The following is an 81,826-nucleotide window of genomic DNA, read 5'->3' on the forward strand; positions in this document are numbered from 1 at the left end:
AGCGCGGAGTGCGCGGCGGCCAGCGCCGGGTCCGCGGGAGGCTCGGGGGCCGCCTGCGGCGCCTCCTGCTCGGCACCGGGCGCCACGGGGGCGCCCTCGATGCCGAACTGCTGCCGGGCGGCCTCGACGAGCTGGTCCAGCACCTGGCGGATCTGCTGCTCGGGCGCCGCACCCTGGAAGAGGGGCAGCGCCTGGCCGGCGATCACGGCGAAGACGGCGGGGATGCCCTGCACCCCGAACTGCTGGAAGAGGGCCTGGTTCTGGTCGACGTCGACCTTGGCGAGGACGAACCGGCCCGCGTACTCGTGGGCGAGCTTCTCCAGGACGGGGCCGAGCTGCTTGCACGGCTCGCACCATTCCGCCCAGAAGTCGATGACGACCGGGACCTCGGCGGAGCGCTGGAGGATCTCGCTCTCGAAGCCCGCCTCGTCGACGTCGATGACCAGGCGGTCCGCGCCGCCCGGCGCCTCGTCGCCCTGGTCGGCGGAGGCGGCGCGCTGGGCGCGGGCCTCCTCCGCCTTCTGCCTGGCCTCACCGGCCGCCTTCACCGCGGCGAGGTCGACCACACCGCTCATGGACATGTTGCGTGGCTGCATGAGACCAGTCTCCCCCCTTCGCGCGGTGTTGTGTGCCGGGTCCCCACCCGGCGCGTGGTTGTCGCGTCGTGGTCGCGGAACGCCATTACGCTACGACGAGTAGCGTAATACATGGCGGGGATAGGGTCACCCCCATGGCGCGACCCCGCAGCACCCAGGCCGACCAGGCGATCCTGGACGCCACCCGCGCCGTCCTGGTGGAAAGCGGCTGGTCGCGGCTGACGATGGCGGCCGTCGCCGCCCGTGCGGGTGTGGCGAAGACCACGCTGTACCGGCGCTGGCCCGGCAAGAGCGAGCTGGTCGTGGACGCCGTCGCCGTCCTGTTCGACGAGCTCGAACTCCCCGACCGGGGCAGCCTCGCCGCCGACATCGAGGGCGTCGTCCTCTCCTTCGCGCACCTGCTGGGCCACCCCGAGACGAAGACGTCCCTGATGGCCGTGGTCGCCGAGTCGACGACCGACGCGGCACTGCGCGGACGGATCAAGGCCGCCGTCGTGGACCGCCAGAAGCGCCTCGTGGTCGAGGGCCGCGTGCGCGCCCAGGCCCGGGGCGAGCTGCCACCGGACGCCGACCCCGTCCGCACCGCGCGGTCCGTGGACCTGATCTTCGACGTCATCGCGGGCGCGGTCGTGCACCGCAGCCTGGTGAGCGCCGAGTCGGTCGACGCCGCCTGGGCCCGGCGCTTCACCGCCCTGCTCCTCGGCGGCCTCGCCGCCCTGGAGGCGTAGCGACCCCGGACGACGGGTCGCGCCGCGCCCCGCACGCACGACGGGCCGCCACCCCGCGCCTCGGCGGTGGTGACGGCCCGTCGGTGCCGCCCGGGGGTGCCCCCGCACCGGTCGTTCAGAAGCCGGCCGGCTCGGTGTAGACGCCCCACTCCTCGCGCAGGACACCGCAGATCTCGCCCAGCGTGGCCTCGGCCCGCACCGCGTCGAGCATGGGCTCGATCATGTTGGAGCCGTCCCGGGCCGCCCCCAGCATGGCGTCCAGCGCCGCGCGCACGGCCGCGTCGTCCCGGTGCCCCTTACGCTCGGCCAGCACGCGCACCTGCTCGCGCTCCACCTCGTGGCTGACACGGAGGATCTCCAGGTCCCCCGTCACCGAGCCGGTGTGGCAGTTGACGCCGACGACCCGCTTGTCGTCCTTCTCCAGCGCCTGCTGGTACTGGAAGGCGGCCTCGGCGATCTCCCCCGTGAACCAGCCGTCCTCGATGCCGCGCAGGATGCCGGAGGTGATCGGTCCGATCGGGTGCCGCCCGTCCGGGTGGGCGCGCAGCCCGCGCTCCTTGATCTGGTCGAAGATCTTCTCCGCGTCGGCCTCGATGCGGTCGGTGAGCTGCTCGACGTACCAGGAGCCGCCCAGCGGGTCGGCGACGTTGGTGACGCCGGTCTCCTCCATGATCACCTGCTGGGTGCGCAGGGCGATCTCGGCGGCCTGCTCCGAGGGCAGTGCCAGCGTCTCGTCCAGCGCGTTGGTGTGCAGGGAGTTGGTGCCGCCGAGCACGGCGGAGAGGGCTTCGAGCGCCGTGCGCACGACGTTGTTGTAGGGCTGCTGCGCGGTCAGCGAGACACCGGCCGTCTGGGTGTGGAACCGCAGCCACTGCGCCTTCTCGCTGCTCGCCCCGTAGACGTCCCGCATCCAGCGCGCCCAGATGCGGCGCGCCGCGCGGAACTTGGCGATCTCCTCGAAGAAGTCGAGGTGGGCGTCGAAGAAGAACGACAGGCCCGGTGCGAACCGGTTGACGTCCAGCCCCCGGCTGAGCCCGAGCTCGACGTACCCGAAGCCGTCGGCCAGGGTGTAGGCCAGCTCCTGCGCGGCCGTGGAACCGGCCTCGCGGATGTGGTAGCCGGAGACCGAGAGCGGCTTGTAGGCGGGGATGTCGCGCGCGCAGTGCTCCATCAGGTCACCGATGAGGCGCAGGTGCGGCTCGGGCTGGAAGAGCCACTCCTTCTGGGCGATGTACTCCTTGAAGATGTCGGTCTGGAGCGTGCCGTTCAGGACGCCCGGGTCCACGCCCTGGCGCTCGGCGGCCACCAGGTACATGCAGAACACCGGGACGGCCGGGCCGCTGATCGTCATGGAGGTGGTGACGTCGCCGAGGGGGATGTCCTTGAACAGGACCTCCATGTCGGCGGCGGAGTCGATCGCCACGCCGCAGTGCCCGACCTCGCCGAGCGAGCGCGGGTCGTCGGAGTCGCGGCCCATCAGCGTCGGCATGTCGAAGGCGACGGACAGGCCGCCGCCGCCCGCCTCCAGGATCATCTTGTAGCGCTCGTTGGTCTGCTCGGCGTTGCCGAAGCCGGCGAACTGGCGGATCGTCCAGGTGCGGCCCCGGTAGCCGGTCGGGTGCAGGCCGCGGGTGAACGGGTACTCCCCCGGCCAGCCGATGCGCTCGAACCCCTCGTAGGTATCGCCCGGGCGGGGGCCGTAGACCGGCTCGACCTCGTCACCGCTGAGGGTGGTGAAGTCGGCGTCCCGCTTGCGTGCGGCGTCGAACCGGGCCTGCCACCGAAGGCGGCCCTCTGCGATGGCGTCAGCGTCCATGGACACAAATTTACTAGGACGTCCAAGTATTTGGCCAGCGCCGCTGGTGGACGGCCCGTCGAGGACCGCTCGACGGGCTCGCGCGCAGGGGGGTCAGGCGCCCACGGGGGTGTCGGCGTCCCGCGCCTCGTCGGCGTCCTCGGCCTCGATCAGCGGCGCGACCTCCCGCGAGACCTGCTTCTCGACGAAGAACGCGACGAACGGGATGCACCCGGCCACCAGCACCCACAGCAGCTTGCCGAACGGCCACCGCGCCTTCGAGCCCAGGTCGAACGCGAAGACCACGTAGACGATGAAGAGCACTCCGTGGATCTGGGAGACGAGCATGGTGTCACCGGTGTCGAAGCCGTACTTCGCCACGATGAAACCCGTGAACACGAGCAGCCAGACGGCGGTGACGTAGGCCATCACCCGGTAGCGGGTCAGCACCTTCTGCTTCACAGAGCCATTCCTCGCATCAGGCAGCCCGCACGGCCGGGGTGCGGGGGCGGCCCCGGGCAGACTGCGGCGTCCCGTCGAGCGTAACCGGGTGCTCGGCGCGATCTTCGGGCGCCCCGGCGGGCGTCGTCCGGCGGTGGCCGCGCGGGCCCCGTCGCGGGCCCGCGACGGGCTACGCCTCGTCGAAGTCCCGGGCCGCTATGCGCAGCGGGCGCAGGAGCGCGAAGATCTCGGAGCACTCCTCGTCGTCGTAGGCGGCGAGCCCGAAGTCCATCGCCATGAGGTCGCGGGTGGCGGCGTCGCACACCTCGCGCCCCCGGTCGGTGATCGACGCCAGCGTGCCCCGGCCGTCGTGCGGGTTGGGCCGCTTGGCGACGAGACCGGCCCGCTGGAGGCGGTCGACCGTGTTCGTCACGGAGGTGGGGTGGACCATGAGCCGCTCGCCGATCTTCGACATCGGCAGCTCGCCGCGCCGCGAGAACGTGAGCAGCACCAGCGCCTCGTAGCGGGCGAAGGTCAGGCCGTAGGGCTTGACGACCGCGTCCACCTCGGCGAGGAGGATCTGGTGCGCGCGCATGATCGAGGTGATCGCCGCCATGGCCGGGACGGAGCCCCAGCGCTGCTTCCACAGTTCGTCGGCGCGGGCGATCGGGTCGAAGGAGAGACTGAGCGGCTTCGGCACGCCTACGACCCTACCCGGCGGTCATATGGTGGTCGTCCCGGTCTCAGCCCGTGGTCCCCGCGGGCCCGCCCGCCGCTGACCGCTCCGTGTCCCGGCCCGTCATTCACCGACCGGTATGCCAGGGTTGTCGGCGTTGCCCCCATAAGTCCCCTCGGTCCTTCCGGAGGAGAGTGGATGTCCGGCCGTCGAATCCGCGCGCTCACCGCGCTCGCCGCACTCCCGGTGCTCGCCGCCGCGCTGAGCTGCTCGGCCGGCTCGGGGGCCGACGCGCCGAGCGCCCGCGCCGGTTCGGACGGCGCGGGAGCCGGCCCCGGAGCCTCGCCCTTCTGGGTCGATCCCGCCAGCCCGGCCGCCCGCCAGGTCCAGACGTGGGAGGCGGCGGGCCGGGAGGAGGACGCCGACCTGCTGCGGCTCATCTCCGAGCGGCCGACGGCCGTGTGGCCGACCGCCGACGCCCCGGCCGACGACGTGCGCCGCGCGGTCGAAGGCGCCGAGGCGACGGACACCACCGCGGTCCTCGTCGCGTACAACATCCCGCACCGCGACTGCGGACAGTACTCGCGGGGCGGTGCGGCCGACGCCGGCGCCTACCGCGCCTACCTGGCGGAGTTCGCCCGGGCCGTGGGGGACCACGAGGCCGTCGTCGTCCTGGAGCCCGACGCCGTGCCGCACCTGGTGGACGGGTGCACGCCCGCCGTCCACCACGACGAGCGCTACACGCTCCTGGCCGAGGCCGTCGAACGCTTCGCCGCACTGCCCCGGACCACGGTCTACCTCGACGCGGGCAACCCCAGCTGGATCACCGACCCCCGTCGGCTGGTCCGACCGCTGGAGCGGTCGGGCATCGCGGCGGCGGACGGCTTCGCCCTCAACGTCTCGAACTTCCAGACCGACGCGGACGTGACGGCCTACGGGCGCCGGTTGTCCGCCGCGCTCGGCGGCAAGCACTTCGTGATCGACTCCAGCCGCAACGGGAACGGGCCGCTGGACGGGCGGGCCGACGTCTGGTGCAACCCGCCGGGACGGGCCCTCGGCACCCCGCCGACGACGGAGACCGGCGAACCGCTGCTCGACGCCTACCTGTGGATCAAGCGGCCCGGCGAGTCCGACGGGGAGTGCCGGGGCGGGCCGCCCGCCGGTCGCTGGTGGGCCGAGTACGCGCTCGGCCTGGCCCGGGGCGCCGCCCGCTGACGCCGACTCACGGCAGGTGCACCCACTTCGCGACGGACGGGGTGCCCGCGTCGTCGGTGAGGACGAGCATGTACCAGCCGGGCGGCAGGAGCGAGCGGTCGTCCGGGACGGAGAGCGTCACCTCGCCGGAGCCGCGTTCCATCCCGAGGGCGACGGAGCGCTGCTCGACGTCGGTGACGTGGGTGACGGCGCTGGGCCGCAGCAGGCGGGCCTTGGCGATCCGCGCGGCGTCCTTCGTCGCGAACGTCGCCTCGCCGCCGGGCGCGAGCCGCACCGGGCCGTCGCCGATGACGGGGCGGTTCTCCCCGCGCTCCCCGTGCAGGTAGGGCGGTGTGTAGACCTCGATCCGCTTCTCGAACGTGCCGAGCCGGGTGTTGTCCTTGTCGGCGTAGAGCGGGTCGGAGCCGAACGTCGCCACCCGGCCGTCGGGCAGCAGCAGCGCCTCCGCGTGGTAGTTCCGGCCGACCTCGGGGGCGGCGGCCTCGGTGAACTCCTCCGTCTCCGGGTCGTAGATCTGGGCGGCGAGGATGTCGCTGTCGCCGCGCCCCCGGTAGTCGCGGGAGCCACCGGTGGTGAAGACGGTGTCGTCGGGGAGGATGACGCTGTTGAGGTACCGGGTGGGCTCCGGCAGCCGCGGCCCGTCGCGGTAGGCGGGGTCCTTCCGGGTGAGGTCGACGATCGCGGTGCGGGCGGTGGACTTCTCCGACTCCCCCACGCCTCCGCCGCCGAGCACCATGACCTGCTGGTCCTGGGCCGGGGGCAGCAGCAGCGAGCTGGCGGTCTCCAGCTGGTCGGGGTCCTTGATGCCGCCGACCTCGTCGAAGGTGTTGGCCCCCAGGTCCCAGATCCCGGGCACCCGGCCCTTGTCGGCGGGCCCGTAGCCGGCGTTGGCGCCGGAGTAGAAGAGCTTGCCGTCGTCGACGAGGAAGAGCGCCGGGTACGTGGGGAAGTAGCGCTTGGGCCCGGTGGACCAGGACCGCGTCTTCGGGTCGTAGATCTCGTTGTCGCCCTGGAGGATCTCGCCGACCTCGTCCAGCCCGGAGACGGAGAGCACCGTGCCGTCCGGGAGGGTGACGAGCGTGGGGTACCAGCGGGCCTCGGCCATGGGGTCGACGCGGACGTACTTCTCGGCGACGGGGTCGAACTCGAAGGAGTCCCGGAGCCCCTGGAAGTCCTGCTTGCCCAGGTCGATCTTCTCCGCGAGGCCGTACAGGTTGTCGGCGGCCCTGCCCTTCAGCCCGACGATCTCGTACTGGGCGGCCTCGTCGGTGACGTACTCCTCGCCCTCCTCGGCGGCCTCCACGAACACGGTGGCCTCGCTGGCGGTGACGGTCACCTCGCCCGCGTCGTCCGTCGTCTTCTGCGCGCGCGGCACGAGGACGGGGGCGGTGCTCACGTACTCCTTGCCCTCCGGTGAGCGGAAGCGGGTGCCCTCGGGGAAGGTGCGGGGCTCGTCCGGGTTCTCGTTCTTGACGCGCATGGCCCCGCCGGCGCGCTTCACGTCCCCGTCGAGGACCTCGTAGCGGGCGGTGCCGCCCGCCACCAGCATCCGCCCGTCGGCCAACTGGGCGTGTCCGGCGCAGAACAGGTCCTCGGGGGTGGGTATGCGCTCGAAGGTGTCGTCCGCCGGGTCCCACAGAATGGTCGCGAAGGTGCCCGCGTCGAACTCCTCCTGGTTGTTGCCCGAGCCGGCGATCAGCAGCACCTTGCCGGTGCGCAGCAGCGCCGCGTGGATGGCGTTGGTCTGGTACTGGGAGGGGACGTCCATGACCTCCCAGGAACCGTACCGGGCCATGTACTCGGGCCGGGATATGCGGTACTCGTGCAGGCGTTCCTGGGCGAACCCGAGGGTGGCCGGGGCGTTGAGCGCCGCGAGGACCACCGTGATCCCGGTGCCTATGAGGGTCTTCTTGAACTGCTTGCTCGGGCGGTAGGGCATGGATCAGCTCCCGCTGGACGTGGCGACGAGGGCGGGTTCCCGCTCGTCGCGCGGTTCTCGGCGCACGCGGTGCGTGCGGTATTCGGTCAGGCTCCACAGGGCCACCGGGGCGAGCGCCACGACGAGGGCCAGCACCGTCCAGGTGCGCATGGCGGCGTGGGTGTGGCCGAGGACGAAGGACGCGGCGAGCCCGGTGCCCAGCACGACGATCCACAGCGTGTGCACGCGGAAGGTGCTGAGCCGGTCGGGGCTCGCGGTGTCGCCCTTCGGCGTCACGACGAACCGGCACGGCCGCCGCAGGACGGCGGCCACGGCGGAGCGGGCGTAGATCGGGGCGCAGATCGCGGACATGGCCATACCGGCCAGCCCGCCGGACCCCTCGGGCTCGTGCGGCGAGACGTTGTGCCGCCGGTTCCAGACGTACAGCCCGATCTGGAGGGCGGCCACGTCGCTGTACAGCATCATCCACACGGCGGCGCTCACCTGGGTGCCGGAGGCGCCGAGCCACAGGAAGAGGGTGCAGCTCAGCGCGCCGAGCAGCCAGGTCACCGCGCTCATCGGGTAGTAGGCCAGCATGAGCGAGTAGTTGAGGAGCTTCCCGGGCGGGAAGCGGTACGGGCGGCGCCAGAACTGCCGCAGGATCGTCTCGTACGTGCCGCGCGACCAGCGCGTCTGCTGGGTGAAGAAGTCCGTCCAGCACTCCGGTCCCTCGCCCACGGCCAGCACGTCCGGGGTGTAGACGGACCGCCAGGTGCGGCCGGTGGCGGGGTTGCGGGTGCGGTGCAGCTCGAACCCGGTCGCCATGTCCTCGGTGATGGAGTCCCGCAGCCCCCCGATCTGGAGGACGGCGGAGGTGCGCACCGCGTTGTTCGTGCCGACGAACATGGGCCCGCCGTAGCGGTTCCCGGCGCGCTGGATGAGCGCGTGGAAGAGGAACTGCTGGCTCTCGGCGGCCTTGGTGACCGCCGCGCGGTAGTTCCCGTACACCTGCGGGCCGACGACGAAGGCGACGTCCGGGTCGCGGAAGTAGCCGAGCATCCGCTCCAGGTAGTTCGGCAGCGGCACGTGGTCGGTGTCGACGGAGGCGAAGACGTCGTAGTCGGCGCCGTGCATGGCGAGCCAGGCGTTGTAGTTGCCGTGCTTGGTGCGGGCGCGGTGCACGCCGTCCGCCCGGTTCCACTCCTCGACGCCCTTGCGGGTGAAGTGGTGGACGCCCAGTTCGGCGCAGAGCGCGCGGGCCACCGCGTCGTCGCCCTCGTCCAGGAGCCAGACGTCCAGGGTGCCGTCGTGGCGCAGGGCGACCGCGCCCTCCAGCGTGGCGCGGACCATCTCGACGGGTTCCTTGCCCGGCACGTACGTCGTCAGGAAGGCGACCCTCAGGCCGGGTTCGGGCCGCACGGGGACGGGATCGCGGGCGACCATCGTCGCGTGGGCGATCGAGAGCACGTTCACGCAGCGGAACAGCTCGATCAGGCCGATGCAGCCGAGCATCACCCAGTCCGCCGCGATGAGCCAGCCGGGGGCTCCGGCGCGGTCGGTCCAGTGGCTCGGCCACACCAGCCACAGCAGCAGCACGGCCGACAGGGCCGGAGCCGCCGTCATCAGCAGGACGGCGCGCAGCCGGTGCGGCTCCCGGGAGAGCAGGCTGCGGTAGCGGACCCGGTACGGCGACTGCCCGGGTTCGGTGAGCGGTCCCGCGAGACGGCTGTACGTCTCGTAGTCGTAGCTCTCCGACCGCACGGTCCCTCCACACCTCGTTCGAACGAAGCCGACAGGTCCCAGCAGAAGGGACACGACGTGGTGTGTCGAACGGAGTGCGGAGGGTGTGCGGCCGGGGCGGGCCGGTTCGGGAGGCGCCCGGACGGCCGGTGCCCTGCGGAATCGCGGGGGCGGTCAGCGCAGGTGGCGCTCGACCGTTTCCACCTTGCGGGCTAGTCCATCCGTGACGCCCGGCCGGATGTCGGCCTTGAGGACGAGGGAGACGCGCGGCGCCCGTGCCTCGACGGCGGCCACCGCCCGGCGGACGACGTCCATGCACTCCTCCCACTCGCCCTCGACGGAGGTGAACATCGCGTCCGTGCGGTGCGGCAGGCCGGACGCGCGGACGACGCGGACGGCGTCGGCGACGTACTCCCCCACGTCCTCGCCGACCCCGAGCGGCGTGACGGAGAAGGCGACGATCATCCGGTCACCACGTCGTCGCGGTCCGCGCGGTCCTCGCGCCGTGCCCGGGCCGCGATGACGACGTCCTCGCTCTCCCGGCGGAGCATCCTGTCGGCGTAGAAGCCGCCGAAGGGCACCACGGAGAGGGCGGCGTACAGGGCGGCTCGGCCGAGCGGCCACTTCGCGCGGTTCCACGCGTCGGCCCAGAAGAGGACGTAGAGCACGAAGAGGAGGCCGTGCACCGCCCCCATGACCGGCACGGCGTTGAAGTCGGTGGTCCGCTTGAGCACCGAGCAGACGAGCAGCACCAGGAACGACACGGCCTCGGGCGCGGAGATCAGGCGGAGGCGACGGAGGGCGGAGGCGGTCTTCATGTCCACGGCGTTTCTCCGGGAGGGGGGATCGGGAGGCGGGTGGGGGGGAAAGAGCTTGTGAAGAGATGCACAAGCCTCCGCCATTGTGGCACCCTCCCCGGCCGTCACCCCAAGGGGGTAGGTTCGGCCGGGTGGCTCAGTTCCGACTCCAGGACGGCAAGGTGCTCGCCGTCGACCTCACGGGCGACGCCGTGCGCGCCAAGAACGGCTCGATGATCGCCTACGAGGGCGACATGACCTTCAAGAAGCTCACCGGCGGCGGTGACGGCCTGCGCGGCATGGTCACCCGCAGGCTCACCGGCGAGCAGTTGGAGGTCATGGAGGTGAAGGGGCACGGCACCTGCTACTTCGCCGACGCGGCGGGCGACGTCTCGCTGGTCACGCTCCAGCAGGACACCCTGCACGTCGAGGCCTCCAACCTGCTGTGCACGGCCGGCGGCCTGCGCACCGGGACGACATTCACCGGGCTGCGCGGCGCCTCCCAGGGCAACGGCCTGTTCACGACGACCGTCGAGGGCACCGGGCAGGCCGCGCTGACGTCCCAGGGCCCGGCGATCGTGCTGCGCGTCACACCGCAGACGCCGCTGCGGGTCGACCCCGGCGCCTACCTCGCGCACTCCGGCCGGCTGCGCCAGGAGTTCCAGAGCGGTGTCACGTTCCGCACCCTCCTCGGTGACGGCTCCGGCGAGGCGTTCCAGATCCGCTTCGAGGGCGAGGGCCTCGTCTACGTCCAGCCCAGCGAGCGGGAGACCTTGGGAGGACAGGTCTGATGGGCTTCACCCGGATCAGCGGGAAGATGATCGAGGCGCAGGTGGTCCCCGGGCAGCCGCTGTACAGCCAGCGCGGCGCGATGCTCGCCTACCGGGGCGAGGTCTCCTTCACGCCGAACCTGACGGGCGGCCAGGGCGGCGTGATGTCCGCCCTGGGCCGGCGGGCGCGGGGCGAGGCGGCGCCGCTCATGACCGTCGAGGGTCGAGGAAGCGTCTACTTCGGCCACGGCGGCCACCACGTGCACGTCGTCGACCTGGCCGGGTCGCTGCTGCACGTCGAGGCGGACCGGCTGCTGGCCTTCGAGGGCTCCCTGCGGCAGGGCACCGTCTTCCTCGGCAGCCAGGGCGGCGTGATGGGCATGGTGCGCGGCCAGGCCACCGGGCAGGGGCTGTTCACCACCACGCTGGAGGGCCACGGCTCGGTGGCCGTCCTCGCCCACGGCGGGGTGCTGGAGCTGCCCGTGACGCCGCGGCGTGCCGTGCACGTCGACCCCCAGGCGTACGTCGCGCACCGGGGCGACCTGCGCAACCGGCTCTCGACCGCGCTCGGCTGGCGGGACATGGTGGGACGCGGCTCGGGCGAGGCGTTCCAGCTGGAGCTCTCCGGCCAGGGAACCGTGTACGTCCAGGCCAGTGAGGAGAAGCTTTGAACGGTCCGGTCGTCTTCGACGCGCACACCCTGCCCGCGAACGACAACGTCCACGCGTACGCCTTCAGCGTCGACCTGGACGGGCAGTGGTTCCTCCAGAAGGGCAAGATGATCGCCTACTTCGGCGACATCCGCTTCGACGGCATCGGCCACGGCCCGCTGGACCACCTCGTGGCGCGCAGCTTCCACTCCCCCCTGCACGCGGCCGACTGGGTCGTGGCCCAGGGACGCGGCAAGCTGCTCCTGGCCGACCGCGCCTTCGACGTCAACTCCTTCGACCTCGACCAGGGCAACCTCACGATCCGCTCCGGCAACCTGCTGGCCTTCGAGGAGAGCCTCTCGCTCAAGCAGTCCATCATCCCCGGCTTCGTGACGCTCATCGGCACGGGGAAGTTCGTGGCCGCCTCCAACGGCGAGGTGCACTTCGTCGAGCCGCCGATCCGGGTGGACCCGCAGGCCCTCGTCGGCTGGGCCGACTGCCCCTCGCCGTGCCACCACTACGACCACGGGTACCTGCGCGGGTTCCTCGGCGGGCTGCGCGCGATGACGGGCGTCGGCGGCGCGTCCGGCGAGGAGCACCAGTTCGAGTTCACGGGTGCGGGCACGGTGCTGCTCCAGTCCTCCGAGACGGTCATGCCCGAGCAGCCCGTCGGCGGGACCCCGGCCGGGGGCGGGACGCCCGGCGGCGGCCCCGGCGCGAGCGGCGGCCTCGGCGGTCTCGGTGGTCTTGCCAGGTGGGCCGAGCGCTCTGGGTAGAGTCACGGCATGGACACCGACAACGGTGCGCGATGGCTCAGCGACGACGAGCAGCGGGCCTGGCGCACTCATCTCGACGTCAGCCGGCTGCTGATGTACCAGCTCGAACGTGATCTCCAGCCGCAGGGCCTCACCATGCACGACTACGAGATCCTGGTGAACCTCTCGGAGTCCGGTGACCGCAGGATGCGCATGAGCGACCTGGCCCAGGCCACGCTGCAGTCCAAGAGCCGCCTCTCGCACCAGATCACCCGCATGGAGAACGCCGGGCTGGTGCGGCGCGAGCACTGCGACACCGACAAGCGGGGGCTGTTCGCCTGCCTCACCGAGCACGGCTGGCAGACGATGCGGGACGTGGCCCCGCTGCACGTCGAATCGGTGCGCCGCCACTTCATCGACCTGCTCGGGCCCGGCCACCTGGAGACGCTCCTGGAGGCCCTCACCCCGGTGGCCGAGCACCTGCGCGGACACCGGGGCCGCGGCTGACGCGCCCGTGCGGTGCCGGGACGTGCGGCGCCGGGACGTCAGCTGAGCGGTAGCCGCAGGGCGAAGAGCGCGCCGCCCTCGGGGGCCGAGGACACCGTGAGGGAGCCGCCGTGCCGGACCGCGACCTCACGGGCGATCGCGAGCCCGAGGCCCGCCCCGCCCTCGTCACGGCTGCGGGCGTCGTCCAGCCGGACGAACCGTTCGAAGATCCGCTCCCGCTGCCCGTCCGGCACCCCGTCCCCGTCGTCCGCGACCTCCAGCACCACGTGGCCCGGCTCCTCGGCACCGGGCGGTCCGGTCCGCACCGAGACCCGGACCGACGCCGACGCGTGCCGCTGCGCGTTGTCCAGGAGGTTGCCCAGCACCCGTGCCAGCTGCCCGCGCGAACCGGTCACCTCGGCGTCCTCCAACGGCCCGGCCACCACCCGCACCCGGTCGCACCGGCGGCGGGCCAGCTCCTCGCGCACCACGTCCGCCGGCGCGACCCGCCCGCCGGCCGGGTGCTCCCCCGCGTCGAGCCGGGCGAGCAGCAGCAGGTCGGCGGCGAGGTCCTGGAGCCGCACGGTGTCCTGCACGGCCCCGGAGACGTCCAGCAGCTCCGGGTGGGCCGCACCGACCTCCAGCTGCGTGCGCAGCGACGCGATGGGGCTGCGCAGCTCGTGTGAGGCGTCGGCGACGAACCGGCGCTGCCGCTCGACGGACGCCTCCAGGGCCGCCAGCGTCTCGTTCGTGGTGCGGGCCAGCCGCCCGATCTCGTCCCGCACACCGGGCTCCGGGACGCGGCGGCCGAGGTCCGTGGAACGGGTGATCTCCGCCATGCCGCGCCGGATGCCCTCAACCGGGCGCAGCGCCCGCCCCACGACCCCGGAGGTCGTCGCCGCGACGACCACCAGCATGAGCGGGATGCCGACGAGCAGCGCGGTGCGGATCGTCTCCAGGGCGGCCTGCTCCACGGCCAGCGGGGCCCCGGCGTGGACGGTCAGGGCCTCCCCGCGCGGCGTCACGACCTCCGCGACGGCGAACCGGTAGTCGGCCCGGCCCGCGTCCTCCACGGTGGCGGTGCCGTCGACGAAGTCCACGTCGCCGTCCACCTGGCCGGGGCCGAGGCCGCCGTCGGTGGCGTTGTCGCTGTCGTCGTCGCCCCGCTCATCGGCGTCATCGTCGGCGTCGTCGTCATCGTCGGCGTCATCGTCGGCGTCACCGTCGTCGTCATCGGCGTCACCGTCGGCGTCGTCGTCACCGTCGGCCGTGCCGTCCGCCGGGCCGGGGGTGGGCGTGGGCGAGGGCGAGGGGACGGCGACGGGGTCCACGCTGCCGTTCGGGGTGCCGCTCAGCGCCACGAGCCCCTCGCTGACCGCCCGCACCCGCCCGGCGTCGTCCAGGACCTGGACCGGGTCGTCCGAGGTGTCGACCTCGCCCAGGGCCGTTCCGGTGGCCAACTGCCCGGCGATGTCGCGGGCCCGCACCTCGGCGCGCAGCTCCACCTCGCGCAGCAGGTTGTCCTCCAGCAGCCACAGCACGGCCGCCCCGGCGGCGGCGAGCGCCAGCGCCACCACGGCGGTCGCGCCCAGCGTCGCCCGGGCGCGCACCGAGGCGAACAGCCGGCGCGGACCGCTACCCGGCACGGTCCACCAGCCGGTATCCGGCGCCGCGCACGGTCGTGATGAGCCCGGCACCGAGCTTGCGGCGCAGCACGCTGACGTAGACCTCGACGATGTTCGGGTCGCCGTCGTAGGCGAAGTCCCACACGTGCTCCAGGACGTCGGCCTTGGAGACCACCTCGCCCGCCCGTCCGGCCAGATGCTCCAGCACGGCGAACTCCTTCGCCGTCAGGGCCACCTCCTCCCCCGCCCGCTCGACACGGCGGGCGGACCGGTCCAGGGTGAGGTCGCCCAGGCGCAGCACGGGTGCCGCGCCGCCGCCGCGCCGCCGCAGCAGCGCCCGGATGCGGGCGAGCAGCACGACGTAGGAGAACGGCTTGGTCAGGTAGTCGTCCGCACCGGTGTCCAGGCCCTCCGCCTCGTCGTACTCCCCGTCCTTCGCCGTGAGCATGAGGATCGGCGTCTCGTCCCCGGCCGCGCGGAGGGCCGCGCAGATCCGGTAGCCGTTCATGCCGGGCAGCATGATGTCGAGCACCAGGAGGTCGTAGTCGCGTTCGGTCGCCAGGAACAGGCCCTCACGGCCGTCGTGGACGACGTCGACGGCGAACCCCTCGGCACCCAGCCCCTGGGCCAGCGAACGGGCCAGCCGCCGTTCGTCCTCCACGATCAGCACACGCATGGGGCCAGCCTGGCAGACGCCACCTGAAGGCTTCTTCAGGTGGATTCAGCGGGGCTTCAGCATCCGCCCTGCACGGTGGTGAACAGCTCGGCCGGAGCAACGGACCGGCCGACGACGACCAGGGGAGGACACCCATGAAGCGCAACCAGATCATCGCCGTGCTCGCGGCCGCCGGCATCATCGCCGGTGGTGCGGTGACGGGCACCGCGCTGGCCAGTGACGACGGCGCCGACAGCGGCTCGCGTCAGCTGCGGAGCGCCGGCGCCGCCGACGCGGAGCCCGGTGCGCGGTCGGCCGCCGACCAGGGCCCCGCAGGCCCCCGGGAGGCCGTCGAGCGCGCCCTCGCGGAGGTGCCGGGCCTCGCGGCCGGCCTGGAGCTGGAGGAGGACGACAACCTCTGGGAGGTGCTGGTCCTGCGGGAGGACGGCACCTACCGCGAGGTCGAGGTCGACCGCGAGAACGGCCGCGTGCTGGGACAGGACCGCTCGGACGACGACAGCGACGACGACGCCGACGACGGGGACGGGCCCGCGTCCGTGCGCGCGGCGCTCGCGGGGGCGAAGGTGAGCCTGGCCGACGCCGCCCGCATCGCCGCCGGGCAGGACCGGGGGACGGTCGAGGAGATCGAGCTGGAGGACGGCTCCTGGGCGGTGGAGTACACCGACGAGGGCTCGTCCGACGACGCCGACGACGGTGTCCGGATCGACCTCACCTCGGGCGCGGTCTCCCCCGACACCGACGACGACCACGACGACCGGGACGACCGGGACGACAAGGACGACCGGGACGACGAGCGGGACGACAAGGACGACCGCGACGACGTCTGACGACCGGTCCGCGCCCGGCGCTAGCCGGACGTGACGCCCGCGACGAGCTCGTCGGCCGCCGCGTAGGGGTCCAGGGTGCCGTGCACGATGCGCTCGGCCAGTGCCCCGAGGCGGCGGTCGCCGTGCAGGTCGGCGATGCGCTCCCGCAGGGCGGTCACGGCGATGGTCTCGACCTCCCGGGCCGCCCTGCGCGTACGCCGTTCGGCCAGGACGCCGCGCTCGTCCATCCAGGCCCGGTGCTTCTCCAGGGCCTCGACGACCTCGTCGACGCCCTCGCCGCGTGCGGCGACGGTCTTGACGATGGGCGGGCGCCAGTCGCCCGGGCCCCGGGACTCCCCGAGACCGAGCATGTGGTTGAGCTCCCGCGCGGTGGCGTCCGCGCCGTCGCGGTCGGCCTTGTTGACGACGTACACGTCGCCGATCTCCAGGATGCCCGCCTTGGCGGCCTGGATGCCGTCGCCCATACCGGGGGCCAGCAGCACGACGGAGGTGTCGGCCTGCCCGGCGATGTCGACCTCGGACTGGCCCACACCGACCGTCTCCACCAGCACGACGTCGCACCCGGCGGCGTCCAGGACGCGGATGGCCTGGGGCGCCGCCCAGGCCAGCCCGCCGAGGTGGCCGCGGGTGGCCATGGAGCGGATGTAGACGCCGGGGTCGGAGGCGTGGTCCGACATCCGGACCCGGTCGCCCAGCAGCGCCCCGCCGGAGAACGGCGAGGACGGGTCGACGGCGAGGACGCCGACCCGCTTCCCGACCTTCCGGTAGGCGCTGACCAGCGCCGACGTCGAGGTCGACTTGCCGACACCGGGCGAACCGGTCAGCCCGACGACGTAGGCGTTCCCCGTCAGGGGGGCCAGGGCCGCCATCACCTCCCGCAGATGCGGGGAGGCCCCCTCCACCAGTGAGATCAGCCGGGCCACCGCCCGTGGCCTGCCCGCACGGGCCTGCTCCACCAGCTGGGGGACGTCCACCGCCATGCGTGCTGCGCTCCTCGCTGCGTCGTCGGCGCCATCGCCGTCGTCGCTGTTGTCGCCGGGCTGCCGTTGTCGCCGGGCCGCCGGTGCTTGCGGGTCCTACTTGCCGGGGACCTTGACGATCAGGGCGTCGCCCTGGCCGCCGCCGCCGCACAGGGCCGCCGCGCCGGTGCCGCCGCCGCGCCGCTTGAGCTCCAGCGCGAGGTGCAGGACGATGCGGGCGCCCGACATCCCGATGGGGTGGCCGAGGGCGATGGCGCCACCGTTGACGTTGACCTTCTCCGCGCCCACCCCGAGGTCCTTCATGGACTGGTGCGAGACGGCGGCGAAGGCTTCGTTGATCTCGATGAGGTCGAGGTCGGAGACGTCCAGGCCGTCCTTGCCGAGCGCGTGCTTGATCGCGTTGGCGGGCTGCGACTGGAGGGAGTTGTCCGGGCCCGCGACGTTGCCGTGGGCGCCGATCTCGGCGATCCACTCCAGGCCCAGCTCCTCGGCCTTCGCCTTGCTCATGACGACGACGGCGGCGGCGCCGTCGGAGATCTGCGAGGCGGAGCCGGCGGTGATCGTGCCGTCCTTGGCGAACGCCGGGCGCAGCTTGCCCAGCGACTCGGCGGTGGTCTCCCCGCGAATGCCCTCGTCCTTGCTGAAGACGACGGGCTCGCCCTTGCGCTGGGGGATCTCCACCGGGGTGATCTCGGCCTCGAAGAGGCCGTTCTTCTGGGCGGCGGCGGCCCGCTGGTGGGAGGCGGCGGCGATCTCGTCCTGCACGCCGCGCTCGATGCCCAGGCGCGTGTTGTGCTTCTCGGTGGACTCGCCCATGGCGACGTTCTCGAAGGCGTCGGTCAGGCCGTCGTGCGCCATGGCGTCGAGCATCTGGACGGCGCCGTACTTGTAGCCCTCGCGGGACTTGGGCAGCAGGTGCGGGGCGTTGGTCATCGACTCCTGGCCGCCGGCCACGACGACGTCGAACTCACCCGCACGGATGAGCTGGTCGGCGAGGGCGATCGCGTCGAGCCCGGAGAGGCAGACCTTGTTGATCGTGAGCGCGGGGACGTTCATGGGGATGCCCGCCTTGACGGCGGCCTGCCGCGCCGGAATCTGTCCGGCACCGGCCTGGAGCACCTGCCCCATGATCACGTACTGGACCTGGTCGCCGCCGATGCCCGCACGGTCGAGGGCGGCCTTGATGGCGAAGCCGCCCAGGTCGGCCCCGGAGAAGGACTTCAGCGAGCCGAGGAGCCGTCCCATGGGCGTACGGGCGCCCGCGACGATCACTGAGGTGGTGCCGGTCGTGCCAGTCATGCTGCGGCCCCTTCGGAGAAGGAAGTGAACGAGGGTTAATCGCCAATGTACTGAGCGGTACCTGGCCAGGTCACCGGTCGGAAGGTGTGACCGTGCGCACGTTGCGTAACCACCTCCGAAGCGTTGTCCTTGTTCCATGTTGACGCGTATCGACCACATCGGGATCGCCTGCTTCGACCTGGACAGGACGGTGGAGTTCTACCGGGCCACGTACGGCTTCGAGGTGTTCCACTCCGAGGTCAACGAGGAGCAGGGCGTCCGCGAGGCCATGCTGAGGATCAACGGGACGGACGACGGGGGTGCCTCGTACCTCCAGCTCCTGGAGCCCACCCGGGAGGACTCGGCCGTCGGCAAGTGGCTGGCCAAGAACGGCGAGGGCGTCCACCACATCGCCTTCGGCACGGCCGACGTGGACGGCGACGCCGCCGCGATCCGCGACCAGGGCGTACGGGTGCTCTACGACGAGCCGCGCACCGGTTCGATGGGCTCGCGCATCACCTTCCTGCACCCCAAGGACTGCCACGGCGTCCTCACGGAGCTCGTGACGTCCGCGCCGCCCACCGCGTCGCACGGCGACTGATCCCCGGTCCGCCCGCCCCGCCCGCCGTCCGGGCGCGCCGCGAACGCGGAACTCGGTAGAGTACGCGCACGGCTAACCGCCGTGGGCCCGTTCCGCGTGCCGCCGATGATCTGACACCATTTCCTCGGAGGCTCTACGGACGGCGCTCCGTGGAGCGATCCCGGACGCCACCGGAACAGCCTGCTCACCTTACCGACCAGGGGACGGATGGGACCGCGCAGTGCGGGGCTACGACCGCTACGAGGCTGACGACCACCTGTCGCGTTTCGAAGCCGAGATGGAACGGCTGAAGAAGGAACGGGACAAGGCGGTCGACCACGCCGACGACCTCGGCTACCAGGTCGAGGTGCTGCGCGCCAAGCTCCACGAGGCGCGCCGGAGCCTCGCCGCGCGCCCGGCCGGGTACGACAACCTGGCCGGACAGGCCGAACAGCTCCTGCGCAACGCCCAGATGCAGGCCGAGCAGCTGCGGGCCGACGCGGACCGCGAGCTGCGCACGGCGCGGGCGCAGGCCCAGCGCGTGCACCAGGAGCAGGCCGAGGCGCAGGCCCGCATGGAGTCCGAGCTGCACACCGAGGCGGTGCGCCGACGACAGCAGCTCGACCAGGAGCTGGCCGAGCGCCGCGCGACCGTCGAGTCGCACGTCAACGAGAACGTGGCCTGGGCGGAGCAGGTGCGGGCCCGCAGCGAGTCGCAGGCCCGGCGGCTGACGGAGGAGGCGCGGGCCGAGGCGGAGCAGACGCTGAACGCCGCCCGCGCGGAGGCCCAGCGGCTCGCGGAGCAGTCCCGGCACCGGCTGACCGAGGAGGCTCAGGGCGCCCGCGCGGAGGCCGAGGCGCTGCTGCGCCGGGCGCGGGCCGAGGCGGAGCGGCTGATGGCGACCGCCTCCGCGCAGGCCCAGGAGGCCACGGAGCACGCGGACCGGCTGCGGTCGGCCTCGGCGGCCGACGCCGACGCCGCGCGCCGGGAGGCCGCCGAGGCCGCGCGGCGCGCCGAGGAGCGGATGCGGGAGGCCGACGAGGCGCTGCGCGGCGCGCGCGCCGAGGCCGACAAGCTCCTGGAGGGCGCCCGCGAGCAGGCCGAGAAGCGGCTGGCGGACGCGGAGGCGCAGAACGAGCAGCGCACCCGGACGGCGAAGGCCCAGATCGCCCGGCTCGTGAGCGAGGCAACCGGCGAGACGGAGGCGGCCAAGGCGGAGGCCGAGCAGCTGCGGGCCGACGCGAGGGCGGAGGCCGAACGGCTGCGGGCCGAGGCCAAGGACCACGCGAAGGCGTCGGCGGCGGAGGAGACGGCGGCCCAGCTCTCCGAGGCGGCCCGCAGCGCCGAGGAGATCGTCGGCAAGGCGTCGCAGGAGGCGCGGGCCACGAAGAAGGCCGCGGCCGAGGAGGCCGAGCGGCTGCGTCGGCAGGCCGAGGAGGAGGCCGACCGGCTGCGCTCCGAAGCCCACGACATCGCGGAGGAGTTGAAGGGGTCGGCGCAGGCCGACACCAAGGAGTACCGGGCGAAGACCGTCGAACTCCAGGAGGAGGCGCGGCGGTTGCGCGGCGAGGCCGAGCAGCTGCGGGCCGACGCCGTCGAGGAGGGCGAACGCCTGCGCGCGGAGGCCCGCAAGGACGCCGTCCAGCAGATCGAGCAGGCGGCCTCCAAGGTCGAGGAGCTGCTGAGCCAGGCCAAGGAGGACGCCGAGCAGACGCGCGACGCCGCCACGACGGAGGGCGAACGCGTCCGCACGGAGGCCATCGAGCGGGCGACGACGCTGCGCCGGCAGGCGGAGGAGCTCGTCGAGCGGGCCCGCGCCGAGGCGGAGGAGCTGCGGCGGGACGCCGAGGAGCAGGCGGAGCGGGCCCGCGCGGACGCCGAGGAGGCCGGGCGCCGGCTGCGCGAGGAGGCGGACGAGCAGGCGGCGCAGACGCTCGCCGAGGCCGAGGCGGAGGCCGACCGGCGGCGCGGCGAGGCGGACGGGAAGCTGACCGCCGCCGAGGAGGAGCTGACCGGGGCCCGCGCGGAGGCGGAGCGGCTGCGCGAGGAGGCCCGCAGCGAGACCGAGCGGCTGCGCACCGAGGCGGCCGAGCGGCTGCGCACGTTGCGGCAGCAGGCCGAGGAGGAGGCCGAGCGGCTGCGCACGGAGGCCACCTCGGACGCGGCGCAAGCGCGCGTCGAGGGCGAGGCGGTCGCCGTCCGGCTGCGCACCGAGGCGGCCACAGAGGCGGAGCGGCTGCGCACGGACGCGCAGGAGACGGCCGACCGGGTGCGGGCGGAGGCGGACACGGCGGCCGAGCGGCTGGGCGCGGAGGCCGCCGAGGCGCTGTCGGCGGCACAGGAGGAGGCGTCGCGGCGGCGTCGGGAGGCCGAGGAGCTGCTGGCGGACGCCCGGGACGAGGCGCACCGCGAGCGCACCCAGGCGCGGGAGCAGAGCGAGGAGCTGCTGGCCTCGGCACGGCGCCGGGTGGAGGAGGCCCAGGGCGAGGCGGCCCGGCTGGTCGGCGAGGCCGAGGAGCGGGCGGCCGGGCTCGTCGCGGCGGCCGAGGAGCACGCGCAGCAGGTGCGGGACGCGGTCTCGGGGCTGCGCGCGGAGGCCGAGGAGGAGATCGCCGGGCTGCGTTCGGCGGCCGAGCACGCCGCGGCGACGCTGCGCCGGGAGGCGGCCGAGGAGACGGACGCCGCGAAGGCCCTGGCCGAGCGGACCGTCACGGACGCCCTGGAGGAGACCGAGCGGCTGCGCACGAGTGCGCAGCGGGAGGCCGACCAGGCGCGGGCGGACGCCGACCGGGTGCGGGACGACGCGCGAGAGGAGGCCGCGTGGAAGCTGGCGGAGGCCGCCGAGCAGGCCGACGAGGTCCGGGCGGACGCCGAGCGGGTGCGCGACGAGGCGCGGGCGGACGCGTCCCGCAGGCTCACCGAAGCCGCCGAGCAGGCCGACGAGTTGGTGGCGGAGGCCCGGCAGGAGGCGCTGCGCACCGCGACGGCCGCCGAGGAGCAGGCCGACACGATGATCGGCGTGGCCCGCACCGAGGCCGAGCGGCTCGTCGGTGAGGCCCGCGCGGACAGCCACGCCATGGTCGAGCGGGCGCGCGGCGACTCCAACACGATGCTGGAGGAGGCGCGCAGGGACGCCGGCGCGATCCGCGAACGCAGCGAGGAGCTGCGCGCCCGGGTGGAGTCGGAGGTCGAGGAGCTGCACGACCGGGCCCGCCGCGAGGCGGCCGAGGCGATGAAGTCCGCCGGGGAGCGGACGGACAAGCTGGTGAAGGCGGCCGAGGAGCAGTTGGCGGAGGCGCGGGAGAAGGCCGAGTCGCTGGTGTCGGAGGCGAAGTCCGAGGCGAGCAGCGTGCGCATCTCGGCGGTGAAGAAGGCCGAGTCGCTGCTGAAGGAGGCGGAGCAGAAGAAGGCCGCCGTCCTGAAGGAGGCCGAGCGGACGCGCGAGGAGGCCCGTGAGGAGGCCCGGCGGATCGTCGCCGAGGGCCGCGCGGAGCTGGACACGCTGGTGCGGCGTCAGGAGGACATCAACGCCGAGATCTCACGGGTGCAGGACGTGCTGGAGGCACTGGAGTCGTTCGAGGTGCCGGGCGCGGGCGGCCGGAGCGGGAAGGACGCCGGGCGCGAGGGGGGCTCCGACGGCAAGGCCGACAAGGCCGACCGGGGAAGCAGGGGCGGCAAGGCGGGCAGGGGCGAGAAGGACGACGGGGTCAAGGCCGGGGCGGGTGCGGGCGGTCCACGATCGGGTGGCAAGCCGTCCTGAGGTCACGGCCGGGCGGTACCCGGGCGCGCACGCCGGAAAGCCACCCGAAAGAGCGCACATTGTCCCCAGCAAACCCCACTCAATCGGCCATCCGCTCGATGACACGCCGCTTCGGCCCCTAGGATTCCGTCTAACACCTCACCGGTCTCTTTCGACAGGAACCCCATGAGCGACACTTCCTCCCCCTTCGGCTTCGAGCTCGTGCGGCGTGGTTACGACCGCGGCCAGGTGGACGACCGCATCACGAAGCTCGTCGCCGACCGTGACAGCGCTCTCTCGCGCATCACCTCGCTGGAAAAGCGCATCGAGGAACTGCATCTCGAGACGCAGAACGCCCAGGCCCAGGTCAACGACTCCGAGCCCTCGTACGCCGGACTGGGCGCGCGGGTCGAGAAGATCCTCAGGCTCGCCGAGGAAGAGGCCAAGGACCTGCGGGAAGAGGCCCGCCGGGCGGCCGAGCAGCACCGGGAGCTGGCGGAGAGCGCCGCGCAGCAGGTCCGCGACGACGCGGAGGCGTTCGCCGCCGACCGCAAGACGAAGGCCGAGGAGGACGGCGTCCGCATCGTCGACGCGGCCAAGGGCGAGGCGTCCCAGCTGCGTTCGGACGCCGAGCGGGACGCGCAGTCCAAGCGCGAGGAGGCCGACGCGCTCTTCGAGGACACGCGCGCCAAGGCCGCCCAGGCCGCCGCCGACTTCGAGACGAACCTCGCCAAGCGCCGCGAGCAGTCCGAGCGCGACCTCGCGTCCCGCCAGGCGAAGGCCGAGAAGCGGCTGGCGGAGATCGAGCACCGTGCCGAGCAGCTGCGCCTGGAGGCCGAGAAGCTGCGCACCGACGCCGAGCGCCGGGCCCGCCAGACGGTGGAAACGGCCCAGCGCCAGGCCGAGGACATCGTGGCCGACGCGAACGCCAAGGCCGACCGCGTCCGCAGCGAGTCGGAGCGCGAGCTGGCCGCCCTCACCAACCGCCGCGACAGCATCAACGCCCAGCTGACCAATGTGCGCGAGATGCTCGCGACGCTCACCGGTGCCGCCGTGGCGGCCTCCGGCGCCCCGATGGACGACGAGGAGGGCGCGGCGAAGAACGTGCCGGCCCAGCAGAGCCGCTGAGCGTCGCCACCGAGGTGACGTCCCGGTTCGTCCCGGGGCGGTTCGTCCCGGGACGAACCGGTCCAAGTGCCGCGCGCGAGTTGGCGCGGGGTGCTTGGACCGTCTAGCGTCGAGCCATGATCGAGCTTGACAGGCTCACGAAGCGCTACGGCACCACGGTGGCGGTGGACCAGCTCACCTGCACGGTCCAGCCCGGTGTGGTCACGGGCTTCCTGGGTCCCAACGGGGCAGGCAAGTCGACCACGATGCGAATGATGCTCGGTCTCGACCGGCCGACGGCGGGTGACGTCCGCATCGACGGCGAGCACTACGACCGGCTGCGCGACCCGCTCAACCACATCGGCGCGCTGCTGGAGGCCAAGGCCGTCCACCCGGGGCGGACGGCGTACAACCACCTGACGGTCCTCGCGCAGTCCAACGGCATCCCGCAGAAGCGGGTGCCCGAGGTGCTGGACCTGGTCGGGCTGGGCTCGGTGGCCAAGAAGCGGCCGAAGGGCTTCTCCCTGGGCATGGGCCAGCGGCTCGGGATCGCCTCCGCCCTGCTGGGCGACCCGAAGATCCTGATGTTCGACGAGCCGGTCAACGGGCTGGACCCGGAGGGCATCCACTGGATCCGCAACCTGATGAAGTACCTCGCCTCGGAGGGCAAGACGGTCTTCGTCTCCAGCCACCTGATGAGCGAGATGGCGCTCACGGCGGAACACCTCATCGTCATCGGCAGGGGCCGGCTGCTGGCCGACACCTCCATGCGGGAGTTCATCAAGGAGAACTCCCGCTCCTACGTCCGGCTGCGCACCCCCGAGCCCGAGCGGATGCGGGACGTGCTGGCGACGGCCGGTCTCACCCCCGTGGCCACCGAGGACGGCGCGCTGGAGGTGGACTCCGTGGAGTCCGACCGGCTCGGTGAGCTGGCAGCCGAACACGGTCTCGTCCTGCACGAGCTGAGCCCGCAGCAGGCCTCGCTGGAAGAGGCGTTCATGCAGCTGACGGCCGAGGCGGTCCAGTACCACGCCCACGGCACGGGGAAGGGAGCCTGACCATGGCGCACACGACTCAGGTCATCCGCTCCGAGTGGACCAAGGCCACCACCGTGCGGGCCACGCTCTGGACGCTGGCCATCGCGTTCCTGGTCACGGTCGTCTTCGGCGTCCTGATCAGCCTGCTGCTGAACAACACCTTCGAGGACCTGCCGGAGCGCGAACGGCTGACCTTCGACCCGGTCCTCACGAGCTTCGCCGGGATGTCGCTCGGTCAGCTGGCGATGATCGCGTTCGGCATCCTGCTCGTGGCCAGCGAGTACAGCACCGGCATGATCCGGGCGTCGCTGGCGGCGGTGCCGCAGCGCGGCCTCTTCATGACGGCCAAGCTCCTCGTGGGCACGCTGCTGGTCCTCGTCGTCGGCATGGTCACCAGCTTCGTCACCTTCTTCCTGGGCCAGGCCGTCCTCGGCGACCTGTCGGTCTCCATCGGCGAGACGAACGTCCTGCGCGCCGTCATCGGCGGCGGGCTGTACATGACGCTGATCGCGGTCTTCGCGATGGGCATCACGTGGGTCCTGCGCAGCGCGCTGCTGGCCTTCTCGATCCTGGTGCCGCTCTTCTTCCTCGTGACGCCGATCCTGGCGAGCATCGAGGCCACGCGCGACGTCGGCTACTGGTTCCCCGACCAGGCGGGCACGGCGATCATGAGCGTGGTCGACACCGGCGAACGCCCGTACGGACCGTGGGGCGGCCTCCTCATCATGGTGCTCTGGACGGTGGCGGCCCTCGTCGCCGGCTACGTCACGCTCAAGAAGCGCGACGCCTAGGCACGCCCGCGCCGCCGCGCGCGGAAGACCGGCGACGGGCCGCCGGGGGTCTCCCCCGGCGGCCCGTCGCCGTTTTCCGCTGTCTGACGGGAACCGTTCAAGGCGGCGGGCGCGTCCTCGTCGTCGGGGGCAGCAACCCATGCCCCGACGCACGTACGGCCAGGGGCGAAGAGCATGATCGAGGCTTTCGGGCTGTCGAAGCACTACGGTGCCAAGACGGCCGTCTACAACCTGTCCTTCCAGGTGCGTCCAGGCATCGTGACCGGCTTCCTCGGGCCCAACGGCTCCGGGAAGTCGACGACGATGCGGATGATCCTGGGACTGGACGAACCGAGCAGCGGCACGGTGACCATCGGCGGGACGTCCTTCCGCCGGCACCCCAACGCCGCCCGGCAGGTCGGCGCCCTGCTGGACGCCAAGGCGCTGCACGGGGGCCGCAGCGCCCGCAACCACCTGCTGTGCCTGGCCCAGCTGTCGGGCATCCCGAAGCGGCGCGTCGACGAGGTGCTGGACATCGTCGGGCTGCGCTCCGTGGCCGGGAAGCGCTCCAAGGGGTTCTCCCTCGGCATGGGCCAGCGGCTGGGCATCGCGGCGGCGCTGCTGGGCGACCCCCGGGTGCTGCTCTTCGACGAGCCGGTCAACGGGCTCGATCCGGAGGGCATCCGCTGGGTGCGGCAGCTGATGAAGCGGCTGGCGGCCGAGGGGCGGACCGTCTTCGTCTCCAGCCACCTCATGAGCGAGATGGCCCTGACGGCCGAGCACCTCATCGTCATCGGGCGCGGGCAACTGCTCGCCGACCAGTCCGTCAAGGAGTTCATCGCCGCCAACTCCGCGGACTTCGCGCGCGTCCGGACGCCGGACACCGAGCCGCAGCTGCGGGAGAAGCTGACGGCCGCGCTCGCCGAGGCGGGTGGCCGGGTGGACCCGGAGGCCGACGGTGCGCTGCGGATCAGCGGGCTGCCGCTGCCCCGGATCAGCGACGTCGCGCACGCGGCGGACATCCGGCTGTGGGAGCTCTCGCCGCACCAGGCCTCGCTGGAGGAGGCGTACATGCGGATGACGCAGGGCGCCGTCGACTACGCCTCCACGGCCGTCCCGGGCGGGCAGCCCGCGGGGCCGGGGCAGCCGCCGCACGGGACGCCCCCGCACGGGATGCCGCCGCACGGCACGGCGCCGTACGCGATGCCGCAGGGCGCGCCGTTCGGCGCCCCGGCGGCACCGGGCGGCGGGTTCGTCCCGCAGCCGCCGCAGCCGCCGCAGACCGGGTTCGGTCCGCCCCCGCAGGGCCCGCCCGCCGCCGCGCCCGCACCCGTCCAGCAGCCCACGTCCGACCCCGAGGACGCCCGATGAGCACGCCCTACGCCGCCCCGCAGGCGGCCCCCGCAGCGCCCGGCCCGCACGGGGGCGTCGACCACCGGCCGGCCCGGCCGGTCGAGCAGAGCACCCATCTGGGCCACGCCATCGCCTCGGAGTGGACGAAGATTCGCTCGGTGCGCTCCACCATCTGGACGCTGGCGGTGATGTTCGCGCTGGTCGTGGGCATCGGCCTGCTCACGGCCCTCGCGCTGGAGTCCGGCCCGTACGCCGAACTGCCGGTGCTGGGCGGCGGGCTGTTCGGCATGATGCTCGGCCAGCTCGCGATCATCACCCTCGGCGTGCTGACGGTGACCTCCGAGTACAGCACCGGCATGATCCGCACCACGATGACGGTGTGCCCGAAGCGGACCCGCGTCCTGACGGCCAAGGCCATCGTCTTCTTCGCGCTGACGTTCGTGATGACGCTGGCCGCGACCAGCCTGACGGCGCTGATCCACTCCGCGATGCTGGAGGGGAAGCCGCTCTCGCCGTATCACGACCTGAACGTCGGCGCGGACCCCTCCCAGGCCGTGGAGACCGCGACGGCGACCTCCCAGCAGTGGCTCCAGGCCACCGTCGGCGTCTCGCTGTTCGTCGCGCTCCTCGGCCTGCTCTCGCTGGCCGTCGGCACGCTGCTGCGCAGCACGCCCGGCGGGGTGACGACGATGCTGGGGCTGGTGCTGCTGCCCTTCCTGATCTCGCTGTTCCTGATGACCGAGAGCACCCGGGAGCTGGGCGACGCGCTGCGCGAGTACTCCATGCTCAACGGGCTCTCGACGCTCTACCACATGCCCTTCGAGTTCACCGAGGACGCGTCGCAGGTCAACGGCTGGCCCCTGCTGGGGCTGCTCGCCGCCGTCACGGCGGCCGCCCTGATCGCCGCCTACGCGCGCATCAGCACGCGCGACGTGTGAGGCCGGGCCCCGGTGCCGGGCGGCGCTGCGCTTCCGCGCCGCCGCTCAGTACCGGGGCGCGTTCCGGGAGCGCCGCACCCGGGCCGCCCTGCGGTCCCGGGCCGACCAGCACGGGCCGTGCCAGTGCCGCCGGTCGTCGACGTCCCCGTCCCGCTGCCAGGCGACGACGTGCGGCGTCCCGGGCGGAAGCAGCTGGTCGCAGCCGGGGCAGCGGTAGGGCTTCCCGGCCGCGCCCCCGCTGACGCGGCGCACCACCCACTCCTCGCCCCGCCAGCTCTCGGTGCTCTCCAGCCCGATGCTCCGCCGTCCTTCCGCCGCGGGACCCTTGCCGTTGCTGACACCGCCGCGTGGGCGGTTGCGACGCGGAGACACGAGACACCTCACGGTTGACGGGACCGGCTGCCGGTCCCGGGGACGCGGACGGTTCCCCAGGGTAGCGGTCCGGCGGCGGTGGACGGCCGATCTCCCGGCGTGCCGGGGGCGCGGCGCACGGCGCGCGCACCTTTGCGCACGCCCGCCGCTCACGCCCGCGCGGACGACCCGGAGGCAAGGTGCGTCACGCGGTCGCACCAGCGGTCGAGGAGGACGCGGTCGTGGCCCACGGCCAGCAGCGCGGCCCCGGTGGCGGCCCGGTAGTCCTCCACCACCCCGACGAGCGCCGCCGTCGTGGACGCGTCGAGCATCGCCGTCATCTCGTCGCAGATCAGCAGCCGGGGCCGCAGGACGAGGGCCCGGGCGACGCAGGCCCGCTGCAGCTGGCCGTCGCTGACCTCGTGCGGGCCCCGGGTCAGCAGGTCCCCGCCGAGCCCGACGGTGGGCGCCAGCTCCGCCAGGCGGTCGGCCACCTCGGCGGCCCGACCGGTGGCCCGCAGCGGCTCGGCGATCAGGTCGCGCAGCGTCAGCCGGGGGTCGGCGGCCTGCCGGGGCTGCTGGAAGACGACGCCGACCGTCGTGCGCAACGCCCTCGGGGCCCGGTGCCGGAACCCGGGGACGGGCGTCCCCGCCAGCCGCACCTCCCCCGCGTCCGGGCGGTGCAGCAGGGCGGCGACGCGGGCGAGGGTGGACTTGCCGCAGCCGCTCGGCCCCAGCAGGCCCACCGCCTCCCCGTCGGCCACGGTGAGGTCGACGTCCCGCAGCACCGGGGTGCGGCGGTCGTATCCGGCGGTGACGGCGCGCAGTTCAAGCATGGGCGGGGTCCAGGGCGTGGTGGCAGGCGAGGCCGTCGGTCAGCTCCGGCCGCCGCGCGCAGGCCGCGGAGGCCCGCCCGCAGCGGGGGGCGAACGCGCAGCCCTCCGGGAGGGCGTCCAGCTCGGGCGGCATGCCGGGGATCGGCGTGAACTCCCGTTCCGGGAGGGCCGCGAGGAGTCCGGCGGCGTAGGGGTGGCGGGGGCCGGGAGAGCCGAAGAAGCCCTTGGCGTCGGCGAGTTCGACCACGCGTCCGGCGTACATCACGGCCACCCGGTCGGCGATGCGGGCGGCGGCGGACAGGTCGTGGGTGATCACCAGCAGGCCCCGCCCGTCGTCGGCGTGGCGGCGCAGCTCGTCCACCGTGCGGTCGACCAGCTCCCGGTCGAGTCCGGTCGTGGGCTCGTCGGCGATGAGCAGCGGCGCGTCCCCGACGAGGGCGAGGGCGGTCGCGGCGCGCTGGGCCAGGCCGCCGGAGAGCTCGTGCGGGTAGCGGTCGAGGTGGTCGCTGGGGAAGGCGGCGCGTGCGGCGGCCGCCGCCACGGCGTCCGGCAGCCCGCTCCCCCGGACGCCGGTCAGTTCGCGGACGGTCTCGGCGAGCTGGGACCGCACCGTGCGGACGGGAGTGAGGTGCCCGGCGGGGCTCTGCGGGATGAGCCCGATGCGGCGACCGCGCACCTCACGGGCGAGGACGTCCTCGTCGGCCGCCAGCAGTTCGCGGCCGTCGGTGTGCACGGCACCCCGCACCTGGGCGTTGCCGGGGAGCAGGCCGAGCAGGGCGGAGGCCAGCACGGACTTGCCGCAGCCGCTCTCCCCCACCAGCGCCAGGCACTGTCCGGCGGCGAGGGTGAAGGAGACGTCACGGACGGCGGCGACGGTCCGGCCGCCGCTCATGCGGAAGCGGACGGAGAGGTCCGCCACCGTCAGCAGGGGCGCGCTCACAGCATCAGCTCCGATCGGCGGCGGGGGTTGATCCGCTCGCGCCAGGCGCCGGCCAGCCCGGCGATGACGAGGGTGGGCACGATGATGAACAGTCCAGGGAACAGCGTGGGCCACCAGTCCCCGGCGAGCAGCGACCCGCGCGCGGCCTCCGTCATCGTGCCCAGGCTGGCCTGGTGCGGGGGGATGCCGAGGCCGAGGAACGACAGCGCCGACTCGTGCCAGATGGCGTGCGGCACCATCAGCACCGCCGCGAGCGCGGCCTGCGGCCAGACGCCGGGCACGAGGTGGCGGACCGTGACGCGCCACCGGGAGGCGCCGCCGGAGACGGCCGCGTCGATGTAGGGCCGCGAGCGCAGGGAGTGGATCTCGGCGCGCACGATGCGGGCCGTGGAGACCCAGTGCGTCAGTCCGACGGAGAGGATGACGGGCCAGACGCCGGGGCGGAACATCGCCACGATGAACACCCCGAGCAGGAGGTGCGGCACCGAGGAGATGCCGTCGACCACGCGCATCACCAGACGGTCCACGGAGCCCCCGAGCGAGGCCGCGAGCGCACCGACGCACACCCCGAGCACGGAGGCGGCCAGGGCCGCCACCAGGCCGACGAGCAGCGAGACGCGCAGCCCGTACACGCAGCGCAGCAGCACGTCGCGCCCGACGTCGTCGGTGCCGAAGGGGTGCTCCCAGGACGGCGGCCGGAGCTTGTTCGCCAGGTCGACGGCCTGCTGGTCCAGCGGGACGAGCAGGGGGACGAGGAGGACGGCGAGCGCGAGCGCCACTCCGAGGACGACGGAGGTGCGCACCCGCAGCGTGCGGTGGTCGCGGCGGCCCCGGCGGGCGGAGGCGGCAGCGCTCCACGGGCCGCCGGAGGCCGGGGTGGGCGGGCCGCCGGGACCCTCGGCGGCGGACGGGTCGGCGGCGGGGGCGGTCACATCTCCTCCAGCGCGACGCGGGGGTCGGCCAACCCGTACAGCAGGTCGGCCATGAGGTTGCCGAGCAGCACCGCCAGGGTGGCGAGCACGGTGAGGGCGGCGAGCAGCGGGAAGTCGCTGGCCGTGGCCGCGCGGACGGTGGCCGAGGCGATGCCGGGCCAGGAGAACACCGTCTCCACGAGCAGGGCTCCGGTGATGAGTTCGGGCACCCGGGAGCCGATGAGGGTCAGGACGGGCAGCAGTCCGGAGCGCAGGGCGTGCCCGTACAGCACCGTGTGCTCCTTCAGGCCCCGCGCCCGCGCTCCGCGCACGGGGTCCTCCCCCAGGGCGTCCAGCACGCCCTGCCGCACGTACAGCACGAACCACGGGGTCTGCGAGAGCGCCAGGACGGCGGCGGGCAGCGCCAGGTGCCGCAGCAGCGACCCCGCCGTGACGGTGTCGCTGTCGGTGTCGGTGAGTCCGCCGGCGGGCAGGACGCCCAGCTGGAGCGCGAAGAGCCACACGGCCAGCAGCCCGAGCCAGAACGGCGGGGCGGCCTGGAGCACGTAGGCGGTGGCGGTGACGCACCGGTCGAGCAGGCCGCCCCGGCGGCGGGCGGCGGCCACCCCGAGGAGGGCGCCGATCACGACGGCCAGGACGAAGGCGACCGCGCACAGCAGCACCGACCAGCCGATGCGTTCGGTGACGACCTGCGCGACGGGCTGGCGCAGGGTGCTGGAGTCCCCGAGGTCGCCGCCGAGCGCGGAGGTGAGCCAGCGCCACCACTGCTCGGTGAAGTGGACGTCCACGCCGAGGTTCTCGCGGAGCTGGGCGAGCGTCGCGGCGTCGGCCCGCAGGGCGGCGTCCCCGGCGTACTGCTTGACGGGGTCGAAGGGTGAGGCGGCGGCGAGGGCGAACAGGCCGAGGGTGACGGCCGCGAGGACGGGCACGGCGGCCAGCAGCCGCCGTCCGGCCAGGCCCGCCATCGGTCGCCACGGCAGGGCGGCGCGCGGGGCGCGGGCGGCGCCGCCCGGCTGCGGACCGTCCCCGGTCGGGGCCGTCGCGCCGTCCGGTGCGGCCTTGGTGAGGGGGACGCCGGGGGTCGGCGCGGTCACTTCCCGCGCCGCCAGTCCTCGATGTTCCACCAGGGGCCGGCACCGAGGCCGTGGTCGTGCGGCTCGACCTGGGTGGTGACGTTCTCCCAGTCGCCGCTCACGACGTACACGTGGTCGATGTGGGTGAGGAAGATGTGGCCGGGGTCGTCGCGCAGCTCGCGCTGCACGGCGTCGTAGGCGGCCTTCCGCACCTCGCGGTCGGCGGAGCGGCGGCCCTCCTCCAGCTTCTCGTCCACGGCGGGATTGGCGTAGCGGGCCATGTTGTGGAAGCCGTCGCCCGCGAGGTCGGAGTGGAAGAGGGTGTAGAGGTCGAAATCCGGGTCGGTGGGGTTGCCGCCCCCGGCGAGCACCGCGTCCTCCTTCATCGCGGGCTCGATGACCTCCCAGGTGCCCGACTCGACGGTGATGTCGACGCCGATCTTCTTGGCGTCCCCGGCGAAGGCGAGCGCGTGCTCCTGACGGACCTGGTCCCCGGCCGGGTACCAGAGCGTGAAGGCGGCCCGGCGGCCGTCCTTGACCCGGACGCCGTCCTCGCCGGGCTCCCAGCCCGCCTGCTCAAGGATCTCCTCCGCCTCGGCGGGGTCGTGCGGACGCTCGGTGCCCTCCGCGAACCACGGGCTGACGGTGGGCACCGCGCCGTGCGCGACCCGGCCCGCGCCGTCGAGGATGTTGTCCACCATCGCGGTGCGGTCGGTGGCGATGTCGAGCGCGCGGCGCACCGCTCGGTCCCCGGTGACCTCGTTCTCCGTGGGCATGGTGACGCCCCGGAAGTCGGCGGAGGTGGCCTCGACGATCTTCCTGCCGTCGCTGTCGGCGAAGGTCCGCGCGAGGTCGGGCGGCAGCACGGCGGCGTCGAGGTCGCCCGAGCGCAGCCGGGTGGCGCGGATGTCGTCGTCGTCGATGACGGCCATGGTGAGCTTCTCGACCTCCGGCTCGCCGCCCCAGTAGTCGGCGTTGGCGCGGAAGCTCAGCTTCTCGCCCCGGCTCCAGGAGGTGAGGACGTAGGGGCCGGTGCCGACGGGCTCGGTGTTGTACGCACCGGTGTTGACGTCCTGCTTCCCGGCCACGGCCTCGGAGGCGATCGGCAGCACGGTGCGCTCGGGGAAGGCGGCGTAGGGGTACTTCAGGCGGAAGACGACGCGGTGGTCGCCTTCGGCGGTGACGCTCTCGATCGCGTCGAGCTCCCCGCGTGCGGGGTTGTTGGTGTCCTCGTCGAGGATCGTCTCGTAGGTGAAGACGACGTCGGCGGCGGTGAAGGGCGTGCCGTCGGAGAAGGCGACGTCCTCGCGCAGGGTGTAGGTGTAGGTGAGGCCGTCCTCGCTCGCCTCCGGCAGCTCGGCGGCGAGCGCGGGCGTGAGCGTGAGGTCGGCGTCGCGGCTCAGCAGGCCGTCGAAGATCTTGGAGTTGCCGTCCTTGCCGTAGCCGAGCAACGGACTCAGGGTCTCCGGTTCGGTGGCGATGCCGACGACGTAGGAGGTGTCGGCCGAGCCCCCGCCGCCCTCGGAGGGCGAGGAACAGCCGGCGGCCCCCAGGAGTACCGCCGCCACCGCGGCGGCCGTCGTGCGTATCCGTCGGCCGGTCATGATCCACACCCTTGCTGAGACGGTGGCGTTATTGCGAACGGTGTGCAATTAAACAGCAGGGAACCGCACGGCGGGAGAGGGGGTGCGGCCCCTTTGTCCCGCTTGCCCGGCGCCGCTGTCACTCGTTCTGCTGATGATCGGACCAACTCGCTGGCGCGAGCGTGCCTTTGGCACGTGTCATGCGTTAGTGCGTTGGGGTGATCGTCGGGTGATCCCCGGTCGGTGCGAGGAGGCGATGACGATGCGGGTGGGTACGTTCGTACTGGCCGCGCAGTTCCCCGGGCAGGGCCAGGGGGAGGCGTTGCACCGGGCGGTGCGGACCGCCACGGCCACCGAGGAGGCCGGGCTGGACGCCGTCTGGCTCGCCGAGCACCACTTCGTCCCCTACGGGACCTGCCCCTCGGCGGCGACGTTCGCGGCCTTCCTGCTCGGCCGCACCCGGCGCATCGGCGTCGGCACCGCCGTCAGCGTCCTCCCCACCGCCCACCCCGTCGCCCTCGGCGAGCAGGCCGCGCTGCTGCACCACACCAGCGGCGGCCGGTTCACCCTCGGCGTCGGGCGCGGCGGGCCGTGGGTCGACCTGGAGGTCTTCGGCGGCGGGCTGGAGGCGTACGAGGAGGGCTACACCGAGGCCCTCGACCTGCTGCTGCGCTGGCTTCGGGAGAGCCGCGTCGACGCGGACGGCCCCCGCTACCGGTTCCGCGAGGTGCCCGTCGTGCCGTGCGCCGCGGAGGCGCTCACCGGGCCGCCCTCGGGCCCGCCCCTCGTCGTCGCCTGCGTCTCCGACGCCTCGGTGCGGTCCGCCGCCCGGCGGGGGCTGCCGATGCTGCTCGGCATGCACTGCGGCGACGAGGAGAAGGCCCGCATGACCGCGCTGTGGCGGCACGAGGCGCTCGCCTCCGGGCGCCCGCCGACGGACGTCGACGCCCTGGCGGCCGAGCACGTCTCGGCCGGTGTCGCGCAGGTGGCCGACAGCCGGGCCGAGGCCGTCGAGACCCTGCTCAAGGCGATGCCGGGCTGGCTGCGGCAGGGGCTCGCGGCCCATGTCACCGTGGACGGCCGCACGCGCGCCATGCGAGATCCGGTCGCCTACACGGAGCTGCTGTGCGACCTCCATCCCGTCGGCCCGCCCGACCTGTGCGCGGAGCGGCTGGCGCGGACGGCCGAGCGCACGGGTATCCGCCGCTTCGCCCTGCTCGCCGAAGGGTCCGGCGACCTCACGACCACCGAGGCGAACGTCCACCGCCTCGGCGCCGACGTGCTGCCGCTCCTCGGCTCCGAGGAGCGGCGGCAGCCGGTGGGAGCCGTCAGCAGTCCCGGAGGACCGGGGACTGGTTGAGCAACTGCCCCCGCACGGAGGTGAAGCGCTCCAGGCGCTCGTCCGCGGAGGCGTCGAGCGGGAACACCGCCACCCGGTGGCAGTTCTGGAAGGCGAGCCGCACCCCGAAGTGCCGCTCCAGCGCCCCCCGTATCGCGTCACTGGCCAGCGCCCGCAGGAGCTGACCGCGCGCCTGCTCGTCCGGCGGCGGGGTCTGGTTGTCGGCGAAGTCCCCGCCGTCGACCTGGAGTCGGGCGACGAGGGAGCTGACCATCTCCCATGCGTAGGGAAGGGAGTTCTTGACGCAGTCGACGAAGGCGGCTTCGTCGACCTCGCCTCGCTCGGCCTGTGCCAGGAGGGCCGGTGAGACGTCGAGCGACATGGGGTTCTCCTCTCGCGGCCCCGGACGGACCCAGGGCCGTACGGACGGAACAAGGGACCCCGCCCGTCCTGCGTATGTCGTTCGGCGACGCCCCCATCACCTACCGTAAGGCCGCGAGGGGCGCCCGACCATAGGGTTGCGCACACAACAGGCCACGCATGAACGGGGAGAAGCAGGGGCGAATCGCTCCGGCGTGCGGGGGTCGAGTAGCGTGCGCCCATGCGTCTCGTCATCGCCCGCTGCTCGGTGGACTACGCCGGCCGGCTCACGGCCCACCTCCCCCCGGCACCCCGGCTGATTCTGGTCAAAGCCGACGGCTCGGTATCCGTCCACGCCGACGACCGGGCCTACAAACCCCTCAACTGGATGTCTCCCCCGTGCACGCTCAAGGAGGCCGAGGACGGGGTGTGGACCGTGGTGAACAAGGCGGGCGAAAAACTGATCATCACGATGTCGGAAATCCTCCACGACTCGAGTCACGAGCTGGGGACGGACCCGGGACTCATCAAGGACGGCGTCGAGGCGCACCTCCAGGAACTGCTCGCCGACCGCATGGAGACCCTCGGCACGGGCTGGTCCCTGATCCGCCGTGAGTACCCGACGGCCATCGGCCCCGTCGACATCCTGGGCCGGGACGGGGACGGGGCGACCGTCGCCATCGAGATCAAGCGCCGGGGCGAGATCGACGGCGTCGAACAGCTGACGCGGTATCTGGAACTCCTCAACCGCGACCCCCGTCTGGCGCCCGTGAAGGGCGTGTTCGCGGCCCAGGAGATCAAGCCGCAGGCGCGCGTCCTCGCGGGCGACCGGGGCATCGACTGCGTGACCCTCGACTACGACGCCCTGCGCGGGATCGACGACGAGAAGCTGCGGCTGTTCTGACGGCGGCCGGGCCGCCGGCCGGGGCGGGCGGCACCGGGTCAGACGATCCGGCCCTCGGCGTCCTGCGTGGTGGACACGTCGCCGCCGCTCGTCGTCGGCTCCGGCTCCGGCCCGGCGGCCGACGTGCCGGAGGTGGTGTCGCCGGTGCCGCCGCCGTCCGCCGTGCCCCCGCCGTCCGCGCCACCCGTCTCGCCCGAAGGCTCGTCCGTGGGTTCCTCGGTCGGGCTCTCCTCCTCGGTCGGCTCCGGCGAGGTCGGCTCCTCCGAGGGCTCCTCGCTCGGCTCCTCCGTGGTCGGGTCGTCGGTCGGCTCGCCGCCGCCGGTGCCGCCGGACCCGCCGCCGGAGTCGCCGGGGGTGTCGGGGGACGCGTCGTCCTCGGACGGGGACGAGCCGCTCTCCGCGGGGGTCTCCTCGGACGCGGCCTCCGTGGGTGACCCCGAGGGTCCGCCGTCGTCCGTCGGCCCACCGCCGGGCGAGGAGGGGCCCGTCGAGGAGTCCTCGGCGTCGGTGGGCGAGGGGCTGTCGACGGCCGGGTCCCGGCCGTCGTCGATGTCGTACGTGCTGGAACGATCCGGCTGCACACGGTCACCGGGGCCGCCGGAATCGTCGGAAAGGTTGCTGAGCGTCACCACCGTGCCCAGCACGATCGCGAGAACCGCACCGGCGGCGGCCGCGACGACGTTGCGCCGGGTGCCGGTCAGCATGAGCGTGCGGGCCGCCCGGGTGTCGCCGTCGGGCGCCCCGGCCCCGCCCACGGTCGGCAGGGTGCTGGTCCCGAAGTCCCGCGCGCCCGACGCCGGGGGGCCCGACAGCGGGGCGACGGAGGGGACGACGGCGGTGTCGGCCTCGGCCCCGGCGGGCGGTGGGGCGGCGGCCCCGAGGGCCAGCGGCGTGCCGAGGGCGTCGGCGACGAGGGCCAGCGCGCGACGGCTGGCGAAGGAGCCGTCGCGGTCGGCGAGGCGGCCCCGCAGCTCCGTCGCCGTCTCCAGCTCGGTGCGGGCGCGGTGCGGGTCGCCGACACACAGGGCGTGGACGCCCAGCTCGTGGTGGAAGTAGGTCTCCTCGGCCAGCTCGCCGGCCTGGACGGCGGCCTCGACACCCGCCGTGAGGACGCGCTGCCACGCCGACCAGCGCCCGGCCGCCGCGAAGACGGGGGCGGCCGTGTGGGCCAGGAGGACGGCCGTGCTGTCGTGTCCGGCGGCGCGGGCACCGGCGACGGCGGCGAGGAGGGTGTCCGCCTCGGTGGCCACCCGCTCCGGGGTGACGGACGGGTGGCCGGCCCACCAGGCGTAGTGCTGGGCTGCGGTGCGGGCCCGCACGCCCGCGTCCTCGTCGTACCCGGCGGCGGCGAGCTGTTCGGTGACGCCCGCCGTGAGGCGGTAGTGCGCGCCGGCGGCGGTGGCGAGGCCCGTGGACGTCAGCTCGGCGAGCGCCGCGTCGGCGTGCTGGTCGTCGAGGAGGGCCGGGAGGTGGGCCGCCTGGGGGACGGCACCGCCGAGCGCCACGGCGAAGCGCAGCACCTCGCGGCCCTGGTCGCTCAGGGTTCCGGCCAGCTCCGCGGCGGTCACCGAGGCGACGGAGAGCGACGCCCCGTCGTCCTCCGCCGCCGGGTCGAGGGTGACGGCCTTGTCGAGGGAGACGGCCGCGTCGTCCTCCTCCGCGTCCGGGGCCCCGCGCCGCCGCAGCAGGGCGGCCGCCTGGACGAAGCGCAGCGGCAGGCCCTCGGACTCGAACCACAGGTCGCCCGCCCAGTCGGCCTCCTGCTCCCGCAGCGGACGGCCGGCGGCCGTCTCCAGCAGCTCGACACAGGCGGTGCGGCTGATGCCGCGCAGGAAGACCTCTTCGAGGTCCGAGCCGGGGGCGGGGGCGGCGACGTCGGGGGTGGCGGAGAGCAGGAAGGCGCACTCGGGGGTGGCGTCGAGCAGCTCCTCCAGCGCCTCCCCGCCGAACTGGAGGTCGTCCAGGACGACGACGGCCCCGACGTCCGCGAGGAGGTCGAGGAGCCGGTCGTCCTGCGGCCGGTGCCGGGAGGTCTTGTAGACGGTGGCGTACAGCTCGTACAGCAGGTCGCCGACGCCGCGCCCGTGGCCGCTCAGCCGAACGACGCCGTCCGGGGCCAGGTCGGCGCAGTCGGCCGCGACGGCGTCGAGCAGGGCGGTGCGGCCGGCGCCGGAGGGCCCGCTCAGCCGGACGGACCGGCCACGGGCGAGGAGCCGGACGAGACGCGCACGCTCCTCGTCCCGCTCCAGCAGGGGCAGCTCCAGCGCGGCCTCGCCGACGGGGGCGGGCGGCGTCGCGGTGCGCCGGCGCTCGGCGCGCTGCTCGGGCGTGCGGCGGCGCGGCGCGGTGGGCCCGCGGTCCGGCGGACATGGCTCGATCTCGCTGCCGTCGACGGGGTTGACGGTCAGCAGGTAGTCACCGGCGACCAGTTGGACCGTCCGGGCCAGAGCTCCGCTGTCGTGGCTCTCGCGGCCGTCCGTGTCCTCAGGTCCACCGTGGGGCGGGTGCATGGTGAAAGTCCCCCAGATGCGGTGTGCGGTACTCCCTGGGCCCTTCCCGGCAGTGAAGCGAACCCTAGACGCCGGTGGGGCCCCGATACAGCCCGACCCCCGCGCGTGGGCGGAATCGTCATGGCTTTGTGAGCGTTTCGCCCTCGATCGCGAGGATGCGGTGCAGCCGGGTCGCCACCAGGAGGCGCTGCATCTGCGGCGGGACGTCCCGCAGCACCAGGCGCCGGCCGCAGCGCCCGGCGCGGCGGTGGGCGCCCATGATGACGCCCAGGCCGGTGGCGTCCCACGAGTCGAGCCGGGCGAGGCTGAGGACGAGGTCCCCGTTGCCGCCGTCGAGCGCGGTGTGCAGGGCGGATCGGGCGTCCGCTGCGCTGCGCACGTCGAGGCGTCCCCCGACGTACAGCTCGGCGTGGTCGCCCTTGATCTGCATAACCCGCTCCCGGTGCCCGTGGCTCTTACGCTGCGTGAACCTTCATATCCGAATGTCTCACCACACCTGACCGTGGGTCCGGTGGTGAAGTTGCTGTCCGTGGGTGAATCGATACGGAATTCACCCCGTCGGGTGACGGGTCCCGCCGTCCGGCGGCGTGGGCCGCTCAGTAGCGGTAGTAGCCCTCGCCGCTCTTGCGGCCCAGGTCGCCCGCGTCGACCATGCGGCGCATCTGCTCGGGCGCCGCGAACTTCTCGTCCTGCGACTCGGTGTAGATGTTGTTCGCCGCGTTGAGCAGGATGTCGATGCCCGTGAGGTCGGCGGTGGCCAGCGGGCCCATCGCGTGCCCGAAGCCCAGCTTGCAGGCGATGTCGATGTCCTCGGCGCTGGCGACACCCGACTCGCGCAGTGTGGCCGCCTCGACCACCAGGGCGGTGATGAGCCGGGTGGTGACGAACCCGGCGACGTCCCGGTTGACCACGATGCAGGTCTTCCCCACGCCCTCGGCGAAGTCGCGGGCGGCGGCCAGGGTCGCGTCGCTGGTCTTGAGACCGCGCACCAGCTCGCACAGCTGCATCATCGGCACCGGCGAGAAGAAGTGGGTGCCGACGACCCGCTCGGGGCGGCGGGTGGCGGCGGCGATCTTGGTGATCGGGATGGCGGAGGTGTTGGACGCCAGGACGGCCTCGTCCTTCACCAGGCCGTCGAGCGTGCGGAAGATCTCCTGCTTGACCTCCAGCTTCTCGAAGACGGCCTCCACGACGACGTCGGCGTCGGCGGCGGCGTCGAGCTCCGTCGTGGTGGTGATCCGGGCGAGCGCGGCCTCGGCGTCCTCGGCGGTCAGCTTCCCCTTGGCGACGAACTTCGCGTAGGAGGCCTCGATGCCGCCCCGGCCCCGGGCCAGCGCCTCGTCGGTGACGTCACGCAGGACGACGTTCCAGCCCGCCTGGGCGGAGACCTGCGCGATGCCGGAACCCATGAGTCCGGCTCCGATGACGGCGAGCTTCCTGGCTACCAACGTCGTGTCCCCTCATAAAACAGTCACCTGTGCGTGCTCTCAGGCGGACCATAGCGTCCGTGAGCGGGGCGTGGGTGGCGAAGAGATGCGTGTCACGTCTCACCAGACGGACATCACATCGGATCGTTATCGCCCGTGCGCTCCCGGCCAGTTGACGGCCCGGACCGGTCCCCCGATCCGTCGGCCGGGCCACGGCCGGGCGGACGCGGAGCCCGCCGGAACGCGGGCGTCCGCGCGCGGCACGGCGGGTCGGGGCGGGCGGCCGGCCCGCCACGGCCCGCTCCCGACCGGACGCCCGGCCGGGCTAACCTCGGCCCCATGGTCAACCTGACGCGCATCTACACCCGCACCGGCGACGACGGCACGACGGCGCTGGGCGACATGAGCCGCACGCCGAAGACGGACACCCGCATCTCGGCGTACGCCGACGCGAACGAGGCAAACGCGGCGATCGGCGTGGCCATCGCCCTCGGCGACCTGGCGGAGGACCTCGTCACGGTCCTCACCCGGGTGCAGAACGACCTCTTCGACGTCGGCGCCGACCTCTGCACGCCCGTCGTGGAGGACCCGAAGTACCCGCCGCTGCGAGTCGAGCAGACGTACGTGGACCGGCTGGAAACCGACTGCGACACCTTCCTCGCGGAGGTGGAGAAGCTGCGCAGCTTCATCCTGCCGGGCGGGACGCCCGGAGCCGCCCTGCTGCACCAGGCGTGCACGGTCGTCCGCCGCGCCGAACGCTCCACCTGGGCGGCGCTGGCCGAGCACGGCGAGACGATGAACCCCCTCACGGCGACCTACCTCAACCGGCTCTCGGACCTGCTCTTCATCCTGGCCCGGACGGCGAACAAGGCCCGGGGCGACGTCCTGTGGGTGCCCGGCGAGAACCGCTGAGCCGACGCCGACCCACCGCCCGGCGGGGCGTCTCCCCCGCCGGGCCCGGTACGCGCGCTCAGTGCGCGATGCCGTCGATCAGTTCGCGGGCGCCCTGCCGCAGGAGCGCGACGGCGACGGACGTGCCGAGGGTCGCCGGGTCGAGTCGGCCCGCCCATTCGTGGGCGTTGAGCACGGTCTTGCCGTCGGGCGTGAAGACGCAGGCACGCAGCGACAGATCGTCCCGCCCGGCCCGCGCGTACCCGGCGATCGGGCTGTTGCAGTGCCCCTGGAGCACGTGCAGGAACATCCGCTCGGCGGTGGCCTCGCGGTGCGTCGCCGGATCGCCGAGGCCGCTGACGGCGTCGACGAGTTCGGCGTCGTCCTCCCGGCACTGGAGGGCGAGGATGCCCGCGCCGATCGGCGGGCACATCGTCTCCACCGACAGGACGTCCGTGGCGACGTCCATCCGCCCGATGCGCTCCAGCCCCGAGACGGCCAGCAGCAGCGCGTCGGCGTCCCCGGCCGCCAGCTTCTCCATCCGGCGCCCGGCGTTGCCGCGCATGGGCACGCACTCCAGATGCGGGTGCGAGGCGGCGAGCTGCGCCCTGCGGCGCACCGACGACGTCCCGACGCGGGTCCCGGCCGGCAGCTCGTCGAGGGTGAGGCCGCCGGGGTGGATCAGGGCGTCGCGCACGTCGTCGCGCTGGAGGAAGGCGGCGAACGTCGTACCGGCGGGGAGCGGGCGGTCGGCCGGAATGTCCTTGACGCAGTGCACCGCGAGGTCGGCCGCACCGGCCAGCAGCGCGGCGTCGACCTCCTTGGTGAACGCGCCCTTCCCGCCGAGCCGCGCCAGGTCGCCCATCCACCGGTCGCCCGCCGTGGTGACGGGGACGACCTCCGTGCGCACGCCCGGGTGCAGTACGGCCAGTTCGGCGCGCACCCGCTCGACCTGGGCCAGGGCCATCGGGGAGGAACGCGACACGATACGGATCAACTCAGGCACGGCCATGGACACACGATAGTCCGTCAGATCACCGTCGCCCGACGCCCGTCCGGCATCCTTCGGCCCCTTCGCGGCCCCCGGTCGCCCGACCGGGCACGATGACGCCGGGCACCCCTGCGGAACCGACCCGACCGGCGCCGCTCGGACCCGACCGTCCTACCCGCTGGTAACGATCGGGCCCGGAGGCTAGGCGGAGGGCCGTGCCCTGGTCTGTAATGGCCCCGTCCCGCACGTGGTGGCGCCGCTCCGGGCAGCGCCGACCGGCTCGTACCGGAGGTAGGCCCCTTGAACACCAGCGCCCCCGCCACCCCCTCAGGCCGCGGGGTCGGTGCCCTCGGCCTCGTCCTCGGCGGGCTGGCCGTGGGGGTCGTCACGGCCGGGGTGGTCCTCCTCGCCGGTGACCACGACGGCGTCCCCGACGACGGGCCGCACCGGCTGCTGCCACCGGAGGCGGCCGGTACCTCCTACCGCACCGGAGACGCCGTCCTGCCCGAGGGCGCCGAGCGGACCGTCGCGGCCTTCGGCGTCGAGAACGCGACGACCGTCAACGCCAACTACGCGGACGGCGAGGAGCAGTTCGCCATCTTCGCCGGAGCCTGGGGCCGCGTCGACGACCCGGCACACGCCGTGGACGCCGCCTTCGCGCAGCTCGACGCCGCCGTGGCGCAGGACCCCGACGCGACGACGGAGCTTCGCGGCGAGCCCGGGCGCGTCACCCCGGAGGGTGCCGAGGACGCCGTCGTGACGTGCCGGCTGGCGGTGGGCACCGGCCTGCGGTCCGAGGAGCCGCAGGAGACGCAGTTCTGCATGTGGGCGGACCACAGCACCGCGGGCATGGTCGTCGTCTCGCGGGCGAGCGGGCGGATCAGCCGGGAGGAGGCCGCGCGCTTCACCGCCGACCTGCGCCACTCCGCCCGGCTGCCCGCGTCGTAGGGTGAGGCCCCGCCCGATCCGAGAGGACCGCCCCGTGCCGGACGACGCCGCACCCGCTCCGCGACGACCCGACGCCCCCGACGCCGTCGGCTTCCCCGCCACCGGCCGACGGGTGCTGGTGACGGGCGCGGCGCGCGGTCTCGGCCGGGCCGTGGCGCGGGCGTTCGCCGCCGCCGGGGACCGGGTGGCCGTCCACTACGGCACCCGGCGGGCCGAGGCGGAAGCCACGGCGGCGGGCCTGGAGGGCACCGGACACGTGGTGCTCGGGGCGGACCTGGCGGCGCCCGGGCGGGCGGCGGAGCTGGTGGACGCGGCCGCCGCCGCACTGGGCGGCGTCGACGTGCTGGTCAACAACGCCGCCGTGAACACGCCGCATCCGCCGGTCGGGACGGGGGCGGCGGAGTGGGCCGACGCCTGGGAACGCCACGTCGCCGTCAACCTGCTGGCGCCCGCGCACGCCTCCCACGCCGCCGCGCGGCACATGATCGCCCAAGGGGCGGGCGGCCGGATCGTCAACGTCGGTTCCCGCGGGGCGTTCCGCGGTGAGCCCGACCATCCGGCCTACGGCGCGACGAAGGCCGGGCTGCACGCGCTGGGCCAGTCGCTGGCGGTGGCGCTCGCCCCGCACGGGATCGCCGTCGCCTCGGTGGCGCCCGGCTTCATCGACACCGACCGCGTCGCCCACCGCCTCCGTGGCGCGGAGGGCGAGCGCATCCGGGCGCAGAGCCCCTTCGGCCGGGTCGCCACCCCGGAGGAGGTCGCGGCCGCCGTGCTGTGGCTGGCCTCGCCGCAGGCGCAGTGGAGCTCCGGTACCGTCCTGGACCTCAACGGCGCCTCCCACCTGCGCACCTGACGCCCCGACCGCCCCTGCGGCGGCCTCGGGGGCGGCGGTCACACCCCCCGCGAAAGGGACTGCTCGCCGGTGGCCCACGCGGGTAGCCTGCCGGACATGTCTGCATCGGGGCCGTCGTTCACCGGGGTGCACGAGCTGCTGTCCATGATCAGGAGCCTCATCGCGCGACGGCGGTTCCTGTCCGGCACGCCGGACACGGAGGTGCGGGGCGACCATCCGTTACCCCTGGTGTGCCTGCTCCGCGAGGAGGGCGCGAACGACTTCCTCCCGGCTCTGCACCGGGCGCTCGGCGGCCACGACGCGCCGCAGGTCCCGCACGCCTATCTCGACGCGGCCGCGGTGGACGACCACGTCCTGGACCGCTGGGCGAACACGGACCGGCAGACGCCTCCCCTCCTCCCGCTGCTGGACGAGCTCAGCGCCGCGCTCGGTGCCGACCGGTTCGGCGGGCGTCCGCTGAGGTTCGGGCTCTACGGACTCGCGGACTGGTTGACGGCCCAGCGGCTGTCCCCGGAACAGGGGGGCCACGAACAGGAGATCGCCGACCTCCTTCGACGCCGGAGCGGTCGGGTGCGGGAGTCCGACGCGGCGGCGCTCACCGGCGCGTTCGCCGCCGCACCGACCTCCGTCGGGACGGTGGGCTCGATGCTGTACCTGCTGGTGGCGGCCGGTCGACGGCTGGGGCTGCGGCGGATCGGACGCCGCGTGCCCGGGCTGGGCCGCGAGGCGCGTTGGTTCATGCGCCGCCAGCCGTACATGGTCCCCCGGCACTCCACGAGCTTCGCCGGGTTCGCCGAGCGGCTCACCGAGGGCCGGCGCGCCTCGGAGAATCCGGAGCAGGTCAGGAAGCTGCTGGTGCACGCCTTCCTGGAGGACCTGCGCCGGGTCTACCGTCGGCGGCACCGCCACCTCCTGCCCAAACGCTCCGGATGGCGGCGGACCGCCTACACCACGGTGCTCCTGGACAACGTGACCGAGGAGAACGGCGGCTGGGAGCTGCTGCGGCTCATCAACGAGGTCCGCAACGAGACCGGCGAGCTCGATCCGCTGCTGGTCGTGGCGGCGGCCCCGCGGCGGCCGAGCTCCCCCGAGGCGGAGGAGTCGGCCGAGCCCCACCCGCCCCGGGAGGCGCACCGGGCGCTGGAGCACTGGCTGAACACCCTGCCCGGCAGACGGCAGCGGCTGGTGGAGAACGCCAGGTACCTGTGGATCGGCCTGCCCCCGCAGAGCGGTCAGGGCGATGAGGACCCCGGTGCGGGCGACGCGTGGCGGACCGTCGCGTCCTTCCGGCCCCGCGCCGCTCCCCTGCCGGCCTGCCGGGGCGTCGCCGAGCTGCTGCTGTCCGCCGCGCTGGTGCTGACGCTGCTTCCGGTCACCGCGAACGTGGTGAGGTCCTGGAGCGCCGACTGCGCCTACGTCCGGCCCGGTTTCGTCGACGGTGTCTCCGTGCGGGTCGCCGAGTTGGGCCGGAAGGACCGCCAGTGCATCGGCTACAGCGACAACGCGGTGCAGGTCTTCGGCACCAATCCCCGGCTCCGCGCCGCGCAGGCCGCCATCTTCGAGCAGAACGAGGTGGCCGCCCGGCTGCACGACCAGCAGCCCGGCCGTCCCTACCTGGGCATCGTCCACTTCGTCGGTCTCACCCATCGGGCGGCCTCGCCCGACACCGACCACGCGGCCGCCGAGGAGCTGGAGGGGCTGCTGCTGCGGCAGCGGGCGCAGAACGTGAAGTCGGAGACGCAGCCGCTGCTGCGGATCATCGTCGCCAACGGCGGGGACGGGATGCGCAAGGCACCGGAGGTGGTGCGGGACATGCTCCATCCGCTGTTCGACGCCGACCCCTCGGTGCTGGGCGTGGTGGGGCTCGACCGGACCGTCGAGGAGACCGAGCGGGCGATCACGGAGCTCGGGCTGGCCGGGATCCCGGCCGTCGGCACCACCCTCACCGGCTCCGGGCTGGCCGACCTCTCGCCCCTGTACTTCCAGATGGTGCCCGACAACACGCGGCAGGCCCGGCTGATCGCCCGGTACGCGACGCACCTGGGGGCGGGGAAGGTCACGCTCCACCACCCGGAGGACGGGGACAGCTACGTGGACAGCCTCCTGACCGCCACGCGTGCCGAGTTGGGGGCGGCGGGTCTGGCCACGGAGTCGCGGGGCTGGCGGTCCGTCGGGCAGGTGGCGTCGCTGTGTGCCGACGACACCGACCGTGGGGACGAGATCGTCTACTACATAGGGCGGGAGAACACCTTCTTCGACTTCATCAGGTCCGTGACCAAAGGCTGCACCAGCCGACGCGGGCTGCCGCGCGTCATCGCCGCCGACGCCGTGTCGCGGTTCGTCGCCCAGAAGGAGAACCGCCGACACAGCTCCCTGGCGGGCCAGCCGATGGCCTACGTGGGCATGGGGGCCCTGGTCACCCTGGCCGGGTCCTCCTGCGTCGAAGAGGGGCGGCCCGCGTCCCTCCTGGGTCCGGGCACCCCACTGGACGCGTTCTGCGCCGGCTACGCGAACCTGCACCGCGAGCTGGCGCGCACGCTCCCGGAGGACGAGACGCCGCAGATGCCGTGGCCCGCCGAGCGCACCGGTACCACCTACGACGTGGCCGGGCTCTTCGTGGACGCGACGGCCGCCCTCCACGAGCGCCTCGGCCCGTCCGGACCCGGCGCCGCCCCGCACCGCGCCGCCGTGGCCCAACAGCTCCGCGACAGCACGTTCCAGGGGGCGACGGGCGAGGTCGACTTCCGGGAGGACCGAGTGGGGAACACCCGCAACCTGGCGGTGCTGGAGGTGACCGACATCTACGACCTGGCGTCGGCACCCGGCTGCGTCTTCATGCTCGGTGACCTCTTCCACCCCGGCCAGCCGAGGGACACCGCCACGGGGTGTCCGCGCTGAGCCGCTCGGCGTGGGAGCGTGGAGGCGTGCGGAGAGCGGAGCGGGGGCGACGGCGGTGACGGGCAGGAGCAGGCCGGTGTTCGCGCGGCTGTACGCCCGGCTGGCGGGGCCCGCGCTGGAGCGGGCCGGGGTGGACGCGTACCGGCGGAGCCTGCTCGCCGGGCTCGACGGCGAGGTGGTGGAGATCGGTGCGGGCAACGGGCTGAACTTCCCGCACTACCCGGCGTCGGTGCGTCGGGTGGTGGCCGTGGAGCCGGAGCGGCACCTGCGCGCGATGGCCGGGCGGGCGGCCCGGACGGCGCCGGTGCCGGTCGACGTCGTGGACGGCGCGGCCGAGGGGCTGCCGTTCCCGGACGGTGCGTTCGACGCGGCGGTGGCCTGCCTGGTGCTGTGCTCGGTGGCCGACCAGGAGCGGGCGCTCAGAGAGGTGCGGCGGGTGCTGCGGCCGGGCGGGGAGCTGCGGTTCTTCGAGCACGTCCGCTCGGAGAGCCCGGGCATGCGCCGGGTGCAGGGCGTGCTGGACGCCACGCTGTGGCCCCGTCTGATGGGCGGCTGCCACACCGGGCGCGACACCGGCGCCGCGATCGCGGCGGCCGGTTTCGAGGTGACCGGCCTGCGCCGCCTGCGTTTCCCCGCCACCGCACGCGCGACCCCGTCGAGCGGCCACATCCTCGGCACGGCCGTCCGCCCGTGACGCGCGGCCGCTCCCGGCGTGCGGGCGCCCCCGCGCCACGACCTCGCGCGGGGGCGTCCCCGGCCCGTGCACCGCTTCAGGACTGCGGGGGGCGGTCCTCGCCACGTCCGCGCGGCTGCTCGTCGCCGAACCGCTCGTTGAGCTTCTCCTGCGCGGTGTCGACGTGCTTGCTGTGCTTGCCCCCGGTGCGCTCGTCGACGGCGTCGCCCGCCTTCTCCACGCCCTGGCGGGTCTGTTCCGGGTGGCCCTTCAGCATTCCCTTGAGCTTATCCATCATGGACATGGCTGTTCCTTCCGCCGTTTGCGGTGTCCTCGTCCAGCATCACCACACCTGCCGCACATCCGCATCCGCAGGGCTGTGAGCAGCGACGGGTGCGGTCAGGCCCGCGCTCCGGAGGCGGTGCCGGCGATGAGGTCGGCGGCCCGCTCGGCCACGAGGAGGACGGTCACCATCGGGTTGATCGTCGGCATGGTGGGGAAGACGGAGGCGTCGACGACGCGGACCCCGTCCACGCCGCGCAGCCGCAGGTTCGGGTCCAGGACGGCCAGGGGGTCGTCGGACGCGCCCATGCGGCAGGTGCCGGCCGGGTGGTAGACGGTGTGCGCCGCGCGGCGCCCGTACGCGGACAGTTCCGCGTCGGACTCCACGTGCGGTCCGGGGGCGACCTCCCGCAGCAGCCAGGACTTCAGCGGCTCCTCCCGGGCGACCCGTCGGGCGAGCTTCAGGCCGTCGACGATCGTCTTCTCGTCGTAGCCCTCGGGGTCGGTGAAGTAGCGGAAGTCCAGGGCCGGTTTCTCCGTAGGGTCGGCGCTGCGCAGCCACATCCGCCCGATCGAGCGGGCGCGGGGCACGTTGGGCGTCATGCAGACGCCGTACTCCGGTTCGGGGTAGCCGAGGCGGGCCGTGTTGACGGTGAAGGGCACCTGGTAGAAGTGGAACATCAGGTCCGGCCGGGGCCGGCCCCGGTCGCGCCGCACGAAGAGTCCGGCGTCGGAGTCCATCGCCGAGTTCGGCGGCAGCGGGCCGCGCGTCTCCCAGAGGATGACGGACTCGGGGTGGTCCAGCAGGTTCTCCCCCACCCCCGGCAGGTCGGCGACGATGTCGATGCCGTGGCGGCGCAGCTCCTGGGCGGGGCCGATGCCGGAGAGCATGAGCAGCCGCGGGGTGTCGATGGCGCCCGCGCAGAGCAGGATCTCCCGCTCGGCGCGGACGACGGTGGTCGAGCCGTCGGCGCGGCGGACGCGGACCCGGGTGTGGCGGCCGTCCTCGTCGGGCAGCAGCCGGTACGCCCAGGTCTCCAGCAGCAGGGTGAGGTTCGGCCGGTCCATGACGGGGTGGAGGTAGGCCACCGAGGCGGAGGAGCGGTAGCCGGTGTCGGGCTCGTAGGCGAGGGAGAAGAAGCCCGTGCCGTCGGGGAAGGGCTCGGCGTTGAAGTCGTCGATGACGGGGACGTCGAGCGCGGCGGCAGCCGCGGCGACGAAGTCGACGGCGATCGGGTTCCGGTCGGCCTCGGCGACGGGGACGATGTTGGTCTGGAGCCGGTCGCGGTAGGGCAGGATCGTCTGCGGGTCCCAGCCCGCGCAGCCGCGTTCGGTCCACTCCGTGAGGTCCTCCGGCAGGGGGAGGAAGCTGATGAGGGTGTTGTGGGAGGAGCAGCCGCCGAGGACGCGGGCGCGCGAGTGCAGGATGTGGGAGTTGCCGCGCGGCTGGTCGACGGTGGTGTAGCGGTAGTCGAAGTCCGAGTCGAGCAGGTTGATCCAGTTGCGCAGCTTCAGGATGCGTTCGTCGCCGACGTCGCTGGGGCCGCCCTCGATGACGGCGACGCGGTGGTCGGGGTTCTCCGAGAGGCGGGCGGCGAGCACCGAGCCCGCCGTACCCCCGCCGATGATCACGTAGTCGTACGCCGTCTCGCCGGCTGCCGTCGTCGCCATGGGTGCGGCCCCCTCAGCCCTTGAACCAGCCGGACGGTGCCGGCGCGAGGTTCTGGTAGATGTGCTTGCTCTCCTGGTACTCGTGCAGCCCCGAGGGGCCCAGCTCGCGCCCGATGCCGGAGCGGCCGAAACCGCCCCACTCGGCCTGTGGCACGTAGGGGTGGAAGTCGTTGATCCACACCGTGCCGTGCCGCAGCCGGTTCGCCACCCGCTGCGCGCGGCTCGCCTCGCTCGTCCACAGCCCGCCGGCCAGGCCGTACCGCGTGTCGTTGGCCAGTGCCACGGCCTCGTCCTCGGTGTGGAAGCGCTCCACGGTGACGACGGGGCCGAAGATCTCCTCCCGGACGACGCGCATCGAGCGGTCGCAGTCGGCGAAGACGGTGGGCAGGAGGAAGAACCCGCGCTGGAGCTCCGGGTCGTCGGGCCGCCGTCCGCCGCAGGCCACGCGGGCGCCCTCGGCCCGGCCGATCTCCAGGTACTCCTCCACCTTGGCCCGGTGCTCGGCCGAGCTGAGCGGTCCGGACTCCGTGCCCTCGGCCAGGCCGTCGCCCAGCCGGATGCGGGAGGCCCGGTCGGCGAGCGCCGCCACGAAGCGGTCGTGGACGGCGTCCTCGACCAAGAGCCGCGAGCCGGCCGAGCAGACCTGACCCGAGTGCAGGAACGCCGCGTCGAGCGCGTAGTCGAGCGCGGCGTCGAAGTCCGCGTCCGCGAAGACGATGTTCGGGTTCTTCCCGCCCAGTTCGAGGGCGATCGTCTTGACGCCGTCGGCCGCCGCCGCCATGATCCGCCGCCCGGTGTCCAGCCCGCCGGTGAAGGAGACGAGGTCGACCTCGGGGTGGGACGTCATCGCGGCGCCGACCGTGGCGCCCGGACCGAGGACGAGGTTGGCCACCCCGGGCGGCGCGCCCGCCTCGGCGATCAGCCGGATCATGTGCAGGGTGGTGAGCGGCGTCGTCTCGCTCGGTTTGAGGACGAAGGTGTTCCCGGCCGCGAGCGCCGGTGCGACCTTCCAGGACGCCTGGAGCAGCGGGTAGTTCCACGGGGCGATGAGCGCGCACACGCCGACCGGGTGGTGCACGACGCGGCTGAGGACGTCGGGGCCGATGTCCAGCACCCGGCCGCCGTCCTTGTCGGCGATCTCGGCGAAGTAGCGGAAGCAGTTCGCCACGTCGTCGACGTCGATGCGGGCCTCGGTGAGCGTCTTGCCCGTGTCCAGCGTCTCGGTGCGGGCGATCTCCTCCTTGTCCCGCAGCAGGAAGCGGTGCACGCGGTGCAGCAGGTCGGCGCGGTGGCGGGTGGGGGCGTCGGACCACACGCCGGAGTCGAACGCCCGCCGCGCGGCCCGCACGGCCCGGTCGACGTCCGTCTCGTCGGCGTCGTCCACGGTGGTGACGACGGAGGCGTCGAACGGGTTGACGACGTCGTGCCGACCGCCGGCCGCCGCCACCCATTCACCGTCGATGTACAGCTCGGGCACGCGGGCACTCCCTCGGACGGTGGCAGGAAGCACCACCATCGAACGGAGCGCGCCACCTGGCCACCCGGCGCACCGCCGGTTTCGGCCCCCCGGGGCGCGGAAGCACCCTGTCGGGTCAGTGCCGGGTCGTCCCCGGACCCGCGACCGGGCCCTCGCCGCGGACCGCCCCCGCACGCGCCGGGGCCAGCGTCGGGTAGTCGGTGTAGCCGGTGGCCCCGCCCACGTACATCATGTGCCGCTCGCGCAGCGCGTTGAGGGGTGCGCCGAGGCGGAGCCGCTCGACGAGGTCGGGGTTGGCCAGGAAGGCGCGTCCCAGGGAGACGAGGTCGGCCCCCGCCTGCAGCAGGGCCTCCCCCGCCGCTCGGCCGCCGTCCGGGGGCGGTGCTCCCGCGCCGAGGGCGGGATTGGCGATCAGGGTGCCGGGCCAGGCGGCGCGCAGGGTGCGGAAGGGGGGCCGGTCGGGGTCGGCGAACTCGTGGTGCAGGTACACCGGGCCGATCCGCGCCAGGGCGGCGACCAGGGCGGGGTAGACCTCGTCGGAGGCGCTCTCCTCGATGCCGTTGAAGGTGGCGCCCGGGGAGACGCGCACTCCGACCCGGCCGGGCCCGATCGCCTCGGCGACCGCCCGGACCACCTCGACGGGGAAGCGGACGCGCCCCTCGACCGTGCCGCCGTAGGCGTCGGTGCGGAGGTTGGTCCCGCGCGCGATGAACTGGTGCAGGAGGTGCCCGTTGGCTGCGTGCACCTCCACCCCCGCGAAGCCGGCTTCGACGGCGCTGCGGGCGGCGCGGGCGAAGTCGGTGACGGTGGCGCGTACGTCGTCGGCCGTCATGGCGCGCGGCACGACGGCGGGGCGGCGCCCGCCGGGCGTGTGGATCGTCTCCGGCAGCGGGACCGGGGAGGGGGCGAGGGGCGTCAGGCCGCTGGTGTCGGGGTGGCCCACGCGTCCGCCGTGCTGGAGCTGGAGGAACATCCGTCCCCCGGCGGCCCGGACGGCGTCGGTGACCCGGCGCCACCCGGCGATCTGGGCCGCCGTGTGGATGGCCGGGGTGCCGGGGTACGTCCGGCCCACGGCGTTGGGCGTGGTGGCCTCGGCGATGATCAGGCCGGCCGTGGCGCGCTGCGCGTAGTAGGTGGCCATGAGGGGCCCCGGCACCCCGTCGGCGTCCGCACGGTTGCGGGTCAGCGGCGCCATCACGAGGCGGTTGGGCAGGTCGAGCGCGCCGAGCCGGGCCGGTTCGAGGAGCGGGGACGGCGTTGTCGTGTGCGTCATGCCGGTACGGTAAAAGGTGACATCCATGTCAGGTTCAAGTCCGGCGGCACCCGGTGGAGGCGGCATGCGGATCGGCGAACTGGCCCGGCGCAGCGGCGTGAGCGAGCGCTCGCTGCGCTACTACGAGACGCAGGGCCTGCTGCGGGCCGAGCGGACGCCGGGCGGGCAGCGGCGCTACGGCGCGTGGGCCGTCGACCGGGTCGTGCGCATCCAGGCGCTCTACGCGGCCGGGCTCAACAGCCGCCGGATCGCGACGCTGCTCCCCTGCCTGCGCGACGCGGACGGCGGCCCGTCCGAGATCGCCACGGGGCGGCTGGTCACCGAGCTGACGGCGGAACGGGCCCGCATCGACCGCATGATCACCGACCTGCTCCGGACCCGCGACATCCTGGACGAGGTGATCGAGGACGCCTCGGCGCCGCCGCCCCGCTCACCGCTGCGGCCTCCCGGCTGAGGCGGCGGATGCGCGGTCCCCGGCCGCGCCTTTCGGCGGCCGCTTGGGCCAGATGGTGTAGCCGAGCGCGATGAGCACGGCCAGACCGGCGACGTACTCCATCCGGCCCTGCCACGCGCGCAGCGGCGCCACGTCACCCGCGTCACCGACGTACCAGATCGCCGCCTGCAACAGCCCGGCGGCGATGGCGGCGGCGCCGATGGCCCGGGCACTCATCCGCCACTCGTGCGCGGCCCGCGCGCTCCCGTAGCGCGGCGGCCGCACCGGCGGCGGGCCGCCCGCGAACCGGTGGGCGAACCGGGCGTCGGCCCAGCGGACGAGGTAGTGGCCGTGGGTGACCGTGAAGCCGATGTAGACCGCCGCCAACCCGTGCCGCCAACCCGGCTCCCCGCCGTCCCTCAGATCGGCGGCGGTGGCCACGAGCAGCACGACCTCCAGCAGGGGTTCGCACAGCAGGACGGCCAGCCCGGCGCGGGGCATGCGGGCGAGGTAGCGCAGGGCGAGACCGAGCGCGAGCAGGACCCAGAACCCGATCTCGGCGGCGATGATGAGGGCGAGCAGCACGACGGCTCCTTTCCGTGCCTCCAGCCTCTCCGCCGGGGCCGGCCCGGTCGTCGTCGCCGGTGACGATCCGCCCCTGCATCTTTCGATGTACCCGCCGCCTCCACCGGGGGGCGGAGGCGGCGACGGCCCCGGACGTGCTGGGATGGGGCCCATGCCGTTCGTCCTCTCGCCGCGCCCGCACCGCTCGGACGTGCTGATCGCCGTCGCCGGGCTGCTCGCGGGGCTGCTGCTGTGGCGGCTTGAGGTGTTCACCACGCACCAGGGCTTCGGCCGGAAGTACGGCGGGTGGGCCGTACTTCCGCTGCTGCTCATGTGCGTGGCCGTGCTGCGGCGCCGCGACCCGAGGCCCTGGGTGGTGGCGGTCGCCTACCTCGCGCTCGTCGGCGACCAGCTGACGGGCGGGCTCCTGGCGACGCTGCTCCTGTTCACCGACGTCATGTACGCCGCCGTCATGTACGGCAGCGCCCGGCGGGCACGGCTGCTGCCGCTGTGGACGCTCGTGGTGGGCGTGGCCTTCACCCTCGGCATGCTGGCCCTGCTGCGCGAGCCGGAGGGACTGGTGCTGGGCATGTTGTTCGCCCTGGTCACCGCCGCGCCCGCCTACACGGGGCTGCTCGTGCGCAACCACCGTGACGCGGCGGCCGCCGAGCGGCTGCGGGCCGAGCAGACGGCACTGCTGGCGGAGATGGACCGCACTCAGGCCGTCGCGTCCGAACGGGCGCGGATGGCCCGGGAGCTGCACGACCTGGTGGCCAACCACCTCTCCGCCATCGCCCTGCACGCCACGGCGGCGCAGAGCGTCGACGACGCGGCCGCCACCTCGCGAGCGCTGGGCGTCATCCGGGAGAGCAGCGTGCAGGGGCTGGCGGAGATGCGGCGGCTGATCGGCATCCTGCGCGAGGAGTCCGACGACGGGGAGGAGCTCGCCACCCGGCCCACGCTGGACGGCCTGCCCGCTCTCGTCGCCCACGCCCGGTCGGGCGGCGCGGCGGACGGGCTGCGCTTCGCCCTCCACGACGGCCCGGCGGAGGCCGGGGGCGTCCCGGCACCGGTGGAGCTGGCCGCCTACCGCGTCGTGCAGGAGGCCCTGACCAACGCGCTCAAGCACGCCGCCCCCGGTGAGGTGAGCGTGCGCCTGGAGCGGGCGGGCGATCTGACGGTCACCGTGTGCTCGCCGCTCGGCCGGGCCGGCCCCCGGGTTCCCGGCTCGGGCGCCGGGCTCGTCGGCATGCGGGAACGGGTCGAACTGCTCGGCGGCACGTTCGCCGCCGGGCCGGACGGGGACGTGTGGCGGGTGCGGGCCCGGCTGCCCCTGAGCGAAGGAGCTGAGCGCACGTGACGATCCGGGTACTCGTCGCCGAGGACCAGGCCTCCGTTCGGTCCGGCCTGGTGCTCATCCTGCGCGGCGCGCCGGGGATCGACGTCGTCGGGGAGGCCGGGGACGGGGAGGAGGCCGTGCGGCTGGCCCGCGAACTGCGACCCGACGTCGTCCTGATGGACGTGCAGATGCCGCGCCTGGACGGCGTCTCGGCCACCCGGGAGATCGTCGCCGCGCGGCTGGCCGACGTCCTCGTCCTGACGACGTTCGACCTGGACGCCTACGTGTTCGGGGCGCTGCGGGCCGGTGCGGCCGGCTTCCTGCTGAAGAACACCGACGCGGCGGGGCTCGTCGACGCCGTCCGGACCGTGGCGGGCGGCGAGGGGACGATCGCGCCCTCCGTGACCCGGCGGCTCATCGCCGAGTTCGCCGACCCGGCCGTCGCACCCGCACAGGCGCCTCCCGAACTGGGCACCCTGACGGCACGGGAGCGGGAGGTGCTGGCGCTGCTGGGCGAGGGCCACTCCAACGCGGAGGTCGCAGCCCGGCTCTCGATGGCCGAGGCCACCGTGAAGACGCACGTCAGCCGCGTCCTGCGGAAGCTCGGGCTGCGCAGCCGGACGCAGGCCGCCGTACTGGCCAGGGAGTGGGGCGTCTCGCCCTCCTGACGTCCCCTGACGCCGCCTCAGCGCCCGCCGTACAGCGGGCGGCAGGGCCCGTCACGCCCTCGTTGCAGGCGTACAGAAGGGGTCGCCCGCACGGCGTCCCGGGCCCAACTCAGCGGCGCCTTAAGGGAACCTTAGGTTGCGTCGGATTTGGTCCAGACCTATTGACCAGTGGTCCAGACCTCCTTAGTGTCCCTGACAACTGCGGGAGGGCGTGAGGCACGTCACGCCTTCCACGGGCGGCGCAGAAACCCCCATCGGACCGGCCCCCACCGGCCCCAGCTCATGGAGCGCTGTTGAATACACAACGCAGCACGAGACGTCGAACCGGACGCCGGGCTCTCGCAGTCATGGCGGCCCTGCTCATCCCCGCCGGCGGTCTGGTCTTCATGGCCACCCCGGCTCAGGCGGCCGAGGAGGCCACGGCCACGTTCACCCGGACCGCCGACTGGGGAACGGGCTTCGAAGGCAAGTGGACCATCAAGAACACCGGTGACACCACGCTGAACAGCTGGGAGCTGGAGTGGGACTTCCCCTCCGGCACCGCGGTGACCAGCCACTGGGAAGCGAAGGTCACCAAGAGCGGTGACCACTACACCGCCGTCAACCTGGGCTGGAACGGCACCATCGCCCCCGGTGCCAGCGTCAGCTTCGGCTTCGGTGGCACCGGTTCGGGCGCGCCCAGCGGCTGCCTGATCAACGGCAAGGCGTGTGACGGCTCCGGCGGTCCCGACCCGACACCGACCCCCACGGACCCGACGCCGACGCCGACGGACCCGAACCCGACCCCCACCGACCCGAACCCGACGCCCACGCCGCCCGGTCAGCACATCAACCTGGGCTACTTCACCGAGTGGGGCGTCTACGGCCGCGACTACCACGTCAAGGACCTGGTCACCTCCGGTGCCGCCGAGAAGCTGACGCACATCAACTACTCGTTCGGCAACGTGCAGGGCGGCAAGTGCACGATGGGCGACAGCTACGCCGCCATCGACAAGGCGTACACCGCGGCGGGTTCCGTGGACGGCAAGGCCGACACCTGGGACCAGCCCCTGCGCGGCAACTTCAACCAGCTCCTGAAGCTGAAGAAGGCCTACCCGCACATCAAGATCCTGTGGTCCTTCGGCGGCTGGACCTGGTCCGGCGGCTTCGGTGACGCCATGAAGAACCCGGCCGCCTTCGCGTCGTCCTGCCACGACCTGGTGTACGACCCGCGCTGGGCCGGTCTCTTCGACGGCATCGACCTGGACTGGGAGTACCCCAACGCCTGCGGTCTCAGCTGTGACAACAGCGGCCCGGACTCGATGCGGAAGATGATGCAGGCCTTCCGTGCCAAGTTCGGCCAGGACCAGCTCGTGACGGCCGCGATCACCGCCGACGCCTCCAGCGGCGGCAAGATCGACAAGGCGGACTACGCCGGTGCGGCGCAGTACACCGACTGGTACAACGTCATGACGTACGACTTCTTCGGCGCCTGGAACAAGACCGGTCCCACGGCCCCCCACTCGCCGCTGACGTCGTACAACGGCATCCCGCAGGAGGGCTTCAACTCCGCCGACGCGATCGCCAAGCTGAAGGCCAAGGGCGTGCCCGCCAAGAAGCTCCTCCTCGGCATCGGCTTCTACGGCCGCGGCTGGACCGGCGTGACGCAGGCCGAGCCGGGCGGCACCGCGACCGGTGCGGCTCCGGGCACCTACGAGGCCGGCATCGAGGACTACAAGGTCCTCAAGCAGCGCTGCCCGGCCACCGGGACCATCGCGGGCACCGCATACGCCAAGTGCGGTGACCAGTGGTGGAGCTACGACACGCCCAGCACCATCAAGGGCAAGATGAACTGGGCCAAGCAGCAGGGCCTGGGCGGTGCGTTCTTCTGGGAGACCAGTGGCGACACCGCGAACGGTGAGCTGGTGACCGCCATCCACCAGGGCCTCAACGGCTGACCCGCTCGATCTGACCCACCCCCCGATCGCCGGGGAGACGGCCCGCCCGCCGTCTCCCCGGCTCCTTCGTGTGTGGAGCGTGCTCCCCCGCACCCGGACCCCCGCAGCGCGCAGGAGAGGCCGGGGATCAGGGGTCAGGGGGCAGGCGTCGGGCCCGGCCGGAGCCTCGGGAAACGGGCGACGCCCCGTGTCCGCACCGGCGCCGGGGCGGCGCGAGAGCTGCGGGCGGGCGTCCCATCGCCCCGGGCCGGGCCACGGACACGACACGGCCCGGCACCCTGCGGGGTGCCGGGCCGGTGAACGGTTCGAGGGGGGGAGCGGAAGGTCTACGCGACGTTGACGCGTTGGCCGGGGGGCGCGGCCTCCAGCCAGGCGAGGAACCCCGTCAGGGCGTCCTCGCTCATCGCCAGCTCCACCGGGGTGCCGTCGTGCAGGCAGCTGAGGACGACGGCGTCGGAGAGCAGCGCCAGCTCCTCCTCGCCCTGCGGGGTACGGCGGCGGAGGACCTCGACGGCCTCACGCACGAGCAGTCGGCGCGGCCGGAGCGCGTAGGAGAAGACGCGGTACCACTCGACGCGGTCACCCCGGTAGCGGGCGATGCCGTAGCTCCAGCCCCTGCCGGTCGGCTCCTCGCTCTCCTCCTTGGGCACGTCCCAGCGCAGGCTGCAGTCGAACGTGCCGCCCGACCGCTGGATCAGCCGGCGGCGCAGCCCGAAGACGAACAGCGCCGTCAGCACCAGCGCCACGAACAGCCCGCACAGCACCAGGGCGAGGGTCACGTGTCACCGACCTCCTCGCATCTCCCCGCATGCCGCGCGCGGTGCGCGGATACGCCCTCCATGATGACTCAGCCGCGGACCGTCCCGGAGCAGCGCTCCGGAGCCGTCCGCGGCTGATTGACACGTACCCGCGGGTTCAGCGTGCGACCGCCACGGCCCGCAGGCGGACGTCGGCGCGTCGTTCCGCCGCCGCGTCCAGGTCCGACTTGGCCTTCTCGAGCGCCCGCTCCGCGCGCTCGACGTCGATCTCGTAACTCAGTTCGGCGATCTCGGCCAGCAGCGACAGCTTGTTGTCGGCGAACGAGATGAAACCGCCGTGCACCGCCGCGATCACGGTGCCGTCGCCGCTCTCACCGGTGGTGCGGATCGTGACCGGCCCGGACTCCAGCACGCCGAGCAGCGGCTGGTGACCGGGCATGACGCCGATCTCACCCGAAGAGGTGCGCGCGACGACCAGCCTGGCCTCGCCCGACCAGACCCGGCGGTCGGCGGCGACCAACTCGACGTGCAGCTCAGCCACAGTGGCTCCTCAAACTGGGATTTCTCAAGAATAGGGGGTACGGCGGGCGGGGGCCGGACCGGGTCCGGCCCCCGCCTTCCGCTGGGCCCGGGCGTCAGGAGACGCCGAGCTCCTTGGCCTTGGCCTTCAGGTCGTCCAGGCCACCGCACATGAAGAACGCCTGCTCGGGGAAGTGGTCGTACTCACCGTCGGCGATCGCGTTGAACGCGGCGATCGACTCGTCCAGCGGAACGTCCGATCCGTCGAGACCGGTGAACTGCTTCGCCGCGTGGGTGTTCTGCGACAGGAAGCGCTCGATACGACGGGCGCGGTGGACGGTGAGCTTGTCCTCCTCGCCGAGCTCGTCGATACCGAGAATGGCGATGATGTCCTGGAGGTCCTTGTACTTCTGCAGGATCCCCTTGACGCGGGAGGCGCACTCGTAGTGCTCCTGCGTGATGTAGCGCGGGTCCAGGATGCGGGACGTCGAGTCCAGCGGGTCCACCGCCGGGTAGATGCCCTTCTCCGAGATCGGACGGGAGAGCACCGTGGTGGCGTCCAGGTGGGCGAAGGTGGTCGCCGGGGCCGGGTCGGTCAGGTCGTCCGCGGGGACGTAGATCGCCTGCATCGAGGTGATCGAGTGACCACGGGTCGAGGTGATGCGCTCCTGGAGCACACCCATCTCGTCGGCCAGGTTCGGCTGGTATCCCACCGCGGAGGGCATGCGGCCCAGCAGCGTGGAGACCTCGGAGCCGGCCTGGGTGAAGCGGAAGATGTTGTCGATGAAGAACAGCACGTCCTGCTTCTGCACATCGCGGAAGTACTCCGCCATGGTCAGACCGGCCAGGGCGACGCGCAGACGCGTGCCCGGCGGCTCGTCCATCTGGCCGAAGACGAGGGCCGTCTGCGGGAGCACGCCCGACTCGGCCATCTCCTCGATGAGGTCGTTGCCCTCACGGGTGCGCTCGCCGACACCGGCGAACACGGAAACGCCCTCGTGCAGCTTGGCCACACGCATGATCATTTCCTGGATGAGGACGGTCTTGCCGACGCCGGCGCCGCCGAAGAGGCCGATCTTGCCGCCCTTGACGTACGGGGTCAGCAGGTCGACGACCTTCAGGCCGGTCTCGAACATCTCGGTCTTGGACTCGAGCTGGTCGAAGGCCGGGGCCTTGCGGTGGATCGCCCAGCGCTCGGTGACCTCGGACTCGGCCTCCGGCTCGTTGAGGATCTCGCCCAGGGTGTTGAACACGCGGCCCTTGGTGACGTCACCGACGGGGACGGTGATGCCGTCGCCGGTGTCGGTCACCGGGGCCTGGCGGACCAGGCCGTCGGTGGGCTGCATGGAGATGGCACGCACCAGGCCCTCGCCCAGGTGCTGCGCGACCTCCAGGGTCAGCGTCTTGGTGGTGCCTTCCTCGGCCGGGTCGGCGACCTGGACGGTGAGGGCGTTGTAGATGTCCGGCATCGCGTCGACGGGGAACTCCACGTCGACGACCGGGCCGATGACCCGCGCGACGCGGCCCGTCGCGACGGCCGTCTGAGCAGTGGTGGTCATAGTTATCGGTCACTCCCCGCAGAAGCGTCGGCCAGCGCGCTGGCACCACCGACGATCTCGCTGATTTCCTGGGTGATGTCGGCCTGGCGGGCCGCGTTGGCAAGCCGCGTGAGCGACTTGATGAGCTCTTCCGCGTTGTCGGTCGCCGACTTCATCGCCCGACGGCGGGCCGCGTGCTCGGAGGCGGCGGCCTGCAGCAGGGCGTTGTAGACCCGGCTCTCGACGTACCGCGGCAGCAGCGCGTCGAGCACCTCCTCCGCCGACGGCTCGAAGTCGTACAGCGGCTGGACGCGCTCGGCGGCCTTCTTGCCGGCCTCCGGCTCCGCGTCCGACGACTCCAGCGTGAGCGGCAGCATCCGGCGGTCGACCGGCTCCTGCGTCATCATCGAGACGAACTCGGTGAAGACGATGTGCAGCTCGTCGACGCCGCCGTCCGCGGTGTCCCGTCCGATGGCCTCGATGAGCGGCGCCGCGATCCTCTTGGCGTCCGCGTACACGGGGCTGTCGGTGAAGCCGGTCCAGGAGTCCGCGACGGTCTTCTCACGGAAGTTGTAGTACGCCACGCCCTTGCGGCCGACGACGTAGGTCACGACGTCCTTGCCCTCCGAGGAGAGCCGCTGGGTGAGCTGCTCCGCCGCCTTGATGGCGTTGGAGGAGTACCCGCCGGCCAGACCGCGGTCACTCGTCACGAGCAGCACGGCGGCCCGCTGCGGAGCCTCCACCTCGGTGGTCAGCGGGTGCTTGACCTCCGCGCCGCCCGCCACCGCGGTGACCGCGGCGGTGAGCTCCTCGGCGTAGGGCGTGGAGGCCGCCACCTGGCGCTGCGCCTTGACGATGCGCGAGGCGGCGATCATCTCCATCGCCTTGGTGATCTTCTTGGTGGCCTTGACGGACTTGATCCGCCGCTTGTAGACCCGGAGCTGGGCACCCATGCTCAGCCCTCGCCCAGAAGCTTGCCGTCCGAGGTCTCGAACTGCTTCTTGAAGGACTCGACGACCTCACGCAGCTTCGCCAGGGTGTCGTCCGACATCTTGGCGCCCTCGCGGATGCCGGTCATCAGGTCCTTGTGCTCGCGGTGGAGGAAGTCCAGCAGCTCCTTCTCGAAGCGGCGGACGTCCGCGACCGGGACGACGTCCATCAGACCGTTGGTGCCGGCCCAGATGGAGACGACCTGGTCCTCGGTCGGGTACGGCGCGTACTGGCCCTGCTTGAGCAGCTCCACCATGCGCTGGCCCCGCTCCAGGGCGGACTTCGAGGCGGCGTCCAGGTCCGAACCGAAGGCGGCGAACGCCTCCAGCTCACGGAACTGGGCCAGGTCCACGCGGAGCCGGCCGGAGACCTGCCGCATGGCCTTGTGCTGCGCGGAGCCACCGACACGGGAGACGGAGATACCGACGTTCAGCGCCGGGCGCTGGCCCGCGTTGAAGAGGTCCGACTCCAGGAAGCACTGGCCGTCGGTGATGGAGATGACGTTGGTCGGGATGAACGCCGACACGTCGTTGGCCTTGGTCTCGACGATCGGGAGGCCGGTCATCGAACCGGAGCCCATCTCGTCGGAGAGCTTGGCGCAGCGCTCCAGCAGCCGGGAGTGCAGGTAGAACACGTCGCCCGGGTAGGCCTCGCGGCCCGGCGGGCGGCGCAGCAGCAGGGAGACGGCGCGGTAGGCGTCGGCCTGCTTGGACAGGTCGTCGAAGATGACCAGGACGTGCTTGCCCTGGTACATCCAGTGCTGGCCGATGGCCGAGCCGGTGTAGGGCGCCAGGTACTTGAAGCCCGCCGGGTCGGACGCCGGGGCGGCGACGATGGTCGTGTACTCCAGGGCGCCGGCCTCCTCCAGCGCGCCGCGCACGCTGGCGATGGTGGAGCCCTTCTGGCCGACCGCGACGTAGATGCAGCGGACCTGCTTGCTCGGGTCGCCGCTCGCCCAGTTGGCCTTCTGGTTGATGATCGTGTCGACCGCGAGCGCCGTCTTGCCGGTCTGCCGGTCGCCGATGATCAGCTGACGCTGGCCACGGCCGATCGGGGTCATGGCGTCGACGGCCTTGTAGCCGGTTTCCATCGGCTCGTGCACCGACTTGCGCTGCATGACCGTGGGGGCCTGCAGCTCCAGCGCGCGGCGGCCGTCGGTCTCGATCTCCCCGAGACCGTCGATCGGGTTGCCCAGCGGGTCGACGACCCGGCCGAGGTAGCCCTCGCCCACCGCCACCGAGAGGACCTCGCCGGTGCGGCGCACCGTCTGGCCCTCCTCGATGCCGCTGAACTCACCGAGGACAACCGCACCGACCTCGCGCTCTTCGAGGTTCAGAGCGAGGCCGAGCGTGCCGTCCTCGAACTTCAGCAGCTCGTTCGCCATGGCCGAGGGCAGACCCTCGACCTTCGCGATGCCGTCACCGGCAACGCTGACCGTCCCGACCTCTTCGCGCGAGGCCGCGTCCGGCGTGTACGACTGGACAAAGTTCTCCAGCGCGTCCCGGATCTCATCCGGCCGGATCGTGAGCTCCGCCATCTGGGTTCCCTGCTCTCCTTGTTGGGCCCGTATGTATCTGCTACGGCCCAACTCGGGCCGCTACGTACTGCTTGTTGAGTTGGTGGTGACCGGCCGGCTCAGCCGGCCATCCGCCGCTCGACCTCTTCGAGGCGGGCGGCCACGCTGCCGTTGATGACGTCGTCACCGATGCGCACCGTGATCCCGCCGAGGACCGCCGGGTCCACGTCGAGGTTCAGGTGCACCTCCCGGCCGTAGAGGCGGGTCAGGGCGGCGCCGAGGCGCTGCTTCTGCCCGTCACTCAGCGGAACCGCGGAGGTGACGACCGCGACGGAGCGGTCGCGACGCTCGGCGGCCAGCTGGGAAAGGGCCTCCAGGCCACCTTCCAGGCTACGGCCTCGCGGCTGACCGACCAGGCGGATCACCAGGCGCTCGGTGGCGGGCTGGGCCCGGCCCCCCAGCAGCCGGTGCAGCAGCTCGGTCTGCGCGCTCTTGAGCGACGCGTCGCCGACCTTGCCGCTGAGCGCCGACCGCAGCTCCGCGGAGGAGGCGACGATCCGGCCGAACCGGAACAGCTCGTCCTCCACGTCACCGAGCGTGCCCGCCCGGTCCGCGGCGACCAGGTCGGCGCTGTCCGCGAGCTGCTCGACGGCGTCCACCAGGTCACGCGAGCGCGACCAGCGGGCGCGGACCATGCCGGAGACCAGGTCAACGGCCTCACCGCTGACCTGGCCGCCCAGCAGACGGCCCACAAGCCCGGCCTTCGCCTCGCCGGCCTGCGCCGGGTCGGTGAGCGTCCGGCGCAGGCGCACCTCACGGTCGAGCAGCGTGGTGACGGAGGCCAGCTCGTCGGCGAGCAGCGTCGCGTCGACGGACGTGTTGTCCGTCAGCGCGTTCAGCCGCTCCCGCGCGTCGGCCAGTGCCTCGCGACTCGCTCCGTTCATCGGGCGGCCCCGGTCTCGGCCTTGGCCTCCAGGTCGTCCAGGAAGCGGTCGATGGTGCGGCTCTGCCGGGCGGTGTCCTCAAGGGACTCCCCGACGAGCTTCCCGGCCAGGTCGGTGGCGAGCTTGCCCACGTCCTGGCGCAGCGCCTGCGCGGCCTGCTTGCGGTCGGCCTCGATCTGGGTGTGACCGGCGGCGATGATCTCCTCACGCTGCCGCTGGCCCTCCGCACGCATCTCGGCGATGAGCGCGGCACCCTGCTCCTGCGCCTCCTGGCGCAGACGCGCGGCCTCGTGCCGGGCCTCGCTCAGCTGAGCCCGGTACTCCTCCAGCGTCTGCTGCGCCTCGGCCTGGGCAGCCTCGGCCTTCTCGATGCCCCCCTCGATCGCCTCACGCCGCTCGTCCAGGGCCTTGTTGATGGCCGGGAGGAGCTTCTTGGAGAAGACGAAGAAGACGATGCCGAAGGCGAGCAGGCCGATGACGACCTCAGGCCAGACCGGAAGCAGCGGATTCTGCGGGTCCTCGGCTGCCAGGTACATCATGATGGACCTTTCGTCGAAATAAGGCTGCGGTCCGCTCAGGTAAGGATGAACGGAACGACGAAGCCGATCAGGGCCAGGGCCTCGACGACCGCGAAGCCGAGCAGCATGTTCTGGCGGATGAGGCCGGCGGCCTCGGGCTGGCGGGCGATGGCCTGCACACCGTTACCGAAGATGATGCCGACGCCGACACCGGGGCCGATGGCGGCGAGGCCGTAACCGATGGTGCCGACGTTGCCTTCAACGGCCGCGAGGGTCTCGAGAGCAGCAGACATTCCGTTGGTTCCTTCTCTTGGTGGGCCGGTGGGTGGTTGGTCCACCGGACGACTTGGGGGTTGGGCGGGTGGCTCGGTGGCGCGGGGCCGCTACCTCAGTGGGCCTCTTCGAGCGCCTGGGAGAGGTAGGTGGCGGTCAGCACCGTGAACACGTAGGCCTGCAGTGCCTGGATGAAGAGCTCGAAGACCGTCAGCACGATCGTCATGGCGAACGAGGCCGTGGCGTAGACGGTGCCGAGGACGGTGCCGAGCATGTACCAGGTGGCGATCGTGAAGATGAGGATCAGCACGTGACCGGCGAACATGTTCGCGAAGAGTCGCACGGCGAGGGTGAAGGGCCGGACGAAGATGTTCGACACGAACTCGATCGGCGTCAGGATGACGTAGATCGGCTTCGGGAGGCCGCTGGGCACGCACAGGTTGCGGATGCCGCCGACGAACCCGTTGGTCTTGAACGTCACCGTCATGTAGGTGGCCCAGACGACGATCGCGAGACCGGCCGGGTAGGCGATGACGGAGGTCACGGGGAACTGGGCGACCGGGATGAGGGCCCAGAGGTTCATCATCCAGACGAAGAAGAACAGCGAGACCAGCAGCGGGACGAACGGCTCGCCCTTCTTGCCGATCACCTCGCGTGCGATGCCCTTGCGGACGAACTCGTAGCCCGCCTCGGCGACCATCTGGAGTTTGCCGGGCACGACCTTCGGGTTGGAGAAGGCCATCCAGAAGAAGGTCAGGATGATGGCCGTGCCGAGGACCGCCAGCAGCATCGGCTTGTTGAAATCGATCCCGCCGACCGTGAACATCGGGTCGAAGATGAACGACCACACGCTCGGGGCCTCGAAGCCACAGCCTTTGAACAGGTGGCAGTCGGTCTCGAAGGCGAGCAACTGGTCACTACTCACCGCGAGCTCCTTCGGTCGGACGCATAGGTACGGCTACCTCGATGTGTCGGCGTGGCGCAGGCCACGGAGCGGCACTGGACTGGGTATCGCGGGAGGCAGAACCGGCCGGCGCGACGGCAGGGCGGCTCGCAGCAGGAAGATGGGGAGCACGCGACGCTGTCCCGCACAGCGCACGCTCCCTCGCTCGCCACCCTCTCGGCGTCGGACCATAGCAGTCCACCGAGGGGGTCTTTATATCGCCCCTACTTTCGGCGCATGCGCGGACGGCGCTCATGCACGTGGCTCCGCGTCCGCGGACCGGCCGGAGTCGGACGGCTCGACGTACAGCTGCTTCACACGCGTGTGGGTCCAGGCCTGCGCCGCGAGCCACACCAGCAGGCAGGCGAGAACGGTGAGACCGAAAACGCGCCCGTCCATCCAGGTCGCGTCCCGGAACAGGAGCAGGAGGACGAGCATGACGCCGACCTGCGTCGTGTAGACGAGGAATCCGGCGCCCAGGAGGAGCTGCGGCCACGCCTCACCGATGCGGCTGATCGCGTAGAGGCCGAGACCGAAGAAGGCGATGACCACGACGGTGCCGAGCGCCGCTCCCAGCGCACCCTCGGCACCCGCGACGGCCGCGCCGACGAGGACGCCGACCAGCCCGGCGCATGCCGTGGGAATCGCGGCGCCGCGGAGAATCCGGGCGTCGTTCGACTGCATAGGTTGCTGCTCCAGCGGGGAACGGGGGGTGTGACGTGACCGTGTGGCCGAGCGTAACCGGCGGTGCGGAGTGCGCGGATCGCGGCCCCTGTGCGGGGCTCGCCGATCACCTCACCGGCTCTCGTGAACGGTATCACAAACTATTTGATGAGGTCTTTACCAAGTTGGTGTGCCAGGCGTCACACTTGAGAGTGCACACCCTCATCCGTGCACTGACCGGACGATCACGTACGGGAGTTGACATCGCGGTGACGTGAGGGTCGACGGTCGGTGAGGGCGGTGGAGCCGTGGGGGCGGGCGGCCGGGCCGCCCGAGCGCGTCACGCCGACGGGCTCGGGGGCCGCGTCGTCCAGGGGTTCGGCCCGCTCCGCCCCGCGGGGACGGCGGTAGCGCGGGGGGACGAGGCGGTCGGCCCAGCCGGGGACGCGCGGCGTGAAGCGCGGCAGCAGCAGGACGACGAGTCCGGCCGCGCACAGGGCGACGACCGCGAGAACGATCACCAGGCTGCGCGACTTGACCGAGAAGGCGACGGCACCGAACGCGATCAGCGCGGACCAGAAGTACATGGTGATCACGGCGCGGCTGTGCGAGTGCCCGATCTCCAGCAGCCGGTGGTGGAGGTGGCCCCGGTCGGCGGCGAACGGCGACTGGCCCTGCCAGGTCCGCCGGACGACGGCGAGCAGCAGGTCGGCGACCGGCACCGCGAGGATCGTCAGCGGCAGCAGCAGCGGCATGTACACCGGCACCGTGGCCTTGACCGCCGACTTCTCCGAGCCCTCGAACAGCCGCAGCGCGTCCGGGTCGACCTGGCCGGTGATGGAGACCGCACCGGCCGCGAGCACGAGCCCGATCAGCATCGAGCCGGAGTCGCCCATGAAGATGCGGGCCGGGTGCATGTTGTGCGGCAGGAAGCCGAGGCACATGCCCATGAGCACGGCGGAGAAGAGCGTCGCGGGGGCGGCCGCCTCGATGCCGTAGCTGTACCAGATCCGGTAGGCGTACATGAAGAACGCCATCGCGGCGATGCACACCATGCCGGAGGCCAGGCCGTCCAGACCGTCCACGAAGTTCACGGCGTTGATGGTGATGACGACGAGGGCCACGGTCAGCAGCGTGCCCTGGAGCGGGGTGATGCCGACCATGCCGACGGTAGGGATGGGGAGCCACAGGATCGTCAGGCCCTGCCAGACCATGACACCGGCGGCGATCATCTGGCCGCCCAGCTTGACCAGGGCGTCCACGCCCCACTTGTCGTCCAGCACACCCAGCAGCCAGATGATGCCCGCGCCCGCCAGGAGCGCCCTCGGTTCATCGGAAAGCGTGAAGACGTCACCGATGTTGGTGAGTTGCGAGGCCACCAGGAGACCGGCGCACAGGCCGCCGAACATGGCGATGCCGCCCAGGCGCGGGGTGGGCTCACGGTGCACGTCGCGGGCCCGGATCTGCGGCATCGCGCCGGCCGCGATGGCGAACTTCCGGACCGGACCGGTCAGCAGGTAGGTGACCGCGGCCGTGACGCACAACGTCAGCAGATATTCCCGCACGGGCTCCCCAGAGGATGCATGGGCGACGTGGGCCCCGAAGGCCCACAGACTACGACACGGTGAGGACGGCGGCCGGTTCCCCGGCCCGTCGTGCCCACGACCCTACGCGGGCGCGGGCACCCCGGTCAGCGCGGTGACGACCGGGTCGAGCGCGAGGCTGATCTCCTCCCCCACGCTGCGGAAGTACGTGATCGGCGCTCCGTACGGATCGTAGACCTCGTCCGCCTCGGCGCTGGGCGCCTGGAGCCACCCCCGCAGGGCCGCGGCCGCCTGCACCAGGGCGCGGGCACGCTCCGCGACGCCGCCCGGCGAGGCGGCGTCCGGCAGGCTGGCGGCGTCGATGGCCCGCACCAGCCGGGTGAACTCCTTGAGCGTGAACGTACGGAGTCCCGCCGAGTGGCCCATGGAGATGACCTGGGCCCGGTGGTCGCGGGTCGCCGTCAGCACCAGGTCGGCGCGGATGACGTGCTCGTCCAGGAGCTCCCGGCCGAGGAAGCCGACCGGGTCGGCGCCGTAGTCGGTGAGCACCGTCGCGGCGTGCTCCTCCATCGGCGCGCCCTCGTGCCCCCAGGTGCCGGCGCTCTCCACCAGCAGCCCACCGACCAGCTCCCCGTCCAGCCGCGCCGCGAGGGCATGGCGGGTCAGCCGCTCGGTGATCGGCGAGCGGCACACGTTGCCGGTGGAGACGTGGAGGATGCGGAAAGGCCGGCCGGCCGGGACCGTCGTCGGTATCCCACGCCCTTCAGGCGCGGTCAACTGGCCTCCTCGAGGTCCGGCACCACCGCGCGCAGCTCCGCCGCGCTGAGGGCCCCGGCGCGCAGCAGCACCGGGACCTTCCCGGTGACGTCGACGATCGAGGAGGGCACGGTGTCGGGCGTGGGCCCGCCGTCCAGGTAGACGGCCACCGAGTCCCCGAGCATCCGCTCGGCGGCGTCGCAGTCCTGCGGCGCGGGGTGGCCCGTGAGGTTGGCCGAGGAGACGGCCATGGGCCCGACGTCCGTCAGCAGCTCGATGGCCACCGGGTGCAGCGGCATCCGGACGGCGACCGTGCCGCCGGTCTCCCCGAGGTCCCACGTCAGGGACGGCTGGTGCCGGGCGACGAGGGTGAGCGCGCCCGGCCAGAAGGCGTCCACGAGCTCCCAGGCCGCCTCCGAGAAGTCGGTGACCAGGCCGTGCAGGACGTTCGGGGAGCCGACGAGCACCGGCGAGGGCATGCCCCGGCCGCGGCCCTTGGCCTCCAGCAGGTCGGCGACGGCCTCGGGGGTGAAGGCGTCGGCACCCACGCCGTAGACGGTGTCGGTGGGCAGCACGACCAGCTCACCCCGGCGGACGGCGGAGGCGGCCTCCCGCAGCCCGGTCTTCCGGTCGGTTGCTTCGGTGCAGTCGTAGCGCCGTGCCATTACGGCACCTCCCTGCGGGCTGTGGCGAATCGCGGACGGTTGTTGAGATCGGGGTGGTCGGCGGCGTCGGCCCAGCCGCGGTCCTCGGCGAAGATCCACGGCACCTGGCCGCCCTGGGTGTCGGCGTGCTCGACGACGACGAGGCCGCCGGGCCGCAGCAGCCGGTGCGCGGTGCGCTCCAGGCCCCGGATGAGGTCGAGCCCGTCCTCACCGGAGAAGAGGGCGAGCTGCGGGTCGTGGTCGCGGGCCTCGGGGGCGACGTACTCCCACTCGGTGAGCGGGATGTAGGGCGGGTTGGAGATCACGAGGTCGACCTGGCCGTCCAGCTCGGGCAGCGCGGTGCGGGCGTCGCCGTGGTGGAGGCGGACCCGGGAGCCCTCGGTGTTCCGGCGGGCCCAGTGCAGGGCGCCCTCGTCGAGCTCCACGGCGTGCACCCGCGAGCGGGGCACCTCCTGGGCGAGGGCGAGCGCGATGGCGCCGGAACCGGTGCACAGGTCGACGATGAGCGGTTCGGCGACGTCCATCGCCCGGACGGCGTCTATCGCCCAGCCGACCACCGACTCCGTCTCCGGGCGCGGCACGAACACGCCGTGGCCCACGTGCAGTTCGAGGTAGCGGAAGAAGGCGCGCCCGGTGATGTGCTGGAGCGGTTCGCGGGCCTCCCGGCGCGCGACGACCTCCCAGTAGCGGGCGTCGAAGTCCGCGTCCGTGACGCGGTGCAGTTCGCCGCGCCGGACGCCGTGCACGAACCCGGCCAGCTCCTCGGCGTCGAAGCGCGGCGAGGGCACTCCGGCGTCGGCGAGGCGCTGTGTGGCCTGGGCGACCTCCGCCAGCAGCACGCTGCGCGCGGTCTGCGGATGCGGGGATCGCCCGCCGGGAGACTGCTCCATCTGTTCCTCACCCGTCCCCTGTGTGCGCTCAGCCCGCCGCGGCCAGCTTGGCCGCGGCGTCGGCGTCCACACACGCCTGGATGACGGCGTCGAGTTCGCCGTCGAGCACCTGGTCCAGGTTGTACGCCTTGAACCCGACCCGGTGGTCGGAGATCCGGTTCTCCGGGAAGTTGTAGGTGCGCACCCGCTCGGAGCGGTCCACGGTGCGGACCTGGCTGCGGCGCGCGTCCGACGCCTCGCGCTCCGCCTCCTCCTGGGCGGCGGCCAGCAGCCGGGCCCGCAGGATGCGCAGGGCCTGCTCCTTGTTCTGGAGCTGGCTCTTCTCGTTCTGGCAGGAGACGACGATGCCGGTCGGCAGGTGCGTGATGCGGACGGCGGAGTCCGTGGTGTTGACGGACTGACCGCCCGGCCCGGAGGACCGGTAGACGTCGATGCGCAGGTCGTTCGCGCTGATCTCCACGTCCACGTCCTCGGCCTCGGGGAGGACGAGCACCCCGGCGGCGGAGGTGTGGATGCGGCCCTGGGACTCGGTGGCGGGCACGCGCTGGACCCGGTGCACGCCGCCCTCGTACTTCAGCCGGGCCCAGACGCCCTGGCCGGGCTCGGCGTTCGCCTTGGCCTTCACGGCGACCTGGACGTCCTTGTAGCCACCGAGGTCGGAGCCCGTCGCCTCGATGATCTCCGTCTTCCAGCCCCGGCGCTCCGCGTAGCGCAGGTACATGCGCAGGAGGTCTCCGGCGAAGAGGGCGGACTCGTCGCCGCCCTCGCCGGCCTTGACCTCCAGGATCACGTCCTTGTCGTCGCTCGGGTCGCGCGGGACGAGGAGGAGGCGCAGGCGGTCCGTGAGCTCCTCGCGGCGCACCTCCAGCTCCTTCACCTCGCCGACGAACTCCGGGTCGTCCGCGGCCAGTTCGCGGGCCGTCTCGATGTCCTCACCGGTGCTCCGCCAGGTCCGGTACACGCCGACGATCGGCGTCAGCTCCGCGTAGCGCTTGTTGAGCCTGCGCGCACGCGCCTGGTCGGCGTGGATCGACGGGTCGGCGAGCTGCCGCTCCAGGTCGGCGTGCTCGCCGATCAGTTCCTCGACCGCCTCGAACATCGGGCTTTCCTCACTGGAAGAAACGGGGCGAACAGAGCGAAGGGAGGGGGCGTACGGCGACGACAAAGCGCCGGTCCCGCACCGCCGTGGGGCGGCTGCGGGAACCGGCGCTGAGGGTCGCTACTTGGCCCCGGCCTTCTTGCCGAAGCGGGCCTCGAAGCGGGCCACGCGGCCACCGGTGTCGAGGATCTTCTGCTTGCCGGTGTAGAAGGGGTGGCACTCGGAGCACACGTCGGCGCGGATCGTGCCGTCCTGGACGGTGCTGCGGGTGGTGAACGACGCGCCACAGGTGCAGCTGACCTGGGTCTCGACGTACTCGGGGTGGATGTCGCGCTTCACGGTCTCTCCTAGGTATCGGGAGGGCGCCGGGTCGCCGTCGCGGGATGCGGGGCGTGAACCGGGGCCGACGGTCCAGTCTGCCATCACTGGCCGCACCGGCAAAAACGAGGTGCCGCCGCCGGATATTCCCGCCGCTCGGCGGGCTCCACGGGGCTCCGCACGGACGAGGGGCCGCCCGGGTGGGGCGGCCCCTCGTGGCCCGTCGAATCGTGGCCCGTGGGGCCCGTGGGGCCCGTGGGACGACGTACGGCGCTGACGCGGTCGTCAGTCGTTGTTGCCCGGGGACGGGGTGTTCTTCTGGATCTGCATGAGGAACTCGGCGTTCGACTTGGTCTGCTTCATCTTGTCCAGCAGCAGCTCGATGGCCTGCTGCTGGTCCAGGGCGTGCAGCACCCGGCGCAGCTTCCAGACGATGGCCAGCTCGTCGCTGCCCATCAGGATCTCCTCCTTGCGGGTGCCGGACGCGTCCACGTCCACCGCCGGGAAGATGCGCTTGTCGGCGAGCTTCCGGTCGAGCTTGAGCTCCATGTTGCCGGTGCCCTTGAACTCCTCGAAGATCACCTCGTCCATCCGCGAGCCGGTCTCGACGAGCGCGGTGGCGAGGATCGTCAGGGAGCCGCCGTCCTCGATGTTGCGGGCGGCGCCGAAGAACTTCTTCGGCGGGTAGAGCGCCGTGGAGTCCACACCGCCGGAGAGGATGCGTCCGGAGGCGGGGGCCGCCAGGTTGTAGGCGCGGCCCAGGCGCGTGATGGAGTCCAGCAGGACGACCACGTCGTGGCCGAGCTCGACGAGGCGCTTGGCCCGCTCGATGGCCAGCTCGGCGACCGTCGTGTGGTCCTCGGCGGGGCGGTCGAAGGTCGAGGAGATGACCTCGCCCTTCACCGACCGCTGCATGTCGGTGACCTCTTCCGGACGCTCGTCGACGAGGACGACCATCAGGTGGCACTCGGGGTTGTTGCGGGTGATGGCGTTGGCCACCGCCTGCATGATCATCGTCTTGCCGGTCTTCGGCGGGGCCACGATCAGACCGCGCTGTCCCTTGCCGATGGGCGAGACGAGGTCGATGATCCGGGTCGTCAGCGAGCCCGGGTCGTGCTCCAGGCGCAGCCGCTCCTGCGGGTACAGGGGGGTGAGCTTGGTGAAGTCCGGGCGTCCGCGGCCGGTTTCGGGCGACATGCCGTTGACCGAGTCGAGCCGGACGAGCGCGTTGAACTTCTCGCGCCGCTCGCCCTCGCGGGGCTGCCGCACCGCGCCGGTGACGTGGTCGCCCTTGCGCAGACCGTTCTTGCGGACCTGGGCCAGGGAGACGTACACGTCGTTCGGGCCCGGCAGGTAGCCGGAGGTCCGCACGAACGCGTAGTTGTCGAGGATGTCGAGGATGCCCGCGACGGGGATCAGGACGTCGTCCTCGGCGACCTGCGGCTCGAACTGCTCGTCGCGGTTGCGGCGGCCCCGGCGGTCGCGGTAGCGGCCCCGGCGACCGCGGCGGCCGCCGTCGAAGTCGTCGTCGTCGCGGTGGTCGCCGCGCTGACGGCCGGCTCCCTGGCCGCCGCCCTGCTGGCCGCCCTGGCCGCCGTCGCCCTTGCCGCCGCCGTCGCCCTTCCGGCGGTCGCGCTGGCGGTCCCGCTTGCTCTGGCGGTCCTGCTGCTGACCACCCTGGTTCTGCTTGCCGTCGCCGCCCTTGCCGCCGTCGGCCCGGCCGCCGTCGCCCTTGCCGCCGCCGTCGCCCTTGCCCTCGGCGGTGTCGGCGGCGCTCTCGGCCTTGGCCTGACCGCCCTGGGCGCCCTGGCCGCTCCGGTCGGCCTTCTCGGCACGCTCGGTCCGCGCCGCGCCCTCGGCGGGCTGCTCGTTCTTCCGGCGGCCGCCCTGGTCGTCGCTGACGGGCTGGCCGGGAATGTCGATCTGCTGCTCGGCCGGGGAGTCGGCGGTCTCGTTCCGAGTCTCCTTGGCGTGCTGACCGGTGTCCCCGGCGTCCCCGGTACGGGTCCGCGAGGTGGCGCGACGCTTCGGCTTGGCCTCGGTGGCGCTCGGGGCGGCGGCCTCACCGTCGCCGGCGGGGGTGCTCCGGCCGCCCGCGGCCTCGGCCTGCTTCTCCTTGATGACCTCGATCAGCTGGCTCTTGCGCATCCGCGCGGTGCCCCTGATACCGAGGCCGGAAGCGACCTGCTGCAGCTCCGCCAGGACCATGCCCTCAAGGCCGGTGCCGGAACGGCGCCGCCGTCCGGCGGTACCGGAAGGTGCACCGGTGGCAGGCGCGGCAGAGGCGTCCGTGGCAGGCGCGTCGGCGTTCACGCCCATCAGATCGGTGGTGTCGCTCACGAAGGGTCCTTCCCTGGAGCGGACGTCGGCCTGTCTGGCTCGGCGACCGGTTGTGCTGTCCGGCTGCGGCCCTGGTTGGGAGGACCGTGCCGGGGCGGTGGTCCCGCCTGTGCGTACGGCGGAGAGATCAATTCGTCAAACACATCGAACACGTCGAACCCGTCGACCACATCGAGTGGGTGCGCACGTGCGTGGCGCGAGGCGCGGCAGGCTCTGCCTGCGTGGATCGCGCCGGTTCCGGGGCAGGCTGGCCACAACTCCGCATGCTGCTCGGACAGTGTGGGTGGCTCCCGGAAGAAGGGGTGGCCCCGGAAGGGGACGCTGTGCACCGCACCGGTGTGGCTGCGGATGCAGACTTGAGGTTAACACTACCGGGTCCTTCAAACATTCCCCCTCTCCAGCACCGGCAATCGTGTCACTGCCCCTGCCCCGTGCGGACGGATTCCGCCTCCGTGCCGGTGCGCGGGGCGGGGTCGGCGCCCCCGCCGCTGTTCAGCGGCAGGACTTCGGCGCCGGACAGGTCGAGATCCAGCCGGTTCGCGGTCCAGCCGGCGCCGGCGGCCCGGGCGATCCGCTCCGCCTTCCGGGCCGTTCCGTCGCCGGTCAGGGCCAGGACGGTGGGACCGGCACCGGAGATGACGGCGGGGACGCCCTCGGCGCGCAGGCGCGCGACGAGTTCCACGCTGTCGGCCATCGCGGGGGCCCGGTACTCCTGGTGGAGCCGGTCCTCGGTCGCGGGCAGCAGCAGGTCGGGACGGCGCGTGAGGGCCTCGACGAGGAGGGCCGCCCGGCCGGCGTTCGCGGCGGCGTCGACGTGCGGGACCATGCGCGGCAGAAGGCCCCGGGCGGCTTCGGTGAGCACCGGCTTGCCGGGCACGAAGACGACGGGGACGAGGCCGGGCGACGGGTCCATGCGCAGGGCGCGGGCGGCTCCGGCGTCCGTCCAGGCGAGCGTGAAGCCGCCGAGCAGGCAGGCGGCGACGTTGTCGGGGTGGCCCTCGATCTCGGTGGCCAGCTCCAGCAGGGCCGTGTCGTCCAGCTTCTCGGGCCCGCCGGTCGTCACCGCGCGGGCGGCGACGATCCCGGCGCAGATGGCCGCCGAGGACGAGCCGAGGCCCCGTCCGTGCGGGATGCGGTTGGCGCAGACGATCTCCAGGCCGCGCGGCTGTCCACCGAGCACCTCGAAGGCCGTGCGCAGGGAGCGGACGAGGAGGTGGCTCTCGTCGCGGGGCAGGGTGTCGGCGCCCTCACCGGCGATGTCGATGTGCAGCCCCGCGTCGGCGACGCGGACGACGACGTCGTCGTACAGGCCCAGGGACAGGCCGAAGGCGTCGAAGCCGGGCCCGAGGTTGGCGCTGGTGGCGGGCACCCGTACCCGGACGGCGGCGGCGCGGAAGGCTGGACCGGCCATCGCTCGATGACTCTCCTTGGTCGGTGGACGTGCAACGCCCCGGGTGGCCGCCGTGGGGTGCGGCTTCCTGGGTGCCGCGACAGCGCGCGGCAGTGGCCCCTGGCACATGCGTGCGCGGCGGGCGGGGATGACAACAGCCTATCGAAGGAAGGTTCAGTGGCTCCACAGGGCGCACGGGAGGCGCACGATGCGTGTCGTGCACCGACCCGTGCATCCACTGGCGGGTCCACCGCACCGGCCGGGGAAGGGCAGGGTGGTACGGGGGCTGCCGGGCCGCTCAGGCCAGGCCGAGGCGCGCGGCGGCCGCCGCCGCGTCCACCGGGACGGTGACGGGCTGCGGGGCCCCGGCGACGGCCCAGTCCGGGTCCTTGAGCCCGTTGCCCGTCACCGTGCAGACGACGCGCTGCCCGGGGTCGACGCGTCCGGCCTCGGCGGCCTTCAGCAGCCCGGCGACGGAGGCGGCCGAGGCGGGCTCGACGAAGACGCCCTCCTGGGCGGACAGGAGCCGGTAGGCGGCGAGGATCTGACGGTCGGTCACCTCGTCGATCAGGCCGCCCGAGGCGTCCCGTGCGGCCTCGGCGAACTCCCAGGAGGCGGGGTTGCCGATGCGAATCGCGGTGGCGATGGTCTGCGGGTCCTTGACCGGCTCGCCGCGCACGATGGGGGCCGCGCCGGAGGCCTGGAAGCCCCACATGCGCGGGGTGTGCGTGGCGAGGCCGTCGGCGGCGTACTCCTGGTAGCCCTTCCAGTACGCGGTGATGTTCCCGGCGTTGCCGACGGGGAGGACGTGCAGGTCGGGAGCGTCGCCGAGGCGGTCGACGATCTCGAAGGCGGCCGTCTTCTGCCCCTCGATGCGTACCGGGTTCACGGAATTGACCAGCGCTACCGGGTAGTTGTCGGACAGGCCGCGCGCGAGGGTGAGGCAGTCGTCGAAGTTGCCGTCGACCTGGAGGATCTTCGCGCCGTGGACGAGGGCCTGCCCCATCTTCCCGAGTGCGATCTTGCCCTGCGGGACGAGCACCGCGCAGACGATCCGCGCCCGGACCGCGTAGGCGGCGGCGGAGGCGGAGGTGTTGCCGGTGGAGGCGCAGATGACGGCCTTGGCGCCCTCCTCCTTGGCCCGGGTGATCGCCATCGTCATCCCGCGGTCCTTGAAGGAGCCGGTGGGGTTGGCACCCTCGACCTTGAGATATACGTCACACCCGGTGCGTTCGGAGAGCACCTGGGCGTGGACGAGGGGCGTGCCGCCCTCGCCCAGGGAGACCACCGGAGTGGCGTCGTCGACCGGCAGCCGGTCGCGGTACTCCTCGATGATGCCCCGCCACTGGTGGGTGGCGGCGGCGGGGGCGCCTACGGTTGCGGACATCTCTCTCATTCCCCTTCGACCCGCATGATGCTCGCCACGCCGCGGACGGTGTCCAGTCGGCGCAGCGCCTCGACGGTCGCGCTGAGGGCGGCGTCGGATGCTCGGTGGGTGACGACGACCAGGGAGGCGTCACCGGCGACGCCCTCCTTGCCCTGCTGGCGGACGGTGTCGATCGACACCCCGTGCTCGGCGAAGACGAGCGCGCACTGGGCCAGCACGCCGGACTTGTCGGCGACGTCGAGGCTGACGTGGTAGCGCGTGACGACCTCGCCCATCGGGCTGACCGGCAGCTGGCTGTAGGCCGACTCCCCGGGCCCGCGGGCGCCGCTCAGCTTGTTGCGGCACGCGGCGACGAGGTCGCCCAGCACGGCCGAGGCGGTGGGCGAGCCCCCAGCGCCGGGGCCGTACAGCATGAGCTGCCCGGCCGCCTCCGCCTCGACGAACACCGCGTTGTACGCCTCGTGGACGGAGGCCAGCGGGTGGCTGAGCGGAATCATGGCCGGGTGGACGCGGGCGGTGACGCTGCGGCCGTCGGCCGCGCGCTCGCAGATGGCGAGCAGTTTGACGGTGCAGCCCATGCGGCGCGCGGAGGCGATGTCGGCGGCGGTGACCTCGGTGATGCCCTCGCGGTGGACGTCGTCCAGGCCGACGCGGGTGTGGAAGGCGATCCCGGCGAGGATGGCGGCCTTGGCGGCGGCGTCGAAGCCCTCGACGTCCGCCGTCGGGTCGGCCTCGGCGTAGCCGAGCGCGGTGGCCTCGTCCAGGGCCTCCGCGTACCCGGAGCCCTGGGTGTCCATCCGGTCGAGGATGAAGTTGGTCGTGCCGTTGACGATGCCGAGCACACGGTTGACCGTGTCCCCCGCCAGCGACTCCCGCAGGGGGCGCACCAGCGGGATCGCCCCGGCGACGGCGGCCTCGTAGTAGAGGTCCGCACCGTGCTTCTCGGCGGCCTTGTGCAGGGTCGGCCCGTCCTCGGCGAGCAGCGCCTTGTTGGCCGACACGACGCTGGCGCCGTGCTCGAACGCCGAGGTGATCAGCGTCCGGGCCGGCTCCAGTCCGCCGATGACCTCCACGACGACGTCGACGTCCTCCCGGGCGACGAGCGCTGCGGCGTCCGTGGTGACCAGGTGCTCCGGCACGCCCGCGCGCACCCGGCCGGGGCGGCGGACGGCGATGCCGGCCAGTTCCACGGGGGCGCCGATGCGGGCGGCGAGGTCGTCCGCGTGCGTCGTCATCAGGCGCGCCACCTCGGAGCCGACCACTCCACAGCCCAGCAGCGCTACCCTCAGCGGACGCGTACGCATCATCTGACCTCGATTCTCGTCAATGTCGGTGCTACAAGTCTCACCCACCGGACCGGGCTTTCCCTGCGGGGTCCAGCATGTGAAATGTCCTTCTCACGGTGTGTTCGGACGCGCGTTCCCGCGGGTGCGGTCCGGCCTGGACGCGGGGCCTGCTCACCCCACGTCGAGCCGCAGCAGGTCCTCCTCGGTCTCCCGCCGGACGATGACGCGGGCGGCGCCGTCGGCCACGGCGACGACGGGCGGGCGCGGCACGTGGTTGTAGTTGCTCGCCATCGACCGGCAGTAGGCGCCGGTGGCGGGGACCGCCAGCAGGTCGCCGGGTGCCAGGTCGGCGGGGAGGAAGGCGTCCCGCACGACGATATCGCCGCTCTCGCAGTGCTTGCCCACCACCCGGCTGAGCATCGGCTCGGCGGTGGAGGCGCGCGACGCGAGGGCCACGCTGTACTCGGCGTCGTAGAGCGCGGTGCGGATGTTGTCGGACATGCCGCCGTCCACGCTCACGTAGGTGCGCAGCTGCGGCAGCGGCTTGACGGTGCCGACCTCGTAGAGGGTGAACGTGGTGGGCCCGGAGACGGCGCGGCCCGGCTCGACGGACAGCCGGGGCACGGTCAGGCCGGCCAGCTCGCACTCGCGGCGCACGATCTCGCCCAGCGACTTGGCGATCTCGTGCGGCTCCTTCGGGTCGTCCTCGGCCGTGTAGGCGATGCCGAGGCCGCCGCCGAGGTCGATCTCGGGCAGCTCGACGCCGTGCTCGTCGCGCACGTCCCTGAGCAGCCCGACGACGCGGTGGGCGGCCACCTCGAAGCCGGAGGTGTCGAAGATCTGCGAGCCGATGTGCGAGTGGACGCCGAGCAGCTCCAGCGCGTCGAGCTTCAGGGCGCGGCGTACCGCCTCGGCGGCCTGTCCCCCGGCCAGCGGGATGCCGAACTTCTGGTCCTCGTGGGCGGTGGCGATGAACTCGTGGGTGTGCGCCTCGACGCCGACGGTGACGCGGATCTGCACCTTCTGGCGCACGCCCAGCTCGGCGGCGAGGTGCGCGACGCGGGCGATCTCCTGGAAGGAGTCGACGACGATCCGTCCGACCCCCGCCTCCACGGCGCGGTGCAGCTCGGCGGCGGACTTGTTGTTGCCGTGCAGGGCGATGCGCTCGGGCGGCATGCCGGCGGCCAGGGCGGTGGCCAGCTCGCCGCCGGTGCAGACGTCGAGGTTCAGCCCCTCCTCGCGCAGCCAGCCCACGACGGCACGGCACAGGAAGGCCTTGCCCGCGTAGAACACGTCGGCGTCGTCCCCGAACGCCTCCCGCCAGGCCCGGCAGCGGGCCCGGAAGTCGGCCTCGTCGAGGAAGTAGGCGGGTGTGCCGAACTCGGCGGCGAGGTCCACGACGCTCATGCCGCCGACGGTGAGCACGCCGTGCTCGTCGCGGGTGGCGGTGTGCGGCCACACGGGGGCGGCCAGGGCGTTGAGGTCGGCGGGCGGCGGGGTGTAGTGGCCCTCGGGCAGCACGTCGGCGTGGCGGGGCCCGGCGGGGTGGGCGGAACGGCTCATGGCTTGCTCGTGTGTCCCCTCAGAGATGGTCGGGTGCGCTGATGCCGAGCTGGGTCAGGCCGCCGGCCAGCACCGTCCCGGTGGCCTCGGCGAGGGCCAGGCGGGCGCGGTGGGCGGCCTCGGGTTTCTCGTCCCCGACGGGCAGGACCGAGCGCTCCGCAGGCGCGTACAGCACGTCCAGGAAGGCGTCGGCGGTCCGCACGAGGTGCCGGGCGAGGGCGGGTCCCGCGAGGCGGGCGGCGTCGGCGAGGAGCGCGGTCAGGGCCTGCTCGGCGGCGCCGGGCAGGGCCTCCGGCCGGGCCGTGAGGCCGAGGGCGCGGGCCCCCTCGCACAGCGCGACGGTGCGCGCGCGGGCGTACTGGACACGGAAGAGGGGGCTGCACGGGCGGCGCGCGAACGTCGGCGGCTCGCCGGTGAGCGCGGCCCAGCGCGCGGCGTCGCGGGCCGGGTCCTCGGGCAGCGTCGCGGGGCGGGGGCGGGCCAGCAGCGCGGCGACGAGGCCGGCGCCCCGGTCGGCCAGGGTGATGTTCAGGAAACCGGGCCCGCGGACCTCCACCCGGGCGATGCCGGGCTCGGCGGCGAGGCGCTCCCGCAGGACGGCGGCGACCTCGGCGGCGGACCGGCCCGAGCCGGCGGCCAGGCGCAGGGCGAGGTTGGAGGCGTAGTCGGCGTCGCCGTGCGGGGGGCGTCGCAGGGTGACGCGGTCCGGCGGCTCGGCGGGGTCGGGCAGCGCTCCCTCGGCGACGGCACGGCTCCACGCGTGCCGCACGGTGCGGGAGAGCTGCGCGGGGGTCACGGGGCCAGCGTAAGGAGCGCGGGGCGAACCAGGCGAATCCGTTTCAGCCTCAGGGACGCCTGACCACGTAGGCCGCATCGTCGAACACGGAGCGCGACGGGGGGAGCTGCGGGGGCACGCCGGGCGTCCGGAGAGCGGGGTGCTCCCGGGACGTGCCCCCGCCGTGGCGCAGGCGGCGCACGAGGCGGACGAGCTCGGCCGGCTCGAAGGGCTTGGCCAGGTAGGCGTCCACGCCGCGTCCGGAACCGGACCGGGAGGAGGCGCTGACGATGGCGACGGGGATGTGCCGGGTGCGCGGGTCGGCGTGGAGCTGCTCGGCCGTGCGCAGCCCGTCCAGCCGGGGCATGGCCACGTCGAGGGTGATGACGTCGGGGCACACGTCGTGGACGACGTCCAGGCACTCGGCACCGTCGGCCGCGGTCAGCACCTCGAAGCCGTCCAGTTCGAGGTTGACCCTGATCAGCTGCCGGATCACCGTGCTGTCGTCGACCACCAGCACCCGGCCGGATGCACCTGCCACCCCGTCAGGGTAGGTGGCCCTGAGTGAAACCGTCCGGCTTTTCCGCTTTTCCGCCCGGACGGGACGCCGGGGCCGGGACCGCCGGAGCGGGGGCGTGCGGCTCAGGTCCGCCAGACGGCGGCCACGGCGTCGACGCACGCGGCGGCCTGGGCCCGTCCGGCGCGGGCCGCCGGGCCGCGGCGGGCCGGGTCGAGCGGGTTGCGTCCGAACGCCGCGCGGGCCGCCGCGTCCGGGATCACGACGGCCACCTCGGTGCCCGCCGCCCGCAGGCCCTCCACCTGGTCCCGCAGGGTGGGCATCGGGCCGACGGCCCGGTGCATCGGCGCCAGCACGATCACCCGTTCGCAGCCCTCGGCGAGGTCGGCGTTGACGAGGGAGCGTGCGCCCCCGTCGATCCAGTGGCGCCCGCCGATGGCGACGGGCGGCCACACGCCGGGCACCGCGCAGCTGGCCGCCACGGCGTCGACGAGCTCCGCGCCCCCGTCGGCGTCGAACACCCGGAACGCGCCGCTCTCCGCGTCCACCGCCGTGACGAGGAGCCGCCGCTGCGGCCAGCGCCGCGACGGCAGTCGCGTCCCGATGACGGTGCGCTGGTCGGCGACGTCGTGCGTGGGGGCGGCCAGGGCGATGCGGCCCAGTCGCACGCCGAGGTCGGCCGCGCTCCGGGACCGGCGGAAGGCCAGGGCGAAGCGGCCGAGTGTCACCGGCCCGACCCGGGCCGCGTGCCGCTGCCCTCCGCCCCGGGCCGGGGCTCCGTCCCGGGCCGGGGCCTGCGCGCCGGACGGAGGGGCGGGGTGCCCCTGGGCGCCCGGCTGCGGGCGGGGCCGCGCGGAACCCAGCTGCCGGGCGTACAGCTCGTCCAGCGTGCACAGGCCCGAGGTGATCTGCGCCCCGACGAGGGACCCGGCCGACGTGCCGATCACGACGTCGGCGTCGCTCACGTCGCAGCCCGCTTCGGCCAGTCCGGTCAGGAGTCCCGTCTCCCAGCCGATCCCGGTCATCCCGCCACCGCCCAACACCAGTGCCGTTCGGCCCATTTCACCCCTCCACCGCCCGCCCGGGAACTCCCGCGGGGCGCATGACGTTGGGGGCGGGGGCGACCCCGCCCGCATCGGTGGCGACCCCCGGTCCGGGGCCCGTCGCGCCGCACCATAGGTTCTTCCACAGGAAGGCCTCGAACTCAATCCGTGAAGGCTGTGCATGCACTCCTTGAATCTGGCCCTGGAAGGCGAGCCCACCGGCGGCATCGCGGGCTGGGCCACCTCTCTGGTGGAGACCATGGGCGGCCCGGGCGCCGGCCTGGCGATCGCGCTGGAGAACCTCTTTCCCCCCCTTCCCAGTGAGATCATCCTGCCGCTGACCGGTTTCGCCGCCGGGCAGGGCGTCCTCTCACTGGCCTCCGCGCTGTTCTGGACGACGCTCGGCTCCGTCGTCGGGGCCGTGGCCCTGTACTGGATCGGCGCGCTGCTCGGCCGGGACCGCATGTTCGCCGTGTGGGACCGGCTGCCGCTGGTCAAGACGGCCGACCTGGTGCGCACGGAGGAGTGGTTCGCCAAGCACGGCAAGAAGGCGGTGTTCCTCGGCCGGATGGTGCCGGTCTTCCGCAGCCTGATCTCGGTTCCCGCCGGTGTGGAGCGCATGTCGGTGCCCACGTTCCTGCTGCTGACCACGCTCGGCAGCGCGATCTGGAACACCATCCTGGTCCTGGCCGGTTACTGGCTGGGCGACCAGTGGCACGTCGTCGAGCAGTACGTCGGGGTGCTCTCCAAGGTCGTGATCGGCCTCACCGCCGTCGCGCTGATCGTCTTCCTCGCCCGCCGCATGCGGCCGGCCTCGGGACGTCACCGGCGCTCCTGAGCCGCACGGCTCGTCGCAGCACGCGGGGGCGTGCCCGGTGACCCGGGCACGCGTCGCAGCACGCGGGGGCGTGCCCGGTGACCCGGGCACGCCCCCGCGGTGTTTCGTCACGGGCCCGCGGGT

The 81,826-nt window shown here is 73.2% G+C and carries 78 protein-coding genes (1 of these 78 running past the window's edge); 26 read left to right on the forward strand and 52 right to left on the reverse strand.

The window, feature by feature from the left end; all coding sequences use genetic code 11:
* On the reverse strand, window positions 1–596 hold the 5' portion of the coding sequence (locus tag IF129_RS21590) for a tetratricopeptide repeat protein (RefSeq protein ID WP_191211438.1). Its footprint begins 379 nt before the window's first position; 596 of the gene's 975 nt are visible here — the first part of the coding sequence; it begins with the start codon at window positions 594–596; the stop codon falls past the left edge of the window.
* A 134-nt stretch (window positions 597–730) separates the two neighbouring features.
* Between IF129_RS21590 and IF129_RS21595 the strand changes: the two genes are divergently transcribed.
* Entirely contained in the window at window positions 731–1,324 is a 594-nt protein-coding gene (locus tag IF129_RS21595; RefSeq protein WP_191211439.1) for a TetR/AcrR family transcriptional regulator, read from the forward strand.
* A gap of 115 nt (window positions 1,325–1,439) precedes the next feature.
* Here the strand turns inward: IF129_RS21595 and IF129_RS21600 are convergent, their stop codons facing one another.
* The 3 genes from IF129_RS21600 to IF129_RS21610 form a co-directional block, all read right to left on the reverse strand.
* Window positions 1,440–3,140, reverse strand: coding sequence for an acyl-CoA mutase large subunit family protein (locus IF129_RS21600; protein ID WP_191211440.1), 1,701 nt, complete (start codon window positions 3,138–3,140; stop codon window positions 1,440–1,442).
* A gap of 93 nt (window positions 3,141–3,233) precedes the next feature.
* Window positions 3,234–3,581 (reverse strand): DUF3817 domain-containing protein, encoded by a 348-nt coding sequence (locus tag IF129_RS21605; RefSeq protein ID WP_191211441.1) that lies wholly within the window; start codon window positions 3,579–3,581, stop codon window positions 3,234–3,236.
* Between the two features lie 169 nt (window positions 3,582–3,750).
* Entirely contained in the window at window positions 3,751–4,260 is a 510-nt protein-coding gene (locus IF129_RS21610) for a MarR family winged helix-turn-helix transcriptional regulator (protein ID WP_191211442.1), read from the reverse strand.
* 174 nt (window positions 4,261–4,434) lie between these two features.
* Between IF129_RS21610 and IF129_RS21615 the strand changes: the two genes are divergently transcribed.
* Window positions 4,435–5,451, forward strand: a complete 1,017-nt coding sequence (locus IF129_RS21615) for a glycoside hydrolase family 6 protein (protein WP_191211443.1) — start codon at window positions 4,435–4,437, stop codon at window positions 5,449–5,451.
* Between the two features lie 7 nt (window positions 5,452–5,458).
* Here the strand turns inward: IF129_RS21615 and IF129_RS21620 are convergent, their stop codons facing one another.
* From IF129_RS21620 to IF129_RS21635, 4 genes are all read right to left on the reverse strand, one after another.
* Complete coding sequence (locus tag IF129_RS21620) at window positions 5,459–7,390, reverse strand: radical copper oxidase GlxA (protein ID WP_191211444.1); 1,932 nt, start codon at window positions 7,388–7,390, stop codon at window positions 5,459–5,461.
* A 3-nt stretch (window positions 7,391–7,393) separates the two neighbouring features.
* A complete protein-coding gene (locus IF129_RS21625; protein ID WP_191211445.1) occupies window positions 7,394–9,130 on the reverse strand; it encodes a glycosyltransferase family 2 protein in 1,737 nt (578 codons plus the stop codon).
* Between the two features lie 153 nt (window positions 9,131–9,283).
* Window positions 9,284–9,574 carry an MTH1187 family thiamine-binding protein gene (locus IF129_RS21630; protein ID WP_191211446.1) on the reverse strand — a complete coding sequence of 97 codons (291 nt, stop codon included), beginning with the start codon at window positions 9,572–9,574 and terminating at the stop codon, window positions 9,284–9,286.
* Window positions 9,571–9,933, reverse strand: a complete 363-nt coding sequence (locus IF129_RS21635; protein ID WP_191211447.1) for a DUF3817 domain-containing protein — start codon at window positions 9,931–9,933, stop codon at window positions 9,571–9,573. Before IF129_RS21635 ends, IF129_RS21630 begins: the two co-directional genes overlap by 4 nt.
* A gap of 125 nt (window positions 9,934–10,058) precedes the next feature.
* On the opposite strand from IF129_RS21635, the gene IF129_RS21640 reads away from it, so the two are divergent.
* From IF129_RS21640 to IF129_RS21655, 4 genes are read left to right on the forward strand one after another with little or no spacing between them, the layout of a single operon-like run.
* The gene (locus IF129_RS21640; RefSeq protein WP_191211448.1) at window positions 10,059–10,697 is read left to right on the forward strand and encodes an AIM24 family protein; all 639 of its coding nucleotides are present in this window, start codon (window positions 10,059–10,061) and stop codon (window positions 10,695–10,697) included.
* Window positions 10,697–11,347, forward strand: coding sequence for an AIM24 family protein (locus IF129_RS21645; RefSeq protein ID WP_191211449.1), 651 nt, complete (start codon window positions 10,697–10,699; stop codon window positions 11,345–11,347). Before IF129_RS21640 ends, IF129_RS21645 begins: the two co-directional genes overlap by 1 nt.
* Window positions 11,344–12,102 (forward strand): AIM24 family protein, encoded by a 759-nt coding sequence (locus tag IF129_RS21650; RefSeq protein WP_191211450.1) that lies wholly within the window; start codon window positions 11,344–11,346, stop codon window positions 12,100–12,102. Before IF129_RS21645 ends, IF129_RS21650 begins: the two co-directional genes overlap by 4 nt.
* A 9-nt stretch (window positions 12,103–12,111) precedes the next feature.
* Window positions 12,112–12,588 (forward strand): MarR family winged helix-turn-helix transcriptional regulator, encoded by a 477-nt coding sequence (locus tag IF129_RS21655; protein ID WP_191211451.1) that lies wholly within the window; start codon window positions 12,112–12,114, stop codon window positions 12,586–12,588.
* Window positions 12,589–12,626: 38 nt separating this feature from the next.
* Here IF129_RS21655 and IF129_RS21660 read toward each other — a convergent pair whose 3' ends face one another.
* On the reverse strand, window positions 12,627–14,213 hold the full coding sequence (locus IF129_RS21660; protein WP_191211452.1) for a sensor histidine kinase: 1,587 nt from the start codon (window positions 14,211–14,213) through the stop codon (window positions 12,627–12,629).
* A complete protein-coding gene (locus IF129_RS21665) occupies window positions 14,203–14,868 on the reverse strand; it encodes a response regulator transcription factor (protein ID WP_191211453.1) in 666 nt (221 codons plus the stop codon). Before IF129_RS21665 ends, IF129_RS21660 begins: the two co-directional genes overlap by 11 nt.
* Window positions 14,869–15,002: 134 nt before the next feature.
* Here IF129_RS21665 and IF129_RS21670 point away from each other — a divergent pair, with 134 nt between their 5' ends.
* Window positions 15,003–15,695 carry a PepSY domain-containing protein gene (locus tag IF129_RS21670; protein WP_191211517.1) on the forward strand — a complete coding sequence of 231 codons (693 nt, stop codon included), beginning with the start codon at window positions 15,003–15,005 and terminating at the stop codon, window positions 15,693–15,695.
* 20 nt (window positions 15,696–15,715) lie between these two features.
* Here the strand turns inward: IF129_RS21670 and meaB are convergent, their stop codons facing one another.
* Both meaB and IF129_RS21680 read right to left on the reverse strand, forming a co-directional pair.
* Window positions 15,716–16,675 (reverse strand): methylmalonyl Co-A mutase-associated GTPase MeaB, encoded by a 960-nt coding sequence (gene meaB, locus IF129_RS21675; RefSeq protein ID WP_191211454.1) that lies wholly within the window; start codon window positions 16,673–16,675, stop codon window positions 15,716–15,718.
* Between the two features lie 96 nt (window positions 16,676–16,771).
* Window positions 16,772–17,974 carry an acetyl-CoA C-acetyltransferase gene (locus IF129_RS21680; protein ID WP_191211455.1) on the reverse strand — a complete coding sequence of 401 codons (1,203 nt, stop codon included), beginning with the start codon at window positions 17,972–17,974 and terminating at the stop codon, window positions 16,772–16,774.
* 136 nt (window positions 17,975–18,110) lie between these two features.
* Between IF129_RS21680 and mce the strand changes: the two genes are divergently transcribed.
* The 7 genes from mce (at window position 18,111) to IF129_RS21715 (ending at window position 27,477) form a co-directional block, all read left to right on the forward strand.
* Complete coding sequence (gene mce, locus IF129_RS21685; protein WP_191211456.1) at window positions 18,111–18,554, forward strand: methylmalonyl-CoA epimerase; 444 nt, start codon at window positions 18,111–18,113, stop codon at window positions 18,552–18,554.
* Window positions 18,555–18,774: 220 nt separating this feature from the next.
* Window positions 18,775–22,293 carry a polarized growth protein Scy gene (scy, locus tag IF129_RS21690; protein ID WP_191211457.1) on the forward strand — a complete coding sequence of 1,173 codons (3,519 nt, stop codon included), beginning with the start codon at window positions 18,775–18,777 and terminating at the stop codon, window positions 22,291–22,293.
* 165 nt (window positions 22,294–22,458) lie between these two features.
* The gene (locus IF129_RS21695; RefSeq protein ID WP_191211458.1) at window positions 22,459–23,400 is read left to right on the forward strand and encodes a coiled-coil domain-containing protein; all 942 of its coding nucleotides are present in this window, start codon (window positions 22,459–22,461) and stop codon (window positions 23,398–23,400) included.
* Between the two features lie 116 nt (window positions 23,401–23,516).
* Window positions 23,517–24,437 (forward strand): ABC transporter ATP-binding protein, encoded by a 921-nt coding sequence (locus IF129_RS21700; RefSeq protein WP_191211459.1) that lies wholly within the window; start codon window positions 23,517–23,519, stop codon window positions 24,435–24,437.
* A 2-nt stretch (window positions 24,438–24,439) separates the two neighbouring features.
* On the forward strand, window positions 24,440–25,207 hold the full coding sequence (locus IF129_RS21705) for an ABC transporter permease subunit (RefSeq protein WP_191211460.1): 768 nt from the start codon (window positions 24,440–24,442) through the stop codon (window positions 25,205–25,207).
* Between the two features lie 174 nt (window positions 25,208–25,381).
* Window positions 25,382–26,557 (forward strand): ABC transporter ATP-binding protein, encoded by a 1,176-nt coding sequence (locus tag IF129_RS21710; RefSeq protein WP_191211461.1) that lies wholly within the window; start codon window positions 25,382–25,384, stop codon window positions 26,555–26,557.
* Window positions 26,554–27,477: an ABC transporter permease gene (locus IF129_RS21715; protein ID WP_191211462.1), complete on the forward strand. Its 924-nt coding sequence runs from the start codon at window positions 26,554–26,556 to the stop codon at window positions 27,475–27,477. The genes IF129_RS21710 and IF129_RS21715 overlap by 4 nt, the downstream gene beginning before the upstream one ends.
* 45 nt (window positions 27,478–27,522) lie before the next feature.
* On the opposite strand, the gene IF129_RS21720 is transcribed toward IF129_RS21715, so the two are convergent.
* The 6 genes from IF129_RS21720 to IF129_RS21745 all read right to left on the reverse strand — a co-directional run bounded on the left by IF129_RS21720 (window position 27,523) and on the right by IF129_RS21745 (window position 33,213).
* On the reverse strand, window positions 27,523–27,849 hold the full coding sequence (locus tag IF129_RS21720; RefSeq protein ID WP_191211463.1) for an ATP/GTP-binding protein: 327 nt from the start codon (window positions 27,847–27,849) through the stop codon (window positions 27,523–27,525).
* 149 nt (window positions 27,850–27,998) lie between these two features.
* Complete coding sequence (locus IF129_RS21725) at window positions 27,999–28,664, reverse strand: ABC transporter ATP-binding protein (RefSeq protein WP_191211464.1); 666 nt, start codon at window positions 28,662–28,664, stop codon at window positions 27,999–28,001.
* Complete coding sequence (locus tag IF129_RS21730) at window positions 28,657–29,556, reverse strand: ABC transporter ATP-binding protein (RefSeq protein WP_191211518.1); 900 nt, start codon at window positions 29,554–29,556, stop codon at window positions 28,657–28,659. Before IF129_RS21730 ends, IF129_RS21725 begins: the two co-directional genes overlap by 8 nt.
* 44 nt (window positions 29,557–29,600) lie before the next feature.
* Entirely contained in the window at window positions 29,601–30,536 is a 936-nt protein-coding gene (locus IF129_RS27005; protein WP_191211465.1) for an ABC transporter permease, read from the reverse strand.
* A complete protein-coding gene (locus IF129_RS21740) occupies window positions 30,533–31,501 on the reverse strand; it encodes an ABC transporter permease (protein ID WP_191211519.1) in 969 nt (322 codons plus the stop codon). The genes IF129_RS27005 and IF129_RS21740 overlap by 4 nt, the downstream gene beginning before the upstream one ends.
* A 125-nt stretch (window positions 31,502–31,626) precedes the next feature.
* Window positions 31,627–33,213, reverse strand: coding sequence for an ABC transporter substrate-binding protein (locus IF129_RS21745; RefSeq protein ID WP_191211466.1), 1,587 nt, complete (start codon window positions 33,211–33,213; stop codon window positions 31,627–31,629).
* Between the two features lie 241 nt (window positions 33,214–33,454).
* Between IF129_RS21745 and IF129_RS21750 the strand changes: the two genes are divergently transcribed.
* Window positions 33,455–34,552 carry an LLM class flavin-dependent oxidoreductase gene (locus tag IF129_RS21750; RefSeq protein WP_191211520.1) on the forward strand — a complete coding sequence of 366 codons (1,098 nt, stop codon included), beginning with the start codon at window positions 33,455–33,457 and terminating at the stop codon, window positions 34,550–34,552.
* On the opposite strand, the gene IF129_RS21755 is transcribed toward IF129_RS21750, so the two are convergent.
* Window positions 34,521–34,913, reverse strand: coding sequence for an SCO5389 family protein (locus IF129_RS21755; protein ID WP_191211467.1), 393 nt, complete (start codon window positions 34,911–34,913; stop codon window positions 34,521–34,523). The two genes, IF129_RS21750 and IF129_RS21755, sit on opposite strands and share 32 nt — an antisense overlap.
* A 219-nt stretch (window positions 34,914–35,132) precedes the next feature.
* Between IF129_RS21755 and nucS the strand changes: the two genes are divergently transcribed.
* A complete protein-coding gene (gene nucS, locus IF129_RS21760; protein WP_191211468.1) occupies window positions 35,133–35,795 on the forward strand; it encodes an endonuclease NucS in 663 nt (220 codons plus the stop codon).
* 38 nt (window positions 35,796–35,833) lie between these two features.
* On the opposite strand, the gene IF129_RS21765 is transcribed toward nucS, so the two are convergent.
* The 3 genes from IF129_RS21765 to IF129_RS21775 all read right to left on the reverse strand — a co-directional run bounded on the left by IF129_RS21765 (window position 35,834) and on the right by IF129_RS21775 (window position 39,753).
* Window positions 35,834–38,305, reverse strand: coding sequence for an ATP-binding protein (locus IF129_RS21765; protein WP_191211469.1), 2,472 nt, complete (start codon window positions 38,303–38,305; stop codon window positions 35,834–35,836).
* Window positions 38,306–38,423: 118 nt separating this feature from the next.
* On the reverse strand, window positions 38,424–38,735 hold the full coding sequence (locus IF129_RS21770) for an STAS domain-containing protein (protein ID WP_191211470.1): 312 nt from the start codon (window positions 38,733–38,735) through the stop codon (window positions 38,424–38,426).
* 166 nt (window positions 38,736–38,901) lie between these two features.
* Entirely contained in the window at window positions 38,902–39,753 is an 852-nt protein-coding gene (locus IF129_RS21775) for a 3-hydroxyacyl-CoA dehydrogenase family protein (protein WP_224755364.1), read from the reverse strand.
* 318 nt (window positions 39,754–40,071) lie between these two features.
* Here IF129_RS21775 and IF129_RS21780 point away from each other — a divergent pair, with 318 nt between their 5' ends.
* Window positions 40,072–40,644 carry a cob(I)yrinic acid a,c-diamide adenosyltransferase gene (locus tag IF129_RS21780; protein WP_191211471.1) on the forward strand — a complete coding sequence of 191 codons (573 nt, stop codon included), beginning with the start codon at window positions 40,072–40,074 and terminating at the stop codon, window positions 40,642–40,644.
* 58 nt (window positions 40,645–40,702) lie between these two features.
* Here the strand turns inward: IF129_RS21780 and hemC are convergent, their stop codons facing one another.
* Window positions 40,703–41,635 carry a hydroxymethylbilane synthase gene (hemC, locus tag IF129_RS21785; RefSeq protein ID WP_191211472.1) on the reverse strand — a complete coding sequence of 311 codons (933 nt, stop codon included), beginning with the start codon at window positions 41,633–41,635 and terminating at the stop codon, window positions 40,703–40,705.
* Window positions 41,636–41,914: 279 nt separating this feature from the next.
* Between hemC and IF129_RS21790 the strand changes: the two genes are divergently transcribed.
* The 4 genes from IF129_RS21790 (at window position 41,915) to IF129_RS21805 (ending at window position 47,007) form a co-directional block, all read left to right on the forward strand.
* On the forward strand, window positions 41,915–42,562 hold the full coding sequence (locus IF129_RS21790; RefSeq protein ID WP_191211473.1) for a hypothetical protein: 648 nt from the start codon (window positions 41,915–41,917) through the stop codon (window positions 42,560–42,562).
* Between the two features lie 34 nt (window positions 42,563–42,596).
* Window positions 42,597–43,415 carry an SDR family NAD(P)-dependent oxidoreductase gene (locus tag IF129_RS21795; protein ID WP_191211474.1) on the forward strand — a complete coding sequence of 273 codons (819 nt, stop codon included), beginning with the start codon at window positions 42,597–42,599 and terminating at the stop codon, window positions 43,413–43,415.
* A 96-nt stretch (window positions 43,416–43,511) separates the two neighbouring features.
* Window positions 43,512–46,313: a type 1 periplasmic-binding domain-containing protein gene (locus IF129_RS21800; RefSeq protein ID WP_191211475.1), complete on the forward strand. Its 2,802-nt coding sequence runs from the start codon at window positions 43,512–43,514 to the stop codon at window positions 46,311–46,313.
* A 76-nt stretch (window positions 46,314–46,389) separates the two neighbouring features.
* Complete coding sequence (locus tag IF129_RS21805; protein WP_318153883.1) at window positions 46,390–47,007, forward strand: class I SAM-dependent methyltransferase; 618 nt, start codon at window positions 46,390–46,392, stop codon at window positions 47,005–47,007.
* Between the two features lie 76 nt (window positions 47,008–47,083).
* Here IF129_RS21805 and IF129_RS21810 read toward each other — a convergent pair whose 3' ends face one another.
* The 4 genes from IF129_RS21810 to IF129_RS21825 all read right to left on the reverse strand — a co-directional run bounded on the left by IF129_RS21810 (window position 47,084) and on the right by IF129_RS21825 (window position 51,689).
* Complete coding sequence (locus tag IF129_RS21810; protein WP_191211477.1) at window positions 47,084–47,290, reverse strand: antitoxin; 207 nt, start codon at window positions 47,288–47,290, stop codon at window positions 47,084–47,086.
* A gap of 95 nt (window positions 47,291–47,385) precedes the next feature.
* On the reverse strand, window positions 47,386–48,939 hold the full coding sequence (locus tag IF129_RS21815; protein ID WP_191211478.1) for a GMC family oxidoreductase: 1,554 nt from the start codon (window positions 48,937–48,939) through the stop codon (window positions 47,386–47,388).
* A 13-nt stretch (window positions 48,940–48,952) separates the two neighbouring features.
* Window positions 48,953–50,416: an aldehyde dehydrogenase family protein gene (locus tag IF129_RS21820; RefSeq protein WP_191211479.1), complete on the reverse strand. Its 1,464-nt coding sequence runs from the start codon at window positions 50,414–50,416 to the stop codon at window positions 48,953–48,955.
* Between the two features lie 115 nt (window positions 50,417–50,531).
* On the reverse strand, window positions 50,532–51,689 hold the full coding sequence (locus IF129_RS21825; RefSeq protein WP_191211480.1) for an alkene reductase: 1,158 nt from the start codon (window positions 51,687–51,689) through the stop codon (window positions 50,532–50,534).
* A 64-nt stretch (window positions 51,690–51,753) separates the two neighbouring features.
* On the opposite strand from IF129_RS21825, the gene IF129_RS21830 reads away from it, so the two are divergent.
* The gene (locus tag IF129_RS21830) at window positions 51,754–52,143 is read left to right on the forward strand and encodes a MerR family transcriptional regulator (RefSeq protein WP_191211522.1); all 390 of its coding nucleotides are present in this window, start codon (window positions 51,754–51,756) and stop codon (window positions 52,141–52,143) included.
* On the opposite strand, the gene IF129_RS21835 is transcribed toward IF129_RS21830, so the two are convergent.
* On the reverse strand, window positions 52,120–52,707 hold the full coding sequence (locus tag IF129_RS21835) for a hypothetical protein (RefSeq protein WP_191211481.1): 588 nt from the start codon (window positions 52,705–52,707) through the stop codon (window positions 52,120–52,122). The genes IF129_RS21830 and IF129_RS21835 overlap by 24 nt on opposite strands.
* Before the next feature lie 151 nt (window positions 52,708–52,858).
* On the opposite strand from IF129_RS21835, the gene IF129_RS21840 reads away from it, so the two are divergent.
* From IF129_RS21840 to IF129_RS21850, 3 genes are all read left to right on the forward strand, one after another.
* On the forward strand, window positions 52,859–54,046 hold the full coding sequence (locus tag IF129_RS21840) for a sensor histidine kinase (protein WP_191211482.1): 1,188 nt from the start codon (window positions 52,859–52,861) through the stop codon (window positions 54,044–54,046).
* Entirely contained in the window at window positions 54,043–54,693 is a 651-nt protein-coding gene (locus tag IF129_RS21845) for a response regulator (protein WP_191211483.1), read from the forward strand. Before IF129_RS21840 ends, IF129_RS21845 begins: the two co-directional genes overlap by 4 nt.
* Before the next feature lie 347 nt (window positions 54,694–55,040).
* A complete protein-coding gene (locus IF129_RS21850; RefSeq protein WP_191211484.1) occupies window positions 55,041–56,630 on the forward strand; it encodes a glycosyl hydrolase family 18 protein in 1,590 nt (529 codons plus the stop codon).
* A 326-nt stretch (window positions 56,631–56,956) separates the two neighbouring features.
* Here IF129_RS21850 and IF129_RS21855 read toward each other — a convergent pair whose 3' ends face one another.
* The 24 genes from IF129_RS21855 to IF129_RS21970 all read right to left on the reverse strand — a co-directional run bounded on the left by IF129_RS21855 (window position 56,957) and on the right by IF129_RS21970 (window position 80,883).
* On the reverse strand, window positions 56,957–57,409 hold the full coding sequence (locus tag IF129_RS21855; protein ID WP_191211485.1) for a DUF2550 domain-containing protein: 453 nt from the start codon (window positions 57,407–57,409) through the stop codon (window positions 56,957–56,959).
* 136 nt (window positions 57,410–57,545) lie between these two features.
* Entirely contained in the window at window positions 57,546–57,929 is a 384-nt protein-coding gene (locus tag IF129_RS21860; RefSeq protein WP_191211486.1) for a F0F1 ATP synthase subunit epsilon, read from the reverse strand.
* A 94-nt stretch (window positions 57,930–58,023) separates the two neighbouring features.
* Window positions 58,024–59,466, reverse strand: a complete 1,443-nt coding sequence (atpD, locus tag IF129_RS21865; protein ID WP_191211487.1) for a F0F1 ATP synthase subunit beta — start codon at window positions 59,464–59,466, stop codon at window positions 58,024–58,026.
* 2 nt (window positions 59,467–59,468) lie between these two features.
* On the reverse strand, window positions 59,469–60,398 hold the full coding sequence (locus IF129_RS21870; protein WP_191211488.1) for a F0F1 ATP synthase subunit gamma: 930 nt from the start codon (window positions 60,396–60,398) through the stop codon (window positions 59,469–59,471).
* A gap of 2 nt (window positions 60,399–60,400) precedes the next feature.
* On the reverse strand, window positions 60,401–61,972 hold the full coding sequence (gene atpA / locus IF129_RS21875; protein WP_191211489.1) for a F0F1 ATP synthase subunit alpha: 1,572 nt from the start codon (window positions 61,970–61,972) through the stop codon (window positions 60,401–60,403).
* Window positions 61,973–62,070: 98 nt separating this feature from the next.
* A complete protein-coding gene (locus IF129_RS21880; protein ID WP_191211490.1) occupies window positions 62,071–62,895 on the reverse strand; it encodes a F0F1 ATP synthase subunit delta in 825 nt (274 codons plus the stop codon).
* The gene (locus IF129_RS21885; protein WP_191211491.1) at window positions 62,892–63,434 is read right to left on the reverse strand and encodes a F0F1 ATP synthase subunit B; all 543 of its coding nucleotides are present in this window, start codon (window positions 63,432–63,434) and stop codon (window positions 62,892–62,894) included. Before IF129_RS21885 ends, IF129_RS21880 begins: the two co-directional genes overlap by 4 nt.
* A gap of 35 nt (window positions 63,435–63,469) precedes the next feature.
* Complete coding sequence (gene atpE / locus IF129_RS21890; protein WP_191211492.1) at window positions 63,470–63,706, reverse strand: ATP synthase F0 subunit C; 237 nt, start codon at window positions 63,704–63,706, stop codon at window positions 63,470–63,472.
* A 95-nt stretch (window positions 63,707–63,801) separates the two neighbouring features.
* Complete coding sequence (atpB, locus tag IF129_RS21895; protein ID WP_191211493.1) at window positions 63,802–64,611, reverse strand: F0F1 ATP synthase subunit A; 810 nt, start codon at window positions 64,609–64,611, stop codon at window positions 63,802–63,804.
* 270 nt (window positions 64,612–64,881) lie between these two features.
* Entirely contained in the window at window positions 64,882–65,313 is a 432-nt protein-coding gene (locus tag IF129_RS21900; protein WP_191211494.1) for a hypothetical protein, read from the reverse strand.
* A 224-nt stretch (window positions 65,314–65,537) separates the two neighbouring features.
* Complete coding sequence (locus tag IF129_RS21905) at window positions 65,538–66,857, reverse strand: MraY family glycosyltransferase (protein ID WP_191211495.1); 1,320 nt, start codon at window positions 66,855–66,857, stop codon at window positions 65,538–65,540.
* 102 nt (window positions 66,858–66,959) lie between these two features.
* Window positions 66,960–67,613 (reverse strand): arsenate reductase/protein-tyrosine-phosphatase family protein, encoded by a 654-nt coding sequence (locus IF129_RS21910; protein ID WP_191211496.1) that lies wholly within the window; start codon window positions 67,611–67,613, stop codon window positions 66,960–66,962.
* Window positions 67,610–68,257 carry an L-threonylcarbamoyladenylate synthase gene (locus IF129_RS21915; RefSeq protein ID WP_191211497.1) on the reverse strand — a complete coding sequence of 216 codons (648 nt, stop codon included), beginning with the start codon at window positions 68,255–68,257 and terminating at the stop codon, window positions 67,610–67,612. Before IF129_RS21915 ends, IF129_RS21910 begins: the two co-directional genes overlap by 4 nt.
* Entirely contained in the window at window positions 68,257–69,147 is an 891-nt protein-coding gene (gene prmC / locus IF129_RS21920) for a peptide chain release factor N(5)-glutamine methyltransferase (protein ID WP_191211498.1), read from the reverse strand. Before prmC ends, IF129_RS21915 begins: the two co-directional genes overlap by 1 nt.
* 28 nt (window positions 69,148–69,175) lie before the next feature.
* Window positions 69,176–70,246, reverse strand: coding sequence for a peptide chain release factor 1 (gene prfA / locus IF129_RS21925; RefSeq protein WP_191211499.1), 1,071 nt, complete (start codon window positions 70,244–70,246; stop codon window positions 69,176–69,178).
* Window positions 70,247–70,366: 120 nt separating this feature from the next.
* Window positions 70,367–70,585 carry a 50S ribosomal protein L31 gene (gene rpmE / locus IF129_RS21930; protein ID WP_191211500.1) on the reverse strand — a complete coding sequence of 73 codons (219 nt, stop codon included), beginning with the start codon at window positions 70,583–70,585 and terminating at the stop codon, window positions 70,367–70,369.
* Between the two features lie 264 nt (window positions 70,586–70,849).
* Window positions 70,850–72,904 (reverse strand): transcription termination factor Rho, encoded by a 2,055-nt coding sequence (gene rho / locus IF129_RS21935; protein WP_191211501.1) that lies wholly within the window; start codon window positions 72,902–72,904, stop codon window positions 70,850–70,852.
* Between the two features lie 415 nt (window positions 72,905–73,319).
* Complete coding sequence (gene thrB / locus IF129_RS21940) at window positions 73,320–74,315, reverse strand: homoserine kinase (RefSeq protein ID WP_191211502.1); 996 nt, start codon at window positions 74,313–74,315, stop codon at window positions 73,320–73,322.
* Window positions 74,316–74,592: 277 nt separating this feature from the next.
* Entirely contained in the window at window positions 74,593–75,681 is a 1,089-nt protein-coding gene (gene thrC / locus IF129_RS21945) for a threonine synthase (protein ID WP_191211503.1), read from the reverse strand.
* A 5-nt stretch (window positions 75,682–75,686) separates the two neighbouring features.
* Entirely contained in the window at window positions 75,687–76,988 is a 1,302-nt protein-coding gene (locus IF129_RS21950) for a homoserine dehydrogenase (RefSeq protein ID WP_191211504.1), read from the reverse strand.
* Window positions 76,989–77,138: 150 nt separating this feature from the next.
* A complete protein-coding gene (gene lysA, locus IF129_RS21955) occupies window positions 77,139–78,530 on the reverse strand; it encodes a diaminopimelate decarboxylase (protein ID WP_191211505.1) in 1,392 nt (463 codons plus the stop codon).
* Window positions 78,531–78,549: 19 nt separating this feature from the next.
* On the reverse strand, window positions 78,550–79,326 hold the full coding sequence (locus IF129_RS21960) for a DALR anticodon-binding domain-containing protein (RefSeq protein WP_191211506.1): 777 nt from the start codon (window positions 79,324–79,326) through the stop codon (window positions 78,550–78,552).
* Window positions 79,327–79,375: 49 nt separating this feature from the next.
* A complete protein-coding gene (locus IF129_RS21965) occupies window positions 79,376–79,846 on the reverse strand; it encodes a response regulator (protein ID WP_191211507.1) in 471 nt (156 codons plus the stop codon).
* A 101-nt stretch (window positions 79,847–79,947) separates the two neighbouring features.
* On the reverse strand, window positions 79,948–80,883 hold the full coding sequence (locus tag IF129_RS21970) for a patatin-like phospholipase family protein (RefSeq protein WP_191211508.1): 936 nt from the start codon (window positions 80,881–80,883) through the stop codon (window positions 79,948–79,950).
* A 163-nt stretch (window positions 80,884–81,046) separates the two neighbouring features.
* Here IF129_RS21970 and IF129_RS21975 point away from each other — a divergent pair, with 163 nt between their 5' ends.
* Window positions 81,047–81,703 carry a DedA family protein gene (locus IF129_RS21975; protein ID WP_191211509.1) on the forward strand — a complete coding sequence of 219 codons (657 nt, stop codon included), beginning with the start codon at window positions 81,047–81,049 and terminating at the stop codon, window positions 81,701–81,703.
* Window positions 81,704–81,826 lie beyond the last annotated feature (123 nt).

The sequence above is a fragment of the Streptomyces chumphonensis genome (assembly GCF_014779715.1).
Taxonomy (GTDB): domain Bacteria; phylum Actinomycetota; class Actinomycetes; order Streptomycetales; family Streptomycetaceae; genus Streptomyces; species Streptomyces chumphonensis.

What these genes read in the sequence shown, in the direction of transcription:
- hemC (WP_191211472.1), bottom strand. Translation starts at nt 41,635, where the DNA reads ATGGCCGTGCCTGAGTTGATCCGTATCGTGTCGCGTTCCTCCCCGATG.
- prmC (WP_191211498.1), bottom strand. Translation starts at nt 69,147, where the DNA reads ATGGAGCAGTCTCCCGGCGGGCGATCCCCGCATCCGCAGACCGCGCGC.
- IF129_RS21780 (WP_191211471.1), top strand. Translation starts at nt 40,072, where the DNA reads ATGGTCAACCTGACGCGCATCTACACCCGCACCGGCGACGACGGCACG.
- IF129_RS21975 (WP_191211509.1), top strand. Translation starts at nt 81,047, where the DNA reads ATGCACTCCTTGAATCTGGCCCTGGAAGGCGAGCCCACCGGCGGCATC.
- IF129_RS21730 (WP_191211518.1), bottom strand. Translation starts at nt 29,556, where the DNA reads ATGAGCGGCGGCCGGACCGTCGCCGCCGTCCGTGACGTCTCCTTCACC.
- IF129_RS21880 (WP_191211490.1), bottom strand. Translation starts at nt 62,895, where the DNA reads ATGAACGGAGCGAGTCGCGAGGCACTGGCCGACGCGCGGGAGCGGCTG.
- IF129_RS21825 (WP_191211480.1), bottom strand. Translation starts at nt 51,689, where the DNA reads ATGACGCACACGACAACGCCGTCCCCGCTCCTCGAACCGGCCCGGCTC.
- IF129_RS21815 (WP_191211478.1), bottom strand. Translation starts at nt 48,939, where the DNA reads ATGGCGACGACGGCAGCCGGCGAGACGGCGTACGACTACGTGATCATC.
- IF129_RS21810 (WP_191211477.1), bottom strand. Translation starts at nt 47,290, where the DNA reads ATGTCCATGATGGATAAGCTCAAGGGAATGCTGAAGGGCCACCCGGAA.
- thrC (WP_191211503.1), bottom strand. Translation starts at nt 75,681, where the DNA reads ATGTCCGCAACCGTAGGCGCCCCCGCCGCCGCCACCCACCAGTGGCGG.
- mce (WP_191211456.1), top strand. Translation starts at nt 18,111, where the DNA reads ATGTTGACGCGTATCGACCACATCGGGATCGCCTGCTTCGACCTGGAC.
- meaB (WP_191211454.1), bottom strand. Translation starts at nt 16,675, where the DNA reads ATGGCGGTGGACGTCCCCCAGCTGGTGGAGCAGGCCCGTGCGGGCAGG.
- IF129_RS21750 (WP_191211520.1), top strand. Translation starts at nt 33,455, where the DNA reads ATGCGGGTGGGTACGTTCGTACTGGCCGCGCAGTTCCCCGGGCAGGGC.
- IF129_RS21700 (WP_191211459.1), top strand. Translation starts at nt 23,517, where the DNA reads ATGATCGAGCTTGACAGGCTCACGAAGCGCTACGGCACCACGGTGGCG.
- IF129_RS21725 (WP_191211464.1), bottom strand. Translation starts at nt 28,664, where the DNA reads ATGCTTGAACTGCGCGCCGTCACCGCCGGATACGACCGCCGCACCCCG.
- lysA (WP_191211505.1), bottom strand. Translation starts at nt 78,530, where the DNA reads ATGAGCCGTTCCGCCCACCCCGCCGGGCCCCGCCACGCCGACGTGCTG.
- atpA (WP_191211489.1), bottom strand. Translation starts at nt 61,972, where the DNA reads ATGGCGGAGCTCACGATCCGGCCGGATGAGATCCGGGACGCGCTGGAG.
- IF129_RS21655 (WP_191211451.1), top strand. Translation starts at nt 12,112, where the DNA reads ATGGACACCGACAACGGTGCGCGATGGCTCAGCGACGACGAGCAGCGG.
- IF129_RS21950 (WP_191211504.1), bottom strand. Translation starts at nt 76,988, where the DNA reads ATGATGCGTACGCGTCCGCTGAGGGTAGCGCTGCTGGGCTGTGGAGTG.
- IF129_RS21915 (WP_191211497.1), bottom strand. Translation starts at nt 68,257, where the DNA reads ATGGCACGGCGCTACGACTGCACCGAAGCAACCGACCGGAAGACCGGG.
- IF129_RS21600 (WP_191211440.1), bottom strand. Translation starts at nt 3,140, where the DNA reads ATGGACGCTGACGCCATCGCAGAGGGCCGCCTTCGGTGGCAGGCCCGG.
- IF129_RS21885 (WP_191211491.1), bottom strand. Translation starts at nt 63,434, where the DNA reads ATGATGTACCTGGCAGCCGAGGACCCGCAGAATCCGCTGCTTCCGGTC.
- IF129_RS21705 (WP_191211460.1), top strand. Translation starts at nt 24,440, where the DNA reads ATGGCGCACACGACTCAGGTCATCCGCTCCGAGTGGACCAAGGCCACC.
- IF129_RS21630 (WP_191211446.1), bottom strand. Translation starts at nt 9,574, where the DNA reads ATGATCGTCGCCTTCTCCGTCACGCCGCTCGGGGTCGGCGAGGACGTG.
- IF129_RS21645 (WP_191211449.1), top strand. Translation starts at nt 10,697, where the DNA reads ATGGGCTTCACCCGGATCAGCGGGAAGATGATCGAGGCGCAGGTGGTC.
- IF129_RS21715 (WP_191211462.1), top strand. Translation starts at nt 26,554, where the DNA reads ATGAGCACGCCCTACGCCGCCCCGCAGGCGGCCCCCGCAGCGCCCGGC.
- IF129_RS21830 (WP_191211522.1), top strand. Translation starts at nt 51,754, where the DNA reads ATGCGGATCGGCGAACTGGCCCGGCGCAGCGGCGTGAGCGAGCGCTCG.
- IF129_RS21870 (WP_191211488.1), bottom strand. Translation starts at nt 60,398, where the DNA reads ATGGGTGCCCAGCTCCGGGTCTACAAGCGGCGGATCAAGTCCGTCAAG.
- atpD (WP_191211487.1), bottom strand. Translation starts at nt 59,466, where the DNA reads ATGACCACCACTGCTCAGACGGCCGTCGCGACGGGCCGCGTCGCGCGG.
- IF129_RS21840 (WP_191211482.1), top strand. Translation starts at nt 52,859, where the DNA reads ATGCCGTTCGTCCTCTCGCCGCGCCCGCACCGCTCGGACGTGCTGATC.
- thrB (WP_191211502.1), bottom strand. Translation starts at nt 74,315, where the DNA reads ATGGCCGGTCCAGCCTTCCGCGCCGCCGCCGTCCGGGTACGGGTGCCC.
- IF129_RS21900 (WP_191211494.1), bottom strand. Translation starts at nt 65,313, where the DNA reads ATGCAGTCGAACGACGCCCGGATTCTCCGCGGCGCCGCGATTCCCACG.
- IF129_RS21695 (WP_191211458.1), top strand. Translation starts at nt 22,459, where the DNA reads ATGAGCGACACTTCCTCCCCCTTCGGCTTCGAGCTCGTGCGGCGTGGT.
- IF129_RS21745 (WP_191211466.1), bottom strand. Translation starts at nt 33,213, where the DNA reads ATGACCGGCCGACGGATACGCACGACGGCCGCCGCGGTGGCGGCGGTA.
- prfA (WP_191211499.1), bottom strand. Translation starts at nt 70,246, where the DNA reads ATGTTCGAGGCGGTCGAGGAACTGATCGGCGAGCACGCCGACCTGGAG.
- IF129_RS21765 (WP_191211469.1), bottom strand. Translation starts at nt 38,305, where the DNA reads ATGCACCCGCCCCACGGTGGACCTGAGGACACGGACGGCCGCGAGAGC.
- atpE (WP_191211492.1), bottom strand. Translation starts at nt 63,706, where the DNA reads ATGTCTGCTGCTCTCGAGACCCTCGCGGCCGTTGAAGGCAACGTCGGC.
- IF129_RS21970 (WP_191211508.1), bottom strand. Translation starts at nt 80,883, where the DNA reads ATGGGCCGAACGGCACTGGTGTTGGGCGGTGGCGGGATGACCGGGATC.
- nucS (WP_191211468.1), top strand. Translation starts at nt 35,133, where the DNA reads ATGCGTCTCGTCATCGCCCGCTGCTCGGTGGACTACGCCGGCCGGCTC.
- IF129_RS21670 (WP_191211517.1), top strand. Translation starts at nt 15,003, where the DNA reads ATGAAGCGCAACCAGATCATCGCCGTGCTCGCGGCCGCCGGCATCATC.
- IF129_RS21850 (WP_191211484.1), top strand. Translation starts at nt 55,041, where the DNA reads ATGGCGGCCCTGCTCATCCCCGCCGGCGGTCTGGTCTTCATGGCCACC.
- IF129_RS21710 (WP_191211461.1), top strand. Translation starts at nt 25,382, where the DNA reads ATGATCGAGGCTTTCGGGCTGTCGAAGCACTACGGTGCCAAGACGGCC.
- IF129_RS21755 (WP_191211467.1), bottom strand. Translation starts at nt 34,913, where the DNA reads ATGTCGCTCGACGTCTCACCGGCCCTCCTGGCACAGGCCGAGCGAGGC.
- IF129_RS21800 (WP_191211475.1), top strand. Translation starts at nt 43,512, where the DNA reads ATGTCTGCATCGGGGCCGTCGTTCACCGGGGTGCACGAGCTGCTGTCC.
- IF129_RS21665 (WP_191211453.1), bottom strand. Translation starts at nt 14,868, where the DNA reads ATGCGTGTGCTGATCGTGGAGGACGAACGGCGGCTGGCCCGTTCGCTG.
- IF129_RS21620 (WP_191211444.1), bottom strand. Translation starts at nt 7,390, where the DNA reads ATGCCCTACCGCCCGAGCAAGCAGTTCAAGAAGACCCTCATAGGCACC.
- IF129_RS21740 (WP_191211519.1), bottom strand. Translation starts at nt 31,501, where the DNA reads ATGGCGGGCCTGGCCGGACGGCGGCTGCTGGCCGCCGTGCCCGTCCTC.
- IF129_RS21770 (WP_191211470.1), bottom strand. Translation starts at nt 38,735, where the DNA reads ATGCAGATCAAGGGCGACCACGCCGAGCTGTACGTCGGGGGACGCCTC.
- IF129_RS21595 (WP_191211439.1), top strand. Translation starts at nt 731, where the DNA reads ATGGCGCGACCCCGCAGCACCCAGGCCGACCAGGCGATCCTGGACGCC.
- IF129_RS21615 (WP_191211443.1), top strand. Translation starts at nt 4,435, where the DNA reads ATGTCCGGCCGTCGAATCCGCGCGCTCACCGCGCTCGCCGCACTCCCG.
- IF129_RS21680 (WP_191211455.1), bottom strand. Translation starts at nt 17,974, where the DNA reads ATGACTGGCACGACCGGCACCACCTCAGTGATCGTCGCGGGCGCCCGT.